The sequence below is a fragment of the Streptomyces sp. UC4497 genome, from assembly GCF_054871485.1.
Genome location: NZ_JBTYHB010000007.1, coordinates 167,129 through 282,471, shown reverse-complemented (window position 1 = coordinate 282,471; position 115,343 = coordinate 167,129). Strand labels below are relative to the sequence as shown.

The following is a 115,343-nucleotide window of genomic DNA, read 5'->3' as shown; positions in this document are numbered from 1 at the left end:
GTCCTGCCCGGCGACCAGCCGGAAGGAGAGCTTGAGCATCGCGGAGGACGGCACGATCGTCTTGCCGCCGGGGCCCTGGTAGCCGCCGCCGATCCCGTTGACCTCGGCGGTGGGGCGGGCCCAGATCCGCTCCAGGGTGGTGAGCCCGGCCTCTCCGTAGGTGGCGTGGGACTTCGCCGTGCGCAGCCACTGCTCCTCGTCGAACGGGAGCTCCGCGAAGAGTTCGCGCTCCCGGTCGGTGAGCTCCACGATGCCGTCGTAGAAGCCGGGGACGGCCACGCGCGCGTGCTCGTCGTGCAGCGCGGCCACGAGGCGGGCGGCCGCGGTCGCCGGGTTCGGGACGGCGCCGCCGAAGGAGCCGGAGTGGATGTCCTGGTCGGGCCCGTACAGCTCGATCTCGCAGTCGGCGAGGCCGCGCATACCGGTGCACACCGTGGGGGTGTCCTCGGACCACATGCCGGTGTCGGAGACGATCACGGCGTCCGCGGCCAGGCGCTCCTTGCGCTCTTCCACGAGGGCGCGGAAGTGCGGGGAACCCGACTCCTCCTCGCCTTCGACGAGGAGCTTGAGGTTGACCGCGGGTGCGGTGCGGCCGGTCGCGGCCAGGTGGGCGCGCACGCCGAGGATGTGGAAGAACACCTGTCCCTTGTCGTCGGCCGCCCCGCGCGCGTGGAGGCGGTTTCCGACGACGACCGGCTCGAAGGGGTCGGTGTCCCAGCCGTCCTCGCGGGCGGCGGGCTGCACGTCGTGATGTCCGTAGACGAGGACCGTGGGGGCCTCGGGGTCGCCCGAGGGCCACTCGGCGAACACGGCGGGGGCGCCGGGCGTCTCCCACACCTCCGTGGTCGGGAAGCCGGTCCCGGCGAGCTTCGCGGCAAGCCAGTCGGCGCTGCGCCGCACGTCCGGTGCGTGGTCGGGCTGGGCGGACACGGAAGGGATCCGGAGCCACGCGGCGAGGTCGTCGAGGAACGCCTCACGGTGGTTCTCGACGTACGCACGGACTGTGCTGACGGCAGTGTCAACGGGCTTGCTCATGGTCACGAGCCTATCCGCCCGCCCGAACGTGTTCGTCCGGCGGTTCCTCCACGGGCTCCGCCGGCTGCTGCGGGTCCTCCAGCAGGAGCCGCTCCAGCTCCTCCCGGCCGGGCAGCCGACGCGGCCGGACCGTCTCCCCGGTGCGTACGTAGAGGAAGGCGGCGCTCACCGACTCCAGGGGCACGCCCTGCTGCTCGGCCCAGGCCAGCCGGTAGACGGCCAGCTGGAGGGGGTCGGCGGACTTCCGGTGGGCCGTCTTCCAGTCCACGATCTCGTACGTCGCCTCGTCGCCGTCGCCTGCCTTGTAGACGGCGTCGATACGGCCGCGGACGACGCGGCCCGCGATGGCCAGCTGGAAGGACGTCTCGACCCGGTAAGGCGAGCGATGGGCGTACGGGGTGCGCTCGAAGGCTTCCTTGAGCTCCTCCAGGTCGCGCTCGTCCGCGATCTCGGCATCGCTTCCGGGGAGCTCTTCGGGGTCGAGCATGGGCAGCCGCAGCTCTTCGAAGCGCGCCTCGATCCAGGCGTGGAACCGGGTGCCCCTGCGGGCCGCCGGCTGCGGCGGCTGAGGCATGGGGCGGGCGAGTTCCTGGGCGAAGGCGTCCGGATCGGCGGCCATCCGCAGCAGCTGGGACGCGGTGAGCGTGTGCGGGACGGGAACGTCGCGCACGGCGGCGCGGGCGCGCATCAGCTCGCCCGTCAGCGCGTCGAGGTCGCGGTCCCAGGAGTCGATGGTGCGCGCCTCCTCCGGGGTGAGCTCCGCTTCCGGGGCGTGAGCGGGATGCGGCACGACCGGGGCCGCTCGCTCGGGCTCGGCCACGCGCGCGGGGGCACCAGTCGGGGACGCGTCGTCTTCGTAGGAGGCGTGGTCGTCCTCGTAGGGGTCCTGATCGCCCTCGTCCGGGACGTAGTCGTCCTCGTAGGGGTCGTAGGGCGGTTCGTCGTCCTCGGGTGGCGGGGGCCAGTCGGGGTCCTCGAAGGGCGGCTCGTCGAGGGCGGCGGGGTGGGTCTCCGTGTGGGCGTACGCGGCCTCGGGTCCCGCGGCGCGCTCCAGGTGGGCGAGGACCGTGTGGGCGGCGGCCCGGCGCCGCGCCCGCGCCTCCTCGTCCAGCGGCAGCGGCCAGGCGTGCTCGGCCGCATTCTCCTGGAGGGCCGGGTTCTCCTCGTCCTCCGCCGGTTCGTCCGACCACGCCTCGATCTCGCCGTACCCGGCGGCGCAGTGCTCGTACAGCGCCTGGAGGAAGTCCGACGGGCCGCGCGTGCGCTTCTGGGACGGTCCCCACCAGTGCCCGGAGCCGAGCAGCAGGGAGCGCGGGCGCGTGAACGTGACGTATCCCAGGCGCAGTTCCTCGGTGTGCTGGTGGTCCTTCATGTCGGCGTGGAAGGCCTTCATGCCCTTGGAGTCCCACGTCTCGACATCGGGCAGCGTGGCGCCGTCACCGCGCAGTTCGTGGGGCAGCACCTTGGCCTGTGCCGTCCACTTCTCACGGCCTTGCGTGCTCGGGAAGGTGCCGTTGACGAGGCCGGGGACGGCGACGACATCCCATTCGAGGCCCTTGGACTTGTGGGCGGTGAGCACCTTCACGGTGTCCTCGCCACCGGGCAGCGCGTTGTCGAGGCCCTTCTCGTACTGCGCCGCGGTGCGCAGGAAGCCGAGGAAGGCGAGCAGCGTCGCCGAGCCGTCGTTGGCCGCGAAGGACGCGGCGATGTCGAGGAAGTTGGACAACGTCTCGCGCCGCCGGGCGGCCAACGCGTGCGGGGACGCGGAGAGTTCGACCTCCAGGCCGGTGACCGCCAGGACACGGTGCATCACGTCCATGAGGGGATCGGACAACGAGCGGCGCAGCTCGCGCAGTTCGGTGGCGAGCCTGGCGAAGCGCACGCGCGCGTCCGGTGAGAACGGCAGCCCGTCGTCGTCCTCCTCGGTGTCGGCCGAGGTCTCCAGGAACGTGTCGAGCGCGTCCGCCAGCGATATCACCTCGGAGGGATCGACCCCCTCGACGGCCGCGGCCAGGCGCCGGTCCGGGTCGTCGTCCTCTCCTCCGCGCGCGTGGGAGACCAAAAAGCGTGCCCGGCGCCCGAGGAGGGCGAGGTCGCGGGGGCCGATGCGCCAGCGCGGGCCGGTCAGGAGCCGCACCAGGGAGGCATTGGCACCGGGGTCCTGGAGGACCTCGCACATGGCGACCAGGTCGGCGATCTCCGGGAGGTGCAACAAGCCGGAGAGGCCGACCACTTCGACCGGGATGTCGCGGGCGACCAGGGCGCCCTGGATCTCGGCGAAGTCGGTCGCGGTGCGGCACAGCACGGCGATCTCTCCGGGTGCCGTTCCCGTGGCGACGAGGTGGCCGATGGAGTCGGCGAGCCAGTCGATCTCCTCGCTGTGCGTGCTCAGCAGGGCGCAGCGCACGACGCCGTCCTGCTCGGCCCCGGGGGCGGGGCGCAGGGCCTCCACGCCCGCGTGCATCGCCCGGAGCGGCTCGGCAAGGCCGTTGGCGAGGTCGAGCAGGCGGCCGCCGCTGCGCCGGTTCTCACTGAGCGCGAAGCGGGTGGCCGGGCGCCCATCCGCGTACGCGAAGTGGCGCGGGAAGTCGTCGAGGTTGGCGACGGAGGCTCCGCGCCACCCGTAGATCGCCTGGCAGGGGTCGCCGACCGCGGTCACCGCATGGCCCGTACCCCCGCCGAAGAGGCCCGCGAGCAGGATCCGCTGGGCCACCGAGGTGTCCTGGTACTCGTCGAGCAGGACCACGCGGAACTCGTCGCGCAGGATCTCGCCGACCTCGGGACGCGTGTCGGCCAGCGTCGCCGACAGGGCGATCTGGTCGCCGAAGTCGAGGAGGTCCCGCGAGCGCTTGGCCGCCCTGTAGTGCCCCACGAGCTCGGCCAGCTCCAGGCGCGCGGCGGCCGCCTCGGGCACCTTCCGCAGGTCTGCGTTGCTGAGCTTGACGCCTTCGAGGGCGCGCAGCAGCTCATGGTCGTACGCGCGCAGCTTGCCGGGCTGTACGAGGTGTTCCGCCAGCTCGCTGTCCAGGGTGAGCAGGTCGCTGACCAGGTCGGCGAAGGAACGGGTGAGGGCGGGGTACGGGCCGGGCGCTTCGCGCAGCACGCGCGCGGCGAGCTGGAAGCGGGTGGCGTCGGCGAGCAGCCGCGTCGTGGGTTCGAGCCCGATGCGCAGGCCGTGGTCGGTCAGCAGCCGGCCCGCGAAGGCGTGGTACGTGGAGATCACGGGCTCGCCCGGGGGGTTGTCCGGGTCGATGGCGTCGGGGTCGGTGACGCCGGCCTTGATCAGGGCCTTGCGGACCCGCTCGGCCAGTTCCCCGGCCGCCTTGTTGGTGAAGGTGAGGCCCAGGATCTGCTCGGGCGCGACCTGACCTGTACCGACCAGCCAGACCACGCGCGCTGCCATCACCGTCGTCTTGCCGGAGCCCGCTCCGGCCACGATCACCTGCGGGGCGGGCGGCGCGGTGATGCAGGCCGTCTGCTCCGGGGTGAACGGGATGCCGAGCAGCTCTTTGAGCTGCTCGGGGTCGGTGAGGCGCGTGGTCACCTCATCGAGGCTAACGGGCACCACTGACAGCGCCGTCCCGTTCGGGCCCAGTGGAGGCACACGTCACTCGACGACGTGTCTGCCCTCCGGTCGCGCGCTGCACGAGGCACGGAAGGCGCAGTGCGTGCAGTGCTGCCCGGTGGTCGGCACGAAGCGCTCGTCGAGGACCTTGCCGGCCGCGGTGGCGAGGAGGTCGCCGACCCACTCCCCTTCGAGGGGCTCCTGCGCCTGCACCTTCGGCAGGGCCTCGCCACCGTCCTTCTTGGCTGCGCCCTGGCGAAGCTGCACCAGTTCCGCTCCTCCGGAGTGCGGACGGGCTCCGTCGAAGACCTCGTCGACCACGCCTTCGTTCACGGCGAGCTGGTACACGGCGAGCTGTGGGTGGCGGGCGACGTCCGCGGCGCTCGGTGTCTGCTTGCCGGTTTTGAAGTCGACTACGTAGGCGCGGCCCTCGGCGTCCCGCTCCACACGGTCCATGGAGCCGCGAATGCGTACTTCGTAGGAGCCCGCTTCGAGCGTCACGTCGAAGTCGTGCTCGCTGGCGACGGCGGTGCGGCCCGTGCGGTCCATGACGTGCCACTGAAGGAACCGCTCGAGCGCGGCGCGGGCGTTCTCCTTCTCCTGGGCCGACTTCCAGGGCGCGTCGAAGGCGAGGGAGTCCCACACGGAGTCCAGGCGCTCCATGAGGACGGCGAGGTCGGCGGGTGTGCGCCCGGAGGCGACCTCGTCGGCCAGGACGTGCACGACGTTGCCGAAGCCCTGGGCCGCCGTGGCGGGGGCGTCCGCCTTCACCTCGCGGCCCAGGAACCACTGCAGGGCGCAGGTGTTGGCCAACTGGTCGAGGGCGCTTCCGGAGAGGACGACGGGCTTGTCCCGGTCGCGCAGCGGGACCTTGCTCTCAGTCGGCTCGTACATGCCCCACCAGCGGTACGGGTGGGCGGACGGTACGAGCGGCCTTCCGTCGTCGTCGCTGAGCGCGGCGAGCCGGGCGAGGCGGCGCGCGGCGGCCTCGCGCAGCCCTTCGGAGACGCGCGGGTCGACCGTCGTGGCGCGCAGTTCGGCGACGAGCGCGGCCACCGCCAGGGGGCGGCGCGGGCGTCCGGTGACGTCCTTGGGTTCCACGCCCAGCTCGGTCAGGAACCGGGACGGCTGGTCGCCGTCGTCCGCGGGCGCCTTCACCGCGGTGACGACGAGCCGCTCCCTCGCGCGCGTGGCGGCGACGTAGAACAGGCGCCGTTCCTCTGCGAGCAGCGCCCCGGGGGTGAGCGGTTCGGCGAGGCCGTCGCGTCCGATGCGGTCGGCCTCCAGGAGCGAGCCGCGGCGCCGCAGATCGGGCCACAGCCCTTCCTGGACGCCCGCGACGACGACGAGCCGCCACTCCAGTCCCTTGGAGCGGTGCGCGGTCATCAGGCGCACGGCGTCGGGGCGCACGGCGCGTCCTGCGAGGGTGTCGGCCGCGATGTCCTGGGCCTCCAGCTCCTCCAGGAAGTTGCGGGCACCGCGGCCTCCGGTGCGCTCCTCCGCGCGCGAGGCGACGGCGAACAGGGCGCAGACGGCGTCCAGATCACGGTCCGCGTTGCGCCCGGCCGCGCCGCCTCGCCGGGCGGCGCGCTCGAGCCGGTTCGGCCAGGGGGTACCGTTCCACAGCTCCCAGAGGGCTTCCTCGGCGGTGCCGCCGTCGGCGAGCTTCTGGCGGGCGGTGGCGAGGAGCGCGCCGAGACGCTGGGCGCCACGGGCGTACGCCGGGTCGTGCAGGGCGAGCCGCTCGGGCTCGACGAGGGCACGCGCGAGCAGCTCGTCCGAGGGCGGCGGCAGCGCGTTCCCGGACGCGCGCTCCTCCTCGCGCAGCGCGCGCCCCAGGCGGCGCAGGTCGGCCGTGTCCATCCCGGCGAGGGGCGAGGCGAGGAGTTCGAGTGCCGTCTCGGTGTCGAGGCGGTACTCGTTTTCCGGGGTCTCCGTGGCGTCCGAGGCGTCTGATGCATCTGAGGTATCTGACGCATCCGAGGTGTCCGGGGTATCCGCCCTGGCCACCACCTTGAGGGCCGTCAGCAGCGGCGTGACCGCCGGTTCGTGGCGCAGCGGCAGGTCGTCGCCGTCGATGTCGAGGGGGACGCCGGCCGCCGTGAGCGCGCGCCGCACCCCCGGAATGCTGCGCGAGCCGGCGCGCACCAGGACGGCCATGTCGCTCCACGGGATGCCGTCCTCCAAGTGGGCACGCCGCAGGATGTCCGCGATGTTGTCGAGCTCCGTACCGGACGTCGGATACGTGTAGACCTCGGCCCTGCCTCCGTCGCGTACGGGCGACAGCTCACGGTGGGCACGCACCTTGTGGGCGGGCAGCCGGGTCAGGGGCATCCGCTGGGTGATGCGGCGCGTCGCCTCCAGGAGACGGGCGCCGGAACGCCGGGATGTGGTGAGCACTTCGACCGGGGCGGGGGCGCCGTCCGCGCGGGGGAAGTCGTCACGGAAGTTCAGGATGCCGTTCACGTCCGCGCCCCGGAACGCGTAGATCGACTGGTCCGGGTCGCCGAAGGCGACGAGCGTGCGCCCCCCGCCCGCGAGCGCGTGCAGCAGCCGCACCTGGGCGGGGTCGGTGTCCTGGTACTCGTCGACGAACACGGCGTCGTACTGCGTGGCGAGCCGGTCCGCGACCTCCGTGCGGCGCGCGAGGAGCACCGCGCGATGCACCAGTTCCGCGTAGTCGAGCACGCCCTGTGCGTCGAGGACGTCCAGGTATTCGGCAAGGAAGGTGGCGGCCGCCCGCCAGTCCGGGCGACCGATGCGGCGCGCGAAGGCGTCCAGGGCGCCCGGCCCCAGACCCAGCTCCCGGCTCCGGGCGAGGACCGCGCGCACCTCGTCGGCGAAGCCCCGCGTGGTGAGGCACGCGCGCAGCTCGTCGGGCCAGCGCACATGCGCGAGCCCTGCCTGCTCCAGGTCGATCTGCCCCGCGAGCAGTTCCCGTACGGCGACGTCCTGCTCGGGGCCCGACAGCAGCCGCAAGGGCTCCACGAAGAGGTCGGCGTCCTGGTGGGCGCGGACCAGGGCGTAACAGAACGAGTGGAACGTCGTCGCCTGTGGGGCGTGTGCGGCGCCGATGCGCTGCGCCATGCGATCGCGCAGTTCGACCGCGGCCTTCCGGCTGAACGTGAGCACCAGGATGCGTTCGGGATCGGTGCCCTTGGCGATGCGCGCGGAGACGGCCTCCACGAGAGTCGTGGACTTGCCCGTGCCGGGACCTGCCAGGACGAGGAGCGGCCCGTGGGCATGGTCAACCACCGCACGCTGATGTGCGTCCAGACGAGGGGGGTCCACCTGGGCCGGCGGGGTACGCACCAGTCGGTACGCACCGGGGAGCCCCTGTCGAACCTGGTGCTGCGACAGGTGCCGGGTGGACGAGGAGGAGCTCACGTGGATCGCTGGTCCTGGTGGGTTTGCTGGTGGTCGAAGAGCCGTCCGCGCGAAGCGGTGGCCGTGGGGTGAAGGAGGTGTCTGCCATCGACGGTGCCGTCGACGCTACGCCGTCGAGTGTGGCGGAAGCCGGGCTTCCGGTGCCTCTCCCGCACTCCTCCGGGCGCAGATGTGCCCGGTCTCACCAACGGACACAGGAGCGCCGAAGTGCCCCGCATGCCCCGTTTCCCCCATACGGGCCACAGGCACCCCACCCGCGCGCGGGATGGCCGAAGCTGTCAATTGTGAGCTTCCGTACCCGCCCGGCCGTCCCACCGCGCGCGCTTCATGTCGAGGCGCGGCACGTGCCCTTCGGCGGCCCGGGAGGCCTCGCGCAAGGGCGTGCCCTCTTCTCTGTAGTGGTCGAGCGCCCGCAGCTCGTGCCCCGGCAGGAGCTGCCCATCCGCGCGCACCACACGCCACCACGGAACCGCGCCTCCGTAGAGAGCCATCACCCGCCCCACCTGGCGGGGCCCGCCCTCCTCAAGCCATTCGGCCACGTCCCCGTACGTCATGACCCGCCCGCGCGGAATCATCTCCGCGACGTCCAGGACCCGCTCCGCGTACGCGGGAAGCTCTCCCGCCGGTTCGCTCTCCTTGCTCATCCGACCCATCCTGCCGCACGGCACCGACAGTGCGGAGGGACGTACGGGAGGCGGCCCGGACGGACGCGGGCGGCGGCGCCCGCCGAGGACTCCCGCCTCCTCGAATGCACCCTGATGCCCCCCTATGACGGTGCGGCATGCCACCATCGTGCGGGCGGTGACTGGTGATACGAGATCAAGAAGAGACCACGGAGCAGCAGAGCGTGCACCCCGACAAGGCGGAGGGCACCTCTGTGGCACCGGCGCGCCCTGACGAAGCGGCCGATCAGGCCTCCGAAGCGAAGCACGAGCAACCGTTGCACGACCCCGACTGTGCCGAGGGGGACGCGCACGCCGAGCAGGTCGACGGCGACGAACCGCTGCTCCCCGCGCGCGTGCACCGCCCCTCCGACCTCATGCGGCTCCTCGTCGGCGTGCTCGCCGTCGCCGTGATCCTGGCGATCGCGGCGTTCGCGCACGGCACGACCTCGGGCTTCGCCCAGGACATCGACAAGGGCACCGGCCAGGCGCCCGACCTGCTGACCAAGTTCGCGGGTCTCGCGTCGAGCATCGCCATCCTGTTGGTGCCGGTCGCGTTCGCCATCGAGCGGCTCATCAAACGCGACGGCCTACGGATCGCCGACGGAGTGCTCGCCGCGGTCCTCGCGCACGGGGTGACGCTCGCGACGGACCTCTGGGTCGCCAAGGCCGCCCCGCAGTCGATCCAGGAAGCGCTCACCACAGTGTCGCCCGGCGACATCCACGCGCTGACCGACCCGGTGCACGGCTACTTGGCGCCCGTCATCGCCTACATGACGGCCGTCGGCATGTCCCGGCGACCACGGTGGCGCGTCGTCCTGTGGGTGGTGCTGCTGCTCGACGCCTTCGCGATGCTCGTCACCGGCTACACGACACCGTTCTCGATCATCCTGACGGTCCTCATCGGCTGGACCGTCGCCTACGGAACGCTGTACGCCGTCGGCTCACCGAACGTGCGCCCTACAGGGCAGACGCTCCTCGCCGGCCTGCGCCACGTCGGCTTCCACCCCGTCAACGCCTCCCGCGAGGAAGCCCATGAGGGCACTACGGAGAACGGCGACCGGGGGCGGCGCTACTTCGTCACCCTGGAGGACGGCCCACCGCTCGACGTCACCGTGGTGGACCGGGAGCAGCAGGCGCAGGGCTTCTTCTACCGCGTGTGGAGACGCCTGACGCTGCGCGGCATCACGCAGCGCCGCAGCCTCCAGTCGCTGCGCCAGGCCCTGGAGCAGGAGGCGCTGCTCGCCTATGCGGCGATCGCCGCCGGGGCGAACGCGCCGAAACTGATCGCGACGTCCGAGCTCGGCCCCGATGCCGTCATGCTCGTCTACGAGCACGTCGGCGGCCGTTCCCTGGACTCGCTGCCGGACGACGAGATCACCGATGAGCTGATGCGCGACACCTGGCACCAGGTCCAGGCGCTCCAGTCACGGCGGATCGCGCATCGCAGGCTGGCCGGCGACGCGATTCTGGTGGATCGTTCCGGCACCGTGGTTCTCACGGATCTGCGCGGCGGCGAGATCGCCGCGGGCGACCTGGTGCTCCGCATGGACATCGCCCAGCTGCTCACGACGCTCGGCCTTCGGGCGGGCGCCGAGCGCACCGTCGCGTCCGCCGTGGGGGTCCTCGGCCCGGACACCATCGCGGACTGTCTGCCGCTGCTGCAGCCGATCGCGCTCACCCGCACCACCAGGGCGACGCTGCGCAAGCTCGGACGTGAGCGTGCCCAGCGCGAGCGCGAGGCCGTCCTGGAGGCGTCCAGCAAGGCCAAGCAGGCGCGCATCGAGGAGACCACCGCCGGCGACACCGCCAAGGCGTCCGTACGCGCCGAGAAGAAGTCCGAGAAGGCGGAGCGACAGGCCGAGAAGCGGGCCCTCGACGAGGCCCTGGAAGAGGCCCGCGAGGAGGATCTGCTGACCCAGATCCGCCACCAGGTGCTGCGCATCCGGCCACAGGCGCCCGTCGAACCGGCTCGCCTGGAGCGCATCAGGCCGCGCACGCTGATCAGTTTCATCGCCGGCGCGATCGGCGCGTACTTCCTGCTGTCGCAGCTCACCCACATCGACTTCGGGGCGATCGTGGGCGAGGCCGAGTGGGGCTGGGTCGGCCTCGCGGTGCTGTTCTCCGCGCTCAGCTACGTAGCCGCCGCGATGAGCCTGCTCGGCTTCGTGCCGGAACGCGTCCCCTTCATGCGGGCCGTCGCGGCCCAGGTCGCCGGGTCCTTCGTGAAGATCGTGGCGCCGGCGGCGGTCGGTGGAGTGGCACTCAACACGCGCTTTCTGCAGCGTGCGGGGGTGCGTCCGGGGCTCGCCGTGGCGAGTGTGGGCGCCTCGCAGCTGTTCGGCATGGGCAGCCACATCCTGCTGCTGCTGACCTTCGGTTACCTGACGGGGACGGAGAAGACGCCTTCCTTGTCGCCGTCCCGCACGGTCATCGCGGGTCTGTTGACCGTCGCTGTGCTCGTCCTTGTAGTGACGTCGATTCCGTTCCTGCGGAAATTCGTCGTCACGCGCGTGCGCTCACTTTTCGCCGGTGTCGTGCCGCGCATGCTCGACGTGCTGCAGCGTCCGCGGAAGCTGCTCACCGGCATCGGCGGCATGCTGCTGCTGACCGCCTGCTTCGTGATGTGCCTGGATGCCTCGATCCGCGCCTTCGGGGACGAGACAACCACCACGATCAGCCTGGCCAGCGTCGCTGTGGTCTTCCTCGCCGGTAACGCGCTCGGCTCGGCCGCCCCGACACCGGGTGGCGTGGGTGCCGTCGAGGCGACCCTGACGGTGGGTCTGATCGCGGTCGGCCTGCCCAAGGAAGTGGCGGCGCCCGCGGTGCTGCTGTACCGACTGCTCACTCTGTGGCTCCCCGTCCTCCCCGGATGGCTGTTCTTCAACCATCTGACAAGGAAGGGCGCTCTCTAGGGGACTTGGACGTCCCCCGGGCGGCGGACCTCACTCGCACAGCCCGCAGCCCGAGCGCCCCGCACCCCGCCGCCGCAGGATGGACGCATGCCCAATCCGTCCTGGTCCCGTACCGCTGCCCTGACCGCCGCCACCCTGCTGTCCGTCTCGCTCGCGGCGTGCGGCAGCGACACGGAGGACGACGTGGATCTTCCGTCCCAGGAGCTGAGCTGGAAGGACTGCCCCGCGCCGGCGGAGTCCCAGGGCGGCGGGGACGCGCCCTCCCCGCTTCCCGGCGGCGCGGAGTGGCAGTGCGCCACCATGAAGGCGCCGCTCGACTGGGACGAACCAAAGGGCGACACGATCGACCTGGCGTTGATCCGCGCCAAGGCGAGCGGGGACGAGGACAACCGGATCGGCTCGCTGATCTTCAACTTCGGCGGTCCCGGCGGCTCCGGGGTCACCACCCTCCCGGCCTTCGGCTCCGAGTACGCGAAGCTGCGCACCCGCTACGACCTCGTCAGCTTCGACCCGCGCGGGGTGGGCCGCAGCGCGGGCATCAAATGCGAGGACGACAAACAGCTCGACGAGTACTTCCAACAGGACTCGACGCCGGACGACACGGCGGAGCAGAAGAAGCTCGTCGACAACATCAAGACGTTCAACGACACGTGCGAGAAGAACTCCGACAAGGTCCTCCCCCACGTACGCACCACGGACGCGGCCCGCGACATGGATCTCATGCGCCAGGTCCTCGGCGACAAGAAGCTGCACTACTTCGGCATCTCCTACGGCACCGAACTGGGCGGCGTCTACGCCCACTTGTTCCCGAAGAAGATGGGCCGTGCGGTGTTCGACGGTGTCGTCGACCCCACCCAGGACCCGGAAGAAGGGGCACTCGGCCAGGCGAAGGGGTTCCAGCTAGCCCTCGACAACTACGCGAAGCACTGCACCTCCCAGGCCGAGGACTGCCCCGTCGGGGACACTCCGCAGGACGTCAAGGCCAAGATCGCCAAGCTGTTCGACGAGCTGGAGGAGAAGCCGATCCCGGGCATCTTCCCGCGCGACCTCACGCAGACCGCGGCGACCAACGGGGTCGCGCAGGCCCTGTACTCGCAGGACTTCTGGGAGTACCTGACCGAGGGCCTCCAGCAGGCCTACAACGGTGACGGCAAGATCCTCATGGCGTTGTCCGACTCGATGAACGGGCGCAACGAGGACGGCAAGTACAGCAATATCCAGGCCGCCAACATCGCCATCAACTGCGCCGACGACAAGCCCCGCTACACGGCGAAGGACGTCGAGGCGAAGCTGCCGGAGTTCCGCGAGGCGTCCTCGATGTTCGGCGACTACCTGGCCTGGGGCATGCTCAACTGCTCCGGCTGGGCCGTCGACGGGGCCGCCGAGCACCCGGACGTCAGCGCGCCCGGCTCCGCCCCGATCCTCGTCGTCGGCAACACCGGCGACCCGGCCACCCCGTACGAAGGTGCGAAGAAGATGGTCGACGCACTCGGCGAGGACGTGGGCGTCGAGTTGACGTACGACGGCGAGGGGCACGGGGCCTACGACAGCGGAAACAAGTGCGTGCACGGCGCCGTGAACACCTACCTCCTCAGCGGGAAGCCCCCGAACGAGGGAACGGTCTGCAAGTGATCTCGGAGTTGTCCACAGGCCGATTCGGATTTCTGTGGGCGCTCCTACGATGGCTTGACTGTCTTTCGAACGGGGGCAGTTGAGGGGGGAGGTGCCATGGCGGCACAGGATTCGTGTGCGCCCGCGGGTGCACGTACACGCTGGGGAAAGGCCGTCCGCGCGCTCGCCCTGGCCGCGTCCGTCGTGCTGACGGCCGGGACGGTCGCGGGTTGCAGCGGTTCGGGCGATCGCGCCGACGGAGGCGAGGCGAAGCCACCGTCGGCCTCCGCCTCACGCCCCGCCGACGTGGCGCCGGGCGGCGGCGACTCCCCCGCCCTCCCCTCGTCACTCACCGATCAGCACCTGGACTGGGGCCGTTGCCGTGCGCATGCGGGCTCGCCCGCGCCCGGCTCCGACTGGCAGTGCGCGACGCTCAAGGCGCCACTCGACTATGCCGAGCCGACCGGGCCCACGATCGACCTCGCTCTCATCCGCACCAAGGCTCGGGGTGACCGGGGCGAGCGGATCGGGCCCCTGCTGTTCAACTTCGGCGGCCCCGGCGGCTCCGGAGTGGATCTGCTGCCGGCCCTCGCCCCGCAGTACGCCGAGCTGCGTGAGCGCTACGACCTGGTGAGCTTCGATCCGCGCGGTGTCTCGGCAAGTCGCGGCCTGCGCTGTCGAAGCGACAAGGAGACGCAGGCGGCCGAGTCCCTCGACCTCACCCCTGACACCAAAGCGGAGGAGACGGCGTATCTGAAGGATGCCGTCGCGTTCGGCAAGGGCTGCAGCAAGCAGGCCGGCGCACTGCTCGCCCATGTGTCGACCACCGAGGCCGCGCGCGACATGGATCTGATGCGTCAGGCCCTCGGCGACAAGAAGCTGCACTACATGGGCGTCTCCTACGGCACCGAACTGGGCGGAATCTACGCCCACTTGTTCCCCGACAAGGTCGGTCGTCTCACCCTGGATGCCGTGGTCGACCCGACCGTTGGACGCCTCGGGCAGGCCGAGAATCAGGCCCGCGGATTCCAGCGGGCCCTCGACAACTACTTCAGGTCACGCGGCAAGGACCCCAAGGAGGGGGCACGTGAGATCGCCGCGCTCCTCAAGAAGCTCGACGAGAAACCTCTGCCGACCCCGGGCGGCCGCGAGTTGAACGAGTCGCTCGCGACGACCGGCATCGCGGTCACCCTCTACAGCGAGACCAGCTGGACCGCCCTGACGCGAGGCCTGCGGGACGCGGAGCGGGGCGACGGCACCGCCCTGCTCGCGCTCGCCGACTCGTACAACGACCGTGACGCGAGCGGGCGTTACGGCACGGCGAGCCACTCCCAGCGGGCGATCTCCTGCCTCGACGACAAGGTGCGTCCCACGGCGCGGGAGACGCAGGAGCGGCTCGCGAAGTTCCGGGAGATCTCGCCTGTGTTCGGGTCGTACATGGGCTGGGACACGGGAGGTTGGTGCCATCACTGGCCGGTCCCGGGCCAGTGGGGCGACCCGGACGTGAGCGCGCGGGGTGCGGCGCCGGTCCTTGTCGTGGGCAACACGGGCGATCCGGCGACGCCCTACGAAGGGGCCCGCCGCATGGCCGATGAGCTGGGCAAAGGCGTAGGCATCGAGCTGACGTGGAAGGGCGAGGGGCACGGGGCGTACGGCTCCGGCAGCGCCTGCGTGGACTCGGCGGTCGACGCGTATCTCCTGGAGGGGCGAATACCGCGCGACGGCAAGGTGTGCTCCTGACGGCGAGCGTCCGCCCCGAAACGACGGACGGGCCTCGCGCACAGTGCGCGAGGCCCGTCCGATCAGCTCACAGCGACCGAGCCGAGGCTCAGTAGACCGGCTTGTCCGGCTCGATCTGGTTGACCCAGCCGATGACGCCGCCGCCGACGTGCACGGCGTCCGAGAAGCCCGCGGACTTCAGCACGGCGAGAACTTCCGCACTGCGGACACCCGTCTTGCAATGCAAGACGATCTTCTTGTCCTGCGGCATGCTCTCCAGGGCCGTGCCCATGAGGAACTCGTTCTTCGGGATCAGCTTGGCGCCCGGGATGGAGACGATCTCGTACTCGTTCGGCTCGCGGACGTCGATGATCTCGATGCTCTCGCCGTCGTCGATCCACTCCTTGAGCTGCTTCGGAGTGATCGTGGCACCGGCGGCGGCCTCCTGCGCCTCATCGGAGACGACGCCACAGAAGGCCTCGTAGTCGATGAGCTCGGTGACGGTCGCGTTCGGGCCGCAGACCGCGCAGTCGGGGTCCTTGCGGACCTTGACCTGGCGGTACTGCATCTCGAGGGCGTCGTAGATCATCAGGCGGCCGACCAGCGGGTCGCCCACGCCGGCCAGGACCTTGATCGCCTCGGTGACCTGGATGGAGCCGATGGACGCGCACAGCACGCCCAGGACGCCGCCCTCGGCGCAGGAGGGGACCATGCCGGGGGGCGGGGGCTCCGGGTACAGGCAGCGGTAGCACGGACCGTGCTCGGACCAGAAGACCGAGGCCTGGCCGTCGAAGCGGTAGATGGAGCCCCACACGTACGGCTTGTTGAGCAGCACGCACGCGTCGTTGACGAGGTAGCGCGTCGCGAAGTTGTCCGTGCCGTCGACGATCAGGTCGTACTGGCTGAACATGTCCATCACGTTGTCGGCCTCGAGCCGCTCCTCGTGAAGGATCACGTTCACGTACGGGTTGATGCCGAGGACCGAGTCCTTCGCGGACTCCGCCTTGGACCGGCCGATGTCGGCCTGGCTGTGGATGATCTGGCGCTGCAGGTTCGACTCGTCGACCTCGTCGAACTCCACGATGCCGAGCGTGCCCACGCCCGCAGCGGCCAGGTACATGAGGGCCGGCGAGCCAAGGCCACCGGCGCCCACACAGAGCACCTTGGCGTTCTTCAGCCGCTTCTGCCCGTCCATCCCGACATCCGGGATGATCAGGTGGCGGGAGTACCTGCGGACCTCGTCTACGGTGAGCTCAGCAGCTGGCTCGACCAGGGGTGGCAGCGACACGGGGACTCCGTTGGTCGGTATCTACGTACGGTTGTTCAGTCTGTAACACTGCCACGCCCTCCTTCATTCCGAGACACCGCGTCCGATGCGCGAGACGATTTCGTCCCAGTAACCGGGCATGGCCTCCCAGGGGTCGGTCGAGCCGTCCCGGTCCGTGTGATCGGTGAAGTAGATCGTGCCCGCGCCCTGCCAGCGCGCGATGCGCAGCGCCTCCTCGAGGTGGCCGAGGGGCATTCCGTGGACGAAGTGGCAGAACCGCTCGTGCGGATAGTCGGCGGTCCACTCGGCGACCTGGGACCAGCGGTAGTCGCTCCAGGGGCCGGAGAAGGTCACCAACTGGTCGGCGCTCTCGGCGTATCCGGGGTACGGGTGGGTGCCGTGGTTGAACACGATGTGCGCGTCGTCGACAAGGGCGCGCAGGGTCGTGGTGGCGCGCCGGACCTCGGGGAGCGCGGCCCTCTCGGTGGGGCAGCGGTCGAAGTAGAAGCCGTCCACCTGGTACCAGTCGAGGAAGCGGTGCGCGTCGGAGACGAGTTCACCGAAGGAGCGGGCTCCGTAGATCAGGTCCAAGTGACCAAGGACACGCACCCCGGCCTGCCGAAGCCGCCCCGCCGCTTCCAGGCAGTGCTGGTCGGGGCGGGATCCGGGACCATTGGCGACGTTCAGGACAACCCAGTGCAAAGGCGTTGCGGGACGGGTGAGTTCGGCCCACTCCGCGGGTGCGACGAGGGGGTGCGCGAAACCGGGGATGCCGAAGCCGAGTCGTACGTCGGTGCTCGACAGGCCGGTCGCGGTCGGGGTCAGATACGGCATGCCGCCTCCATCCAGATGTCGGCGAGGGACTCTTCGAGGTTGATGCGGGGACGCCAGCCGAGCCGGTCGCGGGCCGTACGCACGTCGGCCTGCTGCCAACCGCCGCAGCCGTCGGGGTACGGATACGCGCTCGGCCCGGGAGGCATCCCGTGGTCTGATTCGGTTCGGGGGTGGCCTACGGATGGCCTCATCCCGACGGCGGGTCCGTCGAGTTCGTGGAGGGATCCGGCGAACCCGGCGACGCGGGCGAGCACGGCGGCGGCGTCACGCAGTCGCACGGCGCGGCCGGAGCCGATGTTGATGACGCCCTGCGCGGCGGAGAGCGACGCGGCGTGCACGGCGCGCGCCACGTCTCGTACGTCGATGAAGTCGCGCTGTGCGCCGAGACCGCCCAGCTTCAGTTCGCCGTCGCCGGCCTGCATGGCACGGCGCATCGCCTCGGCGAGCCGGCCGAGCGGGGATCCGGCCGGGGTGCCGGGCCCTGCGGGCGAGAAGACGCGCAGGACGACGGCGTCGAGGCCGGATCCGAGGACGAGTTCGGTGGCGGCGAGCTTGCTGACGCCGTACGGGCCGCCGGGCCGGGGCACCGCGTCCTCCGCGGTGGACGAGCCGGGCTGCGAGGGCCCGTACTCGGCACCGCAGCCGATCTGCACGAGCCGGGCACCACAGCCGCTGCGCCGAAGGGCCTCGCAGACGGTGGCGACGGCGACGGTGTTGTGCCGGGTGAGTTCGCGGGCGCCGCCGCGGGTGGCGCCGGCGCAGTTGATGACCACTCCGGGGTGGACGGCGTCCAGGAAGCGGGTGAGGGCGCCCGGGCTGCCGGTGGCGAGGTCGAAGCGGACGTCGGCGTCGTCGCCCCGGCCGAGCGTGGTGAGCTGCACGGCGGGGTCGGCCAGCAGGCGGTCGGTGACGAAGCGGCCCAGATACCCGTTGGCTCCGATCAGCAGAACCCTCATCGGGTGCCTCCCAGGGGTCGCGCTCCGGTCCCTCGGTGCGCTCCGAGGGCGCCGCGCACTCCGCGCGCCGCGCGCGGGGCGCACCGGTCGTGGGTTCCGCGCTGCCCGTGAGGTCCGGAGTATCCGGCGTATCCGGCGCCTCCGGGAGGAGGGGTGGTCATCTGGCGATCTCCTTATGGGGGTTGCCCTGGGTCTTCGGATGGGCCCGCGGTGTCGGCCCCGCGGGCTGCGGGTGGTCCTGGTCATCTGGCGAGTGCAGGACGCGGTGGCACGGCGCGCTCGACGGAGGCGGCGAAGCCGGGAGTGGTGGTCATGGCGCCCAGCCGATCGGGTCGTCCGCGTTCGCATGGGCGGAGGCCCGGGTCAGGGTGCGGGTGGCGTGCACGAGGAGGACGAGGGCGGCGACGGCGCAGGCGACCGTCGGCACGACGCCTGTGCCGATCGCGTCGACCGCGGTCTCGACGGGCAGGCCCAGGACGTCGCAGCCGGGCAGCCGTGCGGCGAAGACCGTGGCGACGGCCAGGACTTCGACGGCGACGGCGGCGCCCAGCGCGACGGCGGGGGCGTGCGTACGCCGATGGGCGGCGAGGAGGCGGGCGAGCAGCAGCAGAACGCCCAGGGCGCCCACTCCGGCGTAGTCCACCTTCTCGTCGAGTACGACCCCGGCCGACACGAGGAGCGCGACGAGGGCGAGTGCGAACAGGGCGACGGCCCCGAGGAGCAACGGCCTTACAGAGGAGGCGAATTCGGCGAGTCCGCGGCTCGTGGCGAGGCGGCGGCGCGCTCCGCCCGAGAAGAGCTGGGCGCACCAGGTGGCCGGTGCCACGGCGACGGCGAGCGCGACCAGCGGCGCGGTCGCGGGGGCCCAGGGCTCGTCGGGCCCGCCCGCGAGCGCGGCCTCGAGGAGGCCGTCGCCGAGGAGCGCGTAGGCGAGCAGCCAGCAGGACCAGAGCCGGGCCGAGGGGGCGGAGAGGCCGTCGACCGCGCGCAGCGGCCCGTGGCGCAGCGTCGCGCGCAGGGCGACGAGGGTGGCGAGCACACCGACGAGGCCGGTGGCCAGGCGCGGGGTGCCCGACGTGGCGTGCAGGCCGAACAGTGTGAGCGCGCAGACGGCGCCCGGCAGCAGCGCGAGCCCGGCCCACAGGCCGCGCCTGCCCTGGGCGGGTCCGGAAACCTCGACGACGGACTCGTACGGGTCGGCGTCCCTCGACGCGCGGGCGTACATCTCCTCGGCGAGCGAGAACACGTCCTTGTGGCGGAAGCGCGCGGCGGTCCTGTCGGTGACGCCGTGGGCCTCAAGACCCGCGGCGATCTCCAGGGGGTCGACGGCCCGCTCGCACAGGTCACGGTGCCGGTGCATCAGCCCCTTGACCGGGTCGGCACCGGAACGGCGGTGTGCGGGGCGGGAGGTGGCTCCGCGGGGATCGGCGTCCCGGGCGTCGGCGTCGCGCGGACCGACGATCCGGGCGACATCGGCGCGGTGGTCGGCTTCCGTACGGGATTCGTCGTCACGGGAATCGGCGTCACGGGAGTCGGCGCTGCGGGAATCGATAGCGCTGATGTCGGCACCACCGCCCGCTCCATCGCCACCCGCACCCGCAGCTCCAGCACGACCCCGGACACCGTCCTCGTCCTCAAGAACGGACGACCGCCACGCAGCGGGATCACGCAGCAATCCCACATCCAGGTCCTCCAGGTCCTCCGGGACCTCCAGGTCGACCTGCTCCGTGGCGGTCGGGTCGCCGCCCACCTCCCCGCCACCGTCGGCGTCGCCAGCACCGCCACCGTCGGCACCGCCACCGCGCGTGCCCAGCGCCTCCGCCGACCCGGCGCCCCACGCTCCGGCGCTCACCGGTACTCGGGGCGCATCGGCGTCGCCCCCGGTATCGGTGGCGCCGAACGCGGCACGCTCACTCGTGCGTTCGCTGATACGCCCGGTCATCCGTCCGCCTTCCCGCAGCCCTGTGTCATCCCGGCCAACTGCTCCCGCGCTCCGCCATCCGCTCCCCAACTGGTCCCGGCAGCCCCGCCCGAGCGCCCGGCCAGCCACGCGCCGCCCCGGTCACCCGTGCTCTGCGTGGTCCAGCGGCCCGGCACATGGGCTTCCGGCGGGTAGGCGAACGGCAAGGGGGCGCCCGCGTCGTCGACGACGTCCCGGCGTACCGGGCAGCGCGAGACGATCTCCAGGTAAATGCTGTGAAATGCCGCGATGTTCTGTTCGGTGGTGAACAGCTCGAGGGCGCGCGCCCGTGCCGCCGCGCCGAGCCGTTCGCGCCGCGCGGGGTCGCGCAGCAGCGCCACGCACGCCTCGGCGAGCGCGCGGGGATTGCGCGGCGGCACCACGAGCCCCGTGCCACCGATCACCTCGACGACGGCGCCCGCGTCCGTGGACACCGTCGCGCGCCCGCAGAACATGGCCTCGACCAGACTGATCGGGAAGCCTTCGACGACGCTGGACAGGACGACGACGCCGCAGGAGCCGTAGACATCGGCGAGGTCGGGGGCCTCGGGGGCGCCCAGCTCCTCGAAGGAGACGGGGTTCTCGCCCACGGCGTGGATCCCCTCCGCCTCGTCCGGGAAGAGCTGCGCGGCGAGGGCCTTGCAGTGCCCGAGGTACAGCGCGGCCTCACGGTCCGCCGCAAGATCCGAGGCGTCCGCCCCACCGCCGCCGTGCCCACCGCTCGCCCTCGCGGAGACGAACCCGTCGGCCGGCCAGCCGCCACCGTCCACGAAACCGGCGCCCGCTCCGGCACCCGGAACCGATCCCGCCTCCGGCACCCCCACGATGCGCAGCCGGGCCTTCGGCTCTTCCTTGCGGATCTCGGCGAACGCGTGCAGCAGGGAGATCAGGTCCTTGGAGGGGTCGATGCGCCCGACCCAGACGAGGGTGTCCGGGTCGCCAGGACCTTCCCGCTCGCCCACCTCGGCGAAGTGGCCGGCGTCCATGCCGGGGTGAATGGTGCGCAGCTTGGCGCGGTCGGCACCGCACCGCTCCTGCCAGCGCCGCGCGTGCGCGTTTCCGGGAGTGATCACGGCGGCCTGCCGGTAGACCTCGGCGGCGAGCCGACCGTGGAAGGCGGCGAGGAGCGCGCGCACCGGCGCGCTCAACTCGGCGTCGCCCGCGGCGATGTACCGGGCCCTGAGCTGCACGCCGTACTCCGTGACGAGCAGCGGCACCCCGTAGAAGTGCTTGGCGATCAGGCCGGGCAGAGCGGCCGCGCCACCGGAGGCCGCATGGCAGAGATCGACGGACGCGAGCCCGCCCCCTCCGGACAGCCCCGTAGAAAAACCCGACCCCGACCCCGAACCCGAAGACAAAGATGAAGCTGAAGAAGAAGCCGACGACACACCCGACGCCGCCGAAGCCGCCGACACCGACCCCGCCCCGACCCCAGACGTCTCCCCCGCCGCCGAACCCGCCGAGTGGCCGGAGGCCGAAGCCTCGAACCCGGACCCGTCCTCGTACCAGTCCAGGGACAGCGGCCGCAGCTCACGCTCCACGTGTGCGGCGAAGGAGAGCAGATCGGGCACGCGGGCCGCGCGTACGGCGCGGAGTGCGCCCGGCGCACGGCAGGCGCGCTCCAGGATGCGCACGGCAGCCTCGGAACGCAGGGAGATGCCGAGATCGCCTTCGTCGCGGGCGAGTTCGGCAAGCCCGTACAACGCGTTGGCGAAACGGTCCGCCTCGCTCAACCCCAGGTCATCCGATGTCGCGCCGGCCGACACCACGGCCTCGACCAGCTCCCGGTACAGCGCGGCGAACCGGCGCCGGGCCCGCCGCCCGAACGTGCCGTCGCGCGCGCCGCTCTCGCTCCCGGCCGCCCACATCGGCGCGGTCCGCACACGCATGACCTGAGGCGGCAGTTCGAGCCACCCCGCGTCCTCCTGCTGCTGGCTGGTGGCGAGCGCGTAGATGTCGAACTCGTGCTGCTCGAGCCCGCGCACAAGCCGGTCGCACCAGAGTCTGGCCTCACCGTTCACATACGGATAGCCACCCTCGGTAAGCATTCCGATGCGCACGCGCACACCCCCGATCTCCCGTACAGGGAGCCGCCGTTGGATTAGCGGCTCGCAGCGGGACGAACGTATGCGGACATGCCGGTGGCATGATGGACGGTTGTCCATCACGCCACCAAAAGGGGTGAACGGGCGTAACTTTCCCGCACGCGCGACGTTTGGTCGCGCTAAGAGATCAAGCGACTACGGATAGCTACGTAGCGTCAACCCTTGGGAAAGGCCCAGGGGTTGGGCTTGCACGTGATCCCGCCGGATTTCAGGAACTTGGTCTGCTGTTGCATGACCGGCGCGAGCGAGCCGTTCTGCGAGCAGGTCACGTGATTGAAGCCGAGCCGGTGCCCGACCTCGTGGTTGATGAGCATCTGCCGGTACGGGTGGATGGCGGTGTCGCCGAGCACGTCGTCGTACGTCTTCGAGCCCTGGGCCCACCGATACGCGTTGATCATCACGCGGTCGGTGGCGGCAGAGTCGCACGACACGTTGTCCTGCGTCGTGTCGAGGCCCGACTTCGCACACCAGTCGGCCGTCGTGCCCGGGCTCGCGAGCGTGATCACGAAATCCGGCCTCCCGGAGGAGACCCGCTCGAAGGTGCGGGCGTTGTCGTGGGCCCAACTCCGCTTGTCGTTCAGAGTCTTCTGCACCGCCTGCGCGAACAGCGACCCGTCGAGCCCGAGCCCCTTCTCCACGTCGACGCGGTAGCGGAACTTCTGCCCGCTGCCCGGCGCCTTGTCGTCCCCCGGGATCGTCGTGAACGCACCGGAGGCCTTCAGATCCGTCGCGAGCGGGTACTTCTTGGCCATCTTCTGCCCGTACGTCGCCGGGGCGGCCTGCGCCGTCTCCTTCGGGGCGGGCCGTTCGTCCGTACGCGAGGCGGAGCCGCCGCCCGGGCGACTGCCCTTGGCGGACTGCGCCTGAGCGCCGTGCGCGGAGCCGCCGCCCCTGTCGGCGACCTGCCCCGCGACGACCACGGCGAGCACGGTGGTGACGGCCGCGGCGGCGATGCCCGTGAAGGTCATGCCCCGGCCACGCTTCTCGCGCCCACCGCCGGACTCGGCCGACGTCCGGTCCTGGTCCTCCGGCGGCGCGGGCGGCTCGGCGTCCCACTCCGTCACGCGCGCGTACGGGTCCGTACCCGCGGGGGCCTCGAAACTCGCGGAGGCGCTACCCGAAGAGGCGTTACCCACGGGGACGTTGAAACCCGCAGGAGAAGGAGCAGGGGCAGGAGCATCGAACGCATCGATGTAGTCCTGCCGCGGGTGCCCCTGATCCGGCGCACCCCGATCCGGCGCACCCTGACCCCGTGCGCCCTGATCCGGCGCGCCCTGTCCCGCTCGCTCCTGCCGTGGCCGCGGCCCCGGCAACGCCGAATCGGCGGGACCCGTCACACCGTGCTCGGGCCCGCGCGCCGACGCGACGGGGCCCGCGACCCGCGGCATGGACGCGCCCCAGCCGCCGCCCGGCTCCCGCGGCTCGGGATGGCCGCCACGCACCGGCCCGGCCCCCTGACGCGCGGACGTGTGCCCCGGGAAGGGGGGACGTCCGGACGCCGACGGCGGAGCCAGCGCAGGCGGAGCCTCCGCGGGCCCCCTTCGCCTGCGCCCGGTACCCACGCCCGGCCGGGGCGGGGTATGCGCTTCAGTCTCCAGCTGTACGTCGACAGCGTCCTCTGTGCCGTCTGCCGATCCTCGGCGGCTATGCCGTCCCACAGGCCGCCTCAGCTCCCCAATGTCGTGTGGTCGTCGGTGCCGGACGCGTCACTCGCGGCGTCACCGGCACTACTGGCGCTCCCGCGCCTCTTGTTCAACGCTTCGGTGTCGGCGAGGAGTTCCCGGAACGCCGTCGCGACCGTCCTCGGGTACTCCATCATCGCGACATGCCCCGCGTCCGGGAGCGTGAGCAGCCTCGAGTCCCGGAAGGCACGTGCCGCGCGGGCCGCCATCCGGTACGAGACCAGCAGATCACGCCCTCCGTAGATGAGCTGCGTCGGTGCGAGCACCCGCTCGGCCTGCCGCCAGAGGCCGTGCTGCCCGCCGAGCGTATAGGCGTTCACGACACCGCGCGCGGAGCGGGCCATCGCGTCCCAGAAGTACGGCAGTTGGAGCCGCCGCTCCATTTCCTCGACGGCCACCCTGAAGCCCTCGGGCGTGACCCGGTTCGGGTCTCCGTAACAAAGGGCCATGACGCCGCGCACCCGCTCCTCGGGCGTCCACTCCTTCGTCAGGCGCGTGAAGAGCGGGGCGACGCCGGGCACCGCGAGCAGACCGGTCGGCAGGGCGGTGCGCTGCACCCGGATCTCCGGCAGCGCGGGCGACACCAGGGTCAGCGTGCGGACGAGATCGGGGCGCGCGGCGGCCACGCGCGTGGCGACGGCTCCGCCCAGCGAGTTCCCGAAGAGGTGCACGGGGCCGCGCCCCTGCGCGTCGAGATAACGGATGACCGCGCGCGCGTGCCCGGTCACCGAGTAGTCGCCGTCGTCCGGTGGCGGCGAGTCGCCGAACCCCGGCAGGTCGACCGCCTCCCCGTCGACGGTGTCCTCGAGCAGCGGCATCAGCGCCGACCAGTTCTGCGAGGAGCCGCCGAGCCCGTGCACGTACAGCGCGGGCGGCAGCCCCTCGTACGCTCCGGGACGGGCCCGGACCGACAGCGTCAGGCCGGGGAGCCCGACCGATCGCAAGTGCTCCCCCTCCGCGACTTCGACGGCGCCCGGCGTGGGCGTCGCGGCGGCGATGACGGCAGGCACGCGCGGCGACTCGGTCGAAGACATGCGACATATGTTACGAGACGATCACGCAGTGGATCGCGTGTTCGCTGTCACAGATCCAAACGCGCACGGCCGGGCGGAATCGCTCAGGAAGCCCCTGCGGCACTCAAGGGATCCACAAAAGGTCGCATAGCGCCCCGATCAGGTGTCTCCTACGCTCGAATCAGGGCACCCGCCCACGCACGGACATGTGAGGAAGGGAGCCATCGATGACCGTCGACCCGAGCGACCCCGAGACCTTCGCGGAGCACCGCCCCGCCGAGGCGGGCGTGGAGACACCCGAGGCCGACAGCGCGGAGCAGCACACGGACCTCGCGCCCGAGCTGGACGACGATCCGGACGCGGCGGCCGACCCGGACAGCGCGAACGAGGCGGACCGGGCGGAGCAGGCCCGCGTTGTCGCGATCGACGAGGACGACTACAGGTGAGACGAGTACGACTACCGGTGAGCGGTGCGCCACGATCCACCCATTTGTGACCACAGATGTGACATCGGGCTCACTACATGCGGTTTTCACAGCAGTCCGGTCCGTGAAATTCTGCGCTCGCACCGCGCACATCAGGGTTACCCAAAAGTACGATGGCGTCGCGGCGCACACCGCGCACGGACAATCTTGGGAGGCGGCGTGACAGCCATCGAGCAGACGGAGGCAGCGCGCCCCAAGGGCACACGCCTGCCGCGCCGTGCCCGACGCAATCAACTTCTGGGCGCTGCCCAGGAGGTTTTTGTCGCGCAGGGGTACCACGCGGCCGCGATGGACGACATCGCCGAGCGGGCCGGCGTCAGCAAGCCGGTGCTCTACCAGCACTTTCCCGGCAAGCTCGAGCTCTACCTGGCGCTGCTCGACCAGCACTGCGAGTCCCTGCTGCAGTCGGTCCGCACGGCGCTCGCCTCCACGACGGACAACAAGCAGCGCGTCGCGGCGACCATGGACGCCTACTTCGCGTACGTGGAGGACGAGGGCGGCGCGTTCCGGCTCGTCTTCGAGTCCGACCTGACGAACGAGCCGGCGGTGCGCGAGCGCGTCGACCGGGTCAGCCTGCAGTGCGCCGAAGCGATCTCGGACGTGATCGCGGAGGACACGGGCCTGTCCAAGGACGAGTCGATGCTTCTCGCGACGGGCCTCGGCGGCGTCTCGCAGGTCGTCGCGCGCTACTGGCTGTCCAGCTCGAGCCCGGTCGAGCGCGACACGGCGGTGCAATTGCTGACGTCGCTCGCCTGGCGCGGCATCGCGGGCTTCCCGCTGCACGGCGCAGAGCAGCACTGAGCACGCGCCCGACTCGGTACGCGCCCGCGCGCACGCTGAGCGCGCGCCTGCGCGCACACGGCCCGAGCACACGGCTCACTTTGTTCCCGTCCGGCTGTTCGCTCTTGGCGTGCAGCCGTGGCGCCGGGAGTCTCGCCTGGCCGGGCTAATCTTTGCTGGGTACGGCGCGGTCTTCCGCGCACATCACGGATCGTCGGAGGGACAAGGCCGTGGAGGTCAAGATCGGCGTGCTGCACACGCCTCGCGAGATCGTTCTGGAGAGCGACCAGTCCGCCGAGGAGGTCGAGAGCGCGGTGTCCGCGGCGCTGTCCGGCAAGTCCCAACTCCTCTCCCTGAAGGACGAGAAGGGCCGCAAGGTCCTGGTCCCCGCCGAGCGCCTCGCGTATGTCGAGCTCGGCGAACCGTCGGCGCGGAAGGTGGGCTTCGGCCCGCTGTAGAGCTTCCCGGAAGGGACGCGCGGACAGACCGTGAAAGGCCTGATGGCATAGCTGCCATCAGGCCTTTTGCATGTTCACAGCGAGCGCACAGACGATCCCGGCGGGGAGGGTTGCAGCCGGGGGGCCAGGGGTAGACCGGCTACGTCCGAAGTGCACCCAACGGCCGCGCGGGAGGTATCCGCACCATGCTTCTCGAAGCTCTCGGCTCCGTACTGCTCGGCATGGCACTCGCCCTCGGGGCGGGCCATCGCCTGCCGCACAGGCTGCCGTCACGCACGCTCGTGCTGCCGACCGGCATCGCGGGCGCCCTGTTCGGGGCGTTCGTCACCCACAGCGCGCTGGGTCCGGGTCATGCGATCGCCACGCTCGTGGGCGCGGTCGCGATGTCCGTGGCCCTGCTCTCGCTGCTGCTGCGCCCCACCCGGGGCAGAGCGCGGCAGCAGCTGACTCCGTACGCGTAGACGAAGCGGAAGCGGAAGCGGCAGAACAGCAGCAACCAGAAACCCGCAAGAAGCGGAAGAACCGAAGGCGTCGTCAGGCGGCGAGGCCGAGTGCTGCCATCCGCTTGGTGTGCGCCTCGGTGATCCGCGAGAACATCTTGCCGACCTCGGCCAGGTCGAAGCCGTCGGCCACGCCCCCGACCAGCATGGTCGACAGCGCGTCCCGGTCCGCGACCACCCGCTGCGACTGCGAGAGCGCCTCCCCCATGAGGCGTCGCGCCCAGAGCGCGAGCCGGCCGCCCACGCGCGGGTCGGCCTCGATCGCGGCGCGCACCTTCTCGATGGCGAACGACGCGTGGCCGGTGTCGTCGAGCACGGCGAGGACGAGGGAGCGGCTGTCCGAGTCGAGGCGGGCCGCGACCTCGCGGTAGAAGTCCGACGCGATCGAGTCGCCGACGTACGCCTTGACCAGGCCCTCGAGCCAGTCCGACGGGGCGGTCTGACGGTGGAAGCCGTCGAGGGCGCCGACGAACGGGTCCATCGCCGCGGTCGGCTCCACGCCGATCTCCGAGAGGCGGTCGCGCAGCTGCTCGAAGTGGTGGAACTCGGCGGAGGCCATCTTGGCCAGCTCCGCCTTGTCGGCCAGCGTGGGCGCCAGCTTCGCGTCCTCGGCGAGCCGCTCGAACGCCGCCAGCTCCCCGTACGCGAGCGCGCCCAGCAGGTCGACGACGGCGGCGCGATAGTTCTCGTCCGCGGACGCGGTGGCCCAGTCCTGGGCAGCGATACCGGTGAGCCCGGAGGTTGCTTCGGCGGTCGGCGTGGCGTTGTCAGGCGTCTCCATGAAGCGCACAATAGCCCGCTCTCCGCGTCGCGGAAGTCCCTGGTCAATGAGTGTGACGACGGCTACGTGACCCATTCGGCCATCGCACATGCGCGAATCCGGGGTATGGTGGTAAAGAGCCCGCCGAGAGCAAGGCGCCTCCAAGGCGCCTGTGCGCACTTCGGACGGGCCTCATGAATGAGGATGCCCGGTCGGAGGCCCGATCGGCTCCGACCCGACAGCCCTCCGGGTCGTACGTCACAAGGCGTACGAATCTGAGGAGGGGCCCTCAGCGGCACGAGCGCTCGAGCGTCGGCAGTGGTCCCGCGCCATCCGGTCCACCCGATCCCCGCAGACCGCGGCTCGAGTCCGGTGTACCAGACCGGCACGGTCACGACCCCCGCGTTCGCCTCGCGCCGCACCTCACAGAAGAGGCAACACCCTGACTACGCAGACTTCGACTTTCCGTCAGCTCGGCATTCTTTCCGAGACCGCGGAGGCCCTTGAGGCCGTCGGCATCATCAACCCCTTTCCCATCCAGGAGATGACCCTCCCCGTAGCCCTCTCGGGCTCGGACGTCATCGGCCAGGCCAAGACCGGTACGGGCAAGACCCTCGGTTTCGGCCTCCCGCTCCTGGAGCGCGTCACCGTCCCCGCGGACGTCGAGGCGGGCCGGGCCACGCCCGAGCAGCTGACCGACGCCCCCCAGGCCCTCGTCGTCGTTCCGACGCGCGAGCTGTGCCAGCAGGTGACCAATGACCTCCTGACCGCCGGCAAGGTGCGCAATGTGCGCGTCCTCGCCATATACGGCGGGCGTGCGTACGAGCCCCAGGTCGAGGCCCTCAAGAAGGGCATCGACGTCGTCGTCGGTACGCCCGGCCGACTGCTCGACCTGGCCGGCCAGAAGAAGCTGAACCTCTCGCACGTCAAGGCGCTCGTCCTCGACGAGGCCGACGAGATGCTCGACCTGGGCTTCCTGCCCGACGTCGAGAAGATCATCAACATGCTTCCGGCGAAGCGTCAGACGATGCTGTTCTCGGCGACCATGCCGGGCGCCGTCATCGGCCTGGCCCGCCGCTACATGTCGCAGCCCACGCACATCCGCGCCGCCGCGCCGGACGACGAGGGCAAGACGGTCGCGAACACCAAGCAGCACGTCTACCGCGCGCACAACATGGACAAGCCCGAGATGGTCTCGCGCATCCTGCAGGCCGACGGCCGCGGGCTCGCGATGATCTTCTGCCGTACGAAGCGGACCGCCGCGGACATCGCCGAGCAGCTGCAGAAGCGCGGCTTCGCCTCCGGCGCCGTGCACGGCGACCTCGGGCAGGGCGCGCGCGAGCAGGCGCTGCGCGCGTTCCGCAACGGCAAGGTCGACGTGCTCGTGTGCACCGACGTCGCCGCGCGCGGTATCGACGTCGAGGGCGTCACGCACGTCATCAACTACCAGTCCCCCGAGGACGAGAAGACGTACCTGCACCGCATTGGCCGCACCGGCCGCGCGGGCGCCAAGGGCATCGCGATCACCCTCGTCGACTGGGACGACATCCCGCGCTGGCAGCTGATCAACAAGGCGCTCGAGCTGGACTTCAACGACCCGGTCGAGACCTACTCCTCGTCCCCGCACCTCTACGAGGAGCTCAACATCCCGGCCGGCACCAAGGGTGTCCTGCCGCGCTCGGAGCGCACGCGCGCCGGGCTCGGGGCCGAGGAGATCGAGGACCTGGGCGAGACCGGTGGCCGCGGGGCGTCGTCCTCGCGCGGCAGCCGTGGTGGTCGAGGCGACCGCGACCGTGACCGTGATCGGGACCGCGAGCAGCGCGAACAGCGCGAGCGCCCGGCGCGCACGCCGCGCCGCCGTCGCCGCATGCGCGGTGGCGAGCCGGTCGGCGCCGGGGAGGCCACGACGGCCGCACCCGCGTCCGCTCCGACGTCCGTTCCCGCTCCCGCGGAGGAGTCCACCGAGCCGCGCACCCCGCGCCGTCGCCGCCGTACGCGCGGTGGCGCAGGCGCCCAGTCGGTCGCGCCGGTGGCCCCCGCCGCCGAGGCGGTCGTGGAGACGGTCGAGGCGGAGATCCCCGCCCAGCCGCGTCGCCGTACGCGCAAGAAGGCCGAGGCCGTCGTCGAGACGGTGGAAGCCGTGCCGGCGGCCGCTGAGCCGGAGCAGGCCGAGCCGAAGGCGAAGCCCGCGCGCACCCGCAAGAAGGCGGAAGCCGCGGTCGACACGGCCGAGACCGCTGAGGTCGCCGAGGCCAAGCCCGCTACGCGGACCCGCACTCGCAAGAAGGCGGAGGCCGCGGTCGACACCGTGGAGGCCACCGAGGCCAAGCCCGCCACGCGCACGCGCACCCGTAAGAAGGCCGAGCCCGTCGTCGAGACCGCCGAAGCGGCCGAGGCGACCGAGACGAAGCCGCGTCGTACGCGCAAGAAGGCCGAAGCCGCCGTCGACACCGTCGAGGCGACCGAGGCCAAGCCGGCGCGTACGCGCAAGAAGGCCGAGCCCGTCGCCGAGGCGGCGGACGCGAGCGAGGCGAAGCCGGCCCGCACGCGGACGCGGAAGAAGGCGGAGGCCGCGGTCGACACCGCGGAGGCCGCTGAAGCCAAGCCCGCCACGCGCACCCGCACCCGCACCCGAAAGAAGGCCGAGCCCGTCGTCGAGACCGCCGAAGCGGCCGAGGCGACCGAGGCAAAGCCGCGTCGTACGCGCAAGAAGGCCGAAGCCGCCGTCGACACCGTCGAGGCGACCGAGGCCAAGCCGGCCACGCGGACCCGGACCCGTAAGAAGGCCGAGCCCGCCGCCGAGACCGCCGAGGCGAAGCCCGCGCGGACCCGGAAGAAGGCCGAGCCCGTCGCCGAGGCGACCGAGGCGAAGCCGCGTCGTACGCGCAAGAAGGTCGCGGCCCCCGAGGCCTGATCCGTCCACGGCGAAAGGCCCGGATCCCGCTGCTGCGGGGCCCGGGCCTTCGTTGTCGGTGGCTGCGCGTAATCTCGGCACATGAGCAGGCCCGCGACCTTCACCCCGCCGCCCGGCACCCGTGCGCACCGCCTCCGCACCGCCCGGGGCGACTTCGCCGCGCTCACCGGCGAGCCGGCCGACGGACCGGTCCGGGGCACCGCCCTGTTGCTGCCCGGCTTCACGGGCAGCAAGGAGGACTTCATCGAGCTGCACGCCCCGTTGAGCGCGGCCGGTTACCGGACCGTCGCCGTGGACGGCCGCGGGCAGTACGAGTCGGAAGGCCCGAAGGACGACGAACGGCCTTACCGGCAGCGGGAGTTGGCGCGCGACGTGCTCGCGCAGGTGGCGGCGCTCCAGGCCGACGCGGGAGCCGGCCGGGTGCATCTGCTGGGCCACTCGCTCGGCGGGCTCGTCGCGCGCGCGGCGGTCATCGAGGACCCCGCCCCGTTCGCCTCGCTCACGCTGATGTCCTCGGGCCCCGCCGCCGTCGCACAGCCCCAGCAGGAGCGCGCCAAGCTGCTCCAGGACGCCCTCGCCGCGCTCGACATGGCGCAGGTGTGGGAGGCGATCCAGGGCCTGGACGCGCCCGAGGACGCCGCCGACCTCCGCGGTGACGGCGAGGATCTGCGCCGCCGCTGGATGCGGAACAGCCCGGCCCAGCTCATCGCCACGGCGGGGCAGCTGCGCACGGAGCCGGACCGGGTCGACGAGCTCGCGGCGCTCGGCCTCGCGATACATGTGCTGTCCGGCGAGCGGGACGACACCTGGCCCGTGCCGCTCCTCGACGACATGGCGGCGCGGCTCGGCGCGGAGCGCACCGTCGTCGCCGGGGCCGAGCACTCCCCCAATACCGACCGGCCGGGGGCCACGGCCGCCGCCCTCGCCGCCTTCTGGGACCGCCACCCGGCGGCGTAGCGCAGCACCTCACGAGCCCCTCGCGGCCCTGCTGACGCACGAGTAATTAGCCGCTCGAAAAATTTCCTTAGCGTAGGGAATGTTTGCAGCGGGCAACTCGTTGTACCCACAGGAACGTGCGGCACTGCAGCCGCGCAATTCACTCTTAACGGCCGGGCAACCGCCCGGCCGTACGGCGGGAGCAAGCTGAGAAGCCCCGCACGAGTAGTTCTCCTTCAGGAGGATCACCAGACGAAGGGAGAAGCCCATGCGCTTCGAAATCATGCGACTCGACGATGTCGACGGCAACGCCGTGGACAGCACCGTCGTGGACGCCGCCTCCGTCAACCGGATCGTTCAGCAGGCCGCCGCCATCGGGCAGCGCCTCTACATCCGCCCGGCCGAGTCGTCCGCCTCGTAACGGCGTAAGCGACTTACACACTTCGAAGCCCCCGTACGCACGATGCGTACGGGGGCTTCGCTGTGCTCCGGCGCCCTCAGGAACCCAGGACGGTCGGGAACTCAGGGCGGTCAGGAGCCCTGGATCACCTGCGTCACGCCGTTGATGATCTGCTGCACCGCGATCGCGGAGAGCATCATGCCCGCGAGCCGGGTCACCAGGACCACGCCGCCGTCCTTGATGACGCGGATGATCACCAGCGAGTAGCGCATCACGAGCCACAGCACCACGTGGATCGCGATGATCGCGGACCAGACGGAGACCTGGTCGCCCATCGAGTCCGCGTCCTGCACGGCGAGGATCACGGAGACGATCGCGCCGGGACCGGCGAGCAGCGGCATGCCGAGCGGAACGAGGGCGACGTTCACGTCCTTGGTCTGCTTGGGCTCGTCCGTCTTGCCGGTCAGCAGGTCGAGCGCGATCAGGAGCAGCAGCAGACCGCCCGCGATCATCAGGGCCGGGACGGAGACGTGCAGATAGGCCAGGATCTGGTTGCCCAGGACGCCGAACACGGCGATGACGCCGAAGGCCACGCAGACCGCCTGGAAGGCCATGCGTTTCTGGACCTTGGCGGGCCGGCCCGCGGTGAGGGCGAGGAAGATCGGGGTGATTCCGGGGGGATCCATAATCACAAAAAGCGTGAGAAAAAGGGATCCGAAAACGGCAGCGTCGAACACGGTGGGGTGCCTTGCGAGAGTGGTGCGGAAGGGTGGGTCGAGGTGCGTACGGGGCGCGTCAGGCGTCGCGTCCGCCGGCGCCCGGCACCGGGAAGGCGCCCGTCGCGCGCCGCGTGATCTCCCCGTAGACCTCGGGGTCGGTGGTGTACTCGCCGAGCACGCACGTCTTACGGCTGCCGTGGTAGTCCGAGGACCCGGTGACCAGCAGGCCGACGTCGGCGGCGAGGCCGCGCAGGCGCTCGCGGGTCGCGGCGTCGTGGTCCATGTGGTCGACCTCTATGCCGTCGAGCCCGGCCTCCGCCAGCTTCGCGATCGATGCCTCGGGAACGGTGTGACCGCGCTTGGCGGCGCCCGGGTGCGCGAAGACGGTGACCCCGCCCGCGGCCTTGACCAGGCGGATCGCCTCGAAGGGGTCGGTCTCGTGCTTGTCGACGTACGCGCGCCCGTCGTTGGCCAGCCAGTCCTCGGTGAACGCGTCGGAGACCGTCGGTACGACACCGAGGTCGACCAGCGCCGTGGCGATGTGCGGGCGGCCGACCGAACCGTCGCCCGCGATCCGGGCGACCTGCTCCCAGGTGACGGGGACGCCCAGCTCGTTCAGCTTGGCGATCATGCCCTTGGCGCGCGGCACCCGGTCGTCGCGGACCAGCTCGCGCTCGGCGAGCAGGGCCGGCTCCTCGGGGTCGAAGAGGTACGCCAGCATGTGCATGCTCACGCCGTCGAGACGGCAGGAGAGCTCGGCGCCGGTGACGAGGGTCAGCCCCGTCGACGAGCCGTCGGCCGACAGAGCGTCGAGCGCGGCGATCGCCTCGGCGTGCCCGCGCGTGGTGTCGTGATCGGTGAGCGCGACGACGTCCAGGCCGGACGCGGCGGCGTTCCGTACGAGTTCCGTCGGGCTGTCCGTGCCGTCGGAAGCGGTGGAGTGGGTGTGCAGATCGATGCGCACGGCTGCGTACTCCAGGCTCGACGGACTGACGGGGACCGCTCAAGGATAACGGGGATTTCCAACACCCCCGTCACCACCGAACCGGGCACGGAACCCTTACCTCACCCGCACTCCGGGACTCACGTCATGATGCGCGGCGACAGCGCCCCGCACGGCAGCAGGTCCACCTCGGCCCCCGCGTCCCGCAGATCCGTGAGCACCAGCTCGTCGTACATCAGCATCCCCGTCTGCTCCGGCCACACGACCGCCCACAGCCACAGGCCGCGCGCCTCGCCGGCGAAGACCGCCCGGTCGTCCGGGGCACCGGAGACGTGCCACATCGGGGTGGGCCGGCCCGCGGCGAGCACCTTGGCCTGCGGGGGCCCCGAGACCTCCATGTACGGGCCGGGGTCGGGGCCGTCGATCCCCGCGTAGCGCGCGCCGAGTCCGACGCCCAGCTCCTCGGCGACGAGCACCAGCTCACCGGGGCCACCGAGCGGCCCGGGACCCGAGCAGGCGACGGCGGTGGCACGACCGCCGTGCCGCTCGTCCCCTGCGTTGGCCACGCCCGTGAACAGCCAGCCGACAGGCAGCGGCCAGGGCATCCAGACCGGCACCCGTGCGCGCCGCACCACGACGCTGAGCGCCTCGACACTGGGCGGGATCACGGGCTGCATCGGATGCACGGTCCCGTGCACATCGCACTGCCAGGAGTCGGCAAAGAGTCCGGGAGCCCTGACCCGGCCACCACACTTCGGGCAACTGGGTTCGCCCCTCATAGAGCCCCACGGTCCTCCCCGTCCCGCGCCGCGTCAAGGACGATCACCCGTCCGGAGGGCAGCACCGTGGCGCTCCGACCAGGATAGATAGATGTAGCTTGCATTAATTAGCTGCTCTAACTTATTATGTGCATACGCCAACGATCCAGCCCTCGAAGGCCCGAAGAGCTCGAAGGGCTCGAAGGGCTCGAGGGACACAAAGGAGCAGCAGGCATGAGCCACAGCAGTACAGGGGGTCCCGCCGAAGGGGACACGTTCGACGCAGGTGCGGGCGGCCTCCTGCGTCAACCGAAGGCGGTCTGGGCGACCGCCGGGGCATCCGTCGTCGCCTTCATGGGCATCGGCCTGGTCGACCCGATCCTGCCGTCGATCGCCAAGGGCCTCGAAGCGACACCGAGCCAGGTCTCCCTGCTCTTCACCTCGTACTTCCTGATCACCGCCATCGCCATGCTGGTGACCGGGTTCGTCTCCAGCCGCATCGGCGGCAAGAAGACCCTCCTCGTCGGCCTCGCCCTCGTGGTGATCTTCGCGGCGCTCGCGGGCACGTCCGGCTCCGTCGGGGAACTGGTTGGTTTCCGCGCCGGATGGGGCCTCGGCAACGCGCTCTTCGTGTCGACCGCGCTGGCGGTCATCGTCGGCGCCGCCGCCGGTGGCAGCGCGGCCGCGATCCTCCTCTACGAGTCCGCGCTCGGGCTCGGCATGGCCTGCGGGCCGCTCGTCGGCGCGCTGCTCGGCAACGCCAGCTGGCGCTACCCGTTCTTCGGCACCGCCGCGCTGATGGCCATCGGGTTCGTCTGCATCACCGTGTTCCTGAAGGAACAGCCGAAGCCCGCGCAGAAGACGTCGATCCTCGATCCGATCAAGGCGCTCGGCCACGGCGGCCTCGCGTCCGCGGCGATCTCGGCCTTCTTCTACAACTACACGTTCTTCACGGTGCTGGCCTTCACGCCGTTCGTGCTGAACATGACGCCGTACAAGTCGGGCGCGGTGTTCTTCGCCTGGGGTGTGCTGCTCGCGCTGTTCTCGGTGATCGTCGCGCCGCGCATGCAGGCCAGGTTCGGCTCGCTCAAGGTGCTCGGCGGTTCGCTCGTGCTGCTCGCCCTGGACGTACTCGTCCTCGGGTACGGCAACCACACCGCGGCCATCGTCTGCACGGTCCTGTCCGGCGCCTTCATCGGCGTGAACAACACCGTCTACACCGAGCTCGCGCTCGGCGTCTCGGACGCGCCGCGGCCGGTGGCGAGCGCCGGCTACAACTTCGTCCGGTGGTTCGCCGCCGCGGCCGCCCCGTTCTTCGCGCCGAAGATCGAGGAGTGGAGCAACATCCACATCCCGTTCGTGGTCGCCGCGATCACCGCGGTGCTCGGCGCGGTCGTGGTGTGGGTGCGCAGGAGCGCACTCACCCACGAGGCCGCGGAGCTGGAGCCGAAGCACGCCACCGAGGACAGCGTCTCGGTGTACGCGAACTGACCGGTTCTCAGCCTGGACCGATCCAGGCCCGGATCAGTCCAGAGAAACGGACTTGCGCAGCGGATCGCGCAGGTCCGTTCCGCTGTTCAGCCACTTCTCCTGGAGCGCGGCCGCGCCGTGCACCCGCTTCCACGCCGCCTCGTTCGGCGTCATGGGCAGCAGCGGCAGGAACCGTACGGGGTCCAGGGGTTCGTCCAGGTCCAGGTCCTCGACCAGGCCGCCCGGCTCCGCGACGAGGGCCGAGGTGAACGGGGCGGCGGGCCACAGCGGTTCGCCCACGTCGAGCGACGCGCCCGGTGCCACGACGATGCCCTCGACCTGCGGGGACGCCGCGAGGACCGCGAGCGGGCGCAGCACCTTGTCGGTGTCGGCGAGGCCGGCGCGGACGGTGAGGACCAGCTCCGCGCGCGGGCCCTTGACGGGATCGGCGAGGGCCGCCGTGGGATCGGCCATCGGGGACGCGGACATGCCGAGGGTGGCGTAACGCACCACGTCGCCATCTGTGAAGCGCAACACCTCGATGCGGTCGGTACCGAGGAAGGTGACCGCCGCCCGCGCGTCCGGTTCACCCAGGGTTGTCCGGAGTCGCGCCTCCACCAGCGCAAGAACTTCTGCCATCCCGCGAGCATAGATCTCGCGCTCAACGGGTAAGGACTGGGCCCGCTTTCGCCGGTCGGCTGATAGTCTTGGCCGCTGGTCGGGACAACACGCAGTGCGTGTCCGCCGAGGGCCCCCGCGGGCCCGTCGAGAAACCGACCCGTTTCACGTCCCCCACGGGGGACCGGCCGGAGGAGGTGGGGCTGTCATGGATCGAAGTCGACCGTGCAGTACTACCCGTTCTTCCGGCCTGTAGGGCCCAGGGCCTCATCTCACCCGCAGTCAGCTGCACACCGTGCTGGCCGCGCCTGCCGGAAGAGCACTTCGTTCCCCTGATCTCATCGACGTCCCTCCCGGGCGTCGCGATCTGAATCAGTCAGCGAAGCCGCCCAGCGTCGGTGCGGTGCTTCCCGCTTTGTGGACGTGCAGCATGTCCCGGTTTCCGGTTGGCCAGGACGTCCTCATTCCGGGTGGTTCCACCCGACGCGCGGCGACTCCCGCCCGCGAAGGAGCCTGCCCATGTCGATGATGCGCGACCTGCGAGCCGCCGTCCGTCCCTCGCTGCGCAAGAGCGTCGCCCCGTACGCCAACGAGGCCCGCACCTCGTACGACTTCACGCGGGACGCCGCGGCCTGCTCGGCCGTCGTGGACTGCGCCGTGTACCGCGACGGGGTCCGTGTCCCGTCCTCCGAGTGCCTCACGCCCGGCGGCGCCAAGCGCCAGGTGCGGCGCGACGGCGGCTTCGCCTGGATCGGTCTGCACGAGCCGACCGAGGAGGAATTCGCCGGTATCGCCGCCGAGTTCGGGCTGCACCCGCTCGCCGTCGAGGACGCCGTCCACGCCCACCAGCGGCCCAAGCTGGAGCGTTACGACGACACGCTGTTCACCGTCTTCAAGACCATCCACTACGTCGAGCACGCCGAACTCACCGCCACCAGCGAGGTCGTGGAGACCGGCGAGGTCATGTGCTTCACCGGCCGGGACTTCTTCATCACGGTCCGGCACGGCGGCCAGGGCTCGCTGCGCGCGCTGCGGCACCGGCTCCAGGACGACCCCGAGCTGCTCGCCAAGGGCCCGAGCGCCGTGCTGCACACGATCGCCGACCACGTCGTCGACGGATACCTGGCCGTGGCCGACGCGATGCAGGACGACATCGACGAGGTCGAGACCGAGGTCTTCTCGCAGCCCGGCAAGGGCTCCCCGCGCGGCTCGGACGCGGGCCGGATCTACCAACTCAAGCGCGAGGTACTGGAGTTCAAGCGGGCCGTCGCGCCGCTGCGGCGTCCGCTGCAGCTGCTCAGCGAGCGGCCGATGCGGCTGATCGACCCGGACATCCAGAAGTACTTCCGGGACGTCGCCGACCACTTGGAGCGCGTGCAGGAGCAGGTCATCGGCTTCGACGAGCTGCTGAACTCGATCCTCCAGGCCAACCTCGCGCAGGCCTCCGTCGCCCAGAACGAGGACATGCGCAAGATCACCTCGTGGGCCGCGATCATCGCCGTACCGACGATGGTGTGCGGGGTGTACGGCATGAACTTCGACCACATGCCCGAGCTGCACTGGCGGTTCGGCTACCCGATGGTGCTCGCGCTCATCGGCGGCGTCTGCTTCGGGATCCATCGGACACTGAAGCGCAACGGATGGCTGTGAGCCTCGCGGCTACGCTGACCGTATGACGACTGCTGAACTGCTCGATGCCGCCCTCGTCGAGGAGGCCACGAAGAAGTCCGGGCTGATCTGGGTGCGTGGAAGCCGGGGCGTGGAGCGGGCCCTGTGGCATGTGTGGCACGAGGGTGCGGCGTGCCTCGTCGGCGACGGCCCCGGGGAGCAGCCGCTGCCCGACCTCGTCGACGGCGGCTCGGCCGTCGTCACCGTGCGCAGCAAGGACAAGGGCGGGCGGCTCGTGGGCTGGCGGGCGACGGTGGTCGAGTTGGCGGCAGGTACGGAGGCGTACGACTCCGTCGTGGGTGAGCTGAAGGGGAAGCGCCTCAACGCGCCCGATGCGGAGACCATGTTGGACCGGTGGGCGCGGGAGTGCCGTGTGCTGCGACTTGAGCCGGCGGGTGGGGCTCCGGAGCCGGTGGCCGACGGGTCGTTGGCGGCGCCCCCTGTGGGCTCGCCCGCGACCACCCGGAATCCCGTACCGGCCGGACTGCCGAAGCTCCTCGCGCGGCGGAAGCGGCGTTGACGCCGCGGGGCTTGATGGTCCTCAATCGCCGGACGGGTCACTAGCCCGGCAGCGCCTGGCCGTAGTCGACCGTTTCCGTGGACTTGGGTTCCCGGAGGCTGAAGTCGGTGCCCCAGTCGCTGAGTTGGATGGTGCCGGCGCCCCCGGCCCGCTCCAGGCGCATCGGGTACGCGCCGCCCTCCAGGGACACGTCGAGCGTGCCGCCCGCGCCCTTGTCGCCGGTCAGCTCGACCGTGCGGACGCCGCCCGCCTGGCCGCGCTCGCCCTTCGCGAGCGTGCCGTGCAGCGCGAGCAGGCCGTCGAGCAGCACGCCCTTGTCGGTGAACGTGCTCAGCCGCTGGTAGGCCGGATCGCCCTTCGGCACCCTCACGTACTTGCCGTCGAGCTTCTGCGCGGCGTTGCCGGCCCCGTGACCGGCCTTGCCGTCCTCGGAGTGCGTCCAGAAACCGGCGCCCGCCTTGAGGTACAGGTGATCGCCGACCCGCAGCAGCCCGAACGTGCCGCCGCCGGTGCTCACCGACCCCGTGCCGCCGTCGGCCTTCAGCCGCATGTCCAGCTTGTACGTCTTCTTGTTGACGACCACCGTGCCGGCGACGTGCACCGCGTCCGCGCCGCGGGCCGCCTTGACCGTACGGGACTGGATCTTGGCCGGGGTCAGCTTGCCGACCCCGTTCGTCCCCGCGTCCGGGTCCTCCTCGCTGCATGCCGCGAGGCCCACCGCGAGCCCCGTGCACATCACGCCCACCATGAGTGTCCTGCGGGTACGGCGGGTGAGGGGGCGCGGGGTCACGGGCGGACTACCTCTCGTACGGCAGCTGGGTGGGGGCAGGTACGGCAGCGTACCCCCGCGATCTGCGGTTACCCGCCCGGGTCGGGTGGCCGATGCGCAAAGGCGCGGGGAACGGGTAGCGGCTAGCCTGGGCGAGAAATTGCCTGCATATCCGGACGAATGCGAAGGAAAGCGGAAGGAGGCGCGCGACGGTATGGCTGGAGGCGCTCCCCGGATCTTCGTGTCGCACCTCGCCGGCATCGCCGTCTTCGATCCGAACGGTGATCAGGTGGGCCGGGTGCGCGACCTGGTGGCGATGTTGCGCGTGAGCCGCAGACCGCCGCGGCTGCTCGGCCTCGTCGTCGAGCTGTCGACCCGGCGGCGCATCTTCCTGCCGATGACCCGTGTCACCGGGATCGAGTCGGGCCAGGTCATCACCACAGGGGTGCTCAACGTCCGGCGCTTCGAACAGCGGCCCACCGAGCGCCTCGTCCTCGGCGAGATGCTCGACCGGCGCGTACGGCTCGTGGAGAGCGGCGAGGAGGTCACCGTCCTCGATGTCTCCATCCAGCAGCTGCCCGCGCGCCGCGACTGGGAGATCGACCGGGTCTTCGTACGGAAGAACTCGTCGAAGCGCGGCGCCTTCCGGCGCGCCAAGGGAGAGGCGATCACCGTCGACTGGTCGGGCGTCGACGGCTTCAACCTGGAGGAGCACGGACAGGGCGCGGAGAGCCTGCTCGCCACGTTCGAGCAGCTGCGCCCCGCCGACCTCGCCAACGTGCTGCACCACCTCTCCCCCAAGCGCCGCGCGGAGGTCGCCGCCGCCCTCACCAACGAGCGTCTCGCCGACGTCCTGGAGGAGCTCCCCGAGGACGACCAGATCGAGGTCCTCGGCAAGCTGAAGGAGGAGCGCGCCGCCGACGTCCTGGAGGAGATGGACCCGGACGACGCCGCCGACCTCCTCGGCGAACTCCCCGAGGAGGACAAGGAACGCCTCCTCGACCTGATGAAGCCCAGCGAGGCGGCCGACGTGCGGCGCCTGATGGCGTACGAGGACCGGACCGCGGGCGGCCTGATGACGACCGAGCCGATCGTGCTGCGCCCCGACTCGACGGTCGCGGAGGCCCTCGCCCGCATCCGCAATCCCGACCTGTCCCCCGCGCTCGCCGCGCAGGTGTACGTGTGCCGGCCGCCGGACGAGACACCGACCGGCAAGTACCTGGGCACGATCCACTTCCAGCGGCTGCTGCGCGATCCGCCGTACACGATGGTCAGCTCGATCCTCGACGAGGATCTGCAGGCCCTGACCCCGGCGGCGCAACTGCAGGAGATCGCCGGGTTCTTCGCGACGTACGACATGGTGGCCGCGCCCGTCGTCGACGACAGCGGCTCGCTGCTCGGCGCCGTGACCGTGGACGACGTACTGGACCACATGCTTCCCGACGACTGGCGCGAACAGGAATTCCACCTGTCAGGGGAGGTGAACCATGCCGACTGAGGAACGCGAGCGGGACACCCCGCGCAGGCCGCGCATCCGGCTCGACCAGCCGCGCGCGCCGAAGCGCAAGCTGATCCCCGATTACGACCCCGAGGCATTCGGCAGGCTCTCGGAGCGCATTGCACGCTTCTTGGGGACGGGCCGGTTCATCGTCTGGATGACGGTGATCATCATCGTGTGGGTGGTGTGGAACATCGTCGCGCCGCCCGATCTGCGCTTCGACGAGTACCCGTTCATCTTCCTGACGCTGATGCTGTCGCTGCAGGCCTCGTACGCCGCCCCGCTGATCCTGCTCGCGCAGAACCGGCAGGACGACCGCGACCGGGTCAATCTCGAACAGGACCGCAAGCAGAACGAGCGCTCCATCGCGGACACCGAGTATCTGAGCCGCGAGATGGCGGCCCTGCGGATCGGCCTCGGCGAGGTCGCGACGCGCGACTGGATCCGCTCCGAGCTGCAGGACCTCATCAAGGAACTGGAGGAGCAGCGGCACTCCGCCCCGGGCTCCGGGGTATTCCCCGCGGAGCGCGAGCGGGGACGTGACGTAGACGACCGCTGACAGGGCTTTCCGGGTGCGGGTTACCCCGCCGTAGACTCGGGTGCATGGCTACGGAAGACGCGGTGCGCGAGGCACTCGCGACAGTGAACGACCCCGAGATCCACCGTCCCATCACCGAGTTGGGGATGGTCAAATCGGTGGACATCGGTGCGGACGGAGTCGTCGCGGTCACCGTGTATCTGACCGTCTCTGGCTGCCCGATGCGCTCGACGATCGAGAACAACGTGCGCGAGGCCGTCTCCCGCGTCGACGGCGTGACCGATGTGCAGGTCACCCTCGACGTGATGAGCGACGAGCAGCGCAAGGAGCTGGCGACCGCGCTGCGCGGCGGCACCGCCGAGCGCGAGGTCCCGTTCGCCAAGCCCGGCTCGCTGACCCGCGTGTACGCGGTGGCCTCCGGCAAGGGCGGCGTCGGCAAGTCCTCGGTGACCGTGAACCTGGCGGCAGCGATGGCCGCCGACGGCCTGAAGGTCGGCGTCGTCGACGCGGACATCTACGGGCACAGCGTCCCGCGCATGCTGGGCGCCGAGGGCAAGCCCACCCAGGTCGAAGACATGATCATGCCGCCGTCGGCGAACGGCGTGAAGGTCATCTCGATCGGCATGTTCACGCCGGGCAACGCGCCGGTCGTGTGGCGCGGGCCGATGCTGCACCGCGCGCTCCAGCAGTTCCTGGCGGACGTGTTCTGGGGCGATCTGGACGTGCTCCTGCTCGACCTGCCGCCCGGCACCGGCGACATCGCCATCTCGATCGCCCAGCTGGTCCCGAACGCCGAGATCCTGGTCGTCACCACGCCGCAGCAGGCCGCCGCCGAGGTCGCCGAGCGGGCCGGCTCGATCGCCGTGCAGACCCACCAGAAGATCGTCGGCGTCGTCGAGAACATGTCCGGGCTGCCCTGCCCGCACTGCGACGAGATGGTCGACGTGTTCGGCACGGGCGGCGGGAAGATCGTCGCCGAGGGCCTGACCAGGACCACGGGTGCGGAGGTGCCGGTGCTCGGCTCCATCCCCATCGACGTACGCCTGCGCGAGGGCGGCGACGCGGGCAAGCCGATCGTGCTGACCGACCCGGACTCCCCCGCGGGCTCCGCGCTGCGCGGGATCGCGGACAAGCTCGGCGGCCGCCAGCGCGGCCTGTCGGGGATGTCCCTGGGGATCACGCCGCGCAATAAGTTCTGACGCCCTGTCCGACGCCTCGAGAGAACGGCGGGCCGCCCATTTCGGGCGGCCCGCCGTTCTTCGTCACGCGTCCGGTTCCGGCTCCAGCGCCGTGATGTCCTTCACGACCGAGAACCCGAGCCCGTACGCGCTCATGCCGCGCCCGTACGCCCCCAGGTGCACCCCGGCCTGCGTGGATCCCGCGAGCACCCAGCCGTACTCGGACTCCCGGTAGTGGAACGGGGTCGGCACCCCGTCCACCGGCAGCGTCAACGTCGCCCAGTCCGCGGACGCGAGATCGTCCGCGAGCACCCATGCCGTCTCGGTCTGCTGCTCCAGCCAGTCGTCGCGCAGCGTGTGGTCCATCTGCACGGGCCAGGTGTAGGAGAGCAGCCCGACGCCGGCGAGCCAGGCCGCCGAGGAGACCGACGTGGCCTCCAGGACACCGGTGCCGTCGGCGGTGCGCCGTACGGGATTGGCGGCGATGGTCACCACGACCGCGAACCGCTCGCTGTCTTCCGTGAGCTCGCTGCGCACGGAGGGCTCGTCACCGTGCCCGATCGAACCGTGCTCGACGGAACCGTCCGCCGTGGTGCCGACCTGCATCAGCCAGCGCGGTCCCGTGAAGGCCTCGTCGAGGCCGTACCACGGGAAGGGCGCCAGCAGGTAGCCGTCGACCGTGCGCCGGGCCGTGAGAGCCTCGCCGGCCCCCTCGGTGGCCGGCGCCTGCGCGCCTACCCGACTCGTCGTCTCCATGTACCCGGCCGCCTCCTCGCTCAGTTACGGACCGGCGCGGCCCGCCCCCCTCGGGCGTTCTCACTTCCGGTCCGCGCAACAAGAAGGCAGGATGCCACACCGGGTCCGCGGGGCCCGGTTTCGTCAGGCGTGGTTCAGCCGTGTTCGGGGTGGTTCGAGGTGGTTCAGGTTCAGGTCGCGTCCGCGTCAAAAGGCGGCGGCTCAATGGCGGCCGGCTTCTCGGGACGCTTCTGCATGTCGACCGCCTCGGGCCGCTTCTGCATGTCCACGCGGCCACCGCCGCCGGACGGGCTCGACGATCCGGAGTCCTCCAGCTCACCGACGGTGTGCACCGCGTCGGAGACGTCGGCCATCTCCTTCTTCAGGTCGAAGCCGTTGCGAATCTCCTTGAGCCCCAGCTCGTCACTGTCCAACTGCTTGCGGATGAACGTCTTGGGATTCAGGTCCTCGAATTCGAAGTCCTTGAACTCCGGACCCAGTTCGTTCCGAATGTCCTGCTTCGCGCTGTCCGAGAACTCCCGGATCTTACGAATGGTGCGTGAAACGTCCTGAATGACCTTCGGGAGTTTGTCGGGGCCGAATACGAGAACGGCCAGCACGACGATCGTCACGACCTCCAGCGGGCCAATATCGTTGAACACCTTGCACTCCTAGCGTGTCCTCGGCCCGCGGTCGAACATCAGCAGCAGGTCTTCGGCAGGGTCCGGCAGCGGACCCGGTCCACGGTACCCGGCCCACCTGTCCATTCGGTAGCCACCGGGGAACCTCCAGGATCGCGCATCCCGCGCCACACCCGGTCAAGAGTCGGTCAGCCGCCGGTCAGGGGACGGTCAGGGATCGGCCGGAATCCGCTCAGCCACCGTCGGCGGAACCGAGAACGAGCGACATCTTCCGTTCCTTTCCGCCCCGTTCGACCGTGAGGACCAGTTTGTCCTTGGGGCGGTGGTTGCGGATCTTGACGATCAACTCCTCGCCGGAGTGCACGCCGACGCCGTCGACCTCGGTGATCACATCGCCCGGCTCGATCCCCGCCTTGGCGCCCGGGCCGTCCGGACTGACGGCCGAGCCGCCGCTGTTGCCCTTCGAGCCGACGCGGGCGCCGTCGCCCGAGAAGTCCATGTCGAGGGTGACCCCGATCACCGGATGCGTCGCCCGCCCGGCGTTGATCAGCTCCTCCGCCACGCGTTTCGCCTGGTTGACCGGGATCGCGAAGCCGAGGCCGATGGAGCCCGACTGCCCTTCGGGCAGCTCGGAACCGCCGGTGTCGGCCGACCGGATCGCGCTGTTGATGCCGATGACGCGGGCCTTCGAGTCGACCAGCGGGCCGCCCGAGTTGCCGGGGTTGATGGGCGCGTCGGTCTGCAGCGCGTCCACGTAGCTGACGTCGCTCCCGTCGCCCTTCTCGCCGCCCGCCGTGATGGGCCGGCCCTTGGCGCTGATGATGCCGGAGGTGACGGTGTTCGCCAGGTCGAAGGGGGCGCCGACGGCGACGACGGGGTCGCCCACCTGCACGTTCTCGGAGTTGCCCAGGGGCAGCGGCTTGAGCCCGCGCACCCCGGACACCTTGATCACGGCGAGGTCGTAGCCGCTGTCGTGCCCGACCAGCTTGGCCCGTGCACTCTCACCGCTGGAGAACGTGACCGATATCTCACCGCCGGAGTCGGCCGACGACACCACGTGGTTGTTCGTGAGGATGTGCCCCTGGCCGTCGAGTACGAGGCCGGTGCCGGTGCCCTCCTCCGACGAACCCGCGGTGTGGATGGTGACGACGCCGGGCAGGGTGCGCGCCGCGATACCGGCCACGCTGTCGGGGTCCCGGCGCTTGGACTCGGCGTCGGCCTGCGGCAGTTGAATACTCGCCCCGACCCCGGTCCGCTCCACATACGACCCGACGGCCCCACCAATCCCTCCGGCAACCAGAGCAATCACCACACCCCCCAGCACGAGCCTCCGCCTCCGCCGGGGCGGTGCGGGCCCGAAGTCCGGCTGGTGCCAGGGGCCGGAGTGGGGCATTTCAAGCCCCTGCGGCGATTGAGCAGCGGGGTCCGGGGCAGAGCCCCGTGACGTGGGAACGGTCGACCGCCCCGACACCTCACCCGTGGGATTCCCCTCGTCCATGCCGCCGCTCTCCCCAAGCCTGGCCCACGGCACCGCACCGCCGGCTCCCACGCGCGCGACCCGGATCAGCACCCGACGCACCGCCTCACCTGGATTCAACCAGGTTCGACGGCGCGGGCGCAGAGGGTGTCAGCGCAGCGACGAGGGACGGGACGACGCGGCCGGCGACGACGCCGAGGCGGCGGTGAGGCCGGACTCTGCCGCCCCGAAGGAGGTGCCGTCGGCCGAGGCCGAGGACGAGACGGTGGGCCGCGGCGCGTACGAGACCGCGACGGCGGGGGCGGCGGGACGTATGAGAGGCGACATACGGGCCGCACCGGCCAGCAGCGGCGTCGAGAACGGATAGCCCGCACTCTCCGCGTGGCCCCCGCCGGGCAGCAGCGGCGCACCCGCCTCGGTCGGCGAGACGGGCGCCGCGAGGGCGCCCCCGCGCTGGCCGAGCGGCGCGGAGTTCGTCCGACGGCGCTGCGTGTCCGATGCCGAGGCGGCACCGGCCTGCTGGCTGCGCAGCGGCGTGACATTGCTGCCGGAGCCGCCACCGCGCGCGTCGCTGCTGTCGATCGGGGCCGCGGTCGTGACTCCGCCGAGGGCGATCGCGGCGAGCGACACCGCGCCGGCCGCGGCGAACGCGAAGCGGCGGGACCGCGAGGCCCGGTCGCTCTCGTGCCGGTCAGCACGGGTCACTTCGTGGATGCGGAAGCCGCGCTGGTCGCTGGGGAGGACGGCGGCGTGCGCGCCGGACGGCGCGTAGCCGAAGGGCTCCGCGTCTACGTCGAAGACCCCTTGGCCGAAACCCCGGATCCCGCCGAGGGGTCGGCCACTACCGAATCCGCCTCCCCCGAACGGTGGTGAGCCACCGTCGGCGTCACCTCCCGCGGGCAGCCCCTGGAGGCGGGCGAGAAAGCTCTCGGAGGGCGGCGGCGGGGCCGCCTGCGCGAAGACGCTCTTGAGGCGGCGCTGGGCGTCGGCCTCGGCCTTGCATTTGGCACAGGTCGCCAGGTGCGCGAGGACGCGCTCACGGGCATCGTGGTCCAACTCGCCGTCGACCAGGGCAGCCAGCCTGTCCCCCAGGTGTTCGTCGGCCGCGGTCTGTTGGCGTTCGGCAGGATTGAGACGTGATCCACTCACGCGGTCGCGCCCCCTCCTCCGAGGATGGGGAAGGCCCCTGTGGACGCGAGCGTACGGCGCTCCTTGCGGGCCTCGGGCGAGCGGTGCTGCAGCGCCTTGCGCAGCTGCGAGCGGCCGCGGTGGATACGGCTGCGGACCGTGCCCAGCTTCACGCCGAGGGTCGCGGCGATCTCCTCGTAGGAGAGGCCCTCGATGTCGCACAGGACAACGGCGGCGCGGAACTCGGGCGCGAGGGTGTCCAGCGCCTGCTGGACGTCGGCGTCGAAGTGCGCGTCGTTGAACACCTGCTGCGGCGACGGTTCTCTGCTGGGCAGCCGCTCGGCGGCGTCGTCACCCAGTGCGTCGAAGCGGATGCGCTGCTTGCGACGGACCATGTCGAGGAACAGGTTCGTGGTGATGCGGTGCAGCCAGCCCTCGAAGGTGCCGGGCGTGTACGTCGAGAGCGAACGGAAGACGCGGACGAAGACCTCCTGCGTGAGGTCCTCTGCGTCGTGCTGGTTCCCCGTCAGGCGGTACGCGAGACGGTAGACGCGGCCACTGTGCGTGCTGACGATCTCCTCCCACGAGGGGGGAGTCCACGCCTGCGATTCCGCATCGGCGGCAAAGGTCGCGGTCTGCGCGGAGTCAACGGTGCGGATTCGGTCAGCGGTGTTGGTCACGGATTTCGGCTCACCCGCCGACCTGAGCAGACGCCGAAGCCGTCCCCTCCGATCCACAGGCTCAGCCGCACCTCCCCTATCGGCTCTGGTGGTGTCCAGTGGAGCACCTACCATAACCACTCCGTCCGTTAGCTCCGGATAAGGTTTTTTACTCAGATTTGCCGGTCGGTTCCCGACCGCCGCCCGCACGGCTGCCGCCATCGCGTTCTCCCCCGCAGTTCCCCTTGTCCAGCCTGCTCTTTCCCCCTGCCACGTCAAACGCGCGGTCCCATCTGCGAGTTCCCACCACCAACGGATAAAGTCACGCGCAGGCATCCACGGGGACGGGAGAGGGCCATTACCGGCAACCGGCAGACGAGTTGGGCGTTCGCCGACGCCTTTGTCGCCGAGGACGACGCGACTCGCTGGGCTCGTGACCGGGCCCGCGAGGCAGGGGTGTGCCCGGTGTCCCCCGGCGCGGGCGCGACGTTGGGGATGCTCGCTGCCACGGTAGGGGCGAAGGCCGTCGCCGAGATCGGTACGGGCACGGGCGTGTCCGGGGTCCACTTGCTGCACGGGATGCGGCCCGACGGCGTCCTCACCACGGTCGACCCCGAGCCGGAGCGTCAGCAGTTCGCGCGCCAGGCGTTCCGTGCGGCCGGCTTCGCCAGCAACCGGGCCCGGTTCATCCCCGGCCGCGCCCTGGAGGTGCTGCCGCGGCTCGCCGACAGCGGGTACGACCTGGTGTTCTGCGACGGTGACCGGCTGGAGTGCCTCGACTACCTCGCTGAATCGTTGCGCCTGCTCCGGCCCGGTGGCCTGGTCGTCTTCCAGGGGGTCCTCGCCGAGGGGCGGACCGTCGACGCGGGGCCGCAGCCGGTGGAAGTGCTGCGCCAGCGCGAGTTGCTGCGCGCCGTGCGGGAGAGCCCCGAGCTGATGGCCTCGGTGCTGCCGGTCGGCGACGGGCTGCTCTGCGCCGTCAAGCGCTGAGGCGGGCGGGGCGGCGACACCAGGTCCCACCTGCCCTTACACAGACGACTGCCCCGGCATCAAATGTGTGCCGGGGCAGTCGAAAAGGTAGGGTCGCTCGCGCGTCGGCCGACGGCCGGTCCAGCCCCACCTCCGGGGAATGGACGCGGGCGCAGAAGGTGTCAGCCCACTACCTTCTTCAGTTCGTCACCGAGGGCACTGGCCTCGTCCGGCGTCAGCTCAACCACGAGCCGACCGCCGCCTTCGAGCGGAACGCGCATGACGATGCCCCGCCCCTCCTTTGTCACCTCGAGCGGGCCGTCACCCGTCCGCGGCTTCATGGCCGCCATGCTCGTTCCCCTTCCTGAAACCAGCTCATCGTCAGCCGACGGCCCTCTGGGTGGGCACACGTCACCGGCATCGAACACATTGCTTCCAGGCCATTATCCCGCATCGCGGGACCCGATGACCAACATCGGTCGGCATCGCTTGCGCAACGCGCTTGACCAAAACCACTCAATTCGGGGATCCGACTGCGATACTGCGCCATCTTCGGACCCAAGCCGACGCGAATTCGTTAGACGCAGGTCACATGCCGAGGGCGTTCCATGGGCCGTGATCTACGTCATGCTGAGCACGGACGACTGAGCGACCGCATAGGAGGAGTCCCATGGCCGACACCGTGCTCTACGAGGTGAGCGACGGGCTCGCGACGATCACGCTGAACCGCCCCGAGGCGATGAACGCGATGAACACCGAGGCCAAGGTCGCCCTCCGCGACGCGGTGCAGTCGGCCGCCGCCGACGAGACGGTGCGGGCGGTGCTGCTGACTGCGGCCGGCGACCGGGCGTTTTGCGTGGGTCAGGACCTCAAGGAGCACGTCGGCTCGCTGCTCGCGGACCGGGAGTCCGGCGAGGGCCGCACCATGAACACGGTGCGCGAGCACTACAACCCGATCGTGCGGGCCCTGACCGGGATGCCGAAGCCCGTGGTGGCCGCGGTGAACGGCGTGGCGGCCGGCGCCGGGTTCGGGTTCGCGCTCTGTGCGGACTACCGGATCGTGGCGGACAGCGCGTCGTTCAACACCTCGTTCGCGGGCGTGGCGCTCACCGCCGACTCCGGGGTCTCCTGGACGCTGCCGCGCCTGATCGGCCCCGGTCGCGCGGCCGACCTGCTGCTCTTCCCGCGCTCCCTGAAGGCTCAGGAGGCCTACGAACTGGGGATCGCGAACCGGCTCGTGCCCGCCGCCGAACTCGCCGATGAGGCCCGGAAGCTGGCGCGCACGCTCGCCGAGGGGCCGACCGTCGCCTACGCCGCGCTGAAGGAGTCCCTCGCCTTCGCCGGGGACCACTCCCTCGACGAGGCGCTCGACAAGGAGGACGAGCTGCAGACCCGGGCCGGCGCCTCCGAGGATCACACCATCGCGGTGCAGGCCTTCATCGCGAAGGAGCGGCCGAAGTACCTCGGGCGCTGACCCGGATCACCCCGTCCTCACGCCGTCGTACGCGCGCGGGACACGCAGTCCTCCAGGTGGTCGTTGACCAGACCGCAGGCCTGCATCAGCGCGTACGCCGTCGTCGGGCCGACGAAGCGCAGGCCGCGCTTCTTCAGCTCCTTGGAGAGCGCCTTCGACTCGTCGGTGATCGCCGCCACATCGCCGAGCACCTTCGGGGCCGGGCGGGTGACGGCGTCCGGCGCGTACGACCAGATCAGCTTGTCCAGCTCGCCGGGCGACCAGTCCACGAGCACGCACGCGTTGGCGAGCGTCGCGTCGATCTTGGCCCGGTTGCGGATGATGCCGACGTCGGCGAGCAGGCGCTCGCGGTCGGCGTCCGTGAAGGCCGCCACGTCCGCGATCTTGAAACCGGAGAAGGCGGCGCGGAAGCCCTCCCGGCGTCTGAGGATCGTGATCCAGGACAGGCCCGACTGGAACGCCTCCAGGGAGAGGCGCTCGAACAGCGCGTCGTCGCCGTGGACCGGGCGGCCCCACTCCTCGTCGTGGTACGCGACGTAGTCCTCGGTCGAGAGGCCCCAGGGGCAGCGCGGCTTTCCGTCCGGTCCCGGGAGGGCGCCTCCTGTCGGCTCGCTCACCGGAACCCCTCCCCCGTCTCGTATCCGAACCCGTACTCACCAGGTGGCGCGTAGCCCGTGTCCGGGCCCCGCTCGGTCGGCTGCGGTCCCGCCCGGGTGTGGGCCGAGGTGAGGGCGGCCTCCAGCTCCGTGATGCGCGCGTCCCGCTCGGCCAGTTCGGCCCCGAGGCGGTTCAGCGCGTCGTCCACCTCCGCCATGCGGTAGCCGCGCACCGCCGTGGGCAGCCGGAGGGCCTCCAGGTCGGCGGGGTCCAGGGGGCGGTCGGGCGGCAGCGGGTCCGCGTAGAACTGGGACGGCTCGTCGCGCAGCGTGCCGCTGTCGCCGCCGCCGATGACCGCGAACGTCACCGCCGCGATCACCACGACCAGCGCGGCGACCAGAAACAAGAACATGACCATGTCTGCCGTCCCCTGCTTCGACCGGGCCGTGCGGCCCTCAACCGTCAGGCTTCGATCGTGCCATGCCGCACTGACAGTTAAGGTCACAGACGACGTTCAACCGGTCAGGACAAGGAGAGTCACAGGGGATGCTCAGGCTGGGCCAGCACGAATTCGGTGAGCACGAGCCGGTGATCATGGCGATCGTGAACCGCACCCCCGACTCCTTCTACGACCAGGGCGCCACGTTCCGCGACGAGCCCGCGCTGGCCCGCGTCGAGCAGGCGGTGTCCGAGGGCGCCATGATCGTGGACATCGGCGGGGTGAAGGCCGGTCCCGGCGAGGAGGTCACCGCCGAGGAGGAGGCGCGGCGGACCGTCGGCTTCGTCGCCGAGGTACGACGCCGCTTCCCCGACGTGATCATCAGCGTCGACACCTGGCGGCACGAGGTCGGTGACGCCGTGTGCGAGGCGGGCGCGGACGTGCTCAACGACGCGTGGGGCGGTGTCGACCCGAAGCTCGCTGAGGTCGCGGCGCGGCACAAGGTGGGCCTCGTGTGCACGCACGCGGGCGGCGCCGAGCCCCGCACGCGCCCGCACCGGGTGACGTACGAGGACGTGATGGCGGACATCCTGGACGTGACGGTCGGCTACGCGGAGCGGGCCGTCGCCCTCGGGGTGCCGCGCGAGTCCGTGCTGATCGACCCCGGACACGACTTCGGGAAGAACACCCGGCACTCCCTGGAGGCGACACGGCGGCTTCCGGAGATGGTCGACACCGGGTGGCCGGTGCTCGTCTCGCTGTCCAACAAGGACTTCGTCGGCGAGACCCTCGACAAGCCGGTCAAGGAGCGCGTCATCGGGACGCTCGCGACCACCGCGGTGTCGGCGTGGCTCGGGGCGCAGGTCTACCGGGTGCACGAAGTCGCCGAGACGAGGCAGGTGTTGGACATGGTGGCGTCCATCGCGGGACACCGGCCCCCGGCGGTCGCCCGCCGGGGACTCGCGTAACGGCCTTCCGGACAACGGCCTTCCAGGAGGGGCCTACTTACCGGTCTCCTTGGTGACCAGCGTGATCGCCTCCTCCACGTCGTCCGTGATGTGGAACAGCAGCAGGTCCGCCTCCGAGGCCTTGCCCTGGGCGATCACCGTGTTCTTCAGCCAGTCGACCAGGCCGCTCCAGTACTGCGAGCCGAACAGGACGATCGGGAAGCGCGTCACCTTCGTGGTCTGCACGAGGGTGAGCGCCTCGAAGAGCTCGTCCAGCGTGCCGAGTCCGCCGGGGAGCACCACGAAGCCCTGGGCGTACTTCACGAACATCGTCTTCCGTACGAAGAAGTAGCGGAAGTTCAGCCCCAGGTCGACGTACGGGTTGAGGCCCTGTTCGAAGGGCAGCTCGATGCCGAGGCCGACCGAGGTGCCCTTGGCCTCCACGGCGCCCTGATTGGCCGCCTGCATGGCGCCGGGGCCGCCGCCGGTGATCACCGCGAACCCGGCCTCCACCAGGGCCCTGCCGATGGCGACGCCCGCGGCGTACTCCGGGGAGTCCTCCGGGGTGCGTGCCGAGCCGAACACGCTGATCGCGGGCGGCAGTTCGGCGAGCGTGCCGAAGCCCTCGATGAACTCGGACTGGATGCGCAGGACCCGCCACGGGTCGGTGTGCACCCAACCCGAAGGCCCTTCCGTGTCGAGCAGACGCTGGTCGCTCGTCCCTGGCTGCATCTGGTCACGGCGCCGGACCACCGGCCCCGTCCGCTGCTCCACAGGACGTCGCTTGCCCTCCGGGTTGCTCATCGTCTGCTCCCTTCCTGCGCAGTTATCACGCACTTACGTAGAGCAAGGGTAGGTCTACGCGGGTTACATACGAGGGACCTGGACGTATCAGGAAGCGGTGAGCCAGGCGGCCAGGCGCTTCTCGCCCTCCAGGATGAGCGAGGTGTCGACCCGCTCGTCGATCTTGTGCGCGAAGATCGGGTTGCCGGGGCCGTAGTTCACCGCGGGGACGCTGAGCGCGCTGAACCGGGAGACGTCGGTCCAGCCGAACTTCGGGCGCACCTCGCCACCCACCGCGGCCACGAAGGCGGCGGCAGCGGGGTGGTTGAGGCCGGGGCGCGCGCCGCCAGTGTGGTCGTCGACGACGAACTCCTCGATGGGGCAGCCGGCGAAGAAGTCGCGGACGAACTGCTCGGCCTCCTCCATCGACCGGTCCGGCGCGTAGCGGAAGTTGACCGTGACGGCGCACTCGTCCGGGATGACGTTGGTGGCCACGCCGCCCTCGACGCGGACCGCGTTGAGGCCCTCGTGGAACTCCAGGCCGTCGACGACCGGCTTGCGCGGCTCGTAGGCGGCGAGGCGCTCCAGGATGGGGGACGCGGCGTGGATCGCGTTGCTTCCCATCCACGCGCGCGCGGAGTGGGCCCGCTCGCCCTCGGTCTTCAGGATGACGCGCAGGGTGCCCTGGCAGCCGCCCTCGACATCGCCGTTCGTCCCCTCCAGGAGGATCGCGAAGTCGCCCTCCAGCCAGTCGGGGTGGGCGTCGGCCACATGCCCGAGGCCGTTGAGGTGTGCGGCGACCTCTTCGTTGTCGTAGAAGACGAACGTGAGGTCACGGTTGGGCTCACGGACCGTCTGCGCGATCCGCAGCTGGACCGCGACGCCCGCCTTCATGTCGCTGGTGCCGCAGCCCCACAGGACGCCGTTCTCGTCGAGCCGCGAGGGCACGTTGTCGGCGATCGGGACCGTGTCGATGTGTCCCGCGAGGATGATCCGCTCGTCGTGCCCCAGGTTCGTGCGGGCCACGATGTTGTTGCCGTACCGGTCGACCGTGAGGTGCGGCAGCTCCCGCAGGGCCTCCTCGATCGCGTCGGCGAGCTCCTTCTCAGCTCCACTGGGCGAGGCGAAGTCGACCAACTGCGCCGTGAGGCGAGCGGCGTCCTGCGTGAGGTCAAGGGGGGTGCGGTCCATGGTGTCGAGCCTAATACGCGTGCGGTTCCCGTACGGCGGCTGGAGTGTCAGTGGACTCCAGTACCTTGGACGCGTGCCTGAGCCCCCCACCCTCGTCCGGCGCGGCCGCCTCCTTCGTATCGGCGCGGCCGTCGTCGTGCTGCTCGCTGTGGCCACGTACGTGGCCGTGCAGTACGCCACCGGAGGCCGCGGCAAACCGAGATGCACGGTCGTCTCGGCGAACGGGGACGGGGCGACGTACACATTCACCTCCGAGCAGGCGGTGAACGCGGCGACGATCGCCGCCGTCGGAACCTCGCGCGGGATGCCCGAGCGCGCCGTCACGATCGCCCTCGCCACGGCGCTGCAGGAGTCGGGGCTGCGCAACATCGAGCACGGCGACCGGGACTCGCTCGGCCTGTTCCAGCAGCGCCCCACGAAGGGCTGGGGCACCGCGGACCAGATCATGGACCCCGCGTACGCGTCCGAGCGCTTCTACGCACACCTGGCGAAGATCCCCGGCTACTCGCGGCTCCCGCTGACCGCGGCCGCGCAGCGCGTGCAGCTCAGCGGCTATCCGCAGGCGTACGCGAAGCACGAGCCGGACGCCACGTTGCTGGCCGCCTCGCTGACCGGTCGCGCCGCGGCGTCGCTCACCTGCGACGGGCGGGCGGTCGGCGGTGACGGCGCGCGGTCCGGCGACCCCGCGCGCGTGCGGGCCGCGCTCGCCCGTGACTTCGGGCAGGACGTGGCGCCCACGAAGGGGGCCGGCCAGGGTTCCGTCCGCGTTCCCGTGCCCGCCACGGTCGACTCGACCGAGGGCGGGGAGCGGCAGCGCGGCTGGGAGCTGGCGCAGTGGGCGGTGGCCAACTCCTCGGCGCTGCGCATCGAGCGGGTCTCCTACGCGGGCCGCGAGTGGACCGCCGGCGAGGCCGGGGACAAATGGCGCAAGGCGTCGTCCGCGAAGCGGAATGGGCGCTCGGGTCCGGCGGCCTCGATGTCCGTCGACGAGGTCCGGATCGTCACCGGGCAGTAGTCCGGGCTCACCCGAACGGGTAATGCGGATCATGCCGCGTGGACGCCGTCAGGGCACCTTCGAGTGAGGTGGGGCCGCGCCCCCAAGACCCTTGCGGGCAGGGCGCTGTAAGGGTTCTGCAGCGGCCGGCGATGCGTGCGCTTTGCCCGTTTCTGCCCACAACTGATAATGCGACACATTGCGAACCCTTTACGTTTCCGACCCGCAACCTTCCGGGGGCCTGGGGCGGTTGTCACGGCGTCCGATCGCCGCACGGCAACCGGGCATCAAACGTTCTCTCCCGTCTAAGGAGCATCATGTCCCTCCCCCTGACCCGTCGGATCGCCCGTGCCGCGCTGCTCGTAGCGGCAGGAGCGGCGCCCGTGGTCGGTGCGGCCGGCTCCGCGAGCGCCGTCGACCTTCCGGCCACGTCGAACCTGGGCGGTGTGACCGCCCTGGACGGTGCGAACGTGGGCAACACCGTCGACGGTGCGGCGCAGAACGTCACCGGTGCCGCCGGTTCCACTGGTGGCAAGGCCGTCAAGAAGGCCGTTCCGGCGGCGGGCAAGGTCGTGGGTTCGGGCGCGAAGACCGCCGTTCCGGCCGCGCAGGAGGCCGCGGGTGGGGCTGCCGGCAGCGCGGGTGACGTGCTCGGTGAGACGGCCGGGACCGCGACCGATGGTGGGCTGCCGGTGGGTGGTGGCGGTCTGCCGACCGGTGCGCTGGGTGGTCTGCCGATCGGCTGACCGCCGGTTTGCCTGAACGGGGTGCCGGGAGCGTTCTGCTCCTGGCGCCCCGTTTTTGTGCGGTGCGGTGCGGTGCCGTGCCGGGGGCGGGGTCTGCGTATCTGTTGCGCGGCACCGGGGTTCGTCGCTTTGCCGGGGTCGGCGCCGGGCGTTGTCGTTGCGCGGGACCGGGGTTCGGTGCCGTGCCGTGGCCGGCGCCCGTCGTCTCCGTTGCGCGGCACCGGAGTTCGGCGCCGTGTCGTGGTCGACGCCCGGCGTCATCGTTGCGCAGCACCGGGGTGCCGCCTTGCCCACCCTGCCGCCCCAGGCGGCAGATTGCCCAAGGCGGAGGCGGCCGACCGTGGGCCTGTGCGGTGCGGTGCCCTGGGCAGGGGTGGCAGCCCGTGAACCGGCGCGGCACGGCGACCTGGGCGGGGGCGGGCGACCGTGGGCCTGCGTGGCGCGGTGCCCTGGGCGGGGGCGGGAGCCCGTGAACCGGCGCGGCATGGCTCCCCAGGCGGGGGCGGCAGCCCGTCGGGCCGACGCCCCTGGAGGGGGCGGGTGGGTGGGAGATAGGCGGGCGGGAGGCGGCGGGCCGGCGGGAGTCGCCGCGAGGGGGAGGTACCGCGTCCCGGAGGACGTCACCATGCCCCCCGTCACGTCAGGCGGGTTGGCGTCCCGGAGGGCGTCGCCCCCGTCACGTCAGGCGGCTCACCGCTGCCGCCACGCGGTCGTCCGAGGCCGTCAGGGCCACGCGGACGAAAGAGGCGCCCGCTTCGCCGTAGAAGTCGCCGGGGGCCACCAGGATGCCGAGGTCGGCCAGGGCGGACACCGTGTCCCAGCAGGACTCGTCGCGGGTGGCCCACAGGTACAGGCTCGCCTCGCTGTGCTCGATGCGGAAGCCGTGGGCCAGCAGAGCCGCGCGCAGCGCCTCGCGGCGGGCCGCGTAGCGCTCCCGCTGCACCCGCACGTGCTCGTCGTCGCCGAGCGCCGCGACGACCGCCGCCTGCGTCGGCGCGGAGGTCATCATGCCGCCGTGCTTGCGGATCTGGAGGAGCGGGCCGAGCACCGAGGCGTCGCCCGCGATGAACGCCGCGCGGTACCCCGCCAGGTTCGAGCGCTTCGAGAGCGAGTGGACCGCGACCAGGCCCTCGTGCGAGCCGCCGTTGACGTCCGGGTGCAGGACCGAGACCGGGTCGGCCTCCCAGCCCAGCTCCAGGTAGCACTCGTCGGAGAAGATCAGGATGCCGTGCGAGCGCGCCCAGTCCACGATGCGCTTCAGCTCGTCCTTGCCCAGCACCCGACCCGTGGGGTTCGACGGGGAGTTGAGCCACAGGAGCTTCAGGCCGGTCGGGTCCAGCTCGGTCGGGTCGTCGTAGACGACGTAGTCCGCGCGGGCCAGCCGGGCGCCCACCTCGTACGTCGGGTACGCGAGACGCGGGTAGGCGACCTTGTCGCCGGGGCCGAGACCCAACTGGGTGGGGAGCCAGGCGACGAGTTCCTTGGAGCCGACGACCGGCAGGACGTTCGTGTGGTCGAAACCGCGCGCGCCGAGGCGGCGTTCGCACCAGCCGACGAGCGCGTCACGCAGCTCGGGAGTGCCCCAGACCGTCGGGTAGCCCGGCGAGTTCGCGGCGTCCACCAGCGCCTTCTGGATCAGCTCGGGCACCGGGTCGACGGGCGTGCCGACGGAGAGGTCGACGATGCCGTCCGGGTGCGCCGCGGCCGTCTTCTTGTACGGCTCCAGCTTGTCCCAGGGGAAGGCGGGGATGCGGTCGATGGGGGCCGGGACGGTGGACACCTGGGTGGCTCGCTTTCCTCGTGATGCTTTCTTCGCGACGTGGCTCTCTTCGCGACGTGGTGGACAAATGCCTCGGTCCCGTACGGCAGTCAGAGCCGTACGGGACCGGGGCAGCGCCTTTGCGTACCGCTGAACGCTGTTACTGGTTCTGCGGCGGCAGTGCGGCGATGAACGGGTAGTCCTTGTCGATCAGGCCCATCTTCGAGGCACCACCGGGCGAACCGAGGTCGTCGAAGAACTCGACGTTCGCCTTGTAGTAGTCCTTCCACTCCTCAGGAGTGTCGTCCTCGTAGAAGATCGCCTCGACCGGGCAGACCGGCTCACAGGCGCCACAGTCGACGCATTCATCCGGGTGGATGTACAAGGACCGCTTGCCCTCGTAGATGCAGTCGACCGGGCACTCCTCGATGCACGCCTTGTCCTTGACGTCGACACAAGGCTGCGCGATGACGTAGGTCACGCTGTCGTTCCTCCTCGATAGGGCGCTGGCGGGCCTCCGCAGGCTCCGCCGCCTGGCGCGCGGGAGCGCGGCGTCGTCGATGCCCGCCTCTAGTATCTCCGTTCCTGGGCATGATCCGAACAGGAGGGGTGGGCCGAGCTGTGGAATTCACTGCGGGCGGACGCCTGGAAGTCCGCATTACAGGCGCTGACGTGGGGAAACGCGTCTCTGTACGACGGGTGAGCGGGGAGGGTCCCGCGGGTCGAAAGTTCACCGACACGGTCGGAGTTCTCACATCGTGGAACGACGGTGTGCTCCTCGTCACACGGAGAAACGGTGAAGGTGTGCGGATCGAGGAGTCCGCGCTGGTCGCGGGGAAGGTCGTGCCGGCCGCGCCCGCCCGTCGCCGCGGCCCCACGGCCACGTATCCGGAGCTCGCTCGCGCCGCCGCGCGCGCGTGGCAGCCGATCGAGAGCGAGCGGCTCGGGGAGTGGGAGCTGAGGGCTGCCGACGGGTTCACTCGGCGGGCCAACTCCGTACTCCCTCTGGGTGACCCGGGGTGTCCGCTCGACGACGCGCTGGACCACGTACAGGAGTGGTATGCGGCCCGTGGCCTTCCGGCGTACGCGCAGACGGCGACCGGTGCGGAGGGGGCGCAGGAGGTCCTGTGCGCCGGTCTTGAGGAGCGCGGGTGGGTGCGCGAGGTGAGCGCCGAGCTGCGGATCGCCGCGCTCGCGCCCATCGGGGACGCGCCGGACGCGCCGCACGTGCTGCTGAGCCGCGAGCCGGACGAGGCGTGGCTCGCGCGCTACCAGCGCAAGGGAGCGAGCGAGGTCGCGTTGAAGGTGCTGTGCGCCGGGCCTTCGGTGTGGTTCGCGACCGTGCCGGGCGAGAGTGACGTGCCCGCCGCGATCGGGCGGTGCGTGGTCGACGGGCGGTGGGCCGGGTTCGCCGCGGTCGAGGTCGATCCAGCGCAGCGGCGTCGAGGGCTCGCCACGGACGTGATGACGGCGCTCGCGCGGCAGGCGCTCGACGAGGGCGCGTCGGCGGCCTGGCTCCAGGTCGAGGCGGAGAACGAGGGGGCGCGCGCCCTCTACGACCGCATGGATTTCGCCACGCATCACACGTACCACCACTACCGTGCTCCGGAACGGCACGCCGGCTGATGCCTCAGCGGCGAATGCCTTACCGGTTGCTGCCGTATCGATCGGCCTGAAAGGGCACGAGGCACGTATGTCCCCCCACCTTTCCCCCCGTTCCACGGAGCTGCGGCGGCGGTTCGCCGAAGAGGCGCGGGCCGAGCGGCCCGACCTCGCGCAGCTGTGTCTGCTGCTCGCCGCGCAGGGCGACGCGTCGCTCGACGAGGCCGGCATGGACGCCGTGCAGATCGAGCTGGACGAGCTCGCCGGGCGGCTGCCGTACCGGCCCGCCTCGCCTGGCGCCTGGGCCACCGCGTGCGCCGAGCTGCTCGGCGCGCGCACCGGTTTCCACGGCACGCCGAACGACTACCAGCGGCTCGAGTCGTCCCTCCTGCACGAGGTCGTACGGCGTCGCAGAGGGCTGCCGATCCTGTTGTCGGTGGTGTGGCTGGAGGTGGCCCGGCGGGCCGGGGCGCCGGTGTGCGGGGTGGCTCTGCCGGGGCACTTCGTGGTCGGCTTCGGTCCCGCCGATGAGCAGGTGCTGGCCGATCCGTTCGACGGGGGCCGGGTGCTGACGGGGGCCGACGCGCAGACGCTCGTGGCGGGGGCGACGGGCGGCCCGCTGGATCCGTCGATGCTGCGGCCCGCCGATCCGCTGGACGTGGTGCTGCGCATCCTCAACAACATCCGGGCGTGGGCGGCGACGCGGCCCGAGCGCTCCGATGTGGCGCTGTGGGCCGTGGAGCTGTCGCTGCTGCTGCCCGCGCACCCGGCGCGACTGCGCTACGAGCGGGCCCAGCTCCTCGTACGCCGTGGGGACTTCGTGCACGGGGCGGTGGAGCTGGAGTCGTACGCGGACGTGGTCGGGGCCGTCGACGAGACGGCGGCGGAGTCCGTGCGGGAGCAGGCGCGGGCGGCCCGCGCGATGCTGAACTGAGCCCCCTCTCAGGAAGCCTTACAGCCAGCCCTTCTCCCGCGCGGCGGCCACCGCCTCAGCCCTGTTGCGCACCGCCAGCTTCTGGATCGCCACCGACAGGTAGTTGCGGACCGTGCCCTGGGACAGGTGGAGGGCGGCCGCCAGTTCGGCGTTGGTGGCGCCGTCCGCCGCCGCGCGCAGCACCTCGCGTTCGCGGTCGGTGAGCGGGTTCGCGCCCTCCGCGAGGGCCGCCGCCGCGAGCGTGGGGTCGATGACGCGCTCGCCCGCGAGCACCTTCCGTACGGCCTCGGCGAGCTGCGCGGCCGGGGCGTCCTTGACCAGGAACGCGGCCGCGCCCGCCTCCATGGCGCTGCGCAGATAGCCGGGCCGGCCGAACGTGGTGAGCACGACGACCTTCAACTCCGGGAGGGCCTCGCGGAGTTGGGCCGCCGCCTCGATGCCCGTGCAGCCCGGCATCTCGATGTCGAGGAGCGCCACGTCCACCGCGTGCGCGCGGGCGGCCGCCACCACCTCGTCACCGCGCGCCACCTGCGCGACGACCTCGATGTCCGCCTCCAGGCCGAGCAGCGCGGCCAGCGCCTCGCGCACCATCGACTGATCCTCGGCCAGCAACACCTTGATCGTGCTCATGCGCCGGATCCTAGACGCGTGGCCGCTGCGCCCCCGTCCACGGCGGCCGGGACCCGGGCCGCCAGGCGGAAGCCGCCGCCGCGTGCCGCGCCCGTCTCCAGGGTGCCGCCGACCGCGGTGAGGCGTTCGCCGAGGCCGGTGAGGCCGTTGCCCGGGGGCGCCCCCGAGGGGCCCGAACCGTCGTCCTCCACGGTCAGTTCGACGCGGGGCCCTTCGAGGGTCTCGCGGCGGGTGACGTCGACGACGCAGCGCTGCGCGCCACTGTGCCGTACGACGTTGGTGACGGCCTCGCGCAGCGTCCACGCGAGCGCCGACTCCTGCGCCTCGGGCAGTTCCGGGACCTCGGAGGGCACGTCCGCGGCGACGCCCGCAGCGGTCAGCGCGGCCTGGGCGCCCGCGAGTTCGGTGGTGAGGCGGGCGCGCCGGTAGCCGCTGACGGCCTCGCGCACGTCGACCAGGGCCTGCCGGCTGACCTTCTCGATGTCGGCGACCTGGTCGGCCGCCTTGTCGGGGTGGTCGGGCAGCATCCGCCCGGCCAGTTCGCTCTTGAGCGTGATGAGCGAGAGGGAGTGGCCGAGCAGGTCGTGCAGGTCGCGGGCGAGGCGCAGGCGCTCCTCGTTGGCGGCGAGCCGGGCGACCTGGGCGCGGGCCTGGCGCAACTCCCGTGTCGTGCGCACCAGTCGGCGTACGCCCGTCATGGAGAAGCCGCCGAGCAGCGCGGGGACGATCAGACCGATGTCGGTTCCCGCGCCGAGGTGCAGGGCCAGCGCCACCATCACGCCGGTCATCACGGGGATCATGATCTGCGCCTGCCGCATGGGCAGCACGGCCCCGCAGCCGACGGCCACGTACACGAAGAGCACCAGCCAGGACTCGCCGAGCGTCAGGCAGAGCACGACGGCGATCACGGGCAGGGCGCCGAGCACCGACCACACGACGGCGCGGGCTAGCGGGCGGCTGGTGTGCCGGAACACGAGCACCAGGTACGTGAGCGTGAACGCCCCGAGCCCCAGCCAGCCGAACACGGTGCCCACCGTGCCGTGGTGGCCCGCCAACAGATCGCCGACCGGGTCACCGAGGAAGACCAGCCACATGCCGATCCACAGCAGCTTCACCAACAACTCGCGACGGTTCTCCGGCGCCCGGCCGGCCTCCGCCCACTCCCCTGGCTCGCTCACGCCTTCAACGTGTCCTTCCGGTACAGCCAGGCCGCGCCGCCCGCGAAGATCAGGAAGTACGCGACGAGCAGCGCGACGTCCTTGGCGTCGGGGGCGCCGCCCAGCTCGATGGCCTGGCCGAGGGCAGCGTACGCGTGCGTGGGCAGCCATTCCGCGATGTTCTGGAGCCACTGCGGGAATCCGCTCATCGGGATCCACAGGCCGCCCAGGATCGACAGGCCGAAGTACGTGATCATCGTGATCGGCCGGACGGCGTCGCCGGAGGCGAGATAGCCGATGGCCACGCCGAGCGCGGCGAAGACGAGGCTGCCGACCCAGATCGAGCCGGTCAGCGCGAGCCACTGCCAGGCGTCGAGGCGTACGTCCTTGAAGGCCGCGGCCACGACGAAGACGATCACGATGGACGGGAGCGAGACGACGGCGGCGCTCGCGGTCTTGGCGAGGACATAGCCGCGTCCGGGCAGCGTGGTGAGCCTCAACTGCCGTACCCAGCCGTTCTCCCGCTCCTTCGCGATGCGCTCGCTGTTGCCCATGAGGACGGCGGTGAGCGCGCCGAAGGAGGCCATCGAGACCATCATGAAGGCGGGGAGGCTCAGGCCCGTGCGGTCGACCATGGTGGTGGTGTCGGCCTGGCCCGCGATCAGCAGGAACAGCACGGACGGGTAGATCACCGAGAAGAACAGGAACTTCCGGTTGCGGAAGGCCCGGGTGAGTTCGAGCTTGATCAGACCGTTCACAGCGACTTGGCCTCCTCGGCCTCGGTGATCGCCACGAAGGCCTGTTCCAGGCCGAGTCCGGCGACTTCGAGATTGCGGGGGTAGACGCCGAGCCCGTACAGCGCGTGCACGGTCGCGTCGGCGTCGGTGGACTGGATGCGGACGGTCTGGCCGGAGACGTCCGCGTCCGTCAGGAACGGCAGGCCCTTGATCGCGGCCTCGTCGATCTCGCCCTCCAGGTCGAAGGAGACCCTGCGGGCGCCGGCCTTCGCCTTGATCTCGGCGGCCGTGCCGTCGGCGAGGAGGCGGCCGCGGTGCAGCACGAGGACGCGGTCGGCGATCGCGTCCGCCTCCTCCAGGTAGTGCGTGGCGAACAGCACCGTGCGGCCCTGGTCCGCCTGCTCACGCATGGTCGCCCAGAACGCCTGCCGGGCGCTCACGTCCATGCCGGTCGTCGGCTCGTCGAGGACGATGAGGTCGCTGTCGCCCGCCGTGGCGAGGGCGAAGCGGACGCGCTGTTCCTGGCCGCCGGAGAGCTTGTTGACCTTGCGGTCGGCGATCTGCGTGAGTCCCGCGCGGGCCAGGACCTCGTCGGCCGGGTACGGCCTCGGGTGCAGGGCGCAGCCGAGGCGGACGAGTTCGCGCACGGTCACCTCGTCCATCAGGCCGCCGCTCTGCAGCATGGCGCCGACCCGGCCCGCCGTGATCGCCTCGCGGGGGCTCGTGCCGAAGACCCGGACCTCGCCGGTGTCGGCGGGGCGCAGGCCGAGGAGCAGGTCGAGGGTGGTGGACTTGCCCGCGCCGTTCGGGCCGAGCAGGGCGACCGTCTCGCCCGCGTGCAGTTCGAGGCCCAGGTCGTCGACCGCCCGCACCGTCCCGTACGTCTTCGTCACCCCGGTGAAGGTGACCGCTGCCTGTGTCGTCATGGCATCAGCGTCGCCGGTGGGCGGGGGTGCGCGGCAGTGTCGCAAAGCGTGAGTCCCGCATGACGGATGTCATGCGGGACTCGTGACGTGCGCTGCGGGCGGGGCCCTACGAGGCGTTCGTCTGGATCTCCGCGGTGCGCTCGGCGGCGGTCTTGCCGAGCAGCGCCTTGCCGATGGCGGCGGCCACGTCCGTGGGCTGGACCGGCGTCTTCTTGCCGGTGCCGCGGGTGACGAGGACGCCGTCGAAGGTCGTGCCGTACAGCTTCTTGAGCTCCGGGAGGTTGTACTTCTCGACCAGCTTCCCGTTGACCGGCTGGACGCTCAGGATCTTCGGCAGCGACTTGTCGGGGCCGAACTGGATCGAGGCGCCGCCCGCCTTGACCGTGATCAGTCCGGACATCGCGGGCTCGGCGAACTGCTGCATCTTCCGGTCGACCTCGGCGTCCGAGATCGTCGGCTTCTGCGTCGACGTCGCCAGCGGGACCGTCCGGGACTCACCGGTCTCGATCTGCGTGTTGTACGCGTCCTTGACCGCGGCGGCGGACTGGGCGATGTCGAGGCCCTTGCCGGTCTTGCCGTAGACGGGAACGGCCTTGCCCGGCGCGAACTTGATCGTGCCCTCGCCGGAGGCCGCGGCGCCGCCGGCGGCCCTCTGCAGGGACGCGGCCAGCTTCTCCTCGTCGACGGGCATGACCGGGGCCACGACCCGCTCGTTGCCGAACAGCGAGCCGATCACCGACACCGGGTTGTAGTCGCTGCCCGCGGCCGCGGCCACGGTCGACGCGGTGTCGAGGGTGAGGCCCGCCTGCTCCGGCGCCATCTGCACCGTCTTGCCGCCGACCTGCAGCTTCAGCGGCTGTTCGGTGCGCTTGCCGAGGGCGTTCTCCAGCTTGGTGGTCGCCTCGTCGCGGGTGCCGCCGCCGATGTCGACACCCGCGACGGTGGTGCCCTTCGGGACGTCGGAGTGGTTCATCAACAGGCCCGCGCCGTACGCGACTCCGGCCAGGCCGACGACGCCCGCGCCGAGCAGCACCAGCTTGTTGCGCCCCTTCTTCTTGGGCGCGGGGGTGGACGGCACCGGGTCGGGCAGCTTCGGCGGGGTGTGCACCGCGGGGCCGTCGGGGCCCTGCTGGAACGGGTCGGAGGCGCCGGGCTTCTTGGGGCCGCCACCGGCCGAGGGGACGACCCGCATGCCGCTGGTGAGCGTGTCGCCCGAGACGTTGCCACTGGAGCTGTTGCCGCCGGCGGGCGGCTCCGGGGCGGGCTTCTGCGGCGTGAGGATCGCGGTGTCGTCGCTCATCCGCGGCGGCGGCGACTGACCGGCGCCGGGGACCGGCGGGTTGGGGGCGCTGGGCGGCACCATCGGGCCGTCGCCGGCGGTCGGGCCCGAGGTGGGGCCCGAGGGTCCGGTGGGGCCTTCGCCGCGGTCGGGCACGCCCGGGTCCTGGTTGGCGGAGAAGAACGGCAGGTCGTCGCGGGGACCGGGGGCGCCGCCCGCACCGAGCGGGCCTGCCGCCACGGCGCCGGACACGTCGAACCCGCCGGAGGAGCCACCGGAGGAGCCACCGGACGGACCGCCCGAGGGGCCGCCGTTGGGCCCGCCCATCGGGCCGCCCGAAGTGCCGGACGGGCCGCCGCCGTTGGAGCCGGGGGCGGGCGGCGTGGGGGCACCCTGGCCGCCCGGGCCACCCGTGCCGCCCGTCGGGACCGCGCCGGTCGCCGGACCGCCGCCGCGCGACTTGCGCGGCGCGAACCAGTCGCTCGTCTTCTCCTCGCGCTGCGGCGCGGGAGCGGCGGGCGCGGAGGCCTCTGGGGCGGCGGGCGCGGAGCCCGTGTCCGCCGGGCCGCCGTACGAGGCGGACGACGTGGACGGCCCGGACGACCCGGGGCGGCCGCCCTGCGTCGCGTCCGGCGCGGGAGCGGCGGGGGCCGCGGGACCGGTGTCGGTTCTCTTGCCTGCGCCGTTCTCCGGATTGGCGTCGACATCGCTCATCGGCGTCCGCATGACGACCGGCGGGATCGGCCGGGAGCCGGGGATGTTGATCCGGATCCGGGTCGTCAGCGTCGTCTCGGTCTTGGGTGACTCCGGGGCGCTCTGGTCGCCCGGCGGCGTCGGACCGGCGTCACCGGACGCCGCGCCCTGCGCGGGCGATCCGTACGGAGGCGTCCCCGACGGGTAGGCGGCAGCGCCGCGCCCCTGGGGCCCGGAGGACGAACTGTCAGTTTCACGACTCAAGGCAGGTTCTCCCGGTTGGCTCCGCCGCCCGTCTCGACCTCTCGCGGGCTGCTCGGCGGCGCGCACCACCATACTGGCCGCCGCCGGAAGTCACTGTGCGACGGATGACGAATCCGGAACGGCACGCGCCGCACGACGACCCAAAGTGCTACGTCACTTCCCAAGTCGGGCGGCGGGCGCGGGTGGTTGCCCGGGCAGCCAGAAGGTGGCACACATCACAGCCACTGCCATCCCTCCGAGGAGGAAGAGGTACGAGCCGACTCCCGCGCCGAACAAGAAGTCACCCTCGGGACGGCTCGCGGTGAGCAGGATCACCGCGAGCACCCAGCCGGCCGCGGGCGCGACCGCCCCCGCGCGACCGCCCGCGAGGCGCGCCCCCGCGAGGAACAGGCCGGCCGCCCCGACGAGCGCGAGCAGCAACCCGCCCGGGAACCAGCCCCCTTGGACGAGCGCCCCGCCGACCGCGACGACCGCGCCGAGGACGAAAAGGACAAGCAGGGCGGCCGTCCGCCCGGCCCCGAACCCGCCGAAGCCGAAAGGCAGGTCGACGTTCTGCGCCGACGACCCGCCGGGAGCCGCCTTGCCGCTGGACGCCGCGGCCCGCGCGTTCTTGTCGCCGCTCATCGCTCGGTCACTCCCTCAAGACCCTCGAACAGGTCGTTCTCGTACGGCGATCCGGGCTCGCCCCGCACCAACTCGTAGTACTCGATGTCGAACAGCGGCTGCGCGAGCCCGTTGGAGAGCGCGAAGACGGCGCCCCCGTCCGGCACGTCGACCTGCGTGGCGTGCGCGCGCATCGCGGCCGCCTTCCGCTCGGCGTACGGCCGGCCGTCGATCGCCGCGGTGATCCGCTCGTCGTCGACGACCCCGGGCACATCGTCCACCACGGCGGCGACGTCGAAGGGTGTGGCGTCGAGCACGCCCGCGAGCCCGCGGAACCGCTCCTCGACGACCGTGCGCGGCACGCGGTTCCAGTAGACCTTCGCGATCGCGTGCGGCTCCCCGAGGTCGCGCCGGAAGGCGGTCTCGGCGGCGAGCTCCGCGGCGCGCATCGCGACGCGGTGGGCCTGGATGTGGTCGGGGTGCCCGTAGCCCCCGTCGGGGTCGTACGTGATCAGGACCTGCGGGCGGGTCTCGCGGATCACGGCGACGAGGTGGGCCGCGGCCTCGTCGAGGTCCGTGGACCAGAAGGCGCCCTCCCGCTCGTTCTGCGGGGCGCCCATCATTCCGGAGTCGCGGAACCGGCCGGGACCGCCGAGGAAGCGGTGGTCGGTGACGCCGAGCTCCTTCATGGCGGCGGCCAACTCGCCGATCCGGTGCGGGCCGAGAATGTCCTCCCGGTCCGGCGCGAGATGGGCCAGTTCGCCCGGAATGACCTCGCCCTCTTCGCCGAGGGTGCAGGTCACCAGCGTGACCTGGGCGCCTTCGGAGGCGTACTTGGCCATGGTGGCGCCATTGTTGATCGACTCGTCGTCGGGGTGCGCATGCACGAGGAGCAGGCGCCTACCTGGCATTTCCGTCATGCCCACAGCCTAGAACGCCCCACCGACACGGCTGGAACCTGATGCCGCGCCCCACCGACAGGGCCTAGAACTTGATGCCGCCGACCATGTCCGCCACGTTCGTCGTCAGCTCGTTGATCGTCGGAGCGATGGACGAACTCGCCAGGTAGAAACCCAGGAGCACACACACCACCGCGTGCCCCGCTTTCAGTCCCGACTTCTTGATCAGGATGAAGACAATGATCGCGAACAGCACCACGGCCGAGATCGAGAGTGCCACAGCGGTCCTCCTCCAAAGTGATCCGGTCGCCGACGGACTCGTACCCACACAGTGCTAACGATCATAACTATCCGTACCCGCGCATGAGTCGCGATCGGGGAGCACCCGATGCGACCGGGAGCGCACGGGGGCGCGCGGACGTCATCTCTCCTAGGCTGCCTGGATGACCATCGAGACCTTCCCCCGTCAGCACGCGCGCACGCAGCGCTTCACGTTGGGGGCGCCGCGTGCCTTCACCGTGGCGCCGGACGGCGAGCGTGTCGTCTTTCTGCGTTCCTCCTCGGGTACCGATCGGGCGAACGCGCTGTGGGTGCTTGACGTGGCGAGTGGTCAGGAACGGGTGGCCGCCGACCCGGTGGCCCTGCTCGGCGGGGCGGCGGAGAACCTGTCGGCCGAGGAGCGGGCCCGGCGCGAGCGCAGCCGCGAGGGCGGCGCGGGCATCGTGGGCTACGCGACGGACGCCACCGCCGAGTTGGCCGCGTTCGCCCTGTCGGGGCGCCTGTTCACGGCCGAGCTGCGGGTCGGCACCGCGCGGGAACTGCGCGTGCCGGGACCCGTGTTGGACCCGCGGCCCTCCCCCGACGGGCGGCACATCGCGTACGTCACCCGGGGCGCGCTGCGCGTCGTCGGCGCGGAGGGCGAGGACGACCGGGCGCTGGCGGAGCCGGAGTCGGGAACCGTGACGTACGGGCTCGCGGAGTTCGCCGCGGCCGAGGAGATGTCCCGGTACCGCGGCCACTGGTGGTCGCCCGATTCGGACCGCCTGCTCGTGGCCCGCGCCGACGACGCGGACGTACGGCGCTGGTGGATCGCCGACCCCGCGCACCCGGACCGGGAGCCGGCCCGCGTCGCCTACCCCCGCGCCGGCACGCCCAACGCCGACGTGCGCCTCTTCGCGTACGACCTCGAGGGCAACCGCACCGAGGTGACCTGGGACCGCAAGGCGTACCCGTACCTGGCCCGCGTGCACTGGTCGGCGGACGGCGCCCCGCTGCTCCTGGTCCAGGCCCGCGACCAGCGCAGCGCGCTCTACCTCGCGGTGAACACGGACGACGGCTCGACGCGGATGGTGCACGCCGACGAGGACGACGCGTGGCTCGAACTGCTGCCCGGTGTGCCGTGCTGGTCGCCGAGCGGGCAGCTCGTGCGGATCGCCGACGAGGGCGGCGCGCGGGTCCTCGCGGTGGGCGAGCGGCCGCTGACCGGGCCTCAGCTGCACGTGCGCGCGGTGCTCGACGTGGGCGGGAGCGACGTGCTCGTGTCCGCCTCCGCCGGGGTCGACGCCGAGTCGCCCGAGACCGGCGAGGTGCACGTCTACCGGGTCAACGAGCTCGGGACGCAGCGCGTCTCCACGGAGCCCGGCGTCCACTCCGCGGTCCGCTCCGGGGACGGCACCGTCACCGTCCTCGTCTCGTCGACGCCGGATTCGCCCGGCGCGCGGGCGCGCGTGGAGCGCGAGGGCAAGCACGTCACCGACATCACCTCGCACGCCGACCGCCCGCTGCTCACCCCGCGCGTGACGCTCACGGAGGCCGCGGGCATCCCGTGCGCCGTTCTCCTGCCCTCCTCTTACGAGGAGGGGGACGGCCCGCTGCCGGTCCTCATGGATCCGTACGGCGGCCCGCACGGGCAGCGCGTGGTGGCCGCCCACAACCCGCATCTGACCTCGCAGTGGTTCGCCGACCAGGGCTTCGCGGTGATCGTCGCGGACGGCCGGGGCACGCCCGGTGTCTCGCCGGGTCGCGAGAAGTCGATCCACGGCGACTTCACGCTCACCCTCGACGACCAGGTCACGGCGCTGCACGCGCTGGCGGAGCGGTTCCCGCTCGACCTCTCCAAGGTCGCGATGCGCGGCTGGAGTTACGGCGGTTACCTGTCGGCGCTCGCCGTGCTGCGCCGCCCCGACGTCTTCCACGCGGGTATCGCGGGCGCCCCGGTCACGGACTGGCGGCTGTACGACACGCATTACACGGAGCGCTACCTGGGCGACCCGGCCGCCTCCCCGGAGACGTACGCGAAGAGCTCCCTGGTGACCGAAGACGGGCTCACGGAGGCCGCCGAGCAGCACCGGCCGATGCTCATCGTGCACGGGCTCGCGGACGACAACGTGGTCGTGGCGCACGCCCTGCGGCTGTCCTCCGCGCTCCTCGCGGACGGCCGCCCGCACGAGGTGCTCCCGCTGTCCGGCGTGACCCACATGACGCCCCAGGAGCAGGTCGCCGAGAATCTGCTGCTGCTCCAGGTCGACTTCCTGAAGCGGTCGTTGGGGCTTTAGGCCCTGTCGTCAAACTCCCGTCTGCCCGCCGGGCGACGACGGGAGTTTGACGACAGGACCTAGGACCTACGGCAACCGGGCCGGAGCGCAATGCGCTCCGGCCCGGCTCACGGCACCCGCACGGCCGTACACGAGACACTCTGGCCCGGTCACATATCGGCGCCGCGTCGACCGGATTGCCTGCGTGTAAAGACCCGTCAGGCAGCTGTTCCGTCGGCAATTCCACCGGCTATTCCGTCGGCACGACCTGCTTCTCCTCCGCGAAGTGGCAGGCCGACGGGTGACTGGCCGGGGTGTCGCCGCTCCGGAACACCTCCGGCACGGCGAGCAGCGGCACCTCGTCCGCGCACTTCTGCTGCGCCTTCCAGCAGCGCGTACGGAAGCGGCAGCCCGACGGCGGGTTGGCCGGGGAGGGCACGTCGCCGGAGAGGATGATCCGCTCCCGGCCCTCGCGCGCCTCCGGGTCGGGCACGGGCACCGCGGAGAGCAGCGCCTGCGTGTAGGGGTGCGTCGGGTGGTCGTAGATCTCGGCGTCCGAACCGATCTCGACGATGCGGCCGAGGTACATGACCCCGACCCGGTCGGAGATGTGCCGGACGATCGACAGGTCGTGCGCGATGAACACGTAGCTGAGGTCGAACTCGTTCTGGAGCCTGTCCATCAGGTTGATGACCTGCGCCTGGACCGACACGTCGAGCGCGGACACCGGCTCGTCCGCGACGATGATCTCGGGGCGCAGCGCGAGACCGCGCGCGATGCCGATGCGCTGGCGCTGGCCGCCGGAGAACTGGTGCGGGTACCGGTTGATGTACTCGGGGTTGAGCCCGACGACGTCGAGGAGGTCCTGGACCTTCTTCCTGCGGTCGCCCTTCGGCGCGACCTCGGGATGGATCTCGTACGGCTCCCCGATGATGTCGCCGACCGTCATACGGGGGTTGAGCGACGTGTACGGGTCCTGGAACACCATCTGGATGTTGCGGCGGACCGCCTTCAGGGCGCGGCCGGACAGCGTGGTGATGTCCTCGCCCTTGTACTTGATCACGCCGGCCGTGGGGCGTTCCAGGTTCACCAGCATCTTCGCGACGGTGGACTTGCCGCAGCCGGATTCGCCGACGATGCCGAGCGTCTCGCCCTGTCCGAGGTCGAAGTCCACCCCGTCGACGGCCTTCACCGAGCCGACCTGCTTCTTGACGAGGACGCCCTGGGTGAGCGGGTAGTGCTTGGTCAGGCCGCGTACCTGGAGGAGCGGTTCGTGCCCGGAGACCGAGCCGTTCTCCGCGTAGTCGTTCTCTGCCTGCGCCTTGTGGAGGAGGTGCGTGGCGATCCGGCCCTCGCGCTTCAGGTCGTCCTTGCTCACGTGCTTACCGTGTTGCGGCATCGAGGGTCTCCTTCCAGAAGTGGCAGGCGCTGCGGCGTTCTTCGGAGACCTGGGCGAGCGGCGGTACGTCGGTGCGGCACACGTCCCGGGCCATCGGGCAGCGCGGGTTGAAGGCGCAGCCGGGCGGGATGTTCATCAGGTTCGGCGGGAGCCCCTTGATGGCGAAGAGCTCCTGGCCCTTCTGGTCGAGGCGCGGGATCGATTCGAGCAGGCCCTTGGTGTACGGGTGGGCGGGTGCCTTGTAGATCTCGTGCACCGGCGCCTGCTCGACGATCCGGCCCGCGTACATCACCGCGATCTTGTCGGCGACGTCGGCGACGACACCGAGGTCGTGGGTGATGAGGATGAGCCCCATGTTGAGCTCGCGCTGCAACTCGGCGAGGAGGTCCATGACCTGGGCCTGCACGGTGACGTCGAGGGCGGTCGTCGGCTCGTCCGCGATGATCAGCGAGGGTTCGAGGGCGAGCGCCATCGCGATCATGATGCGCTGGCGCATACCGCCGGAGAACTGGTGCGGGTACTGACTCACCCGCTCCTTCGCGGCGGGAATCCTGACCCGGTCCATCAGCTCGACGGCCTTCGCCCTGGCGTCCTTCTTCGACATCCCCTTGTGGACGACGAACATCTCGCCGAGCTGCTCCCCCACCGTGAGCACGGGGTTCAGCGAGGAGAGCGCGTCCTGGAAGATCATCGCCATCTCGGCGCCGCGGATCTTCCGCCGCTCCTCCTCCTTGAGGTTCAGCAGATCCTTGCCCTTGAAGAGGATTTCGCCGCTGCTGATCCGCCCCGGCGGCATGTCCAGAATCCCCATCACGGCCTGCGCGGTGACGGACTTGCCGGAGCCGGACTCCCCGAGCACGGCGAGCGTCTCGCCCTCGTCGACGGTGTAGTTGACGCCGTTGACCGCCTTGGCGACTCCGTCGCGCGTACGGAACTCGACGTGCAGATCGCGTACTTCGAGCAGGGGCATGGGCGCTACCTCAGCTTGGGGTCGAGGGCGTCGCGCACCGCGTCGCCGAGCATGATGAACGCGAGCACCGTGAGGGCAAGCGCCCCCGCCGGGTACAGCAGCATGTGCGGGGCGTTGCGGATGTACGGGGCGGCGTTGGAGATGTCGATGCCCCAGGAGACCGCGGGCGGCTTGAGGCCTACGCCGAGGAACGAGAGCGTCGCCTCCAGGGCGATGTACGTGCCGAGCGCGATGGTCGCGACGACGATCACCGGGGCGATGGCGTTCGGCAGGATGTGGCGCAGCAGGATGCGGGAGTTGGAGGCGCCGAGCGTGCGCGCGGCGTGCACGTAGTCGTTCTCCTTGACCGTGATGACGGAGCCGCGCGCGATGCGGGAGATCTGCGGCCAGCCGAGCAGCACGATGAATCCGACCACCGGCCACACCGTCGTCGACGTCACGACCGACAGCAGGACGAGGCCGCCGAGGACGACCGGGATGCCGAAGAAGATGTCGGCGACGCGGGACAGCAGGGCGTCCGCCCACCGCCCGAAGAAGCCGGCGAGCGCGCCCAGGATCCCGCCGAGCAGCGCGACGCCCGCCGTGGCGCACACGCCGACGGTGATCGAGGCCCGGGCCCCGTAGACCGTGCGCGTATAGACGTCGCAGCCCTGGGCGTCGTAGCCGAAGGGGTGTCCCGAGCCGGCCGTCTCCTGGCCGTGCGCGAGGTCGCAGTCGTTGGGGTCGCCGCTCGCGAGGAGCTGCGGCCAGATCGCGACGATCACCAGGAACAGGATGATCAGCGCCGAGACGATGAAGACCGGATTGCGGCGCAGCGAGCGCCAGGCGTCCGACCACAGTGAGCGCGCGGGCCCCTCGGCGCCGCCGCCCTCGGGGGTGCCGGGCGTGAGCTGGGCCTCGACGGTGACCGGGGTGACGGGCTCAGGCATAGCGGATCCTCGGGTCAAGGACGGCGTAGAGCAGGTCGACGATGAGGTTGGCGAGCAGGAAGACGATCACCAGGACGGTCACGAAGCCGACCACCGTCGGCGAGGACTGGTGCAGGATGCCCTGGTAGAGCTGGTAGCCGACGCCGCGGATGTTGAAGATCCGCTCGGTCACGATGGCGCCGCCCATCAGCGCGCCGATGTCCGTACCGATGAACGTGACGACCGGGATCAGCGAGTTGCGCAGCAGGTGCCGCCAGATGATGCGGCGCCGGGGCAGTCCCTTGGCGACGGCGGTGCGGACGTAGTCGGAGCGGGCGTTCTCGGCGACGGACGTGCGCGTCAGCCGGGTCACGTACGCGAGCGACACCGAGGCGAGGACGAGGCCAGGCAGGATCAGCTCGACCAACGGCGCCTCGTACGCCACCGAGGGCTTCACGATCCCCCACTGCATGCCGAACAGGAGCTGGGCGACGAGCCCGGTCACGAACGTCGGCACGGAGATCACGACGAGGGTGAGGACGAGGACGCCCGTGTCGATGGGCTTGCCGCGGCGCAGGCCGGTGATGACGCCGAGGCCGATGCCGATGACGATCTCGAAGACGATCGCCACGAACGTCAGCTTGATGGTCACCGGGTAGGCGCGCAGCATCAGGTCGGCGACGGAGTCCCCGTTGAAGGCGGTGCCGAAGTCGCCCTGGAAGATGTTGCCGAGGTAGATCAGGTACTGCTGCACCAGCGGCTTGTCGAGGTTGAACTGCTCGCGCAGCGCCGCCTGGGTTGCCGGGTCGCAGGCCTTGTCGCCGCAGAGCGCCGCGGTCGGGTCGCCCATGACGTTGACCATGAGGAAGATCAGCAGCGTGGTGCCGATGAACACCGGGATCATCTGCAGCAGCCGTCGGATCACATAACGCCCCACGACACCTCCCTCGGGTCCACGGATCGGCTTACGGACTCAGTCATCGACGGTCATCTCCTCGAAGACCGGCACGCTGAAGGGGTTGAGCTTCACGTCGTGCACGCGGGTGCCGTAGACGGCGGTGCCGTTCTGGTACCAGAGCGGGATGGCGGGGAGCTGCTCGGCGAGGATCCGCTCGGAGTCCTGGAAGTCCTTGATCGCGCTCTTCGGGTCCGGGTCCGCGTTGGCCTTGTTGATCAGCGCGTCGAACTCCTTGTTGCTCCACTTGCCGTCGTTGCTGGGAGCGCCCGTGGTGTAGACGGGCTGCAGGAAGTTCTGGATCAGCGGGTAATCCATCTGCCAGCCGCTCCTGAACGGGCCGCTGAACTTCCCGCTCTGGATCTGCGTCCGGAAGTCGGCGAAGGTGCCCACCGGGTTGCCGACGCAGGCCTTCGAGTTGCCCATGACCCGGTTGACGCTGTTGCAGATGGCGTCGATCCACTGCTTGTGGTTGCCGGTGTCGGCGTTGTAGCTGAGGACGAGCCTGCCGCCGGGGAAGCCGCCGCCCTCGTCGATCAGCCGCTTGGCCTTCTTGGGGTCGTACTCGCAGCGGTCGCCGCAGATGTCGGGGTTGTAGCCGCCCTCGTCGCGGAGCACGGGGGACGTCCAGTCCTTGGCCGGGATCCGGGTCTTCTGGAAGATCTTGTCGGTGATCTGCTCGCGGTTGATGGCGAGCGAGATGCCCCGGCGGACCTTGAGGGCGTCGGGGGTGTCCCACTCCTTGTCGTACATGGGGAACATCAGCGTCTGGATGATGCCGGCCGGAGTGTTGATGTACCGGTTGTCGATGTCCTTGTGGAGATTGCTGAGCTGCTCGGCGGGCACGGCGTCGGTCACGTCGAGCTGGCCGGCCACGACGTCGGTGTACGCGGTGTTGTCGTCGGTGTAGACGAGCAGGTCGACGCCCTTGTTGCGCGGCTTGGCGCCGTTGTACTCGTCATTGAGCCGCAGCTTCATGCGGCCGCCGCGCTCGTAGTCCGTGACCGCGTACGGGCCGTTGCCGAACGGCTTCTCCAGCCACTCGTCGTGGTCGGTGAAGAACTTCTTCGGCAGCGGGGAGAAGGCGGCGTAGCCGAGCATGTCGGGGAAGAGCGAGAACTTCTGGTTCAGCTTGATGGTGAAGTGCAGATCGTCGACGACCTTGAGCCCGGAGAGCTTCTCGGCGCTGGGCTTGCCCTTGACCGGGTGGAGCTTGTCGTACCCGTCGATGTAGCCGAAGAAGTCGGCGCCGATCTGCGCGTTCGGCAGGTAGGCGGCGTAATTCCACGCGTCCACGAAGGACTGCGAGGTGACCTTCGTGCCGTCCGCGAACTTCCAGCCGTCCTTCAGGGTGACCTTGAAGTTCTGCGCGTCGTCGCTGGTGATCGACTTGGCGACGGCGTACTCGGGCTCGGCGGTCTCGGGGTTGTAGACCTTGAGCCCCCGGAAGATCATGTCGAGGACCTTGCCGCCGTTGACCTCGTTGGTGTTCGCGGGCTCCAGCGGGTTCTGCGGGTCACCCCACTTCGCCCGCACGATGCCCGACTCGGTGGCGGTGGCCCCACAGGACGCCAGCCAGGGCACGGCCAGCACCAGGGCGGCGGCCAGGGCGCCGGTACGCAGGCCGAGGCGCATCAGGGTCCTCCAGGGGGCGGTGCGGGGGCGGGCCTTGGGGCCATTGGACCCGTGAAGAGCCGGATACGCCTGTTATGTCACCCATCCGAGGGTGAGGGCGGGAACCGTCGGGTTGCGTCCGCGTGTACGCATAGCGGGACGCTCGCGTCCGGATATCGAACCTGTCGCCCCAAGTAGCGCCCATAAGCGCCCTTTTGGTCCCCTGGTTTCATCAAGCTCAGGCCAGCGACGTGCCTACGCAGAGCAAAGCTGGGACCAAAGATTCAAAGACGGGATCAAGACCTCAAGAATTCGTTGACCGTACATCTGGGCCTTGAAAAGGTCCCGCTGAGCGCACGGGTCGCCCCGTGCCCATGTGGACCCCTCAGGGCCTGGAGCACCATGACGACCCCAACTCCTCCCGCCGCGACCACGCTTGAGGTCACGGAGGATCTTGCGCCTGCACCGCAGACGCCTCCTTCGACCTCCCGCGACGAGGAGAGCCTCTCCCCCGGCAAGCTCGCCTGGCGACGCTTCAAGCGGGACCGCACAGGCGTGATCTCCGCCTGCATCGTGCTCTTCTTCTTCGTGATCGCGCTCGCGGCTCCGCTGATATCCAAGGTGTACGGCAAGGACCCGTACACCACGTACGCCAGCGCGCACCCCGAGCTGCTCGACGCCTTCTCGTACCCGGCAGGGCCCAACGGCGGCATGAGCTCGGAGTTCTGGTTCGGCATCGAACCGCAGCTCGGGCGGGATGTGTTCACCTTCCTGCTGTACGCCATCCGCAACTCGCTGGGCATCGCCCTCGCCGCCACCGTGCTCACGATCCTGCTCGGCGTCGTCGTCGGCGTCACCGCCGGATATCTGGGCGGCAAGACGGACTACCTCGTGGGCCGGATCATCGACATCCTGCTCGCGTTCCCGTCCACGCTCTTCTACATCGCCTTCATGCCGGTGGTGTACGGGCTCTTCGTCGCCGACGACGACAACATCCCGACATCCCTGCGGGCCGTGTCCCTGATCTTCGTCCTCTCGGCCTTCGGCTGGGCCTCCATCGCCCGTCTGCTGCGAGGCCAGGTACTCGGCCTGCGCGAGCGGGAGTTCGTCGAGGCCGCCAAGGTCACCGGCGCCTCACCGATGCGGATCGTGTTCAAGGAACTGCTGCCCAACCTGTGGACGCCGATCATCGTCCAGGCCACGCTGCAGCTCCCCCTCTTCGTCACCGCGGAGGCGGGCCTGGCCTTCCTCGGCGTCGGCATGATCGACCCGACCCCCGACTGGGGCGTCATGATCGGCCGCGGCGCCCAGTTCTACAGCCAGGACTTCACGTTCCTACTCTTCCCGGGCCTGGCGATGGTGATCTTCGTCCTCGCCTTCAACCTCCTCGGCGACTCGGCGCGCGACGCGCTCGACCCGAAGTCCAAGCGCTGACCCCAGCCCCCACAGCCGGTTCGACGACGTCCGGCCGCCTCACCACTCGTCCCGACTGAACCCTAGGCAGGCTCAACGATGTCCTTCTCCCGTAGAAACTTCCTCATCGCCACCGGTGTGGCGGCCGCGTCCAGCACCGTACTGACCGCTTGTGGCGGCGGCAGCGGTGGCAGCGCCGGCAAGAGCAAGGGCCCCTCGGTCAGCGGCTCCAGGACGACCGAGATCCCGGTCGGCACCAAGGCCGACTCCACCGGTCCGGCCCCGGAGGTCCCGGGCGCAGTCAAGGGCGGGACGATCTACTCGCTCGACCAGTTCGACATGGACCACCTCGACCCGGCGCAGATCTACGTCCAGACCGAAATAGCCATCACGGTCCCGATCATGCGTGGCCTGACCGGCTACAAGGTCGGCGAGAAGGGCGCCTCCACGCTGGTCGGCGACGTCGCGACCGACGCCGGCACCATGAAGGACGGCGGCAAGACCTGGACGTTCACCATCAAGGAGGGCGTGAAGTGGGAGGACGGCTCCGACGTCACGATGGATGACGTCCGCCACACCTTCGAGCGCCTCTTCGCCTCGTTCGTCACCGAGGGTCCGATCTACGTCCAGAACTGGCTGGAGGGCGGCGACAAGTACAAGGGCCCCTACGGCGGCAAGCACCTCGACGCCATCGAGATCGACGGCCGGACGATCACCTTCCGCCTGAAGGAGGCGCACGGTGACTTCAACTTCATGGTCGCGGAGCGCGGTTACGCCCTGGTGTCGAAGAAGCACGACACCAAGGAGAAGTACGACAAGCGCCCGTTCGCCTGCGGCCCGTACAAGATCGACAGCCGTCAGCCGGGCAAGTCGATGACCTACGTGCGCAACGAGCACTGGGACCCGAAGACGGACTCCATCCGGAACAACTACCCGGACAAGTACGTCTTCCAGTTCGGCTTCGAACCGCTGGCCTCGACCGACCGCTACATAGCGGACAAGGGCAACGACCAGTACACGATGTCGATCTTCAACGAGGTCGCACCGGAGCGTGTCGCCCAGGTCCTCACCAACGCCAAGTTGAAGAAGCGCGTCCTCACGCAGGTCGACACGGTCACGTACTACTGGCCGATCAACACGACCCGCGTCAAGGACGTCAAGGTCCGCCAGGCCATCAACTGGGCCTGGCCGCACCAGCAGCTTCAGACCATCCGCGGCGGCGCCTCCACCAGCGAGCTGGCCACCACGATCATGTCGCCGGTGACGCCGGGCTACGAGAAGTTCGACCTGTACGGCACGACCAAGAAGCCCGGCGGTGACCCGGCCAAGGCCAAGGCCCTGCTCAAGGAGGCCGGCAAGACCGGCCAGAAGCTGGTCATCGCCTACCAGCAGTCCGACAACTCGGTGAAGCAGGCCGTCGCGATCAAGAATGCCCTGGAGGCGGCGGGCTTCCAAGTCGTCAACAAGCAGGTGGACAAGTCGACCTTCTACACGCAGATCGGCAAGGTCGACAACGACTTCGACCTGTTCGCCGCCGGCTGGAGCCCCGACTGGCCCGCCGGCTACTCGATGATCTACCCCTGCTGGGCCGGCGAGAACATCGGCGACGGCCGCAGCAACTACGCCCAGCTGGACGACAAGAGCGTCAACCGGGCGATCGCGGCGGCCACCGCGGAGACGGACCCGGACAAGGCCAAGAAGGCCTGGGGCAACGTCGACCGGCAGATCATGGAACTCGCGCCCTGCGTGCCCGACTACCACTCCATCCGCAACTGGATGCACGGCTCCAAGGTCGGCAACGTCGTCTACGACCTCGGCAACACCTGCGTCGCCCTCTGCAAGCTCTACGCCAAGAAGTAAGCGCCTGAAGGGACGGCCGTCACGGCGGCCGTCCCCAGCTCTCCCCCTTCAGCCTCCCGGCGACGGCGCCCCGTCCGGAAAGTCACGCCCCATGCCCCGCTTCCTCGTTCGCCGAGTCTTCGGTGCGCTGGTCATCCTGTTGATCATCAGCGCAGTCACCTTCTGGCTCTTCTACGCCGTTCCGCGTGACCCCGCCATCATGTCCTGCGGCAAGAACTGCACGCCCGACATGCTCGCGAAGGTCCGGCACAACCTGGGCATCGACCACCCGATACCGGTCCAGTACTGGGACTGGCTCAAGGGCATCTTCGTCGGGCGCGACTACCCCGGCTTCGGCAACTGCGAGGCGCCCTGCCTGGGTTACTCGTTCGCCAACCGGGAGCCCGTGCTCGGCACGATCCTGGACCGGCTCCCGCTGACCCTCTCGCTGGCCTTCGGCTCGGCCGTCGTCTTCCTGACCTTCGGTATCGGCGCGGGCATGCTCGCCGCGGTCAAGCAGGGCAAGTGGCAGGACAAGGTGGCCAGTTCGGCCTCGCTGGTCGCCTCCTCGATGCAGATCTACTTCGTCGGCTACATCGTGATGTACCTCCTCGTGGCGAAGCTCGGCATCCTGGACAACCCCTCGTACACGCCGCTGACCGAGAACCCCGTCTCGTGGGCCGCCGGTCTGCTGGTGCCCTGGCTGGTCCTGTCCCTGATCTGGACCGCCAACTACACGCGTATGACGCGCTCGCAGATGGCCGAGACGCTCACCGAGGACTTCGTCCGCACCGCCCGGGCCAAGGGGCTCTCCGGCCGCAGCGTCTTCTTCCGGTTCGCCTGGCGCGGCGCGATGGGGCCGATCGTCACCCTCTTCGGCATCGACCTCGCCCAGCTCATCGGCGGCGCGATCATCACGGAGCAGGTGTTCAGCCTCCAGGGCGTGGGCCGTCTCGCGGTGCAGTCCGTGGACAAGAGCGACCTGCCCATGCTGCTCGGCGTCACCCTGCTCTCGGCCGGCGCCATCGTGTTCCTCAACATCATCGTCGACGCCGTGTACGCCCTCATCGACCCGCGGATCCGGCTCGCCTGACCTCCGCCGTTGCCCCCTACCCCCGCATCACCCCCAGGAGCGTCCCCTGTGACGAGCACCGATCAGCAGCCCTTCCTCTCCGTCCGGGATCTGAAGGTCCACTTCTCCACCGAGGGCGGCACCGTCAAGGCCGTCGACGGGCTCAGCTTCGACGTGGCCAAGGGCAGGACGCTCGGCATCGTGGGCGAGTCCGGCTCCGGCAAGTCGGTCACCAACCTGACGATCCTGGGCCTGCACGACCCCGCCCGCACGGAGATCGAAGGCGAGATCCTGCTCGACGGCAAGGACCTGCTCGCCACCTCCGAGCGCGAACTCGAGCGGCTCCGCGGCAACACCATGTCCATGATCTTCCAGGACGCCCTGGCCTCGCTGTCGCCGTACCACACCGTCGGGCGGCAGATCGGCGAGACCTATCGCAAGCACACCGGCGCCTCCAAGCAGGAGGCCCGGGCGCGGGCGATCGAAATGCTCCGGAGGGTCGGGATCCCCCAGCCCGACCTCCGGGTGGACGACTATCCGCACCAGTTCTCCGGCGGTATGCGCCAGCGCGCGATGATCGCGATGGCGCTGGTCTGCGACCCCGAACTGCTGATCGCCGACGAGCCGACGACCGCCCTCGACGTGACGGTCCAGGCGCAGATCATGGACCTGCTCAAGGACCTTCAGCAGGAGTTCGGCACGGGCATCATCTTCATCACGCACGACCTCGGCGTCATCGCCGACATCGCGGACGACGTGCTGGTGATGTACGGCGGCCGGTGCGTGGAGCGCGGCACGAAGCAGGAGGTCCTGCGTGCCCCGCAACACCCGTACACGCTCGGCCTGTTGAGCTCCACGCCGAGCCTCGACGGACCGGTCGACGTGCCGCTCTCGCCCATCCCCGGCACCCCGCCGAGCCTGCTCAACCCGCCGACCGGCTGCCGCTTCCACCCGCGCTGCACCTTCGTCGAGCAGGTGGCCGACAACCGCTGCGTCACCGAGGAGCCGCGGCTCGACGCGACCGGCGAGCGGGGGCCCGCGTGTCACCTCACGGCGCGGCAGCGCACGGAGTTCTTCGCGGAGCTGGCCGCGGCCGGTGCCGCCGCCCGGACCAACTGACGGACACACAGAGGGATTTCAGGGATTCACCATGAGCGACACCACTCCCCTGCTGGACGTCTCGGGGCTCACCAAGCACTTCCCGATCAAGGGCGGGTTCCCGATCCGCCGCACCATCGGGGCCGTGCAGGCCGTGGACGGTCTGGACTTCCAGGTCGGCCAGGGCGAGAGCCTCGGCCTGGTCGGCGAGTCGGGCTGCGGCAAGTCGACGACAGGGCGCCTGATCACGCGCCTGCTGGAGCCGACCGCCGGGAAGATCAGCTACCGCGGCCAGGACATCACGCACGCCGACCGCAAGAAGCTCGCGCCGGTCCGCTCGGAGATCCAGATGATCTTCCAGGACCCGTACGCGTCCCTGAACCCGCGGCACACCGTCGGCAAGATCATCTCCGCCCCGATGGAGATCAACGGCATCAACCCCGCGGGCGGCCGGGAGAAGCGCGTACGCGAACTCCTCGAAACGGTCGGCCTCAACCCCGAGCACTACAACCGCTTCCCGCACGAGTTCTCCGGCGGTCAGCGTCAACGCATCGGCGTTGCACGGGCGTTGGCGCTGGAGCCGAAGCTGATCGTGGCCGATGAGCCGGTCTCGGCCCTCGACGTCTCCATCCAGGCGCAGGTGGTCAATCTTCTCCAGGAGCTCCAGCGCGAGCTGGACATCGCCTTCGTCTTCATCGCCCACGACCTGGCCGTCGTACGGCACTTCTCGCAGCGCGTGGCCGTGATGTACCTCGGCCGCATCGTCGAGATCGCGGACCGCGCCGACCTCTACGCCGGCCCTCGACACCCATACACCAAGGCGCTGCTGTCGGCGGTCCCGGAGCCGAGCGCCGACGACGCCCCGGCCCGCGAGCGCATCCGCCTCAAGGGCGACGTGCCGTCCCCGGTCAACCCGCCGTCGGGCTGCCGCTTCCGCACGCGCTGCTGGAAGGCGACGGACAAGTGCGCCACCGAGGCCCCGCCGCTGGTGCAGGTGACGGGCGGTACGGACGGCCACCTGACGGCATGCCACTACCCGGAGGAGCCGGCCGAGCCGGTCCTCCCCGGGGCCCGCAAGGCCCTCTAGACCCCCCGGTACGCCGCCGGGGCACCACCCCAACTCGCCTCGGCGGCGTACATCAGGAACCGGAACGTCGGCCCATTGACCCGAGCCACGGACGCTGCCGGTTCGCCGGGGAGAAGGCCCGCGCCGATCATTCGGCGCGGGCCTTCGTGTTGCCGGGGTACGGTACGGGCGCCTCGGCGGGCTCTTTCCGCAGGCCGCGGCCCACCCTTCCGGTCCACAGCAACGCACCGCCCAGTAGCGCGATGCCTCCCACCAGCCACGGCAGCGGACCCGTCGGCAGCGCGCCGATCGCCAACCCGGCGACCGCGCCCGCGAGTTGGAGCGCGAGCGACTGCACCGACAGGGCCGTCGCCCGGCCCTCGCGGCCCACCCTGCGGTGCAGCAGCTCGTTCTCGTTCGGGCCCGCCGCGCCGAGGCCCAGGTAGACGAGTCCGTAGCCGCAGACCGCAAGGAGCGTGACCGCCGGGCCCGTGAATGCCGCCGTGGCGCCGAGCAGGAGGAGGCCGAGGGCGCCCGCGGCCAGGCCCACCAGGACCGCCCGTTCCCCGCCGCCCGCGCAGCGTGCGGCCAGTGGGGCGAGGTGGCTGCCCACGCCGGAGCAGACGTATCCGGCGCAGGCCAGCCCCGCGAACACGACGGCGCCGGACTCGGGGGCGCCGGTCAGGGCGGCGGCCCGGCCCGGCGTGAGGAGTTCGAGGGTGAAGAGGGCGGCGCCGGCCGCGCCCGCGCTGAGCAGCACGCGGCGCACCGTCGCGTCACGGCCCGCCGGGCGCAGTCCGTCCAGGACGGTGGCCGGGATGCCGCGGAGGACGTCGGAGAGGGTGGCGCGGGGGTGCGGGGGCTCGGGCAGGGCGAGCAACACGTAGGCGATGAAGCCGAGTTCGATCAGCACGCCCAGCAGCATCGGCACGGCCAGCGGCACCACGTACCCGGCCGTCGCCTCGGCGAGCCACGCGCCGGGGTTGGCGCCGAGGCCGAGGAGCCACGGCAGGCCGCCGCCGATCAGGGTGCCCACGGCGAGCGCGGCGGAGGAGGCCGCCGAGCCTCGGGCGAGTCCGGTGCGCAGTTCGGCGCCGGGTCCCGCCGAGGCCTGGACCGTGTCCACGTACCAGGCCTCGGCAGGACCCGTGGACAGGGCGCGGCCCGCACCGAGCAGCACGCTGCCGAGCGCGACCGGCAGCGCCGTGGTGCCGAGGCCGATCAGGGCGAGGGCGGCCAGGTCCAGCACGCCGGCCGCGGCGAGGACGGGGCGGCGGCCGAGGACGTCGGAGAGCCCACCGGTGGGCAGTTCGAGGACAGCGGCGGTGAGCGAGTGCGCGGCGACGAAGGCGGTTATGGTGGCGAGCGCGAACCCCCGCTCGGTCAGCAACAGCACCTTGGGCGCGATGGCGGCGCCGACCGGTAGCCAGAACAGCGCGCAGACGATGGCGTAGCGGCGGCGGGCGGTGCGGGGGTCGGGTATGCGGTCACTCATGACGCGCCCTGGCCGGAGCCCGCCCCCGGGTCCGCCCCGCCGTCCTCCGTCTCCCGCGGAGCGACCGGCAGGCCCGCCACGACCACGATGACCTGCTCGGCGTCCGGATCCTCGGCGTCGCGTCGGGTCAGTTCGTCGAGCTTCGCCTCGAAGGCCGCCTTCAACTCGTCCAGCGAGCCGGCGGTGAGCCGGGGCATGGCGTCGGCGATGCCGGACGGCTCCACCCACTCCGGGCCCAGGCGTCCCTCGGCGAGATCCGCCTCGTGGCGGGCGAGGGAGCGGCCCAGGTGCTCGACCTGCCGCCGGGCCATCTCGCTGACGAAGTGCCGGGCGCCGGGCGACGCGTGCATGGCCTCGTTGCTCCACGAGGTGATCGCGTGCACGGAGCGCCAACGCCGCTCACGGCCGTCCCGGTGCTCGGCCTCGGCCACGAACCCGTACTTCGCGAGGACCCGCAGGTGGTAGCTGGCGGAGGCCGACGACTCCCCCGCCTTGACCGCGAGCTCGGTTGCGGTGGCGGGGCCGTCCAGGCGCAGCAGCCCGAGCAGTTGGATACGCAGGGGGTGGGTCAGCGCCTTCAGCGCTGCTGCGTCCTGCTCGGGATCGAGTACGCGCGTGCGGTTGTCGTCGTCGGCCATGCCCCGGAAGGTAGCCGCAATCGACCACTTGGCAAAAGAGTTTTTGCAGAACTTCTTTTGCCAACTCCCGTTGTCAGTGGCGGCTGCCATGCTGCGGCCATGACTGACACGACTGCCGCGACCACCACGACCTGGTCACTCCTGGAGCTGGACGCGGCGCTGCGCGCGGCCTGGGCCGCCGACACCACGTCGCCGGACGGGGCGGAGAGATGGTCGCCGGACAATCCCGCGTGGGGGCACTGCGACATCACCGCGCTGCTCGTGAACGACGTCTTCGGCGGCGACCTCGTCATGGGCGAGGTCTATCTGACGGACGGCGCGCAGGAGGGCTTCCACTGGTGGAACCGGCTGCCGAGCGGGGTCGAACTCGACCTGACGCGCGAGCAGTTCCGGCGCGGCGAGGAGATTCGCGCGGCGCGGGTCAAGGTGCGTCCACCGGGCCCGCTGAAGCGGCGTTGGGCGGAGTACCTCGTGCTGCGCGAGCGCGTCGCCGCCCACCTGGGAGCGGAACTGCCCGCGCCCGTCTGAGCGTTGACGCACTCACGGCTCACGCGGACGCGACCAGCTCGACCTCGAACCCGTCCCCGTTCTCCAGATACGCCGCGCAGTGCCCGTCCCCACCCGCGTACGGATGCCGCTCCGGGAACATCAGCCGCCACCCGTGCCCGGCGGCCCGCTCCACGAGCCGCTCCATCGCCGCGGCGTCCTCGACGTGGAACGCGAGGTGGTTCAGGCCCGGCGCCAGCCGGTCGTGCCGGTCCGAACTCAGCGCAGGTGACTGCTCGATGACGAGGTACGTCGGCCCGAGCCGCAGGCTGCACCCGTTGTCCCAGCGCTGCTCGGCGACGTACCCCAACTCCCCGAGCAGCCACCCGAGCGAGCCCTCGGCCCGCCCGAAGTCGGGCACCCACAGTTCGACGTGATGCAGCGTGCCGTGCAAGGAAGGTCCCCCAGGTGTCATGACGTAGGTGTCGCCACGTACGAGCGACGTACGAACGAAAGAGCCGACCGGCCCCCGCCCGAAGGCAGGAACCGGTCGGCTCACTGTGTCACCGTGCAGCGGTCACGCCGCGGGCACCACGTTCTTCTCCTCCGCGAAGTGGCACGCCGAATCGTGCGCGGCCGGGGTCTCGGAGGACCGGAAGCGCTCCGGGATCGCGAGGACCGGGATCTCCTCGGCGCACTTGTCCTGCGCCTTCCAGCAGCGGGTGCGGAAGCGGCAGCCCGACGGCGGGTTGGCCGGCGAGGGCACGTCACCGGAGAGGATGATCCGCTCGCGAACCTCGCGCACCTCCGGGTCCGGCACGGGCACCGCGGAGAGCAGCGCCTGCGTGTACGGGTGCGTCGGGTGCTCGTAGATCTCGGCGTCCGTGCCGATCTCCGCCATCTTGCCGAGGTACATGACCCCGACCCGGTCGGAGATGTGCCGGACGATCGACAGGTCGTGCGCGATGAAGATGTAGGACAGGTTGAACTCGTCCTGCAGCTTCTCCATCAGGTTGATGACCTGGGCCTGGACCGACACGTCGAGCGCCGACACCGGTTCGTCGCAGATGATGATCTCGGGGTTGAGCGCCAGGCCGCGCGCGATGCCGATGCGCTGGCGCTGACCGCCCGAGAACTGGTGCGGGTACCGGTTGATGTACTCCGGGTTGAGCCCGACGACGTCGAGGAGGTCCTGGACCTTCTTGCGACGGTTCCCCTTCGGTGCCACCTCGGGGTGGATCTCGAAGGGCTCCCCGATGATGTCGCCCACCGTCATACGGGGGTTGAGCGACGTGTACGGGTCCTGGAACACCATCTGGATGTTGCGGCGGACGGCCTTCAGGGCGCGGCCGGACAGCTTGGTGATGTCCTGCCCCTTGAAGAAGACCTCGCCCGCGGTCGCCGTCTCCAGCGTCATCAGGAGCTTGGCGACCGTGGACTTGCCACAGCCGGACTCCCCCACGATGCCGAGCGTCTCGCCCTGGTGCAGGTCGAAGGAGACCCCGTCGACGGCCTTCACATCGCCCACGTGCCGCTTGAACAGGATGCCCTGGGTCAGCGGGAAGTACTTCTTCAGGTTGCGTACCTGGAGGATCGGCTCGCCACGGTCGACCGGGGTCTCGATGGCGGCCACCGCCTCGGACTCAGCCATGGATCGTCTCCTTCCAGAAGTGGCACGCGCTGCCGCGGCCCGCGAGCTCGCCACCGTCCCGCTCGGTCACCTGAAGCAGCGCCGGGACGTCGGTGCGGCACACGTCCTGCGCCTGGGCGCAGCGCGGGTTGAAGGCACAACCCGACGGAATGCGCGTCAGGTTGGGCGGCAGGCCCTTGATCGCGTACAGCTCCTGGCCCTTCTGGTCCAGGCGCGGGATCGACTCGAGCAGACCCTTGGTGTACGGGTGCGCGGGCCGCTTGTAGAGCTCGCGCACCGGCGCCGTCTCCACGATCCGGCCCGCGTACATCACCGCGATCTTGTCGGCGACGTCGGCGACCACACCGAGGTCGTGCGTGATGAGGATGAGCCCCATGTTGAACTCGCGCTGCAGCTCCGCGAGCAGGTCCATGACCTGGGCCTGGACCGTCACGTCGAGCGCCGTGGTGGGCTCGTCCGCGATGATCAGGTCCGGCTCCAGGGCGAGCGCCATCGCGATCATGATGCGCTGGCGCATACCGCCGGAGAACTGGTGCGGATAGTCCCCGACCCGGGCCGCCGCGGCCGGGATGCGCACCCGGTCCATCAGCTCGATGGCCTTGGCCTTGGCCTCCTTCTTGGACATGCCCTGGTGGACCCGGAACATCTCGCCGAGCTGGTAGCCGACGGAGAGCACCGGGTTCAGCGAGGAGAGCGCGTCCTGGAAGATCATGGCCATCTTGGCGCCGCGCATCTTGCGGCGCTCCTCGCCGGACATCTTGAGCATGTCCTGGCCCCGGAAGAGGATCTCGCCCTTGGAGATCTTGCCGGGCGGCATGTCGAGGATGCCCATGATGGCCTGCGCGGTGACGGACTTGCCGGAGCCGGACTCGCCGAGCACGGCGAGCGTCTCGCCCGCGTCCACGGTGTAGTTGACGCCGTTGACCGCCTTGGCCACACCGTCGCGGGTGTGGAACTCCACGTGCAGGTCGCGGACTTCGAGCAGCGGCGTGCCGTCGTCCCCCGCACCGCGCGGAGACGGTACCGAGTCCGTCTTGTCGAGAAGAGTCATGACGAGTACGCCTCCCTCAGCGCAGCTTGGGGTCGAGGGCTTCGCGCACAGCGTCGCCGAGCATGATGAACGCCAGCACCGTGAGGCTGAGCATGCCTGCCGGGAAGAACAGGATGTGCGGCGCGTTCCGGATGGACTTGACCGCGTCGGAGATGTCCGCACCCCACGATACGTCGTTGGTCCCGAGACCGAGTCCGAGGTACGAGAGGGTGGACTCGGCGACGATGACGACACCGAGCTGGATGGTCGCGACGACGATCACCGGGGCGATGGCGTTCGGCAGGACGTGCTTGCGCAGGATCCGGCCGGTGCCCGCGCCGAGGGCCTTCGCCGCCACCACGTAGTCCGCGTGCTTGGCGGTGATCACCGCGCCACGCATGACGCGCGCGATGGTCGTCCAGCCGAGGAAGGCGAGGGCGCCGATCACGGTCCACACGGTGCGGTCGGTGAAGGCGTTGAGCACCACCATCGCGCCGAGGATGAACGGGATACCGAAGAACACGTCGGTGATCCGGGAGAGGGCCGTGTCCCAGAAGCCGCCGAAGTAGCCGGCGAGCATGCCGAGCAGGCCACCGAAGACGGTGGTGAGCAGGGTCACGCCGACGCCGACCAGGATCGACACCCGTGCGCCGTAGACGACACGGGAGTAGATCGAGCGGCCCTGGGCGTCGTAGCCGAACCAGTCGGGCTGGAAGAGGCTGCCGAGCTTCGGCTTGTCCAGGAAGTGGTTGCTCAGGTCGCCGGCCGTCGGGTCCGTGCTGCTGAACAGCGACGGGAAGGCCGCCATCACCAGCAGGAACACGATCAGCACGGCGGATATGAGGAACAGCGGACGGCGGATGAGGTCCGCCCAGGCATCGGCGCCGAGCGAACGCGGCTTCTCCGGTGCGGGTCCGGCCTCGGCGACCGTCGGGCCCACGGCGGCCGTGGGCTCCTCGGCGGCCGTGGCGGCGTCGTTCTTCTTCATCTTCACGGTGTTCTCAGGCATAACGAATCCTCGGGTCCAGCACCGCGTAGAGCAGGTCGACGACCAGGTTCGCGACGAGGTAGATCAGGACGAAGACCGTCACGATGCCGACGATGACGGCGCCCTCGCGGCGGGCGAGTGCCTCGTAGAGGAGGTTGCCCACGCCCTGGACGTTGAAGATGCCCTCGGTCACGACGGCGCCGGCCATCAGCGCGCCGATGTCGGTGCCGAGGTAGGTCACCACCGGGATCAGGGAGTTGCGCAGCAGGTGCATGCGGACCACGCGGGTCTGCGGAAGCCCCTTGGCCACGGCCGTGCGGATGTAGTCGGCGCGCGCGTTCTCGGCGATCGACGTGCGGGTGAGCCGCGCGACGTACGCGAGGGAGAGCGAGCCGAGCACGATGGCCGGAAGCAGCAACTGCCCCACGTTCATGGAGTCCTGGACGTTGGGCGTGACCCAGCCCAGCTGCGTACCGATGATCTGCTGGCCGAGCAGGCCGAGCACGAAGACGGGTACGGAGATCACCAGGAGCGTGAAGATCGTGACGCCGGTGTCGATCAGCTTGCCGCGGCGGATGCCGGCGATGACGCCGAGGCAGATGCCGACGACCATCTCGAAGGTGAACGCCATCAGCGCGAGCCGGATGGTGACCGGGAAGGCGGCCGCCATCTCGTCGATGACGGGTCGGCTGCCCGCGATCGTCACGCCGAACTCGCCGTGCGCCAGGTTGCCGAGATAGTGCAGATACTGCTGCCACAGCGGCAGATCGAGGCCGAGGTCGTGCTTGATCTTGGCCATCTGCGCCGGGTCCGGCGGCTTGTCCCCCCACAGCGCGGCCACCGGGTCACCCGGCAGCACGTTGACCATCAGGAAGATCAGAATGGTTGTCCCGAGAAAGACCGGGATCATCTGGAGCAGTCGCCTCGCGACATAGCGCCCCATGGGTGCCTCCGTCCATAGCGGAGCAGCCCGTGGCGCGGGCCGGGATCGCCGGCCCACGCCACGGGTCAACTGCTCCCGCTGGATTACTTCTTGTAGACCTCGACGTCGTTGAAGTTCGGGTCGCCGTCCTGGCTGAACGTCATGTTCTTGACGTTCGTGGAGTGCCCGGAAACCGTGCGGTTGTACCAGAGCGGGATACCCGGGAAGCTGTTCTGGAGCGACTTCTCGGCTTCCTGGTACAGCTTCGCGGACTCGTCGACGGTCGCGGCGGCGTCGGCCTTCTTCACAAGGGCGTCGAATTCCTTGTTCGAGAAGTCGGCCTTGTTGCCGGCGACACCGGTGCCGTAGAGGTCACGCAGGAAGTTGCCGTTGAACGGGTAGTCGAGGACCCAGCCCGAACGGTAGAGGGACTTGACCTTCTTGGCGTCACGAATCTGCGTGTCGGCCTGGAAGTCCGTCTTGGCGTCGCCTTCGCACGCGACACCGACCGCCTTCTTTATGGAGTTGCAGACCGCGACGACCCAGTCCTTGTGCGGCTGGTCGGCGTTGTACTGGATCGAGATCTTGTTGCCCGGAACGCCGCCGCCTTCCTTGATGAGCTCCTTCGCCTTGCTCGGGTTGTACTTGCAGTACTCGCCGCAGGCGTCCTTCTGGTAGCCCAGCACACCCTTGGCGACCCAACCGGTCGCCGACTCACGGGTGTTGTAGAAGACCGTCTTGTTGATGGTGTCGCGGTCGATCGCCATCGACAGGCCCTGCAGGACCTTGACGTCGATGCCCTTCCACTGCTTCGTGTAGAAGGCGGGGTTGATCGTGTTGATCGCCGAGTAGTCCTGAACGATCGCGCGGTCGCCGAGGTCCTGCTTGTAGTTGGCGAGCTCGGAGTTCGGGATGATCGGCATGGAGTCGACGTTGTTCGACACCAGGTCGTTGTACGCGGCCGTGTCCGACGTGTACGCCTTGAGGTTCAGGCCGCCGTTCTTGGCCTTGTCCGGACCCTTGTAGTCGTCGTTCCGCGTGAGCTGGATCGACTTCTTGTGCTCCCACGACTTGAACTTGTAGGCGCCGTTGCCGACCGGCTTCTCGCCGTAGCCCTTCGGGTCCTTGAAGAAGCCGCTGGGCAGCGGGGAGAAGACCGGGTAGGCCAGCTTGTAGTGGAAGTACGGGATGCCCGAGGACAGCGTGATCGTGAACGTGTTGTCGTCCACGACCTTCAGGCCGGACATGGTGTCCGCCTTGGCCTTGCCCTTCTCGGGGTGGACATCGGCGTAACCCTCGATGTCCGAGAACCAGGAGGAGTTGACCTGGTTGTTCTTGACGTTGGCGGCCCAGTTCCAGGCGTCCACGAAGGACTTGGCGGTGACCGTCTCACCGTTGTGGAACTTCCAGCCCGGCTTGAGCTTGACCGTCCAGACCTTGTTGTCCTTGTCCGGCGTGACCGACTTGGCGTTGGTCATGGTGACCTCGCCCTTGTCGTTGTAGTCGACAAGGCCGGCGAAGACCGCCTCGATCGTGTTGGAGCCGTACGCCTCCATCGTGTTCGCCGGCTGCAGCGGGTTCTGCGGCTCACCGTTGGCGTAGGTGACGATGCCGTTCGGGTCGATCTCCCGGTTGGCGTTGTCGTCGCCGCTACCGCTGCCACCGCCACAGGCCGTCGCACCGAGGGCTATGACCGCGGCCGCCGCAACCCACTTGGCGCTCTTGGCACCACGCATGGGGTTCCTCCTCATGAGTCCACTTGTTCACTGCAGAAGCGGGCATCCCTTGGCCGCTGCCGCCACCCCTGACGGCCAGACGTCCCAAGTGCCCCAGTGTGCTCGTGAGTCGGCGCTTCCCACTGCGCGTGACCCATTGACCCGAGCTCTACGCGGATAACTATTAGCCATGGGCTACCTGGCGACCACAGTCTTCGGGTCTCGGTTCGATCACATCTGGTGTGTACATCTTCCAAAATCTGGACAAATCGATCCGAGATAGATGGACGCGAAACGGACGCGTTACATACCTAACGGTCATGTCACTCCGACTATCGAACGTCGGGGCATGGAAATGGAGTTGCGATCGGCGCCCCCACCTGCTGTAACGCTGGGTGTCCGGCGCAACACAAAAAGGCCCGGCACCCCCGAAGGGGTACCGGGCCCAACTGCCCTCGGGCAGCGGTGGATCAGTTGTGCTTGGCGCGCGAGGCGCTGCGGCCGCGCTCCTTCTGGTCCAGGACGACCTTGCGGATACGCACGGCCTCCGGGGTCACCTCGACGCACTCGTCGTCGCGGCAGAACTCCAGGGACTGCTCCAGGGAGAGCTTGCGGGCCGGGACCACGTTCTCCGTGTTGTCCGCGGACGCCGCACGCATGTTGGTGAGCTTCTTCTCCTTGGTGATGTTCACGTCCATGTCGTCGGCGCGCGAGTTCTCACCGACGATCATGCCCTCGTACACCTCGGTGCCGGGCTCGGTGAACAGCACACCGCGCTCCTGGAGGTTCATCATCGCGAAGGGGGTCACCGAACCGGCGCGGTCGGCGACGAGCGAGCCGTTGTTACGGGTCGTCAGCGTGCCGAACCACGGCTCGTGGCCCTCGTGGATGGAGTGGGCGATGCCCGTGCCACGGGTGTTCGTCAGGAACTCCGTACGGAAGCCGATGAGGCCACGGGACGGGACGACGAACTCCATGCGGACCCAGCCGGAGCCGTGGTTCGACATGTTGTCCATGCGGCCCTTGCGGACGCCCATGAGCTGCGTGACGGCGCCCATGTGCTCCTCGGGGACGTCCACCGTGAGGCGCTCGACGGGCTCGTGCGTCTTGCCGTCGACCTCCTTGGTGACGACCTGCGGCTTGCCGATCGTCAGCTCGAAGCCCTCACGGCGCATCTGCTCGACGAGGATGGCCAGCGCCAGCTCACCGCGGCCCTGCACCTCCCAGGTGTCGGGACGCTCGGTGTCGAGGACGCGCAGCGAGACGTTACCGATCAGCTCGCGGTCCAGGCGGTCCTTGACCTGGCGGGCGGTGACCTTGCGGTCCTTGACGCCGCTCGACTTGGCGTCGGCGCCCTTGCCGCCACCGCCGCGACCGACCAGCGGCGAGGTGTTCGTACCGATGGTCATGGAGATCGCCGGCTGGTCCACCGTGATCAGCGGCAGCGCGATGGGGTTCTCCGGGTCGGCCAGGGTCTCGCCGATCATGATGTCGGGGATACCGGCGACCGCGCAGATGTCACCCGGGCCCGCCTTCTCGGCCGGCTTGCGGGTGAGCGCCTCGGTCATGAGGAGCTCGGTGATGCGCACGTTCTGGTGCGTGCCGTCGCGCTTGATCCACGCCACGGTCTGGCCCTTGCGCAGCTCGCCCTGCTCGACACGGAGCAGCGCGATACGGCCGAGGAAGTTGTCGGCGTCGAGGTTGGTGACGTGGGCCTGGAGCGGCGCGTCCTCCTCGTACGTGGGGGCCGGCACGTGCTCCAGGATCGTGGAGAAGAACGGCTCCAGGTTGGTGGAGTCGGCCGGGACCGTGCCGTCCTCCGGCTTCGTCAGCGACGCGATGCCGTCACGGCCGCACGCGTAGACGATCGGGAACTCGATCTGGTCCTCGTCGGCGTCCAGGTCGAGGAAGAGGTCGTAGGCCTCGTTGACGACCTCGTCGATGCGCGAGTCGGGGCGGTCCGTCTTGTTGATGCACAGGATGACGGGCAGGCGCTGCTGGAGCGCCTTGCGCAGCACGAAGCGGGTCTGCGGAAGCGGGCCCTCGGAGGCGTCCACCAGCAGGACCACCGCGTCCACCATCGACAGACCGCGCTCGACCTCACCACCGAAGTCGGCGTGGCCGGGGGTGTCGATGATGTTGATCGTGATGACCTCGCCGCCATCCTTGGGGTGATACTTCACCGCCGTGTTCTTGGCGAGGATCGTGATGCCCTTCTCACGCTCCAGGTCGTTCGAGTCCATCATGCGGTCGTCGAGGGACTCGGCAGCGTGCGCGGCGAAGGAGCCGGCCTGCTTGAGCATGGCGTCGACGATGGTCGTCTTGCCGTGGTCGACGTGGGCGACGATGGCGACGTTACGGATGTCGTGGCGCGTGGCCATATTGCGGCGTACTCCCGGAGTGAAGGTCGGCTGCGCGTACTTCTTTGGTACACGCGCCCTGCCGGGCTGGACACGCCACGGCCTCACCCCATGGTACGTGGCTTGACGGCCACAAGCTCAGCCGGGCCGTGCGGGCCGGCGCCGAAGCGCCGGTCCGCACGGAAGAACCGCAGGTCAGCCCGCGTCCTCCGCAGGCGGGCCGCCGGCCTTCGCACCCGGCTTCAGGAAGCCGATGTCCTCGTAGGAGGGCTCCTGGAAGCCAAACGCCCCCGCGTTCACCAGGTTCGCCTTGGCTGCCACCAATTCGGGCCGCTGATAGAGAGGAATCGATCCTGCGGCGGCCCAGATGCGCTCGTCGGCCTGCTTGACGAGCGAGTGCTCCTTTTCCTGGTCGAGCTCCCCGACGGCCTGGTCGAAGAGCTGGTCGATGTGGTCGGTGCCGACCCGGGTGTAGTTCTGCTCGACCGTGAGCTCGCCGTCGGCGGCCGGGACCGGCTTGGCGTAGATCGGGCGGCCGTCGGTGGCCGGGTAGGCGGAGCCGGGCCACGAGTACAGCGCCAGGTCGTAATCGCCCGCCGCGATGTGGTCCTTGAAGTAGGTCTCGTCGTCGACCTTCGTGATGTCCGTACGGACGCCGATCTTCTGGAGCATCGTCGAGATCCGGTCGGCGACGGACTGCAGCTGCTCGGCGTCGGGGCCCGAGGGCAGCACGAAGTTCAGGGTCAGCGGCTTGCCGTCCTTGGCGAGCTGCCCCGAGGCGGTACCCGCCTTGGCGCCGTCCTTGCCACCGGCCTCGCCGGCGTCCTTCGCGACGGCCTGCTGCGGGGCGGGGGTCCCCTTCGGGGCGTACGCGCCGGGGGCCGCGCCCTGCTTGGCGTCGCCCGCGTGCTTCCCCTCCCGCTCGGCGGAGCGCACCTTCGCGGCGTCGGCCTGGTGCAGCAGGGCGGAGTGCTGCGCGGCGGCGAGGGGGCCGGGGCCGAGCAGCGGGGGCGCGGCGTCGCCGGGCTTCGCGTCGTCGGCCGGCTTCTGGCCGCCGCCCGGCTTCTGGTCGTCCTCGCCCATGATGTACGTGCCGTCGTCGGACTCGGCCGCGGCGCCCTCCGCCTTGCCGCCCGCCGTCTTGGGCTTCTGCTGCTTCTCCTCCAGCGGGCCGCCGCGCACCCAGCCCGCCTCCGCGAGCAGCGCCTGCGCCTTGTCGGCGTCCTGCTTGCCGAGCGCGTCGCTGTTGTCGGCGTAGGCGGCCTGGCCGGAGAGGGCGAGGTGGCTGCCGACGGTCGCGGCCGGAAGACCGAGCGGCTTGAGCACGCTCTGGGCGAGCTTGTCGCGGTCGAGTGCGCGGGCCACGGCCTGGCGCACCCGCTCGTCGGCGAGCGGACCGCTCGAACCGTTCAGGGCGAGCTGCGTGTAGGAGGGTTCGAGCGACTTGCGGACGACGAAGCCGCCCAGTCCCGTCTGCTCCTTCTCGTACTTCTTCACGGCCTTGCGGGTCTTCGCGCGGGCCTCCAGTTCGGCCTCCGCGACCTCCCAGTCCTCGTTGTGCGCCCGCGCCCAGGAGCGCAGCGCCTCACCGGAGGTGACGCCTGCGCCGGGTCCGTGCGCGAGCGGGCCCGACGAGCCCTTGTCGCGGGCGGCGTACGCGATGCGCTCGGCGGCCCCCGGGTCGACGTCGGCGAGGTCCAGCCTGCCCGAGGCGAGCGCGGCGGGGCGCTTGTCGCGCGGCACGGCGGTGAGTTCCAGCTTCTCCAGCTTGGCGGGGCGGCCCCACCAGCGGGGGTTGCGCTCCAGCGTGACCTGCTTGTCGCCCCGGTCGACCTTGTCGAGCGCGAAGGGGCCCGCGGTCACCTTGAGCTTGCCGCGCGCGCCCTCGTTGAAAGCGTCCGGGGTCCCCATGACGTCCTTGGGGTACAGCGGCGAGAACAGCGAGCGCCAGTCCGCGTACGGCTTGGCGAACGTGACCCGGACCTCCAGGTCGTTCTTGCCGCGCTCGACGTTCTCGATGCGGTTGTAGCCGGCGTTGTGGGCGGTCCAGTACGCGCTGTTCCTGCCGGACAGGGCGCGCCACTGGGCGGCGAAGTCCGCAGCGCCGATCTCCCGGCCGTCGCTCCACACCGCCTGCTGGTTCAGCTTGTACAGCACGACCTGCTTGGGCTCGGTCTTGATGACCTCGGCCTTCTCCAGGTAGTCCGGGTCGGCCTCCGGACGTCCCTGCGCGTCGAGCCGGAACATCGAGGGCAGCACGGCCCCGGTGACCCGGTTCGTGGCCGCGTCCGCGTCGGCCTGGAAGGTGTTGAGGGTCTGCGGTACGTCGTCGATCGCCCACCGCAGCGTGCCGCCGTCCTTGACCTGCGTGCGGGCGGCCGAGGCGACGTCGGGGCCTGCGGCGGGGCGGCCCGCCTCGTCGTCGGAACCGCAGCCGGCGAGCGCGGTCACGGCGAGCGCGCCGCTCACGAGGAACGCGGCCGAGCGTGCGGCGGCTCCTGGGCGCCTTGGGACGTGGGGCATCACGGGTACCTCCGGGGCTGGCCGGTTTTGTCTCGTTTGGCGGTATATGGAGCTGATCACATCTATCGGCCAACTGAAGTGGATGTGGGGAGGGGTGCCGTCCGACACGCCCGCAGGCCGCCCGGAAGCCACCCGTGCGGCCCAAAGGAGTCCACGGCGACGCCCTCCCCACCACCGCCCCACCACCGTTCCGGCGGCGTGAATTCGCGGGCGCGCACCACGGCGTACACCGGCAATCCGCACGGATCCCTTCACAAACGGCAATGTGACGCGCGACACTCTCAGGCGCATGAGCAACTCCGCCGCACCAGCGGAAGTGAGGCCAAGTCATGTCCCTGCACGACGACTTGACGGCGGTTCAGCGCTGCGTCGATGAGCTCGCGCGCGCCGTGGGGCGACTGCAGCCCCAGCTCGAAGGCGTCGCGGGAGGCCCCGATCTGCGCCGGGTGCGGGCCGACACCGCGCATCTGCGCGAGAGCGTCGCCCTGCTGCGCGAGTCGGCCGCGGGCCCGGCCGCGCCGCACCGCCCCGACCTCGTGACGATCCCCGACGCGCCCTACGACAGGTCCCTGTGGACCGACTCGGACGACGAGGGGCTCGGCGCGCGGGACCGGCACGCCCCCTGACCCGCCCTCGTCCACCCCCATCTCCCGTCCCCCGTCCCCCGTCCCTGCGAGCGGAGGCTTCGTTGGCCACCGGCACGGAACCCACCAGTACCGAAGACCCCCATATCAAAGGCGGCACCGGCGTCCGGGGCCGGACGCGTGCCGCGATCGCCGCGCCCCATCTGCGCACGGACCGCTGGTGGCTGGCGCCGGCCGCGACCGCGGGCGGCCTGTTCGCCTTCATCGTCTACTCGACGTGGCGGGCCTTCGCGAACGCCGACTACTACGCGGCCCCGTACGTCTCGCCGTTCTACTCGCCCTGTCTCGCGGAGAACTGTGAGCCGATGCGGAGCGGCCCCAACTGGGAGATCTTCGGCAGTTGGTGGGGCCTGTCCCCCGCCCTGCTGATCCTGATCTTCCCGCTCGGCTTCCGGCTGACCTGCTACTACTACCGCAAGGCCTACTACCGCGGCTTCTGGGCCTCGCCGCCGGCCTGCGCGGTGGCCGAGCCGCACAAGAAGTACAGCGGCGAGACGAAGTTCCCGCTGATCCTGCAGAACATCCACCGGTACTTCTTCTACGCGGCCGTCCTCGTCGCCTGCATCCTCACGTACGACACGGTGCTCGCGTTCCGCGACGAGAACTACGAGTGGGGCCACATGGGGCTCGGGAGCCTGGTCTTCCTCGTCAACATCGTGCTGATCTGGGCGTACACGATCTCCTGCCACTCGTGCCGGCACATCGTCGGCGGGCGGCTCAAGCACTTCTCGAAACACCCGGTGCGCTATCGGCTGTGGGGCTGGGTCGGAAAGCTGAATGCCCGTCACATGCTGCTCGCCTGGGCCTCGTTGGTGAGCGTGGCGCTCGCCGACTTCTACGTGTATCTGGTCGCGTCCGGCGTCTTCGACGATCCGCGGTTCTTCTAGTGGTTGGGGCCTTCTGATGAGTTCGGTTGAGCGGCAGCAGTGGGATGTTGTCGTGGTGGGTGCCGGTGGCGCGGGGCTTCGGGCCGCGATCGAGGCGCGTGAGCGGGGTGCTCGTACGGCGGTGATCTGCAAGTCCCTGTTCGGCAAGGCCCACACGGTGATGGCGGAGGGCGGCATCGCGGCCTCCATGGGCAATGTGAACTCCGGGGACAGCTGGCAGGTGCACTTCCGCGACACGATGCGCGGCGGCAAATTCCTCAACCAGTGGCGGATGGCGGAGCTGCACGCGCAGGAAGCCCCCGACCGCGTATGGGAGTTGGAGACCTGGGGCGCCCTGTTCGACCGCACCGGCGACGGGCGGATCTCGCAGCGCAACTTCGGCGGGCACGAGTACCCGCGGCTCGCGCACGTCGGCGACCGTACGGGCCTCGAACTGATCCGCACGCTCCAGCAGAAGATCGTCCAGCTCCAGCAGCAGGACTTCAAGGAGACCGGTGACTACGAGTCCGGACTCAAGGTCTTCCAGGAGTGCACGGTCACCCGGGTCCTGAAGGACGACGAGGGCCAGGTGTCCGGCACCTTCTGCTACGAACGCGAGAGCGGGCGCTTCTTCGTCATCGAGGCGCCGAGCGTGGTCCTGGCGACCGGCGGCATCGGCAAGTCCTTCAAGGTGACGTCGAACTCGTGGGAGTACACGGGCGACGGGCACGCGCTCGCCCTGCTCGCCGGGGCGCCTCTCCTGAACATGGAGTTCGTGCAGTTCCACCCGACGGGCATGGTCTGGCCGCCCTCGGTGAAGGGGATCCTGGTCACGGAGTCGGTGCGCGGCGACGGCGGGGTGCTGCGCAACTCCGAGGGCAAGCGGTTCATGTTCGACTACATCCCCGACGTGTTCAAGGAGAAGTACGCGCAGTCGGAGGAGGAGGGCGACCGCTGGTACGAGGACCCGGACCGCAACCGCAGGCCCCCTGAGCTGCTGCCGCGCGACGAGGTGGCGCGGGCCATCAACGCGGAGGTCAAGGCGGGCCGCGGCTCTCCGCACGGCGGGGTCTTCCTCGACGTCTCGACCCGGATGCCCGCCGACACGATCAGGCGCCGACTGCCTTCCATGTACCACCAGTTCAAGGAGCTGGCGGACGTCGACATCACGGCGGAGGCGATGGAGGTCGGGCCGACCTGTCACTACGTGATGGGCGGCATCGCGGTCGAGTCGGACACGGCGGCGGCGCGCGGCGTGCCGGGTCTGTACGCGGCCGGGGAGGTGGCCGGCGGCATGCACGGCTCCAATCGGCTCGGCGGGAACTCGCTCTCCGACCTGCTGGTGTTCGGCCGGCGGGCGGGCCTGCACGCGGCGACGTACGCGACCTCGCACACGGTCCGCCCGACCGTGGACGACGAACAGATCGACACGGCGGCGGCAGAGGCACTGCGCCCCTTCTCGGCGGAGGGCCAGGAGGAGGGCGTCGCACCCGAGAACCCGTACACCCTGCACCAGGAACTCCAGCAGGCGATGAACGACCTGGTCGGCATCATCCGGCGGGAGGCCGAGATGGAGCAGGCGCTGCGCAAGCTCGGGGAGCTGCGGGTGCGGGCGCGGCGGGCCGGGGTCGAGGGGCACCGGCAGTTCAACCCGGGCTGGCACCTGGCGCTCGACCTGCGGAACATGCTGCTGGTCAGCGAGTGCGTCGCGCGGGCCGCGCTGGAGCGCACGGAGTCGCGGGGCGGGCACACCCGTGAGGACCATCCGGCGATGAGCCGGGAGTGGCGGCGCGCGAATCTGCTGTGCCAACTCCGTGATCCGACCGGTGGGTTGGCGGCCACGGACCCGGTGCGCGGCCAGATCACGCTGACCCGCGAGACCACCGAACCCATCCGCCCCGACCTGCTCGCCCTGTTCGAGAAGGAGGAGCTGGTGAAGTACCTGGCCGAAGAGGAGCTTTTCGAGTGAGCAGCTACGAGGCGGCCTTCCGGGTGTGGCGGGGCGACGTCGGCGGGGGCGGCCTGGAGGATTTCAAGGTCGAGGTGAACGACGGCGAGGTCGTCCTCGACATCATCCACCGACTCCAGGCGACGCAGACCCCCGACCTGGCGGTCCGCTGGAACTGCAAGGCGGGCAAGTGCGGTTCGTGCTCGGCGGAGATCAACGGCAGGCCGCGCCTGCTGTGCATGACGCGCATGTCCGTCTTCACCCGCGACGAGGTGATCACGGTGACGCCCTTGCGCGCCTTCCCCGTCGTACGCGACCTCGTCACCGACGTCGGCTTCAACTACAGGAAGGCCCGCGAGGTCCCGGCCTTCGTCCCGCCCGCCGGGGTCGGGCCCGGCGAATACCGGATGATGCAGGAGGACGTCGACCGCTCGCAGGAGTTCCGCAAGTGCATCGAGTGCTTCCTGTGCCAGGACACCTGCCATGTCGTCCGTGACCACGAGGACAACAAGACGGCCTTCGCGGGCCCCCGCTTCCTGATGCGCGTCGCGGAACTCGACATGCACCCCCTGGACGCCGCGTCCGAGGAGGGCCTCGACCGCAAACGCACAGCCCAGGACGAACACGGCCTCGGCTACTGCAACATCACCAAATGCTGCACCGAGGTCTGCCCCGAGGGCATCCACATCACGGACAACGCGCTGATTCCCCTGAAGGAGAGGGCGGCGGACCGCAAGTACGATCCGGTGGTATGGCTGGGCAACAAGATCCGCCGCCGCGACAGGAGTTGATCGGCCGCGGCCGTACCGCCGACGTCTACGCCCTGGACGACCGGTGGGTGCTGCGCCGCTACCGCGACGGGCTCGATGCGCGCGGCGAAGGTGACGTCATGGCGTACGTGCGCGCGCACGGTTTTCCCGCGCCCCGGGTGCGGGCGGAGGACGCGGACCTCGCGCCCGGTGAGCTGGTACTGGAGCGGCTCACCGGGCCCACGCAGTTGGACGCGATGATGCGGGGCGGGCTGAGCCCGGGGGTGGCGGGCCGTGAACTGGCGGAGCTGCTGCAGCAGTTGCATGCCGTTCCGGCGCGTCCGGGTGGGCGGGTGCTTCACCTCGACCTGCATCCGGACAACGTGATCCGGGCCCCGCACGGGCCCATGGTGATCGACTGGGCGAACGCCGAGGAGGGGGCGCCCGCGCTCGACTGGGCGATGTCCGCGCTGATCCTGGCGGAGGTCGCGGTGGACCCGGGGCGGGCTGAGGCGGGGGTTGCGCGGGAGGTACTCGGGGCGTTGCTCGCGGAGCCGCATCCGCGGCTCGGTGAGGACTTCCTCGGTGAGGTGCACGCGCGGCGTGCGGGGAATCCGACGCTGGACGCGAGCGAGAAGCGGCGGCTCGGCGCGGCGGTGGAACTGGTGCGGACGCTGGAGGGCGCGCCGTAGGGTGCGGCGACAACTCTCGTTGCGGCCACGGGGCGCTGCCCCGGACTCCGCGCCTCAATCGCCGGCGGGGCTTGATTTGCAGGATGGGGCGCCCCGTACGCGGGGCGCCCCATTCTGTGGCCGGGTTCCGACGGAGTCAGTCCGTGCCGGATTCCATTGCCGCGCGGTCCAGGGCCTCGTCCTCCGCGGAGATTTCGCCGCGGGAGGCGATGGCCTGGGCGCCGCCTTGCGGCATCGTGCCGATCAGGCCCGTCACCGCTGCCTGGGCCGCGCCGGCGACCGGGCTGCCTTCGCCGAGGAGGCCGAGGGTCGCGTACTGCTCGAGCTTGCCGCGCGAGTCGGCGATGTCGAGGTTGCGCATGGTCAGCTGGCCGATCCGGTCGACCGGGCCGAACGCCGAGTCCTCGGTGCGCTCCATGGAGAGCTTGTCCGGGTGGTACGAGAAGGCGGGGCCCGTCGTGTCGAGGATCGAGTAGTCCTCGCCGCGGCGGAGGCGCAGCGTGACCTCGCCGGTGATCGCGGCGCCGACCCAGCGCTGCAGCGACTCCCGGATCATCAGGGCCTGCGGGTCCAGCCAGCGGCCCTCGTACATCAGGCGGCCGAGACGCCGGCCCTCGGCGTGGTACTGCGCGACCGTGTCCTCGTTGTGGATCGCGTTGACCAGGCGCTCGTACGCGGCGAACAGGAGGGCCATGCCGGGCGCCTCGTAGATGCCGCGGCTCTTGGCCTCGATGATCCGGTTCTCGATCTGGTCGGACATGCCCAGGCCGTGGCGGCCGCCGATCGCGTTGGCCTCCATCACCAGGTCGACGGCGGAGGCGAACTCCTTGCCGTTGATCGTGACGGGGCGGCCCTTGTCGAAGCCGATCGTGACGTCCTCGGTGGGGATCTCCACCGACGGGTCCCAGAACTTGACGCCCATGATCGGCTCGACCGTCTCGAGGGAGACGTTCAGGTGCTCGAGGGTCTTGGCCTCGTGCGTGGCACCCCAGATGTTGGCGTCCGTGGAGTACGCCTTCTCCGCCGAGTCCCGGTAGGGCAGGCCGTGCTCGACCAGCCACTCCGACATCTCCTGCCGACCACCGAGCTCGGTCACGAAGTCCGCGTCGAGCCACGGCTTGTAGATCCGCAGGTTCGGGTTGGCGAGCAGACCGTAGCGGTAGAACCGCTCGATGTCGTTGCCCTTGTACGTCGAGCCGTCGCCCCAGATCTGGACGTCGTCCTCCAGCATCGCCCGCACCAGGAGCGTGCCGGTGACCGCGCGGCCGAGCGGCGTCGTGTTGAAGTACGCGCGACCGCCGGAGCGGATGTGGAACGCACCGCAGGTCAGCGCGGCAAGGCCCTCCTCCACAAGGGCGGCCTTGCAGTCGACGGCACGCGCGATCTCGGCGCCGTACGCCTTCGCTCGGCTGGGCACGCCGTCGATGTCGGGCTCGTCGTACTGGCCGATGTCGGCGGTGTACGTGCACGGGACGGCGCCCTTGTCACGCATCCACGCGACGGCGACCGACGTGTCGAGGCCGCCCGAGAAGGCGATGCCGACGCGCTCGCCGGCCGGGAGGGATGTGAGGACCTTGGACATAGGAAGAGTATGCATGATGATGCATGACCATGCAAAGGGGGGTGTGGGGATGTGTCCGGCGTCACCAACTGTTCGGCGTCACCAACCCACCAGCGACGACCAGGACCGTCAGAACAGGCTGAGTAGCGCCTCCGTCGGGTCCGCCAATCCCGTCTCCCCGTCCGGCAGCGGCAGCTCGAACCAGACCGTCTTCCCGCGCGGCGTCCGGCGCGAGCCCCACGCGGCGCTCAGCAGTCCGACGAGCTGGAGCCCGCGGCCACCCTCGTCCGTGTCCCGCGCCCTGCGGCGGCGCGGCTGCACGAGGCCCGCGTCCCACACCTCGCACACCAGCGTGCGGTCGAGGAGGAGGCGGAGCCTGATGTCGCCCTCGCCGTACCGCAGCGCGTTGGTGACCAGCTCACTGACCAGCAGCTCCGACGTGTCGACGAGGCTCTCCATGCCCCAGCTGGACAGCTGCGTCCGCGCGTACTCGCGGGCCCTGCCCACCGACTTCGGCTCGCGCGGCAGCGTCCAGTCGCCGACGTTCTCGCTCGGCAGCCCCTGCACACGGGCCATGAGGAGCGCGATGTCGTCCTCGCCGTGATGGGTGTCGAGGGTGTTGAGGACGTGGTCGCAGACGTCCTCGAGCGCCGGGGAGGGGTCGTCGAGCGCGTTGCGGAAGGCCGAGAGGCCCTCGTCGAGCGGATGGTCGCGGGATTCCACCAGGCCGTCCGTGTAGAGGGCGAGCAGCGCGCCCTCCGGCAGCTCCACCTCCACCTCCTCGAACGGCTCGCCGCCGACGCCGAGCGGCATCCCGGGCGGCACGTCGAGCATGAGCGCACCCTCGCCGGGTTCGACGAGGACCGGCGGCAGATGGCCCGCGTTGGCGAACGTGCAGCGTCGGGTGACCGCGTCGTACACCGCGTACACGCAGGTGGCGAGGTACACCTCGGAGAGGTCCTCGCCGCCGAAGGAGCGCGCGGAGCGTGCGGGGCGGGTGCCCTGCTGGACGCCGCCGGGGGTGCCGAGTCCGCGGGCGATCTCGTCCAACGCGCTGAGCACTTCGGCCGGTTCGAGGTCGAGGAGCGACAACGTGCGTACGGCGGTGCGCAGTTCGCCCATGGCGACGGCGGCGCGCAGGCCGCGGCCCATCACGTCGCCCACGACCAACGCGGTGCGGTGTCCGGGTAGTTCGATGACGTCGAACCAGTCGCCGCCGACCTCGGTCGCGGCGTTGCCGGGCCGGTAGCGGCAGGCGATGTCGAGGCCGGCCGCCTCCGGGTCGTCCGGCGGCAGCAGGGAGCGCTGCAGGATCAGCGCACGCTCGTGCTCGCGGCGGTACAGGCGCGCGTTGTCGATACAGACCGCGGCGCGCGCCGCCAGCTCCATGGCGAGCGACCGGTCCCGGTCGGTGAACGGCTCGCTGCCCTTCGTCCGGGAGAACTGCACGAGCCCGACGACCGTGTCGTGCGCGACCATCGGCACGGCGAGCGTGGACTGCACGAGGCCGCGCTGCTCGGTGGGCAGCGTCTGCGGGCGCGCGGTGCGCAGGGCGTGCGCGCAGGGCGAGTTGAACGCGAAGCGGTGCACCGCCCCCACGTTGACGGGGGCCTCCCCGCCGAGGTCGAGGAACGGCACGTCGGCGACGGCGCTCGCGGCGGCCACCCTGCGCAGTTCGGCGCTGCCGTCGGCGAGGCCCGGCGGCGCCTCGTCGCCCGCGAGCAGCCCCTGGTAGAGGTCGACGGAGGCGAGGTCGCAGAAGCCGGGGACGACGACGTCGAGGAGTTCGCGGGCGGTCGTCTCCAGGTCGAGCGAGTTCCCGATCCGGGAGCCCGCCTCGTTCAGGAGCGCCAGGTTGCGGCGTGCGTGCGCGGCCTCGCGGGCGGCGGCGTGCCTGCGGGTGACGTCGGTGGCGAGTCCGGCGACGCCGATGGGGCGGCCCGTACCGCTGTGCACGCGGTAGAGGTTGATGGACCAGTGCCGCCGCTCGGTGGACTCCGGTGCGGGGCCGACCAGTTGCATGTCGGTGACCGCGTCGCCCGTCTCCAGGACCCGGCGCAGCGCGCCCTGTACGCGGTCGGCCTCGTGGCGCGGCAGATAGTCGTGGACGGTCCGGCCGCGGTGGTCGTCGACGTGGCCGCCGAAGACCGCGGTGAGGGTGCGGTTGGTGCGCAGAACCTTGAGGTCGGTGCCGAACAGCAGGAAGCCGAAGGGAGATTGGCCGAAAATGGCCTGCGAGGAGGCGAGGTCCGTCTCGATGTGGCGCAGCGTCTGTACGTCGACGACGATGCACACCGCGGCGCGCTCGCCGGACTCGGTGGTCGTCGGCATCACATAGATCTCGGCGAGCCCCGTCGCTCCCGCGCCCGCCGTGAACGGCGCCTCCGCTCGCGGTTCCGCTTCTGTCCCGCCCGAGGGCTCCGACGCCGGTACCCGGAACGGGACGACGCCCGTCCACTCCTGCCCGTCCAGGATCTCCGCCATCTTGCGGTGGCCGCGCTCGCGCAGGTCCGCGGGGACGAAGGCCTCGATGGGGTCCTTGCCCACGGCCTCCTCGGGCGGGACCCCGAAGAGCTTGGCGGCCCGCCTGCTCCACTGGTCGATCGCGCCGTCGGAGCCGATCGAGAAGGAGGCGACCTTGATGTAGTCGTAGATCGAACCCGGTGGGCTCGCCTGCCAGAGGTCGGGCCGGCCGAGGGACTCCTCGGGAAGATCCGACGGAGCACCCACTTCCGGTTCCGGGATCGGTTCCGCACGCCCCGTGCCCGTGGCATCGGGAGCGTCGTCGTCCAGCGGCACCCGCTCCGCGCGCGACGCCGAGGCCGCGTCCGAGGAGTCCTCGGACACCCTGCCCTTCGCTGGTATCTCGCTCACGCGAACCGTCCCCTCCAGCTCACCGCGTCCGGCACCGGTCACCGAGGCGGCTGCACGCAGTATCCAGCACTACGTAGCCGCGCAACACGGTGTTCACGATCACACCATGGTCCCGACGCTTTTTGGCCCGTCGGGACCGACTGTTTCCGTACCCAGGGTGCGGGTGCGCGCACACACGGCATCTCACACCCGCTTCCTCACACCCGCGTCTGTCCCACTCCGGCGTCTCCTAACCCGGCAGCGACAGCTCGAACCACACCGTCTTCCCGCCCGAGCGCTCCCCACCCGGCCGTGTGCCCCAGCGCCGCGACACCTCGGACACGAGTTGCAGCCCGCGCCCGCCCTCCTCGTCGGGGGCCGCGGTGCGGGCGCAGGGCGGATCGGGCAGCGGGTCGGAGACCTCCACCAGGAGGACGCCGGAGGACTCGGGCGGGCGGGCGAGCCGTACGCCGATGGGCCCGGACGCATACCGCAGGGAATTGGTCACCAGCTCGCTGACCAGCAGCGCGGCGATGTCGGCGAGCTCTTGGAGCCCCCATGCGACGAGTTGTCCACGCACCTCGGCGCGCGCTCTGCGAACGGCCGACGGGTCGGCGGGAAAGGCCCACTCGACGCAGTCGCCTTCAGTGTGGAGCACGCGGATCACATCCCTGGCCCGCGAAGGACCCTGTCCGGTTTCATCGGGTTAATCGGGATATACCCGGACGGGATGGCGCGCTATCGCGAAGTGGGGTGCGCGGTGGCACGGACGGCGTAGGCGAGGCGCATGGGAAGTGGGCACGAGCCCCCGCCGGACGCAATCCGAAGCCCCCGTCAGGCGCGACCCCGAAGCACCCGTCAGACCTGATCCCGCAGGACCTCTTTCACCGCGGGGACGTCCTGGTCGAGCCAGTCCACGGACCACACCTCGTCCGCCGTCAGCCAGCGCAGCTCGTCGTGGTCCTGGAGGGGGCGCGGGGTGCCGGAGCGCAGGTGGCAGCGCCACACCCGCAGTACGTATCCGGCCTTCAGGGGGTACTCGCCCGGCACCCGGGCGAGCGGTTCGGCCTCGATGCCGAGTTCCTCGCGCAGCTCGCGGACGAGCGCCCGCTCCGGCGTCTCGCCGGGTTCGACCTTGCCGCCGGGAAGCTCCCAACGGCCCGCGAGTTCCGGGGGCGCGCTGCGCCGCGCGGCGAGCAGCCGCTCATCGGCGTCGTACAGGGCCGCGGCGACCACGACGGTCGGTGATGGTGATTCAGGGGGCATGTGCCGGAGCCTATGACCCCCTCAGAGCGCCGTGCCGTTCCGCCCCTGCCCCAGGCGCTCCACCCAGTACGTCGGCTGGTGGCCCCTGTGGTCGTCGAGACTGTCGGCCATGCGCTGGGCCTCGGCCTTCGTGGCGTAACGGCCCACCCGGTAGCGGTTCCCGTTGTCGTCCTCGCGGATGACCTGCCACGGAAGTGTGGTCGTGCTGTCGCTCATCGCGCCCCGCCCCTCCCTGGCCACGCCGGCCTCGACTCGCATCGCGCCCTGCCTCCCATCCCCGAGGAAACCGCAAACCGCATATGCCCGAGCCTACGCCTGACCTTCACGCACCGGATACGGATTGGCACAAAGAGATACGCAACAAGCCACGGACCGAACACGCGGACGACGAACTGAGGGGGCGCACCCCCGCGGGTGCGCCCCCTCAGTCACCTCAAGTACGGCCTCAGCCCGTACGTACCTCCGGCATCGGCATCAGCACCGGTTCGCCCGTCGGCTTCTTGGTGCACAGGTCGCCGCAGTCGGCGTCGAGGGAGCAGCAGAGCGAGCAGATCGGGCCCGAGTGGGCCGGGCAGTCGGCGATGTCCGGGAGTTCGTACGCGGTCTCGCAGACGCTGCACGTGTGGGTCGCGGTGATGTCGGTGCCCTCTGCGAACTCGACGTCCGGGCCGTTCACCGGGTTCGGCCGCGCCAGGTAGTACTTGCCCTTCGTGGCCCAGGCGATCAGCGGGCAGAGGACCAGCGCGAGGCCCGCGGCGATGAAGGTGGAGAAGGCCTCGGCGTACTCGCCGAAGAGTCCGAAGAACGCCAGGATCGAGACGACGGAGGCGACCACCATGGCGCCGAACCCGGCCGGGTTCACCGCGTACAGGTACGCCCGCTTGAACTCGATGTACTTGGGGCTCCAGCCCACCCGCTTGTTGATGACGAGGTCGGCGGCGACGGCCGCGATCCAGGCGATGCCCACGTTCGAGTAGAAGCCGAGCAGCTTGTTCAGCGCCGCGAACATGTTCAGTTCCATCAGCGTCAGCGCGATGGCGAGGTTGAGGAAGATGTACCAGACGCGGCCGGGGTGCCGGTGCGTCACGCGGGAGAAGAAGTTCGACCAGGACAGCGAACCGCTGTACGCGTTGGTCACGTTGATCTTGATCTGGGAGACCACCACGAAGAGCGCGGCGACGGGCAGCGCGACCGAGCCGAGCCACGGCTTGAGCGCCTCGACCTGCGGGGCGATGGGTTCGAGGGCGTGCGTCTTGCCGACCGCTTCGAGGGCCACGAAGGCGAGCAGCGCGCCACCGATCTGCTTGGCGGCGCCGATGATCACCCAGCCGGGGCCCGCCGCCAGAACGGCCAGATTCCAACGCTTCTTGTTCGCTTCCGTCTTGGCCGGCATGAACCGGAGGTAGTCGGCCTGCTCGCCGATCTGCGCGATGAGCGAGAGCGCGACGCCGGTGCCGAGTCCGAAGCCGATCCAGGAAAAGCCGCTGCCCGCGCCCTCGGTGCCGCCGAAACTGGTGAAGTCACCGAAGGATCCGGGCGAGTTGAAGAGCAGGATGACGAAGGGCAGCACCAGGCCGATCAGCCAGATCGGCTGCGTCCACGCCTGCACCTTCGCGAGCGCGCCCATCCCGCGGAACACGATCGGGATCACGATCAGCGTGGTCACCAAGTACCCGATGGGCAGCGGAAGTCCGAAGACCTCGTGCATCGCCTGCGCCATGATCGAGCCTTCGAGCGCGAAGAAGATGAAGGTGAACGAGGCGTAGATGAGGGACGTGAGCGTCGATCCGAAGTAGCCGAAGCCGGCGCCCCGGGTGATCAGATCCATGTCCAGGCCGTACTTGGCGCAGGCCCGGGCGATCGGGATGCCGGTGGTGAAGATGATCGTCGCCGCGCACAGGATCGAGGCGAGTCCGCTCGTGAATCCGTACGTGAAGACGATGGACGCGCCGATCGCGAAGTCCGCGAGGTAGGCGATGCCGCCGAGGGCGGTCGAGGCGACGGTGGTCTCGGACCAGCGCCGGTAGGAGTGCGGGGCATAGCGCAGCGAGTAGTCCTCGCGGGACTCGTCGGCGGCCAGCTTGGCGTAACTGCGCTTCGGGGCCCGCCCGTCGGGCCCTCCTGCGGGCGACCCGGACGCCGGGTCTGCGTGCGGTACGGCGGTCTCGGTCATGGCGGCTACCCGTTCCTCCGTCAGCGGTATACCAACTGCGTTCGGAGAGGGAAGTTAGGAGCCGTACATGACAATCCGGGGCAGCGCCCGATTGCCTGCCTGTTACGGGAGTTGGGCCGCGGTTAACTCGGGATCACACGGCCCGGACGCGGCGCCCCGGAGACCGGGCGCGCCGCCGGCTACCGGACCGGCAGGTGGTAGGCGATGCGGTAGCGGTCCGCGGGGACGACGACATCGGCCGTCTCGACCGGTCGGCCGGAGGCGAAGAACGTCCGGTGGATGACGATCACGACATGACCCGGCACGCCGCCGAGCGCGCTCAACTCCTCGGCAAGGCCGGGGCGGGCGGCGACTTCCTCCGTCACGTTGTCCACAATCACGTCGATCGCGGCCATGCGCTCGGCCACTCCGCAGCCGCCGAGCGGGCCCTCCTCCGGGAGCATCACGGGCGTGCGCCCCGTCACCGCGAGGGGCTCCCAGGAGGTCGCGAGCATCATCGCCTCGCCCGCGTCCCGGTACACGTACTTGGTGCGCATCACCCGGTCGCCCGCGCGGATCGCGAGCCGCTCCGCGACGGAGGTGACCGCCTCGATCTGCTCGCTGCGCGACTCCCAGGTCCCCCGCGCGTCCGGATCGGCCTGCTCCTGCCGGAACGGTGTGGAACCACTGCTCGGCCGGTAGCCGGAGCGGGAGACGCGGCGCGGCACGGGCAGCTCGCGCACATAGGTCCCCGAGCCGGACCGGCCCTCGACGAGCCCCTCCGCCATCAGGACCTTGCGGGCCTCCAGCGCCACCGTGTCCGAAACCCCGTACTCCTCACGGATCTTGGCCTGTGAGGGAAGGCGGGTGTGCGGCGGCAGCGAGCCACTGACGATCTTCTTGCGGAGATCACCCGCAACGCGGAGATACGCCGGCTGCTCACCGAATGTCACTGGTTGTCCCCTCAGATCCCCATCAGATTGACAGACAGCAACAGCGTGGCAACCGTCGGTTGAGGCGTGCAAGCAAAGGCCAGAGAATCACTCGATGTGATGACTTCCGACGTCGGACGACGTCAGAGGGCTTTACGCAGCGACTTTGCCCAGGTAGTGCATCATTCACACATCCGGCCACGGTTCGAGCGTTCATACGGTTCCGGGGGCTCCCGGGTCGACGCATCGGGTTCACGCGTCGCCGGGGACGAGTCCCGTCTTGAGTCCCGCGCCGCACAGGGGGACCACCGCGCTCCGGCTGCCGAGGGCGCCCTCGCGGGTCGCGGCCCAGCACACCGCGCCGGTCGACTCGACGTACAGGCCCCGGGAGGCGAGGTCGAGTTGGGCGTGCCGGATCTGGTCCTCCGTCACTGTGTGGAAGGCGCCGCCGGATTCGCGGACGGCGCGCAGGATCTGGCGGGCGCGCGGCGGGTTCGGGATGGCGATGCCCTCGGCGGCGGTGGCGGCCGGGGCCTCGTCGACGACGATCTCGTCCGATCCGGCCTGCCACGCGCGTGCCAGTGGGGCGACCGCGGCGGACTGCACGGCGTGCAGGGCGGGGCGGCGGTCGATCAGCCCGGCGTGGTGCAGTTCGGCGACGGCGAGGGCGGCGCCGAGCAGCAGCGTTCCGTTGCCCACGGGGAGGACCAGGGCCTCGGGGAGGCGGCCGCCCATGTCCTCCCACAGCTCGTGGACGTATGTCTTGGTGCCGTGCAGGAAGTACGGGTTGTAGACGTGGCTGGCGTAGAACACGCCGTCCTCGTCGGCGGCCGTGCGCGCCGCGCGGGCCGTGGCCTCGCGGTCGCCCTGGACCACTTCCAGGCGGGCGCCGTGGGCCCGGATCTGCTCCAGCTTCTTGGCGGACGTACCTTCGGGGACGTAGACGGTGCAGGCGAGGCGGGCGCGGGCGCAGTAGGCGGCGATGGCGGTTCCGGCGTTGCCGCTGCTGTCGGCGATGACGCGGTCGGGGCCGAGGCGGGTCGCCAGTGCGGCGAGCATCACCGCGCCGCGGTCCTTGAAGGAGAGGGTGGGCATCAGGAAGTCCAGCTTGGCGTCCACCTCGGCGGTGAGCGGGACGAGGGGCGTCCGCCCTTCGCCGAGGGTGCAGTCCGGGGCCGGGAGCGGGAGGCATTCGGCGTAGCGCCACATCGAATTGGTGCGGCCCGTCAGGGACTTGAGGGGGCCGGGGGTGGGTGAGTAGTCGAGGTCGAGGGGGCCCTGGCAGGACGGGCAGCGCCAGGTGAGGGAGCCGGCGGGGACGCGGGTGCCGTCGGCGGGGCAGTAGGTGGCGTGGCTCATGCGCCGACATTAGGCCTCCACGCCCCCCACCTCGGGGCTCCGCCCCGGCCCCCGCGCCTCAATCGCCGGCGGGGCTGAAAAGATCGGGGCTCTGCCCCGGACCCCGCTGCTCAATCGCCGCAGGGGCTTAAATTGCGCACCCACCGCCTCGGGCACGCAAGGTGCCGCGCCTCTTTGGGGCCTGAGGGGCCGCTGCCGCCCGCCTTGGGCAATCTGCCGCCTGGGGCGGCAGGGTGGGCAAGGCGGCACCCCGGGGCGGGCCGCGCATTACGAAGGCATCGACCACGCCACCCGGATCGGCTAGCAACCGGCGCGTATACCCGGTTCCATCCACCCCGCGGACCACGCTCTCCCCATGACGTCAGCACGCCTCATCGCGATCGCCGCCCTCACCGTGGGTGCCACCCTCGTTCCGCCCGCGCAGGCCGCGCCGACCGTGGCGGGGTGTGGGGGGCCCGGTTGGAGCCTCGCCACTCGTACCGCCGAGCCCACGAGTCCGTACCACGCCTACGCGGGCAACGGGTATCTCGGTGTGCGGGTTCCGCCCGTCGGGGCGGGCTACGCGCGGACCGGGGAGGACGACGCCAAGACCGGGTGGCCGCTCTATACGCCCCCGTACGATGGCGCGTTCGTCTCCGGGCTCTACGGGCGCGGGCCCAAGAGCACCGCCCACCGCGAGGCCGTCGCCGCCCTCCCCAACTGGACCGCCCTCGACGTCCACGCGCGCGGCGAGACGTACGGCCCGGGCAGCCGCACCACCGGCTACCGGCAGACGCTCGACATGCGCTGCGGCGTCGTCCGTACCGAGGTCACGTGGGTGCACAAGGACGGGAAGCGCACCGACCTGACGTACGAAGTGCTCGCCGACCGGGCGAATCCGCACGTCGGCGCCGTGCGGCTGCGCGTCACACCCCATTGGTCGGGGAAAGTGGCCGTCACCGACCGGATCGACGAGCGTGGCGCGCGGCGCGTCCACGGCACCGGCAGCGGCCCCGCAGGGAAGCGCACCGCCGCCGTCGACTTCCGCACCGACGGCTCCCGGACCCCCGGCACCGTCGCCACCACCCTCCGCTCCCCCGGCCGCACCCACACCGCCCGCCCCGCCGAGAACTCCCTCGGCACCAGCCAGTCCGCGGACTTCCACGCCACCGACGGCTCCACGTACGACGTCACGAAGTACGTGGGCGTCGACACCGCGTTGACGTCGAGCAACCCACGGTCCGATGCCGTACGCGCCTCGAAGCGCGCCGCGGCCGCCGGCTGGGACGCGCTCGTCCTGCGGCACAACGCCGCCTGGCGGAAGCTGTGGGCCGCCGACATCGAGACCCCGGGCCGCCCCGAGCTCCAGGCACAGTTGCGCGCCGCCCAGTACGGGCTGCTCTCCTCGCTGCGCCCCGGCGCCCGCAACAGCATCGGTCCAACCGGCCTGAGCAGCGACAACTACGCGGGCATGGTCTTCTGGGACGCCGAGACGTGGATGTACCCCTCGCTGCTCGCCACCCGCCCCGAGCTGGCGAAGCCGGTGCTCGAGTACCGGTACCGGACGCGCGACGCCGCCGCCGACAACGCGCTCAAGACCTCGCAAAAGGGGCTCATGTACCCCTGGACCAGCGCGAGTTCGGGGTCGTTGTGGAAGGAGTGCCAGAGCTGGAACCCTCCGCACTGCGTCACCCAGAACCACCTCCAGGGCGACATCGCGCTCGCCGCCTGGCAGTACTACCAGGCGACCGGCGACCGCACCTGGCTGCGCGAGCGCGGCTGGCCACTCCTCAAGGGGCTTGCCACGTACTGGAGTTCACGGGTGACTCCCAATGAGAAGGACGGGTCCTACTCCATCAAGGATGTTGCCGGGCCCGACGAGTACAGCAACGGGGTCGACGACGGCGTGTACACGAACGCCGTCGCCGCCACCTCCCTGCGGGACGCCACGAAGGCCGCCGCGCTGCTCGGCGAGCGTGCCCCCGCCGACTGGAAGCGGATCGCCGACCGGCTCCGGATTCCGTACGACAGCAAGCGCAAGGTCTTTCTCCAGTACGACGGTTACGACATCGACAAGGGCGCCGACATCAAGCAGGCGGACGCCGTGCTGCTGCTGTATCCGCTGGACTGGAAGCCGATGCCGAAGGGCGCCGCGGCGGCCACCCTCGACTACTACGCCGCCCACACCGACCGCGACGGCCCCGCGATGACGGACTCGGTGCACGCCGTCGCCGCAGCCGGGATCGGTGAGCCGGGTTGCTCGACGTACACGTTCCTGGAGCGGGCCTCGCGGCCGTTCTTCCGGGGCCCGTTCGGTACGTTCTCGGAGTCGCGGGGCGAGAAGGCGGGTGCGGGGGACGCGCTCGCGGGCACGCCGGCGCAGGACTTCCTGACCGGGAAGGGCGGCTTTCTTCAGGTGTTCACGCACGGTCTGACCGGGATGCGACTCCAGGACGGTGACGCCGCGCGGCTCGATCCCATGCTGCCGCCGCAGCTCTCAACCGGCGTGAACGTCAAGGGACTTCAGTGGCGCGGGCGGACGTACGACGTCGAGATCGGCGCCAGGACCACCACGGTCCGGCTCAAGGGCGGCGCGCCGTTCGCCGTCGACACTCCGGACGGGCGCAGGATCGTGACCGGCGCGGGCCTCACCCTGCCGACGCGCCGACCCGACCTCACCCCGACCACCGACCTGGCCCGCTGCAAGTCCGCGAAGGCGACGTCGGAGGACCCGGGCCAGTACGCGGGCGCCGCCGTCGACGGCAACCCGTCGACGACCTGGCACCCGGCCGCACCGGGCGCCTCGCTCACCGTGGATCTCGGCGGCGTGCGCCCGGTGGACCGGGTGCGGGTGACCGGGGCGAAGGCGTACCGGCTGGAGACCTCGGTGGACGGCACGCGATGGACGCCGTTCGCGGAAGAGGCCGGGGCGAGCGCGCGTTACGTGCGGCTCACCGAGACCGGTGAATCGGCGGAGCCCGTCGGCGAGTTGACGGTTTCCTGAGGCCGGGAACGTACGACGAGTTGGGCACCGGTCGTGACGGCGAGGTTGACGGCCAGCGCGATCAGGCCGGTGTCCACGGTGCCGACGTCGACGGAGCCGAACGTCAGCCAGGCAAGCACCGCGACGCCGGTCAGGATGCCGATGAGCGCGGGCACGGCCCCGAGCCTGACCTTCTTCGCCAACCCCATCACGATCGCCGGGGCGAGCTGGGTCAGACCGCCGTACGTGAGCAGCAGCAGGTCGGAGAGGAGGCCGGGGCGGGTGAGGCCGAGGACGAGGGCGAGGCCCGCCGCGGCCACCACGCACAGGTGGTTGGTGCGCAGCTGGGTGCGTTCATTGCGGACGCTCAGCAGGTTGCGCGAGAGCAGGCTGGAGATGCCGACGACGATGGCCGCCGACGGCACCATCGCGGCGGAGGCCGCGGCGACCGCCACCAGGCCGACGAGCCAGCCCGGCAGGGTCTGTCCGGCGAGGGTGAGCGCGACGCCGTTCGGCTCGGTGCCCTTCTTCGCGAGCAGGACTCCGGCGAAGCCGATGATGATCGGGATGCCGAGGGCCACTTGGTAGAGCGGCAGCCAGATCGCGTTGGAGCGCAGTACGCGGCCGCTGCGGGCGGCGAGCACCGGCGGCCACAGGTGGGCCATGGTGCCGAGTCCGCCGCCGATGCCGGAGATGATGACGGCGGTGACGAAGAACGTGCCGTCGTAGCCCTCCTGGTCGAGCGTGAGCAGCTGCGGGTGACTGTCTCGGATCGTGTCGAAGAGGCCGCTGATGCCGCCGTTGACCGACAGGGCGACGCCCGCGACGAGCACCACGAGCCCGATGATCATCAGCGCGTCCTTGAGGTAGGCGACCCGCGCGATGCCGCGGATGCCCGACCACAGGACGAAGACGACGGTCAGGACGGTGGCGAGGACCATGCTCAGGTTGCCGCCGGTGTGGCTGCCGGTCGCCAGCTGCACGATCATGCCGAGCCCGGTGATCTGCAGTTGCAGATACGGCAGCAGGAACACGGCGCCGACGACGGCGACGACCTTGCCGAGCAGCGGGCTGCGGTAGCGGTCGACGAAGAAGTCGGCCTGCGTCAAGTACCCGCCCCGCTGCCCGAGTTGGCGCATCCGGGGTGCGGTGAAGTACTGGAGGACGAAGTTGATGGCGAGGTAGCAGACCGCGAAGGACGCGGCGACGCCGCCGCCGAAGGCGATGCCGGCGAGGCCCAGGAAGCTGAAGGTGGTGAAGGCCTCCCCCGCCTGCAGGAACCAGGTGGTGAAGGTGGAGAAGCCCCGCTTGGCGACCGTCCACTCGCCCAGCTCCTTGCTGGGGGCGCGGCGGCCGGTGACGCCGACCGCCGCGATGGCGACGATGCCGAGGACCGTGATGACCATGGTGCTGTTCACGCGGCGGCCTCCTGGTTCTCTTCCTCGTCCTCGGGCCGGCCGGCGAACACCAGCCGGTCGACGGCGGCGAGCGCCACGGTGGTGCCGACCGTCCAGAGCAGGCACCAGGCCAGCACGGACGGGATGCCGAACCACAGGTGGGGCCCGTTGACGAACGGCAGGAACGGAGTGCTGAGAAAGGCCAGAACGGGCACGGCGGCCCACAACATGTGCGGAGATCTCATCGGGGCTCCAGCGGAGGGGAGTTGAGCGTCAGGACGCTCTGTGAGTCGCTATGAGAGGTGGGGCGCGCGGCGTCCGTGGCCGGTGGCCGCCTCGTAGGCGGCGCCGATCTCGAGGACGTCGCGTTCGGCGCGCGGCGGGCCCACGATCTGCAGGC

General features: G+C 70.6%; 98 protein-coding genes and 1 pseudogene (2 of these 99 running past the window's edge). 36 read left to right on the top strand and 63 right to left on the bottom strand.

All coding sequences use genetic code 11. The features are described 5' to 3' along the window. From ACYSUO_RS13140 to ACYSUO_RS13125, 4 genes are all read right to left on the bottom strand, one after another. Window positions 1–1,035: the 5' portion of a dipeptidase gene (locus ACYSUO_RS13140; RefSeq protein WP_461776241.1), read on the bottom strand. The gene continues 378 nt to the left of window position 1, outside the view; only the first 1,035 of its 1,413 coding nucleotides appear in the window; it begins with the start codon at window positions 1,033–1,035; its stop codon lies off the left edge, out of view. Window positions 1,036–1,045: 10 nt separating this feature from the next. Next, entirely contained in the window at window positions 1,046–4,579 is a 3,534-nt protein-coding gene (locus ACYSUO_RS13135; RefSeq protein ID WP_461776240.1) for a UvrD-helicase domain-containing protein, read from the bottom strand. 63 nt (window positions 4,580–4,642) lie between these two features. Beyond that, entirely contained in the window at window positions 4,643–7,987 is a 3,345-nt protein-coding gene (locus ACYSUO_RS13130) for an ATP-dependent helicase (protein ID WP_461776239.1), read from the bottom strand. A 278-nt stretch (window positions 7,988–8,265) separates the two neighbouring features. Beyond that, complete coding sequence (locus tag ACYSUO_RS13125; protein ID WP_461776238.1) at window positions 8,266–8,640, bottom strand: MGMT family protein; 375 nt, start codon at window positions 8,638–8,640, stop codon at window positions 8,266–8,268. A gap of 155 nt (window positions 8,641–8,795) precedes the next feature. Between ACYSUO_RS13125 and ACYSUO_RS13120 the strand changes: the two genes are divergently transcribed. From ACYSUO_RS13120 to ACYSUO_RS13110, 3 genes are all read left to right on the top strand, one after another. Continuing rightward, a complete protein-coding gene (locus tag ACYSUO_RS13120; protein ID WP_461776237.1) occupies window positions 8,796–11,564 on the top strand; it encodes a lysylphosphatidylglycerol synthase transmembrane domain-containing protein in 2,769 nt (922 codons plus the stop codon). Window positions 11,565–11,651: 87 nt separating this feature from the next. Continuing rightward, window positions 11,652–13,196 (top strand): alpha/beta hydrolase, encoded by a 1,545-nt coding sequence (locus ACYSUO_RS13115; RefSeq protein ID WP_461776236.1) that lies wholly within the window; start codon window positions 11,652–11,654, stop codon window positions 13,194–13,196. Between the two features lie 96 nt (window positions 13,197–13,292). Beyond that, window positions 13,293–14,915 carry an alpha/beta hydrolase gene (locus ACYSUO_RS13110; protein WP_461776235.1) on the top strand — a complete coding sequence of 541 codons (1,623 nt, stop codon included), beginning with the start codon at window positions 13,293–13,295 and terminating at the stop codon, window positions 14,913–14,915. Window positions 14,916–15,003: 88 nt separating this feature from the next. Here ACYSUO_RS13110 and moeZ read toward each other — a convergent pair whose 3' ends face one another. The 7 genes from moeZ to ACYSUO_RS13075 all read right to left on the bottom strand — a co-directional run bounded on the left by moeZ (window position 15,004) and on the right by ACYSUO_RS13075 (window position 24,732). Then, window positions 15,004–16,182, bottom strand: a complete 1,179-nt coding sequence (gene moeZ / locus ACYSUO_RS13105) for an adenylyltransferase/sulfurtransferase MoeZ (RefSeq protein ID WP_426901229.1) — start codon at window positions 16,180–16,182, stop codon at window positions 15,004–15,006. Window positions 16,183–16,245: 63 nt separating this feature from the next. Beyond that, window positions 16,246–16,995, bottom strand: coding sequence for a spherulation-specific family 4 protein (locus ACYSUO_RS13100; protein ID WP_461776234.1), 750 nt, complete (start codon window positions 16,993–16,995; stop codon window positions 16,246–16,248). After that, window positions 16,983–17,951 (bottom strand): NAD-dependent epimerase/dehydratase family protein, encoded by a 969-nt coding sequence (locus tag ACYSUO_RS13095; RefSeq protein ID WP_426901233.1) that lies wholly within the window; start codon window positions 17,949–17,951, stop codon window positions 16,983–16,985. The genes ACYSUO_RS13100 and ACYSUO_RS13095 overlap by 13 nt, the downstream gene beginning before the upstream one ends. Window positions 17,952–18,261: 310 nt before the next feature. Then, entirely contained in the window at window positions 18,262–19,893 is a 1,632-nt protein-coding gene (locus ACYSUO_RS13090) for a hypothetical protein (RefSeq protein ID WP_461776233.1), read from the bottom strand. Beyond that, window positions 19,890–21,971, bottom strand: a complete 2,082-nt coding sequence (locus tag ACYSUO_RS13085) for a DUF3492 domain-containing protein (protein ID WP_461776232.1) — start codon at window positions 21,969–21,971, stop codon at window positions 19,890–19,892. Before ACYSUO_RS13085 ends, ACYSUO_RS13090 begins: the two co-directional genes overlap by 4 nt. Window positions 21,972–22,171: 200 nt before the next feature. Further along, complete coding sequence (locus tag ACYSUO_RS13080) at window positions 22,172–23,080, bottom strand: DUF3152 domain-containing protein (protein ID WP_461776231.1); 909 nt, start codon at window positions 23,078–23,080, stop codon at window positions 22,172–22,174. A gap of 602 nt (window positions 23,081–23,682) precedes the next feature. Then, entirely contained in the window at window positions 23,683–24,732 is a 1,050-nt protein-coding gene (locus ACYSUO_RS13075) for an alpha/beta fold hydrolase (protein WP_461776230.1), read from the bottom strand. A 206-nt stretch (window positions 24,733–24,938) separates the two neighbouring features. Here ACYSUO_RS13075 and ACYSUO_RS13070 point away from each other — a divergent pair, with 206 nt between their 5' ends. From ACYSUO_RS13070 to ACYSUO_RS13055, 4 genes are all read left to right on the top strand, one after another. Further along, window positions 24,939–25,157: a hypothetical protein gene (locus ACYSUO_RS13070; protein WP_461776229.1), complete on the top strand. Its 219-nt coding sequence runs from the start codon at window positions 24,939–24,941 to the stop codon at window positions 25,155–25,157. Window positions 25,158–25,355: 198 nt separating this feature from the next. Beyond that, entirely contained in the window at window positions 25,356–25,997 is a 642-nt protein-coding gene (locus ACYSUO_RS13065; protein ID WP_267069320.1) for a TetR/AcrR family transcriptional regulator, read from the top strand. Between the two features lie 209 nt (window positions 25,998–26,206). Further along, a complete protein-coding gene (locus ACYSUO_RS13060; protein ID WP_326013968.1) occupies window positions 26,207–26,434 on the top strand; it encodes a DUF3107 domain-containing protein in 228 nt (75 codons plus the stop codon). 185 nt (window positions 26,435–26,619) lie between these two features. Then, entirely contained in the window at window positions 26,620–26,895 is a 276-nt protein-coding gene (locus tag ACYSUO_RS13055; protein ID WP_461776228.1) for a hypothetical protein, read from the top strand. A gap of 73 nt (window positions 26,896–26,968) precedes the next feature. Here ACYSUO_RS13055 and ACYSUO_RS13050 read toward each other — a convergent pair whose 3' ends face one another. Further along, a complete protein-coding gene (locus ACYSUO_RS13050) occupies window positions 26,969–27,724 on the bottom strand; it encodes a ferritin-like fold-containing protein (protein WP_461776227.1) in 756 nt (251 codons plus the stop codon). A 514-nt stretch (window positions 27,725–28,238) separates the two neighbouring features. Between ACYSUO_RS13050 and ACYSUO_RS13045 the strand changes: the two genes are divergently transcribed. The 3 genes from ACYSUO_RS13045 to ACYSUO_RS13035 all read left to right on the top strand — a co-directional run bounded on the left by ACYSUO_RS13045 (window position 28,239) and on the right by ACYSUO_RS13035 (window position 31,965). After that, a complete protein-coding gene (locus tag ACYSUO_RS13045) occupies window positions 28,239–30,608 on the top strand; it encodes a DEAD/DEAH box helicase (RefSeq protein WP_461776226.1) in 2,370 nt (789 codons plus the stop codon). Between the two features lie 81 nt (window positions 30,609–30,689). Further along, window positions 30,690–31,565: an alpha/beta fold hydrolase gene (locus ACYSUO_RS13040; RefSeq protein ID WP_461776225.1), complete on the top strand. Its 876-nt coding sequence runs from the start codon at window positions 30,690–30,692 to the stop codon at window positions 31,563–31,565. 247 nt (window positions 31,566–31,812) lie between these two features. Further along, entirely contained in the window at window positions 31,813–31,965 is a 153-nt protein-coding gene (locus tag ACYSUO_RS13035; RefSeq protein ID WP_266713800.1) for a hypothetical protein, read from the top strand. 110 nt (window positions 31,966–32,075) lie between these two features. Here the strand turns inward: ACYSUO_RS13035 and ACYSUO_RS13030 are convergent, their stop codons facing one another. From ACYSUO_RS13030 to ACYSUO_RS13020, 3 genes are all read right to left on the bottom strand, one after another. After that, on the bottom strand, window positions 32,076–32,681 hold the full coding sequence (locus tag ACYSUO_RS13030) for a MarC family protein (protein WP_422409539.1): 606 nt from the start codon (window positions 32,679–32,681) through the stop codon (window positions 32,076–32,078). Between the two features lie 58 nt (window positions 32,682–32,739). Beyond that, window positions 32,740–33,627, bottom strand: coding sequence for a PHP domain-containing protein (locus ACYSUO_RS13025; protein WP_461776224.1), 888 nt, complete (start codon window positions 33,625–33,627; stop codon window positions 32,740–32,742). A gap of 119 nt (window positions 33,628–33,746) precedes the next feature. Continuing rightward, the gene (locus ACYSUO_RS13020; RefSeq protein WP_426901255.1) at window positions 33,747–34,385 is read right to left on the bottom strand and encodes a DUF6758 family protein; all 639 of its coding nucleotides are present in this window, start codon (window positions 34,383–34,385) and stop codon (window positions 33,747–33,749) included. Between the two features lie 213 nt (window positions 34,386–34,598). Between ACYSUO_RS13020 and ACYSUO_RS13015 the strand changes: the two genes are divergently transcribed. Next, complete coding sequence (locus ACYSUO_RS13015; protein ID WP_461776223.1) at window positions 34,599–35,855, top strand: MFS transporter; 1,257 nt, start codon at window positions 34,599–34,601, stop codon at window positions 35,853–35,855. 33 nt (window positions 35,856–35,888) lie between these two features. Here the strand turns inward: ACYSUO_RS13015 and ACYSUO_RS13010 are convergent, their stop codons facing one another. Then, complete coding sequence (locus ACYSUO_RS13010) at window positions 35,889–36,473, bottom strand: suppressor of fused domain protein (protein WP_404072508.1); 585 nt, start codon at window positions 36,471–36,473, stop codon at window positions 35,889–35,891. A gap of 498 nt (window positions 36,474–36,971) precedes the next feature. Between ACYSUO_RS13010 and ACYSUO_RS13005 the strand changes: the two genes are divergently transcribed. Together ACYSUO_RS13005 and ACYSUO_RS13000 are read left to right on the top strand one after the other, a co-directional pair. Then, a complete protein-coding gene (locus tag ACYSUO_RS13005) occupies window positions 36,972–38,102 on the top strand; it encodes a magnesium and cobalt transport protein CorA (protein ID WP_461776222.1) in 1,131 nt (376 codons plus the stop codon). A gap of 22 nt (window positions 38,103–38,124) precedes the next feature. Beyond that, window positions 38,125–38,640 carry a hypothetical protein gene (locus tag ACYSUO_RS13000; protein WP_461776221.1) on the top strand — a complete coding sequence of 172 codons (516 nt, stop codon included), beginning with the start codon at window positions 38,125–38,127 and terminating at the stop codon, window positions 38,638–38,640. A 40-nt stretch (window positions 38,641–38,680) separates the two neighbouring features. On the opposite strand, the gene ACYSUO_RS12995 is transcribed toward ACYSUO_RS13000, so the two are convergent. Beyond that, window positions 38,681–39,388, bottom strand: a complete 708-nt coding sequence (locus ACYSUO_RS12995) for a hypothetical protein (RefSeq protein WP_461776262.1) — start codon at window positions 39,386–39,388, stop codon at window positions 38,681–38,683. A 235-nt stretch (window positions 39,389–39,623) separates the two neighbouring features. On the opposite strand from ACYSUO_RS12995, the gene ACYSUO_RS12990 reads away from it, so the two are divergent. The 3 genes from ACYSUO_RS12990 to ACYSUO_RS12980 are packed head-to-tail and all read left to right on the top strand — an operon-like array spanning window position 39,624 to window position 42,644. Further along, window positions 39,624–40,907 carry a magnesium transporter MgtE N-terminal domain-containing protein gene (locus ACYSUO_RS12990; protein WP_461776220.1) on the top strand — a complete coding sequence of 428 codons (1,284 nt, stop codon included), beginning with the start codon at window positions 39,624–39,626 and terminating at the stop codon, window positions 40,905–40,907. Beyond that, window positions 40,897–41,466 (top strand): DUF1003 domain-containing protein, encoded by a 570-nt coding sequence (locus ACYSUO_RS12985; RefSeq protein WP_461776219.1) that lies wholly within the window; start codon window positions 40,897–40,899, stop codon window positions 41,464–41,466. Before ACYSUO_RS12990 ends, ACYSUO_RS12985 begins: the two co-directional genes overlap by 11 nt. Before the next feature lie 44 nt (window positions 41,467–41,510). After that, complete coding sequence (locus tag ACYSUO_RS12980) at window positions 41,511–42,644, top strand: Mrp/NBP35 family ATP-binding protein (protein WP_461776218.1); 1,134 nt, start codon at window positions 41,511–41,513, stop codon at window positions 42,642–42,644. 63 nt (window positions 42,645–42,707) lie between these two features. Here the strand turns inward: ACYSUO_RS12980 and ACYSUO_RS12975 are convergent, their stop codons facing one another. From ACYSUO_RS12975 to sigE, 5 genes and pseudogenes are all read right to left on the bottom strand, one after another. Further along, window positions 42,708–43,379, bottom strand: a complete 672-nt coding sequence (locus ACYSUO_RS12975; protein ID WP_461776217.1) for a hypothetical protein — start codon at window positions 43,377–43,379, stop codon at window positions 42,708–42,710. Window positions 43,380–43,549: 170 nt separating this feature from the next. Next, on the bottom strand, window positions 43,550–44,020 hold the full coding sequence (locus ACYSUO_RS12970; RefSeq protein ID WP_461776216.1) for a sec-independent translocase: 471 nt from the start codon (window positions 44,018–44,020) through the stop codon (window positions 43,550–43,552). 211 nt (window positions 44,021–44,231) lie between these two features. After that, window positions 44,232–45,311, bottom strand: a pseudogene (locus ACYSUO_RS12965) (S1C family serine protease); the annotation flags it as partial. A gap of 315 nt (window positions 45,312–45,626) precedes the next feature. After that, entirely contained in the window at window positions 45,627–46,625 is a 999-nt protein-coding gene (locus ACYSUO_RS12960; RefSeq protein ID WP_461776215.1) for an anti-sigma factor family protein, read from the bottom strand. Continuing rightward, a complete protein-coding gene (gene sigE, locus ACYSUO_RS12955) occupies window positions 46,622–47,398 on the bottom strand; it encodes an RNA polymerase sigma factor SigE (protein WP_461776214.1) in 777 nt (258 codons plus the stop codon). Before sigE ends, ACYSUO_RS12960 begins: the two co-directional genes overlap by 4 nt. A gap of 156 nt (window positions 47,399–47,554) precedes the next feature. Between sigE and ACYSUO_RS12950 the strand changes: the two genes are divergently transcribed. Next, window positions 47,555–48,253, top strand: coding sequence for an O-methyltransferase (locus ACYSUO_RS12950; RefSeq protein WP_461776261.1), 699 nt, complete (start codon window positions 47,555–47,557; stop codon window positions 48,251–48,253). Between the two features lie 161 nt (window positions 48,254–48,414). Here the strand turns inward: ACYSUO_RS12950 and ACYSUO_RS12945 are convergent, their stop codons facing one another. Next, complete coding sequence (locus ACYSUO_RS12945) at window positions 48,415–48,582, bottom strand: DUF3117 domain-containing protein (protein ID WP_266713770.1); 168 nt, start codon at window positions 48,580–48,582, stop codon at window positions 48,415–48,417. A gap of 320 nt (window positions 48,583–48,902) precedes the next feature. On the opposite strand from ACYSUO_RS12945, the gene chcB reads away from it, so the two are divergent. After that, a complete protein-coding gene (chcB, locus tag ACYSUO_RS12940) occupies window positions 48,903–49,706 on the top strand; it encodes a 2-cyclohexenylcarbonyl CoA isomerase (RefSeq protein ID WP_461776213.1) in 804 nt (267 codons plus the stop codon). A 17-nt stretch (window positions 49,707–49,723) separates the two neighbouring features. Here the strand turns inward: chcB and ACYSUO_RS12935 are convergent, their stop codons facing one another. Both ACYSUO_RS12935 and ACYSUO_RS12930 read right to left on the bottom strand, forming a co-directional pair. Continuing rightward, window positions 49,724–50,323 (bottom strand): DNA-3-methyladenine glycosylase I, encoded by a 600-nt coding sequence (locus tag ACYSUO_RS12935; RefSeq protein ID WP_461776212.1) that lies wholly within the window; start codon window positions 50,321–50,323, stop codon window positions 49,724–49,726. Continuing rightward, complete coding sequence (locus tag ACYSUO_RS12930) at window positions 50,320–50,721, bottom strand: DivIVA domain-containing protein (RefSeq protein ID WP_266713764.1); 402 nt, start codon at window positions 50,719–50,721, stop codon at window positions 50,320–50,322. The genes ACYSUO_RS12935 and ACYSUO_RS12930 overlap by 4 nt, the downstream gene beginning before the upstream one ends. A 128-nt stretch (window positions 50,722–50,849) precedes the next feature. On the opposite strand from ACYSUO_RS12930, the gene folP reads away from it, so the two are divergent. Next, the gene (gene folP / locus ACYSUO_RS12925; protein ID WP_461776211.1) at window positions 50,850–51,710 is read left to right on the top strand and encodes a dihydropteroate synthase; all 861 of its coding nucleotides are present in this window, start codon (window positions 50,850–50,852) and stop codon (window positions 51,708–51,710) included. A gap of 33 nt (window positions 51,711–51,743) precedes the next feature. Here the strand turns inward: folP and ACYSUO_RS12920 are convergent, their stop codons facing one another. Both ACYSUO_RS12920 and dapE read right to left on the bottom strand, forming a co-directional pair. Continuing rightward, window positions 51,744–52,493 carry an LOG family protein gene (locus tag ACYSUO_RS12920; protein WP_461776210.1) on the bottom strand — a complete coding sequence of 250 codons (750 nt, stop codon included), beginning with the start codon at window positions 52,491–52,493 and terminating at the stop codon, window positions 51,744–51,746. 87 nt (window positions 52,494–52,580) lie between these two features. Continuing rightward, window positions 52,581–53,663 carry a succinyl-diaminopimelate desuccinylase gene (gene dapE, locus ACYSUO_RS12915; protein ID WP_461776209.1) on the bottom strand — a complete coding sequence of 361 codons (1,083 nt, stop codon included), beginning with the start codon at window positions 53,661–53,663 and terminating at the stop codon, window positions 52,581–52,583. A gap of 73 nt (window positions 53,664–53,736) precedes the next feature. On the opposite strand from dapE, the gene ACYSUO_RS12910 reads away from it, so the two are divergent. Together ACYSUO_RS12910 and ACYSUO_RS12905 are read left to right on the top strand one after the other, a co-directional pair. Then, complete coding sequence (locus ACYSUO_RS12910; protein WP_461776208.1) at window positions 53,737–54,678, top strand: heavy metal transporter; 942 nt, start codon at window positions 53,737–53,739, stop codon at window positions 54,676–54,678. Window positions 54,679–54,974: 296 nt separating this feature from the next. Then, window positions 54,975–55,403 (top strand): ATP-binding protein, encoded by a 429-nt coding sequence (locus ACYSUO_RS12905; protein ID WP_461776207.1) that lies wholly within the window; start codon window positions 54,975–54,977, stop codon window positions 55,401–55,403. A 676-nt stretch (window positions 55,404–56,079) separates the two neighbouring features. Here ACYSUO_RS12905 and ACYSUO_RS12900 read toward each other — a convergent pair. Then, window positions 56,080–57,183 carry a bifunctional succinyldiaminopimelate transaminase/glutamate-prephenate aminotransferase gene (locus ACYSUO_RS12900; protein WP_461776206.1) on the bottom strand — a complete coding sequence of 368 codons (1,104 nt, stop codon included), beginning with the start codon at window positions 57,181–57,183 and terminating at the stop codon, window positions 56,080–56,082. 139 nt (window positions 57,184–57,322) lie between these two features. Then, window positions 57,323–57,643: a ferredoxin gene (gene fdxA, locus ACYSUO_RS12895; protein WP_266713752.1), complete on the bottom strand. Its 321-nt coding sequence runs from the start codon at window positions 57,641–57,643 to the stop codon at window positions 57,323–57,325. Between the two features lie 140 nt (window positions 57,644–57,783). On the opposite strand from fdxA, the gene ACYSUO_RS12890 reads away from it, so the two are divergent. Then, entirely contained in the window at window positions 57,784–58,788 is a 1,005-nt protein-coding gene (locus ACYSUO_RS12890) for a GNAT family N-acetyltransferase (protein WP_461776205.1), read from the top strand. Between the two features lie 67 nt (window positions 58,789–58,855). Further along, a complete protein-coding gene (locus ACYSUO_RS12885) occupies window positions 58,856–59,698 on the top strand; it encodes a transglutaminase family protein (protein WP_461776204.1) in 843 nt (280 codons plus the stop codon). Between the two features lie 18 nt (window positions 59,699–59,716). Here the strand turns inward: ACYSUO_RS12885 and ACYSUO_RS12880 are convergent, their stop codons facing one another. The 8 genes from ACYSUO_RS12880 to ACYSUO_RS12845 form a co-directional block, all read right to left on the bottom strand. Continuing rightward, window positions 59,717–60,328, bottom strand: coding sequence for a response regulator transcription factor (locus ACYSUO_RS12880; RefSeq protein ID WP_404267961.1), 612 nt, complete (start codon window positions 60,326–60,328; stop codon window positions 59,717–59,719). Continuing rightward, window positions 60,325–61,422: a sensor histidine kinase gene (locus tag ACYSUO_RS12875; protein ID WP_461776260.1), complete on the bottom strand. Its 1,098-nt coding sequence runs from the start codon at window positions 61,420–61,422 to the stop codon at window positions 60,325–60,327. Before ACYSUO_RS12875 ends, ACYSUO_RS12880 begins: the two co-directional genes overlap by 4 nt. A gap of 80 nt (window positions 61,423–61,502) precedes the next feature. After that, window positions 61,503–62,243 (bottom strand): ABC transporter permease, encoded by a 741-nt coding sequence (locus ACYSUO_RS12870; protein WP_461776203.1) that lies wholly within the window; start codon window positions 62,241–62,243, stop codon window positions 61,503–61,505. Continuing rightward, on the bottom strand, window positions 62,240–63,148 hold the full coding sequence (locus ACYSUO_RS12865) for an ABC transporter ATP-binding protein (RefSeq protein ID WP_461776202.1): 909 nt from the start codon (window positions 63,146–63,148) through the stop codon (window positions 62,240–62,242). The genes ACYSUO_RS12870 and ACYSUO_RS12865 overlap by 4 nt, the downstream gene beginning before the upstream one ends. A 106-nt stretch (window positions 63,149–63,254) precedes the next feature. Then, the gene (locus ACYSUO_RS12860) at window positions 63,255–65,384 is read right to left on the bottom strand and encodes a hypothetical protein (RefSeq protein WP_461776201.1); all 2,130 of its coding nucleotides are present in this window, start codon (window positions 65,382–65,384) and stop codon (window positions 63,255–63,257) included. Between the two features lie 153 nt (window positions 65,385–65,537). Continuing rightward, window positions 65,538–66,008 (bottom strand): DUF6113 family protein, encoded by a 471-nt coding sequence (locus tag ACYSUO_RS12855; protein ID WP_461776200.1) that lies wholly within the window; start codon window positions 66,006–66,008, stop codon window positions 65,538–65,540. Continuing rightward, on the bottom strand, window positions 66,005–66,907 hold the full coding sequence (mshB, locus tag ACYSUO_RS12850) for an N-acetyl-1-D-myo-inositol-2-amino-2-deoxy-alpha-D-glucopyranoside deacetylase (protein WP_461776199.1): 903 nt from the start codon (window positions 66,905–66,907) through the stop codon (window positions 66,005–66,007). The genes ACYSUO_RS12855 and mshB overlap by 4 nt, the downstream gene beginning before the upstream one ends. Window positions 66,908–66,971: 64 nt before the next feature. Next, window positions 66,972–67,166: a hypothetical protein gene (locus ACYSUO_RS12845; protein WP_461776198.1), complete on the bottom strand. Its 195-nt coding sequence runs from the start codon at window positions 67,164–67,166 to the stop codon at window positions 66,972–66,974. Window positions 67,167–67,329: 163 nt separating this feature from the next. Between ACYSUO_RS12845 and ACYSUO_RS12840 the strand changes: the two genes are divergently transcribed. Beyond that, window positions 67,330–69,441, top strand: a complete 2,112-nt coding sequence (locus ACYSUO_RS12840; RefSeq protein ID WP_461776197.1) for a S9 family peptidase — start codon at window positions 67,330–67,332, stop codon at window positions 69,439–69,441. A gap of 229 nt (window positions 69,442–69,670) precedes the next feature. Here ACYSUO_RS12840 and ACYSUO_RS12835 read toward each other — a convergent pair whose 3' ends face one another. The 5 genes from ACYSUO_RS12835 to ACYSUO_RS12815 are packed head-to-tail and all read right to left on the bottom strand — an operon-like array spanning window position 69,671 to window position 75,287. Continuing rightward, complete coding sequence (locus tag ACYSUO_RS12835) at window positions 69,671–70,819, bottom strand: ABC transporter ATP-binding protein (RefSeq protein ID WP_461776196.1); 1,149 nt, start codon at window positions 70,817–70,819, stop codon at window positions 69,671–69,673. Continuing rightward, complete coding sequence (locus ACYSUO_RS12830) at window positions 70,803–71,789, bottom strand: ABC transporter ATP-binding protein (protein WP_461776195.1); 987 nt, start codon at window positions 71,787–71,789, stop codon at window positions 70,803–70,805. The genes ACYSUO_RS12835 and ACYSUO_RS12830 overlap by 17 nt, the downstream gene beginning before the upstream one ends. A 5-nt stretch (window positions 71,790–71,794) precedes the next feature. Next, the gene (locus ACYSUO_RS12825) at window positions 71,795–72,718 is read right to left on the bottom strand and encodes an ABC transporter permease (RefSeq protein ID WP_461776194.1); all 924 of its coding nucleotides are present in this window, start codon (window positions 72,716–72,718) and stop codon (window positions 71,795–71,797) included. Beyond that, window positions 72,711–73,634: an ABC transporter permease gene (locus ACYSUO_RS12820; protein ID WP_461776193.1), complete on the bottom strand. Its 924-nt coding sequence runs from the start codon at window positions 73,632–73,634 to the stop codon at window positions 72,711–72,713. The genes ACYSUO_RS12825 and ACYSUO_RS12820 overlap by 8 nt, the downstream gene beginning before the upstream one ends. Window positions 73,635–73,670: 36 nt before the next feature. After that, window positions 73,671–75,287: a peptide ABC transporter substrate-binding protein gene (locus ACYSUO_RS12815; RefSeq protein WP_461776192.1), complete on the bottom strand. Its 1,617-nt coding sequence runs from the start codon at window positions 75,285–75,287 to the stop codon at window positions 73,671–73,673. 381 nt (window positions 75,288–75,668) lie between these two features. On the opposite strand from ACYSUO_RS12815, the gene ACYSUO_RS12810 reads away from it, so the two are divergent. From ACYSUO_RS12810 to ACYSUO_RS12790, 5 genes are all read left to right on the top strand, one after another. Then, window positions 75,669–76,700 (top strand): ABC transporter permease, encoded by a 1,032-nt coding sequence (locus tag ACYSUO_RS12810; protein WP_461776191.1) that lies wholly within the window; start codon window positions 75,669–75,671, stop codon window positions 76,698–76,700. Between the two features lie 78 nt (window positions 76,701–76,778). Beyond that, entirely contained in the window at window positions 76,779–78,539 is a 1,761-nt protein-coding gene (locus tag ACYSUO_RS12805; RefSeq protein ID WP_461776190.1) for an ABC transporter substrate-binding protein, read from the top strand. A 91-nt stretch (window positions 78,540–78,630) separates the two neighbouring features. Then, entirely contained in the window at window positions 78,631–79,611 is a 981-nt protein-coding gene (locus ACYSUO_RS12800) for an ABC transporter permease (RefSeq protein ID WP_461776189.1), read from the top strand. A 48-nt stretch (window positions 79,612–79,659) separates the two neighbouring features. Beyond that, entirely contained in the window at window positions 79,660–80,709 is a 1,050-nt protein-coding gene (locus tag ACYSUO_RS12795) for an ABC transporter ATP-binding protein (RefSeq protein WP_461776188.1), read from the top strand. Between the two features lie 31 nt (window positions 80,710–80,740). Next, complete coding sequence (locus tag ACYSUO_RS12790) at window positions 80,741–81,775, top strand: ABC transporter ATP-binding protein (RefSeq protein WP_461776187.1); 1,035 nt, start codon at window positions 80,741–80,743, stop codon at window positions 81,773–81,775. A gap of 127 nt (window positions 81,776–81,902) precedes the next feature. On the opposite strand, the gene ACYSUO_RS12785 is transcribed toward ACYSUO_RS12790, so the two are convergent. Both ACYSUO_RS12785 and ACYSUO_RS12780 read right to left on the bottom strand, forming a co-directional pair. Beyond that, window positions 81,903–83,249: an MFS transporter gene (locus ACYSUO_RS12785; protein WP_461776186.1), complete on the bottom strand. Its 1,347-nt coding sequence runs from the start codon at window positions 83,247–83,249 to the stop codon at window positions 81,903–81,905. Continuing rightward, entirely contained in the window at window positions 83,246–83,887 is a 642-nt protein-coding gene (locus ACYSUO_RS12780) for an ArsR/SmtB family transcription factor (protein WP_461776185.1), read from the bottom strand. The genes ACYSUO_RS12785 and ACYSUO_RS12780 overlap by 4 nt, the downstream gene beginning before the upstream one ends. A 99-nt stretch (window positions 83,888–83,986) precedes the next feature. Between ACYSUO_RS12780 and ACYSUO_RS12775 the strand changes: the two genes are divergently transcribed. Beyond that, entirely contained in the window at window positions 83,987–84,415 is a 429-nt protein-coding gene (locus tag ACYSUO_RS12775) for a YunG family protein (protein ID WP_461776184.1), read from the top strand. Between the two features lie 19 nt (window positions 84,416–84,434). On the opposite strand, the gene ACYSUO_RS12770 is transcribed toward ACYSUO_RS12775, so the two are convergent. The 8 genes from ACYSUO_RS12770 to ACYSUO_RS12735 all read right to left on the bottom strand — a co-directional run bounded on the left by ACYSUO_RS12770 (window position 84,435) and on the right by ACYSUO_RS12735 (window position 95,562). Next, complete coding sequence (locus tag ACYSUO_RS12770) at window positions 84,435–84,848, bottom strand: VOC family protein (protein ID WP_461776183.1); 414 nt, start codon at window positions 84,846–84,848, stop codon at window positions 84,435–84,437. A 102-nt stretch (window positions 84,849–84,950) separates the two neighbouring features. After that, window positions 84,951–86,024, bottom strand: a complete 1,074-nt coding sequence (locus ACYSUO_RS12765; protein WP_461776182.1) for an ABC transporter ATP-binding protein — start codon at window positions 86,022–86,024, stop codon at window positions 84,951–84,953. After that, window positions 86,017–87,075: an ABC transporter ATP-binding protein gene (locus ACYSUO_RS12760; RefSeq protein WP_461776181.1), complete on the bottom strand. Its 1,059-nt coding sequence runs from the start codon at window positions 87,073–87,075 to the stop codon at window positions 86,017–86,019. Before ACYSUO_RS12760 ends, ACYSUO_RS12765 begins: the two co-directional genes overlap by 8 nt. 16 nt (window positions 87,076–87,091) lie before the next feature. Beyond that, on the bottom strand, window positions 87,092–88,063 hold the full coding sequence (locus ACYSUO_RS12755) for an ABC transporter permease (protein ID WP_461776180.1): 972 nt from the start codon (window positions 88,061–88,063) through the stop codon (window positions 87,092–87,094). Continuing rightward, the gene (locus ACYSUO_RS12750; RefSeq protein ID WP_266713692.1) at window positions 88,056–88,985 is read right to left on the bottom strand and encodes an ABC transporter permease; all 930 of its coding nucleotides are present in this window, start codon (window positions 88,983–88,985) and stop codon (window positions 88,056–88,058) included. Before ACYSUO_RS12750 ends, ACYSUO_RS12755 begins: the two co-directional genes overlap by 8 nt. An 83-nt stretch (window positions 88,986–89,068) precedes the next feature. Beyond that, window positions 89,069–90,700, bottom strand: a complete 1,632-nt coding sequence (locus ACYSUO_RS12745) for a peptide ABC transporter substrate-binding protein (RefSeq protein WP_461776179.1) — start codon at window positions 90,698–90,700, stop codon at window positions 89,069–89,071. A gap of 449 nt (window positions 90,701–91,149) precedes the next feature. Continuing rightward, on the bottom strand, window positions 91,150–93,060 hold the full coding sequence (gene typA, locus ACYSUO_RS12740) for a translational GTPase TypA (RefSeq protein ID WP_461776178.1): 1,911 nt from the start codon (window positions 93,058–93,060) through the stop codon (window positions 91,150–91,152). Between the two features lie 174 nt (window positions 93,061–93,234). Next, window positions 93,235–95,562, bottom strand: a complete 2,328-nt coding sequence (locus ACYSUO_RS12735) for an ABC transporter family substrate-binding protein (RefSeq protein WP_461776177.1) — start codon at window positions 95,560–95,562, stop codon at window positions 93,235–93,237. 329 nt (window positions 95,563–95,891) lie between these two features. On the opposite strand from ACYSUO_RS12735, the gene ACYSUO_RS12730 reads away from it, so the two are divergent. From ACYSUO_RS12730 to ACYSUO_RS12710, 5 genes are all read left to right on the top strand, one after another. Then, window positions 95,892–96,188: a hypothetical protein gene (locus ACYSUO_RS12730; RefSeq protein WP_266713684.1), complete on the top strand. Its 297-nt coding sequence runs from the start codon at window positions 95,892–95,894 to the stop codon at window positions 96,186–96,188. 62 nt (window positions 96,189–96,250) lie between these two features. After that, a complete protein-coding gene (locus ACYSUO_RS12725) occupies window positions 96,251–97,093 on the top strand; it encodes a hypothetical protein (protein WP_461776176.1) in 843 nt (280 codons plus the stop codon). 16 nt (window positions 97,094–97,109) lie between these two features. After that, window positions 97,110–99,041 carry a fumarate reductase/succinate dehydrogenase flavoprotein subunit gene (locus ACYSUO_RS12720; protein WP_461776175.1) on the top strand — a complete coding sequence of 644 codons (1,932 nt, stop codon included), beginning with the start codon at window positions 97,110–97,112 and terminating at the stop codon, window positions 99,039–99,041. Then, window positions 99,038–99,811, top strand: coding sequence for a succinate dehydrogenase/fumarate reductase iron-sulfur subunit (locus ACYSUO_RS12715; RefSeq protein WP_461776174.1), 774 nt, complete (start codon window positions 99,038–99,040; stop codon window positions 99,809–99,811). Before ACYSUO_RS12720 ends, ACYSUO_RS12715 begins: the two co-directional genes overlap by 4 nt. Continuing rightward, window positions 99,772–100,461, top strand: coding sequence for a phosphotransferase (locus ACYSUO_RS12710; RefSeq protein WP_461776173.1), 690 nt, complete (start codon window positions 99,772–99,774; stop codon window positions 100,459–100,461). The genes ACYSUO_RS12715 and ACYSUO_RS12710 overlap by 40 nt, the downstream gene beginning before the upstream one ends. Window positions 100,462–100,597: 136 nt before the next feature. On the opposite strand, the gene argG is transcribed toward ACYSUO_RS12710, so the two are convergent. The 8 genes from argG to ACYSUO_RS12670 form a co-directional block, all read right to left on the bottom strand. After that, entirely contained in the window at window positions 100,598–102,043 is a 1,446-nt protein-coding gene (gene argG, locus ACYSUO_RS12705; protein WP_461776172.1) for an argininosuccinate synthase, read from the bottom strand. Between the two features lie 108 nt (window positions 102,044–102,151). Next, window positions 102,152–104,938 (bottom strand): SpoIIE family protein phosphatase, encoded by a 2,787-nt coding sequence (locus tag ACYSUO_RS12700; protein ID WP_461776171.1) that lies wholly within the window; start codon window positions 104,936–104,938, stop codon window positions 102,152–102,154. Between the two features lie 187 nt (window positions 104,939–105,125). Beyond that, window positions 105,126–105,542, bottom strand: coding sequence for an ATP-binding protein (locus ACYSUO_RS12695; RefSeq protein WP_461776170.1), 417 nt, complete (start codon window positions 105,540–105,542; stop codon window positions 105,126–105,128). Between the two features lie 191 nt (window positions 105,543–105,733). Then, on the bottom strand, window positions 105,734–106,141 hold the full coding sequence (locus ACYSUO_RS12690) for a (deoxy)nucleoside triphosphate pyrophosphohydrolase (protein WP_461776169.1): 408 nt from the start codon (window positions 106,139–106,141) through the stop codon (window positions 105,734–105,736). Between the two features lie 21 nt (window positions 106,142–106,162). After that, entirely contained in the window at window positions 106,163–106,357 is a 195-nt protein-coding gene (locus ACYSUO_RS12685) for an SPOR domain-containing protein (RefSeq protein ID WP_461776168.1), read from the bottom strand. A 229-nt stretch (window positions 106,358–106,586) separates the two neighbouring features. After that, a complete protein-coding gene (locus tag ACYSUO_RS12680) occupies window positions 106,587–108,314 on the bottom strand; it encodes a purine-cytosine permease family protein (protein ID WP_461776167.1) in 1,728 nt (575 codons plus the stop codon). 179 nt (window positions 108,315–108,493) lie between these two features. Continuing rightward, window positions 108,494–109,246: a GntR family transcriptional regulator gene (locus ACYSUO_RS12675; protein ID WP_266713663.1), complete on the bottom strand. Its 753-nt coding sequence runs from the start codon at window positions 109,244–109,246 to the stop codon at window positions 108,494–108,496. A 231-nt stretch (window positions 109,247–109,477) separates the two neighbouring features. Next, window positions 109,478–110,584, bottom strand: coding sequence for a threonine synthase (locus ACYSUO_RS12670; RefSeq protein WP_461776166.1), 1,107 nt, complete (start codon window positions 110,582–110,584; stop codon window positions 109,478–109,480). 355 nt (window positions 110,585–110,939) lie between these two features. Between ACYSUO_RS12670 and ACYSUO_RS12665 the strand changes: the two genes are divergently transcribed. After that, complete coding sequence (locus tag ACYSUO_RS12665) at window positions 110,940–113,567, top strand: discoidin domain-containing protein (RefSeq protein WP_461776165.1); 2,628 nt, start codon at window positions 110,940–110,942, stop codon at window positions 113,565–113,567. Here the strand turns inward: ACYSUO_RS12665 and ACYSUO_RS12660 are convergent. The 3 genes in view from ACYSUO_RS12660 to ACYSUO_RS12650 are tightly spaced (at most 48 nt apart) and all read right to left on the bottom strand, a layout consistent with a single transcriptional unit that may run on beyond the window. After that, the gene (locus ACYSUO_RS12660) at window positions 113,504–114,964 is read right to left on the bottom strand and encodes a sodium:solute symporter family protein (protein WP_461776164.1); all 1,461 of its coding nucleotides are present in this window, start codon (window positions 114,962–114,964) and stop codon (window positions 113,504–113,506) included. The two genes, ACYSUO_RS12665 and ACYSUO_RS12660, sit on opposite strands and share 64 nt — an antisense overlap. After that, on the bottom strand, window positions 114,961–115,188 hold the full coding sequence (locus ACYSUO_RS12655) for a hypothetical protein (RefSeq protein ID WP_461776163.1): 228 nt from the start codon (window positions 115,186–115,188) through the stop codon (window positions 114,961–114,963). Before ACYSUO_RS12655 ends, ACYSUO_RS12660 begins: the two co-directional genes overlap by 4 nt. Window positions 115,189–115,236: 48 nt before the next feature. Further along, window positions 115,237–115,343 carry the final stretch of an amidase gene (locus tag ACYSUO_RS12650; protein ID WP_461776162.1) on the bottom strand. The gene runs 1,327 nt beyond the window's last position, so the window shows 107 of its 1,434 coding nt (coding positions 1,328–1,434); the start codon falls outside the window, past its right edge — the gene reads right to left on this strand; the stop codon is at window positions 115,237–115,239.

Bases quoted from the DNA above. Each gene is read 5' to 3' on its own strand.
- ACYSUO_RS13125 (WP_461776238.1), bottom strand. From the start codon at position 8,640: ATGGGTCGGATGAGCAAGGAGAGCGAACCGGCGGGAGAGCTTCCCGCG.
- ACYSUO_RS13115 (WP_461776236.1), top strand. From the start codon at position 11,652: ATGCCCAATCCGTCCTGGTCCCGTACCGCTGCCCTGACCGCCGCCACC.
- ACYSUO_RS13110 (WP_461776235.1), top strand. From the start codon at position 13,293: ATGGCGGCACAGGATTCGTGTGCGCCCGCGGGTGCACGTACACGCTGG.
- ACYSUO_RS13100 (WP_461776234.1), bottom strand. From the start codon at position 16,995: ATGCCGTATCTGACCCCGACCGCGACCGGCCTGTCGAGCACCGACGTA.
- ACYSUO_RS13095 (WP_426901233.1), bottom strand. From the start codon at position 17,951: ATGAGGGTTCTGCTGATCGGAGCCAACGGGTATCTGGGCCGCTTCGTC.
- ACYSUO_RS13090 (WP_461776233.1), bottom strand. From the start codon at position 19,893: ATGACCGGGCGTATCAGCGAACGCACGAGTGAGCGTGCCGCGTTCGGC.
- ACYSUO_RS13075 (WP_461776230.1), bottom strand. From the start codon at position 24,732: ATGTCTTCGACCGAGTCGCCGCGCGTGCCTGCCGTCATCGCCGCCGCG.
- ACYSUO_RS13070 (WP_461776229.1), top strand. From the start codon at position 24,939: ATGACCGTCGACCCGAGCGACCCCGAGACCTTCGCGGAGCACCGCCCC.
- ACYSUO_RS13055 (WP_461776228.1), top strand. From the start codon at position 26,620: ATGCTTCTCGAAGCTCTCGGCTCCGTACTGCTCGGCATGGCACTCGCC.
- ACYSUO_RS13045 (WP_461776226.1), top strand. From the start codon at position 28,239: ATGACCCTCCCCGTAGCCCTCTCGGGCTCGGACGTCATCGGCCAGGCC.
- ACYSUO_RS13040 (WP_461776225.1), top strand. From the start codon at position 30,690: ATGAGCAGGCCCGCGACCTTCACCCCGCCGCCCGGCACCCGTGCGCAC.
- ACYSUO_RS13035 (WP_266713800.1), top strand. From the start codon at position 31,813: ATGCGCTTCGAAATCATGCGACTCGACGATGTCGACGGCAACGCCGTG.
- ACYSUO_RS13020 (WP_426901255.1), bottom strand. From the start codon at position 34,385: ATGAGGGGCGAACCCAGTTGCCCGAAGTGTGGTGGCCGGGTCAGGGCT.
- ACYSUO_RS13015 (WP_461776223.1), top strand. From the start codon at position 34,599: ATGAGCCACAGCAGTACAGGGGGTCCCGCCGAAGGGGACACGTTCGAC.
- ACYSUO_RS13010 (WP_404072508.1), bottom strand. From the start codon at position 36,473: ATGGCAGAAGTTCTTGCGCTGGTGGAGGCGCGACTCCGGACAACCCTG.
- ACYSUO_RS13005 (WP_461776222.1), top strand. From the start codon at position 36,972: ATGTCGATGATGCGCGACCTGCGAGCCGCCGTCCGTCCCTCGCTGCGC.
- ACYSUO_RS13000 (WP_461776221.1), top strand. From the start codon at position 38,125: ATGACGACTGCTGAACTGCTCGATGCCGCCCTCGTCGAGGAGGCCACG.
- ACYSUO_RS12995 (WP_461776262.1), bottom strand. From the start codon at position 39,388: ATGGTGGGCGTGATGTGCACGGGGCTCGCGGTGGGCCTCGCGGCATGC.
- ACYSUO_RS12990 (WP_461776220.1), top strand. From the start codon at position 39,624: ATGGCTGGAGGCGCTCCCCGGATCTTCGTGTCGCACCTCGCCGGCATC.
- ACYSUO_RS12985 (WP_461776219.1), top strand. From the start codon at position 40,897: ATGCCGACTGAGGAACGCGAGCGGGACACCCCGCGCAGGCCGCGCATC.
- ACYSUO_RS12980 (WP_461776218.1), top strand. From the start codon at position 41,511: ATGGCTACGGAAGACGCGGTGCGCGAGGCACTCGCGACAGTGAACGAC.
- ACYSUO_RS12975 (WP_461776217.1), bottom strand. From the start codon at position 43,379: ATGGAGACGACGAGTCGGGTAGGCGCGCAGGCGCCGGCCACCGAGGGG.
- sigE (WP_461776214.1), bottom strand. From the start codon at position 47,398: ATGGTAGGTGCTCCACTGGACACCACCAGAGCCGATAGGGGAGGTGCG.
- ACYSUO_RS12945 (WP_266713770.1), bottom strand. From the start codon at position 48,582: ATGGCGGCCATGAAGCCGCGGACGGGTGACGGCCCGCTCGAGGTGACA.
- chcB (WP_461776213.1), top strand. From the start codon at position 48,903: ATGGCCGACACCGTGCTCTACGAGGTGAGCGACGGGCTCGCGACGATC.
- ACYSUO_RS12930 (WP_266713764.1), bottom strand. From the start codon at position 50,721: ATGGTCATGTTCTTGTTTCTGGTCGCCGCGCTGGTCGTGGTGATCGCG.
- folP (WP_461776211.1), top strand. From the start codon at position 50,850: ATGCTCAGGCTGGGCCAGCACGAATTCGGTGAGCACGAGCCGGTGATC.
- ACYSUO_RS12920 (WP_461776210.1), bottom strand. From the start codon at position 52,493: ATGAGCAACCCGGAGGGCAAGCGACGTCCTGTGGAGCAGCGGACGGGG.
- dapE (WP_461776209.1), bottom strand. From the start codon at position 53,663: ATGGACCGCACCCCCCTTGACCTCACGCAGGACGCCGCTCGCCTCACG.
- ACYSUO_RS12905 (WP_461776207.1), top strand. From the start codon at position 54,975: ATGTCCCTCCCCCTGACCCGTCGGATCGCCCGTGCCGCGCTGCTCGTA.
- ACYSUO_RS12885 (WP_461776204.1), top strand. From the start codon at position 58,856: ATGTCCCCCCACCTTTCCCCCCGTTCCACGGAGCTGCGGCGGCGGTTC.
- ACYSUO_RS12880 (WP_404267961.1), bottom strand. From the start codon at position 60,328: ATGAGCACGATCAAGGTGTTGCTGGCCGAGGATCAGTCGATGGTGCGC.
- ACYSUO_RS12875 (WP_461776260.1), bottom strand. From the start codon at position 61,422: ATGTGGCTGGTCTTCCTCGGTGACCCGGTCGGCGATCTGTTGGCGGGC.
- ACYSUO_RS12865 (WP_461776202.1), bottom strand. From the start codon at position 63,148: ATGACGACACAGGCAGCGGTCACCTTCACCGGGGTGACGAAGACGTAC.
- ACYSUO_RS12855 (WP_461776200.1), bottom strand. From the start codon at position 66,008: ATGAGCGGCGACAAGAACGCGCGGGCCGCGGCGTCCAGCGGCAAGGCG.
- mshB (WP_461776199.1), bottom strand. From the start codon at position 66,907: ATGACGGAAATGCCAGGTAGGCGCCTGCTCCTCGTGCATGCGCACCCC.
- ACYSUO_RS12840 (WP_461776197.1), top strand. From the start codon at position 67,330: ATGACCATCGAGACCTTCCCCCGTCAGCACGCGCGCACGCAGCGCTTC.
- ACYSUO_RS12835 (WP_461776196.1), bottom strand. From the start codon at position 70,819: ATGCCGCAACACGGTAAGCACGTGAGCAAGGACGACCTGAAGCGCGAG.
- ACYSUO_RS12830 (WP_461776195.1), bottom strand. From the start codon at position 71,789: ATGCCCCTGCTCGAAGTACGCGATCTGCACGTCGAGTTCCGTACGCGC.
- ACYSUO_RS12825 (WP_461776194.1), bottom strand. From the start codon at position 72,718: ATGCCTGAGCCCGTCACCCCGGTCACCGTCGAGGCCCAGCTCACGCCC.
- ACYSUO_RS12815 (WP_461776192.1), bottom strand. From the start codon at position 75,287: ATGCGCCTCGGCCTGCGTACCGGCGCCCTGGCCGCCGCCCTGGTGCTG.
- ACYSUO_RS12810 (WP_461776191.1), top strand. From the start codon at position 75,669: ATGACGACCCCAACTCCTCCCGCCGCGACCACGCTTGAGGTCACGGAG.
- ACYSUO_RS12805 (WP_461776190.1), top strand. From the start codon at position 76,779: ATGTCCTTCTCCCGTAGAAACTTCCTCATCGCCACCGGTGTGGCGGCC.
- ACYSUO_RS12800 (WP_461776189.1), top strand. From the start codon at position 78,631: ATGCCCCGCTTCCTCGTTCGCCGAGTCTTCGGTGCGCTGGTCATCCTG.
- ACYSUO_RS12790 (WP_461776187.1), top strand. From the start codon at position 80,741: ATGAGCGACACCACTCCCCTGCTGGACGTCTCGGGGCTCACCAAGCAC.
- ACYSUO_RS12785 (WP_461776186.1), bottom strand. From the start codon at position 83,249: ATGAGTGACCGCATACCCGACCCCCGCACCGCCCGCCGCCGCTACGCC.
- ACYSUO_RS12780 (WP_461776185.1), bottom strand. From the start codon at position 83,887: ATGGCCGACGACGACAACCGCACGCGCGTACTCGATCCCGAGCAGGAC.
- ACYSUO_RS12775 (WP_461776184.1), top strand. From the start codon at position 83,987: ATGACTGACACGACTGCCGCGACCACCACGACCTGGTCACTCCTGGAG.
- ACYSUO_RS12770 (WP_461776183.1), bottom strand. From the start codon at position 84,848: ATGACACCTGGGGGACCTTCCTTGCACGGCACGCTGCATCACGTCGAA.
- ACYSUO_RS12765 (WP_461776182.1), bottom strand. From the start codon at position 86,024: ATGGCTGAGTCCGAGGCGGTGGCCGCCATCGAGACCCCGGTCGACCGT.
- ACYSUO_RS12760 (WP_461776181.1), bottom strand. From the start codon at position 87,075: ATGACTCTTCTCGACAAGACGGACTCGGTACCGTCTCCGCGCGGTGCG.
- ACYSUO_RS12755 (WP_461776180.1), bottom strand. From the start codon at position 88,063: ATGCCTGAGAACACCGTGAAGATGAAGAAGAACGACGCCGCCACGGCC.
- ACYSUO_RS12750 (WP_266713692.1), bottom strand. From the start codon at position 88,985: ATGGGGCGCTATGTCGCGAGGCGACTGCTCCAGATGATCCCGGTCTTT.
- ACYSUO_RS12745 (WP_461776179.1), bottom strand. From the start codon at position 90,700: ATGCGTGGTGCCAAGAGCGCCAAGTGGGTTGCGGCGGCCGCGGTCATA.
- typA (WP_461776178.1), bottom strand. From the start codon at position 93,060: ATGGCCACGCGCCACGACATCCGTAACGTCGCCATCGTCGCCCACGTC.
- ACYSUO_RS12735 (WP_461776177.1), bottom strand. From the start codon at position 95,562: ATGCCCCACGTCCCAAGGCGCCCAGGAGCCGCCGCACGCTCGGCCGCG.
- ACYSUO_RS12730 (WP_266713684.1), top strand. From the start codon at position 95,892: ATGTCCCTGCACGACGACTTGACGGCGGTTCAGCGCTGCGTCGATGAG.
- ACYSUO_RS12720 (WP_461776175.1), top strand. From the start codon at position 97,110: ATGAGTTCGGTTGAGCGGCAGCAGTGGGATGTTGTCGTGGTGGGTGCC.
- ACYSUO_RS12710 (WP_461776173.1), top strand. From the start codon at position 99,772: ATGGCTGGGCAACAAGATCCGCCGCCGCGACAGGAGTTGATCGGCCGC.
- argG (WP_461776172.1), bottom strand. From the start codon at position 102,043: ATGTCCAAGGTCCTCACATCCCTCCCGGCCGGCGAGCGCGTCGGCATC.
- ACYSUO_RS12690 (WP_461776169.1), bottom strand. From the start codon at position 106,141: ATGCCCCCTGAATCACCATCACCGACCGTCGTGGTCGCCGCGGCCCTG.
- ACYSUO_RS12685 (WP_461776168.1), bottom strand. From the start codon at position 106,357: ATGAGCGACAGCACGACCACACTTCCGTGGCAGGTCATCCGCGAGGAC.
- ACYSUO_RS12680 (WP_461776167.1), bottom strand. From the start codon at position 108,314: ATGACCGAGACCGCCGTACCGCACGCAGACCCGGCGTCCGGGTCGCCC.
- ACYSUO_RS12670 (WP_461776166.1), bottom strand. From the start codon at position 110,584: ATGAGCCACGCCACCTACTGCCCCGCCGACGGCACCCGCGTCCCCGCC.
- ACYSUO_RS12665 (WP_461776165.1), top strand. From the start codon at position 110,940: ATGACGTCAGCACGCCTCATCGCGATCGCCGCCCTCACCGTGGGTGCC.
- ACYSUO_RS12655 (WP_461776163.1), bottom strand. From the start codon at position 115,188: ATGAGATCTCCGCACATGTTGTGGGCCGCCGTGCCCGTTCTGGCCTTT.